Below are 112,714 nucleotides of genomic sequence, written 5' to 3'. Positions count from 1 at the left end.
GAGGCCGTCGAGGCCGACGATTTCGCCTGGCAGGTGGAAACCGGTAATCTGTGAACGGCCGTCTTCGGTCGTGACATGGGTCTTCAGCGTGCCGAAGCGAACGGCGTAAACCGCGGTGAGGGGATCGCCCATGCGATACAAGGTCTCACCCTTATGGACCCGGATGCGTTCCTGCACCAGCGTGTCCATCTTGGTGAGGTCTTGCTGGGACATGCCAACCGGAAGGCACAGTTGCCCCATCGCGCAAGTGGAGCAACGAGGCGACATCTCAGTGATTGGAATGGAGGTGAGCAATTGGAACCTGCAAGAGTGGATGCGAGGGCGCGACCCCGCCATTTTACCGTGCGATGTGATGAGGCAGGGAGTCAGATTTGCCATTTGGTGTGCTAATTAGCGTTTTTATGCTGGCATTGCTGGGCGGCGTGCACTGCGCGGCAATGTGTGGCGGCATCGCACTGGCGGTTGAACAGCCGCGTGGCGGCGTCGCGGCCCTGACCTTCGTGCGTAGCCGCGCTGCCTGGGCCGGCGAGTTGCTGGCAATGCACCTGGGCAGGATTTCGACCTATGTGCTGCTTGGCGCGCTGTTGGGCGCGATTGGCGCCGGCGCGTGGAAGCAGGACTACCTGCCGTTGCAGCGCTGGTTGTTTGGTGCCGGCAGTGCCATGCTGCTGTGGTCGGGCTGGCGCGTGCTGCGCGGCAATGCCTTTACCGTCGCGTGGCTCGAGCGGCTGGCGGTGCGGGCAGGCAGCGTGCTGGCGCGGCAGCTTGGGCGGCTGGGCGGCGGCGCCATGCCCACCTTCGTGCGTGCGCATGGGGGGCTTGCCAGGCGCTATGGTGTTGGCCTGGCGTGGGGGCTGGTGCCGTGCGGCATGGTCTATGGAGCGCTGACGCTGGCGCTGCTCGCCGGCAATGCCGGTTCCGGTGCGCTGGTGATGGGTGTGTTTGGCATCGGTACGCTGCCCAACCTGCTGGTGCTGTCGGGGCTGTCCGGCTACCTGCGCAGCCTGTCGCGGCGGCGCGCGGTGCGCGTGGGCGCGGGCGTGGCGGTCATGGTGTTCGGGGCCCTTGGTCTGGCGCGCGCGGTGTTGTTGCCACATTCGCTGGCAGAGCAGGGTTTCTGCCTGGTCTTTTGAGACGTATGCGGCGCTCGGCGCGTCGGATGGTGGTTGCGGGCGAGGGCGGGAATGCCATACAATCGCCAGCATTGCGGTATCGCGCGGTGTTTTGTAAGCAGCGGCGAGCAGCGCCAGCGGCCTTCCTGCCAGAAGGTGCGCCCAGGGCGGCGGGGAGTGTTGGTAGTTCGATTCCTGGCCCGTCCCGCGGTCCATCCGGTTCAAATGATCTGGTTCAAAAGCCCGGCTGGCACTGCGGTGTTGGAGATGCCGGCCTTGCTCCCGATACCCGTTTTTCTTGCGTCCGAGGCGTTCAGTTCGCCGACAGCGGCGTCCGTTGTGCGGACGCGCCACGCAAGAGGTTCGCTGACCGGCCCATGGCGGCATGCGAACGATCTCCTGCCGGAGTGACCCGGCAACTCGATGCAAAGAAAGGGAAGTGCACGGCTTGGATGCAGCAGGCATCCGGGTGAGCTGCGCAATGAGATGGCGATGGCATTGGCATCGCTGTATCCAAAATCTCCGGTGCCCCGGATCCGTCCGGGAGCAGGTGCAAAGACAGGCTGCACACCATCAACATGAATACCCAAGAGGCGAAGATCGTCCTCGAGACGGCGCTGATCTGCGCGCAGGAGCCTTTGCGCGTCAATGATCTGCGACGGTTGTTCGCCGACGACGTCGGCGCGGACACCGTCCGCGTGCTGCTGGAGGAACTGCGCCAGGACTGGCGCCCGCGCGGCGTGGAGCTTGTGTCGCTGGCCAGCGGCTGGCGCTTCCAGAGCCGCCCCGAGATGCGTGAATACCTTGATCGCCTGAATCCGGAAAAGCCGCCGAAATACTCGCGCGCCGTGATGGAGACGCTGGCGATCATCGCTTATCGCCAGCCGGTGACGCGTGGCGATATCGAGGAAATCCGCGGCGTGACGGTCAGCACGGAAGTCATCAAGAAGCTGGAAGACCGCAGCTGGATCGAGGTGATCGGGCACCGTGACGTGCCGGGGCGTCCGGCCCTGTATGCCACCACCAAGGCGTTCCTGGACGACCTCGGGCTGCGCACGCTGGACGAGCTGCCCCCGCTCGAGGATGCCCAGGCGCAGGCGCAGGCAACGCTGCTGGACCAGCAGGCCATCGATTTCGAGGCGCTGGCGGCAGGCAAGCCTGGCAGTGCCGATGAAGAGGCGTTTGCCGAGCCGGCCCGGCCCGAGGCATCCGCCGCAGGCGAGCCCGAAGCCACGGACGCCGGCCAGGGGTCCGCCGACGGCGCAGTCGCCAACGGATTCGACCTGCAGCCGCACCAGCATGGGGCGGAGGAACTGGGTGCCGAAGGCGAACCAACCGAGCTGGGCAATCCTGCCGATTCCGATCCGGACGGGGCACGGGCTGAACTGCCGGAAGACGGCGCCTCGCCGCACCCGAGCGAGCACGACGAACGCGTGCCGAACTGAACAACATGCAACATCCGATAGTGAATATCTTGTCTGATTCCGTTGAGCAAGACACCCGCCATGCGGGCGCACCCGCCGATTCCGGCGCCGCCGAACCCGGATCGGGCAGCGAAGCCGCGCCCCGCCGCAAGGGGCTGCGCCGCGGGCTGAGGAACCTGGTGGCGTCGCGCCGCCAGGCCACGCAAGATCGCGATGCCGGCCGCGCCGAAGGCGCCGAGGCCGGTATGCCCGGCGACGCCGCGGAAGCGGCCCCGGCGCCAGCGGCGGCCGGCGGGCGCGGTGCCCAGCGCGGCCGCGGCAAGCGCAAGCCGGCTGAGGGCGATGGCGGCCAGTCGGCGCAGGCCCCGGCCGACAAGGCGCACAAGGCGCACAAGGCTGAAAGCGGCGAGAAAGCCGAAAGAGCCGAGAGGGCGGACAAGGGTGAGCAGGCGCCCCGCAAGCGCAAGCCGAACCCGCGCAGCGGCAAGTCAGCCGCTCCGGCCGAGGGCCAGGGCGCTGCCGGCCGGCAGCCGCAGGGCCGCCGCAAGGAGGGTGCCAAGCCGCAGGGCCAGCGCAAGGGCCAGGGCCAGGGTGGTGGCGACAAGGCCGCGGCCAGCAGCGAGGACCTGTTCCGCTTCGTGATTTCCGAGCAGTACGACAAGGAAGACACGGTCATCCCGCGCACCAAGGCGAAGCCGGTGCGTGAGCTGTCGGCCGAGGACGACGCCCCGAAGCTGCACAAGGTGCTGGCCGAAGGCGGCCTGGGCTCGCGCCGCGAAATGGAAGAGCTGATCCTGCAGGGACGGGTCTCGGTCAACGGGCTGCCGGCGCATATCGGCCAGCGCATCCTGCCGGCCGACCAGGTGCGCGTCAACGGCAAGCTGATTCACCGCAAGGTCTCGACCAAGCCGCCGCGCGTGCTGCTGTACCACAAGCCGGCCGGCGAAATCGTCAGCCAGTCGGACCCGGAAGGCCGTCCGACCGTGTTCGACAGCCTGCCGCGCATCAAGTCCGGCAAGTGGGTCGCCATTGGCCGGCTGGACTTCAATACCGAGGGCCTGCTGATCTTCACCACCTCGGGCGATATCGCCAACCGCTTCATGCACCCGCGCTACGGCGTCGAACGTGAATACGCGGTGCGCACGCTGGGCGAGCTGGCCGAAGCCGACCGCCAGCGCCTGCTGCACGGCATCAAGCTGGACGACGGCGAGGCCAACTTCCTGCGCATCGCGGACGGCGGCGGCGAGGGCGTCAACCAGTGGTACCACGTGGCGCTGACCGAAGGCCGCAACCGCGAAGTGCGGCGCATGTTCGAGGCGGTCGGCCTGACCGTGTCGCGCCTGATCCGTACGCGCTACGGGCAGTTCCTGCTTCCGCGCGGCCTCAAGCGCGGCCGCTGGCAGGAGGTCGAGCCCAATGACGTCAAGGCGCTGATGACCGCCGTCGGCCTGAAGGTGCCAGGCAAGGGCGAGCAGTCCGGCAAGGGCGCGACCAAGGTCGGCGGGCGCAAGCAGCGTACCGAAGCGGCGATTGCCGGCATGCCGATGCATACCGGCATGGACGGCCTGCCGCGCTACGAGCAGGGCGGTGCGCGGGGCGGCAGCCGCGGCGGCCAGCCGGATCCGATGAAGACGTCGATGGGCTACATCAGCCACGGCCCCACGCTGCTGACCTCGCACGCGGCCAACCTTGGCGGCGGCCGCGGCACCGGCGCGCGCCAGGCGCGTGGTGGCGGTGGCGCCGGGCTTGGCGGGCAAGGCAAGCCGCAGCGTCGTGGCGGCGGCGAGGCGAACGGAAACGTCATGCCGAAGGCGGCGAAGGCAGGCGGAAATCGCGGCCAGCGTGGCGGCGGCGGCGGTGGTGGCAATCGCGGAGGCAGCCGCGGGGGCAATCGCGGGGGCAATCGCTGAGTGCCTGATGCCGCGCACGGCGGGGTGACGACCCGCCGGCGCGGCGCGTAATCCGCGAGTATGTCTGGCTTTTGCCTTTTCGACATAATCCGCGTATAATTCAAGTCTATTCAAAAAGCCATCCTCGCCGAGGGTGGGCGAATGATGGGCATTGCGCCCATTTTTTTTTGGTTCGCCCGAATTCGGTCCCGCGCCCCGGCGCGTGCGGGATGGCGGACAGGCAGCACTGCAGCAGGGTCGTCCCGGACGGCAGCGGCGGGTTTGCCTGCCAACGGTGTTGATGGCCATTACTCGGGATAACAGTGCATCTGGCAGATTTGATCGAAACCACCCTTAACGGCATGGGATATGAGCTGGTTGAGCTCGAGCGTGCCCCGGCCGGATTGCTGCGTGTCTATATCGATCAGCCTGAAACCGGCATCGCCATCGAGGATTGTGAAAAGGTGAGCCGCCAGCTCACCCACGTGTTCACGGTCGAGAACGTCGACTACGAACGCCTCGAGGTCTCGTCGCCCGGACTGGACCGGCCGCTGAAGAAGCTGGCCGACTACGTCCGCTTTGCCGGCGCCGAGGCGCGCGTGACGCTGCGCCTGCCGGTGAACGGGCAGAAGAACTTCACGGGCATCCTGCGCGAACCGGCCGGCGAGGCTGGCGCGGAGAAGGTCGGCCTGGAGTTCGAGGGCAAGGATGGCCCGGCACTGCTGGAATTTGCCGTATCCGATGTCGACAAGGCACGCCTGGTGCCGGTATTCGACTTCAAAGGAAATCAAAGAAAAGGGAACAAGCAATGAGCCGCGAAGTTCTGTTGCTCGTCGATGCGCTTGCGCGTGAGAAGAACGTCGACAAGGATGTGGTATTCGGTGCCCTGGAGGCGGCGCTCGCCTCGGCCACCAAGAAGCGTTTCGAAGAAGACGTGGATATCCGGGTCGCGATCGATCGCGAGTCGGGCGAGCATGAAACCTTCCGCCGCTGGCTGGTCGTTCCCGACGAGCAGGGCCTGCAGGAGCCGGACAAGCAAATCCTTCTGTTCGAAGCCCGCGATGAGAACCCCAGCCTTGAGCTTGGCGACTACATCGAGCAGCAGATCGAGTCGGTCGAGTTCGGCCGTATCGGCGCGCAGGCCGCCAAGCAGGTGATCCTGCAGCGCATCCGCGACGCCGAGCGCGAGCAGATCCTGAACGACTACCTGGATCGCGGCGAGAAGATCATGACCGGCACGGTCAAGCGCGCCGACAAGAAGGGCCTGATCGTGGAATCCGGCCGCGTCGAAGCGCTGCTGGCCCGCGACCAGATCATCCCGAAGGAAAACCTGCGCACCGGCGATCGCGTGCGTGCCTATATCCTGAACGTGGACCGCGCCGCGCGCGGCCCGCAGATCGAGTTGTCGCGCACGGCCCCCGAGTTCCTGATCAAGCTCTTCGAAAACGAAGTGCCGGAAATGGAGCAGGGCCTGCTGGAAATCAAGGCCGCCGCGCGTGATCCGGGCGTGCGTGCCAAGATCGCGGTGGTGGCGCATGACAAGCGCATCGACCCGATCGGCACCTGCGTGGGCGTGCGCGGTACGCGCGTGACCGCGGTGCGCAACGAGATCGGCGGCGAGGCCGTGGATATCGTGCTGTGGTCGGAAGACCCGGCGCAGTTTGTGATCGGCGCACTGGCACCTGCGCAAGTGCAGTCGATCGTGGTCGATGAAGAGAAGCACAGCATGGACGTGGTGGTCGACGAGGAAAACCTCGCCGTCGCCATCGGCCGCAGTGGTCAGAACGTACGCCTGGCGTCCGAGCTGACCGGCTGGCAGATCAACATCATGACGCAGGAAGAATCGGCGCAGAAGCAGGCCGAAGAGAGCGATGTCGTGCGCAAGCTGTTCATGTCCAAGCTGGACGTGGATGAGGAAGTGGCAGACATCCTGATCGAGGAAGGCTTCTCCACGCTGGAAGAAGTGGCCTATGTCCCCATCAGTGAAATGATGGAGATCGAGGCCTTTGACGAAGACACCGTCAACGAGCTGCGCAACCGCGCGCGTGATGCGCTCCTGACGATGGAACTGGCCCGGGAAGAAAAGGTGGAAGAGGTGTCGCAGGATCTGCGCTCGCTCGACGGCCTGAACCCGGAACTGATCGGCAAGCTGGCCGAAGGTGATATCCACACGCGTGACGACCTGGCCGAACTGGCCGTCGACGAACTGGTCGAGATGACCGGCGTCACCGAGGAAGAAGCCAAGGCGCTGATCATGAAAGCACGGGAACATTGGTTCAACTGAGGGACACGGGGCCGGGCTGGCCAATACCAGCCCGGGCGCGCTTTCCGCATACGATTTGTCCCGACGAAGACACCAAGCATTGAAAGGGTTTGAATGGCAAGCACAACAGTTGCCCAACTGGCCGCAGAACTGAGTCGCAGCGCAGCTGCCCTGCTGGAACAATTGCAGGCGGCTGGGGTGGGCAAAGCTGCGCCAGAAGACATCATCACGGAATCGGATAAGACCAGGCTGCTGGACTATCTGAAGCGTTCGCACGGCCAGGCCGACGACAGCTCCCGGAAGAAGATCACGCTGACGAAGCGCGAGACGTCCGAGATCCGCCAGTCGGATGGCGCCGGCAAGACCCGCACGGTCCAGGTCGAAGTGCGCAAGAAGCGCGTCCTGATCAAGCGCGACGAAGCCCACCCCGAGGCGCACGCTGATACGGCCGAGGCTCAGCCCCCGGTTGTCGACACGGCCGAGCAGGCACGCCGCGAAGAGGAAGAACGACGCCAGGCCGAACTGCTGGCGCGCCAGGAAGCCGAAGCCAAGGCCGCCCGCGAGGCTGCCGAGCGCGAGGAAGCCGAGCGCCGTGCCCGCCAGGAAGCCCTGGAAGCGGAACAGCGCCGCCAGGCCGAACTCGCCGCCAAGAAGGCGGAGGAAGAGGCTGCTGCGTCGCGTGCCGTGACCGAGGCTGCGGAAGACTCCTCGCGCAAGAAGGCCGAGGACGAGAAGGCCCGTGTGGCCGCCGAGCGCGCCGAGGCCCAGAAGGCCGCCGACGAGGCCAAGGCTGCCGCCGACAAGGCTCGTGCCGAACAAGAGATTGCCGCGCGCAAGCGCCGCGAGGCTGCCGAAGCCGAAGCCCGCGCCATCCAGCAGATGCTGAATGCACCGGCTCGCGTGTTGAAGGCGCCGTCCGAGCGCAAGGCCGAAGAAAAGAAGGCCGAGCAGACCGGCACGCTGCACAAGCCGGTCAAGCCGGCTTCCGCGACCGCGACCGAAGCCAAGGCTGGCGACAAGAAGCCCGCCACCACGGCCACGACCACCACCACCGCCGACAAGAAGGGCAAGGTGGGTAAGCCTGGCACGTGGCAGGACGAAGGCAGCCGCAAGAAGGGCGGTGGCCTGAAGACGCGCGGCGATTCGTCGGGCGGCGTGGGCGGCTGGCGCGGTGGCCCGCGTGGCCGCGGCGGCCGTCAGCAGCAGCATGACGACAGCCGCAGCAGCTTCCAGGCGCCGACCGAACCGGTGGTGCGTGAAGTGCACGTGCCGGAAACCATCTCGGTGGCGGATCTCGCCCACAAGATGGCCGTGAAGGCGTCCGAGGTCATCAAGCAGATGATGAAGCTCGGCCAGATGGTGACGATCAACCAGGTGCTGGACCAGGAAACCGCCATGATCGTGGTGGAAGAAATGGGCCACAAGGCGTTCGCCGCCAAGCTGGACGATCCGGAAGCGCTGCTGGTGGTGGACGGTGAAGAGCACACCGACGCCGAACTGCTGCCGCGTCCGCCGGTGGTGACCGTGATGGGTCACGTCGACCACGGCAAGACCTCGCTGCTGGACTACATCCGCCGCACCAAGGTTGCCGCGGGCGAAGCCGGCGGCATTACGCAGCACATCGGTGCCTACCACGTGGAAACCGACCGCGGCGTGATCACGTTCCTGGACACCCCGGGTCACGAGGCCTTTACGGCCATGCGTGCCCGCGGTGCCAAGGCGACCGACATCGTGATCCTGGTGGTCGCGGCCGACGACGGCGTGATGCCGCAGACCAAGGAAGCGATTGCGCACGCCAAGGCTGCCGGCGTGCCCATCGTGGTGGCGATCAACAAGATCGACAAGCCCGAAGCCAACCCGGACCGCGTCAAGCAGGAACTGGTGGCCGAGCAGGTGGTGCCGGAAGAGTACGGCGGCGATTCGCCGTTCGTGCCGGTGTCCGCCAAGGCCGGTACCGGTATCGAAGACCTGCTGGAGCAGGTGTCGCTGCAAGCTGAAGTGCTGGAACTGAAGGCGCCGGTCGACGCGCCGGCCAAGGGCCTGGTGGTGGAAGCCCAGCTCGACAAGGGCAAGGGCCCGATCGCTACCATCCTGGTCAGCAGCGGCACGCTCAAGCGTGGCGACGTGGTCCTGGCTGGCAGCGCCTATGGCCGCGTGCGTGCCATGCTCGACGAGAACGGCAAGCCGACCAAGGAAGCCGGCCCGTCGATCCCGGTGGAAATCCAGGGCCTGTCGGAAGTGCCTGCCGCCGGCGAGGAAGTGCTGGTGCTGCCGGACGAGCGCAAGGCGCGCGAAATCGCGCTGTTCCGCCAGGGCAAGTTCCGCGACGTGAAGCTGGCCAAGCAACAGGCCGCCAAGCTGGAGAACATGCTCGAGCAGATGACGGAAGGCGAAGTGCAAACGCTGCCGCTGATCGTCAAGGCCGACGTGCAGGGTTCGCAGGAAGCGCTGGTGCAGTCGCTGCAGAAGCTGTCGACCGCCGAAGTGCGCGTGCAGATCGTGCACGGCGGCGTGGGTGGCATCTCCGAGTCCGACGTCAACCTGGCGACGGCCTCGAAGGCGGTCATCATCGGCTTCAACGTGCGTGCCGACGCTGGCGCGCGCAAGCTGGCCGAGCACAACGGCATCGATATCCGCTACTACAACATCATTTACGATGCGGTAGACGAGATCAAGGCGGCGATGTCGGGCATGCTGGCGCCGGAGAAGCGCGAGACCACGACCGGCACGGTCGAGGTGCGCCAGGTCTTCCGCGTGCCGAAGGTCGGCGCGGTGGCGGGCTGTATGGTCACCGACGGCGTGGTCAAGCGGAGTTCGCTGGTGCGCGTGCTGCGCAACAACGTGGTCATCTTCAGCGGCGAGCTCGATTCGCTGAAGCGCTTCAAGGACGACGTCAAGGAAGTGAAGCAAGGCTTCGAGTGCGGTCTGTCGATCAAGAACTTCAACGATGTTCAGGAAGGCGACCAGCTCGAAGTGTACGAAATCACCGAGGTGGCGCGTACGCTGTAAGCGTCGCAAGCAACGGCAGGCCTCGGCCTGCCGTTGTCATCTCAGCAGAACAGTATTGAATGGCCAAGAAAGGCAATATCTCCTCCCGCAACCTCCGCATCTCCGACCAGATCCAGAAGGACCTGGCCGAGATGATCCAGCGCGAGCTGCGCGACCCGCGCCTGGGCCTGGTCACGCTGCAGTCGGTCACGCTGACGCCGGACTATGCCCACGCCAAGGTGCACTTCACCGTGCTGGGTGCCGAGCCGGCGACGGCCGAAGCCATCCTCAACGAGAAGGCCGGCTTCCTGCACTCGCTGCTGTACAAGCGCCTGCACATCCATACCGTGCCGACGCTGCGCTTCCTGCACGACACCTCGGTCGAACACGCGATCGAGATGTCCAAGCTGATCAACGAAGCGAACGCCACGCGTTCGAAAGACGACTGAGCCGGTGCCCGTGCCGCCAGGCATGGGCAACGCGACCGCCAGGGTCGCACGCCGCGCCGCATCAGCGTCGCTCCTGTTTCCTCCGATGACCGATTCCAACGCCGCCCGTCCGCCGCGCCTGCCGCGCCGCGATGTCCATGGTGTGCTGCTGCTCGACAAGCCGCTGGGCCTGTCGTCCAACGATGCGCTGGTGCGCGCCAAGCGCCTGTTGCGCGCCAACAAGGCCGGGCATACCGGCACGCTTGATCCGCTGGCCACCGGCCTGCTGCCACTGTGCTTTGGCGAGGCCACCAAGTTTTCGCAGGACCTGCTGGAAGCGGACAAGACCTATGACGCCGTGGTGCGGCTGGGTGCGCGCTCCAGTACCGGCGACGCCGAGGGCGAGTTGCTCGATGTCCGTGAGGTGACCTGCGACCGCGCCGCGGTGGAGCAGGCGCTGGCGCGCTTTACCGGCGAGATCGAACAGGTGCCGCCGATGCATTCGGCGCTGAAGAAGGATGGCCGCCCGCTGTACGAGTACGCGCGCGCTGGGCAGACGGTCGAGCGCGCCGCGCGCCGCGTCACCATCCATGCGATCGAACTGCTGGGTTGCGCGCTGCCCCCGGCGTTCACCACGGCCGCGTTCACCATGCGCGTGACCTGCAGCAAGGGCACCTACATCCGCACGCTGGCCGAGGATATCGGCGAGGCGCTGGGCTGCGGCGCCCACCTGACCGGCCTGCGCCGCATTGCCGTGGGCGACCTGACGCTGGACGGCGCGGTGACGCTCGAGCAGATCGAGCAACAGGACGATGCCGCGCGGCCGGACATGCTGGCCCCCGTCGACGCCTTGCTGCAGAAAAGTCCGCCCGTGACGCTGGACGAAGCTGCCGCTGCGCGCTTCCTGCAGGGACAGCGCATTGCGCACCGGGACCTGCCCGATGGCACCGATATCGCGGAAGGCGTGCTGGCGCGCGTCTATGCCGGCGCGCCGGCGCGCCTGCTCGGCGTTGCTCGCATGCGCGAGGGAGCCTTGCGGCCGGAGCGGCTGGTCAAGCTGTAGGCGCCGCTCCTCGCCGGGAGCGGATCAGTCGAGCGTGATTTTTGCTGCCTTGATCACGTCGGCCCACATCTTGCGATCCTGCGCCAGGAACCCGGCGAAGTGCTCGGGCGTGCCGCCGACCGGCTCGGAGCCGAACTCCGCCATCTTCTTCTTCACTTCCGGATTCGCCAGCGCCTTCACCAGTGCCTGGTTGTAGCGGGCCACGATCGGCTTGGGCAGGTCCTTCGGGCCGAAGATCCCTTGCCAGGTCGGCATATTGAAATCCTTCAGGCCGCTCTCGGCCAGCGTCGGCACGTCGGGCAACAGCGGCGAGCGCTTGCTGCCGGTGACGGCGATGGCGCGGACCTTGCCGGACTTGGCCAGCGATGCCGCCGTGGTGATGTTGTCCACGGTCATGGCGATATGGCCGCCCATCAGGTCGGTGATCACCGGCGTGGCGCCCTTGTACGGCGCGTGGACCATGTCGACGCCGAGGCGGTGCAGCATGGTCTCGGCGATCAGGTGGTTGGACGTGCCGACGCCCGCCGTGCCATAGGTGACCTGCGGCGTCTTCTTCACGTACGCGGTGAAGTCGGCCATCGACCCGACCGGCAATGCCGGGTTGATGATCACTACGTTGGGCTGCGTCGCCAGCATGGCGATCGGCGTGAAATCGTCCGGCTTGTACGGCGTGCCCTTCGCGTTGAGCACATGCGTGACCGCCATCGCACCGGCCGCGCCCATGCCGATGGTGTAGCCATCAGCCGGCGCCTTGGCCAGCTTGTCGGCAGCGATGTTGCCGCCCGCGCCCGGGACGTTTTCCACCACCACCGGCACACCGAGGCTTTCGGACAACGGTCCCTGCACCAGCCGCGCCAGCAGGTCGGCAGAACCGCCCGGCGCGAAGCCCACCAGCAACCGCACCGGCTTCGACGGCTTCCACTCCTGTGCATGCGCGCCCGTGGCCGCTACCGCGCCCAGGCTCATGCACACCATGCCGCGCAGCAGCGGCCCCATCCACTTCGCCACCTTTTCCATCGTTACTTCCACTCCAGCAGTGTCACGGGCAATCTGTCAGCGGGCTTGCCCTTACCCGTAAGCCACATCACAGGCGGCTTCCGGCGCGGCCTTCCAGCACCTGGCCGAGCAGCCTGGCCACCATCCGGTTCGAGAGCAGCACCGGCGCGCCGGCATGGCGCGCGACTTCGGCCCGCATCGCCTCGGTGTAGCCCATGCAGTGCATCATCACCAGGTCGCAGCCGCGCAGCGTCTCGCCTGCCTGTGCGAAGCGCCCCGTGCCCATATCGGTATAAGGCGAGGCATGCGTGACGCGCAGTTCGCAGGACACCGCCTCGATCAGGTGAAAACTGTCGACCTGGCCTTCGAGCGGCAGCACGATGCCGAGCCGCTTGCATCCCTGGGCGAGCGCGACGGTCAGGTGGTCCACCACCTGCTGCGGCTCAATTACCAGCGTGCGCATCGGTGGCAGCGCGGTGCCCGTGCATAGCGGCACGAGTGCGTCGAAGCGGCCATCGTCCAGCGATGCCATCAGCCGCGCCAGCATCGCCTCGGCCACGGGCTTGCCCATCACGGCCTGCGAGCCGTCGCGCAGGCGGCTGGCAAAGCGGTATTCGCCAGCGGCCGGAGCGAGTGCGGCGATCTGGTCCGCGTCGAGGTCGTCGAGGATGCCGAATTCTTCCGCCGCCACCGGCAGTCCCAGGTCGGCCAGCATCTGCGGGACCACGTCGGTCCGCGGCGCCTGGCCGATGGTGACGAAGGCCACGCGCGGCAGCCGTTCGGCCGTGGCGGTCATGCAGCCACCCCGACGGTTTGCAGGTGCGCCAGCGAGCCGTAGCGCCGTTGCAGTTCGGCCCACTCGTCCACGTCGTAGAAGGCGCACTGGCCCTGGCCGAACAGCTTCGCGACCTCGATACAGAAGCGCGTGGCCACATCCAGGTCATGGGCATTGGTCACGCCGGTCGCGCAGCCAGGCACCGTGGTCTGCGCGGTCAGCGCCACGCCGACCACCGGCGCATCGGTGACGATGGCCGGCTGCATGATCGAATTGACGTGCCACAGCCCGTTCTCGTAGGGCGTGATGTCCTGCGTGGTCAGCGGCAGCACCACCGGCAGCTCGCCGCTGACCCAGCCGATCAGGTCCAGCATGCGTTCGGGCAGGCGCAGCAGCCAGCCCTCCTTGGCCACCGGCGTCAGCGCGACGCCGCGCCGGTTGACGAAGCGGTTGCCGCGCGTGGTGTCGACCGACAGGATCGCCGCCATTTGCGGATGGACCTCGTGCGACATCATCGTGCGCATGGCGAAGGGCGACTTCATCATTGGCACCGGCTGGTGCGGCCGCGTGGCGGCATGCGGGCAGATGTGGGTGTGGATGCGGACCGGGCCGGCCAGCACGTCGCCGCCGGCGGCCATGTCGGCCAGCTTTAGCGCGGTGGCGACCGCGACGATCGCACCGTCGGCATCGGACACCAGGCCGGTCACTGCCGGGCGCGCGCCCACGCCGCCAAGGCGGCCGACCACGCCCAGCGCGGGCGCGTCGGGGTTGCGGCCGGGCAGGGTGCAGGCGAGGAAGTCGGTGCAGAGGCCGTTCTCTTCCACGCGCGTCACCGTTACGTCGCTGATGCCGCGCGCGCGCAGCAAAGCGGCAACGGCTGCGCCGTCGACATTGGCTGCGGACAGCAGCTCGATCGATTCAATCACCTGCTTGATGGACATCTTGCTTGGGTTCCTTGCTTTCCTGTATTGCGATGGCTCAGATGGCAGCGGCGCAGGCCGGCACGGACAATGCGCCGGGGGCGACGTCTACGATCTCCTGGCCAAGGAACCAGCGTGCGCCATGCGCGCCGCCCATCTCCATGCGATCGCCCGATACGCGCACCCAGTTGCCTTCGGGCAAGCCCAGCACCGGCATCTGCGGCTGCAGCACCGTGAACTCGGCCAGCCGCTGGTCACGCGTTTCGCCGCGGAAGCCGGGCACCATCAGGTTGAAGTAGTGCGGGTTGATCTGGAATGGGACCAGCGCGAGCGCATCGAGGCCGCCGGGGTCGGCGACCGGCATGTCGTTGGTGGTGCGGATGGTCGGGCAAGCGACGTTGGTGCCGGCGCTCCAGCCGATATAGCGCGCCGCGCCCGCAGCCACCTGGCGCGCGATGACGGGCAGCAGGCCGCGTTCGCGCAGGCATTGCAGCAGGCGGAAGGTGTTGCCGCCGCCGATGACGATCAGTTCGGCCGCTTCCACGGCCCGCACGCATTCGGCATCGGAGAGCCGGTGGGGCGAGTGCGCTTCGATGCCGGCCGGGGCCAGCGCGTCGCGCACCAGCGCTTCATAGGTGTCCCAGTCGCGCGTGACGCCGGCGAACGGGAGGAAGCAGGCGCGGGTGCGCCCGCCGGCCAGTTCGCGGAGCGCGTCGTGGGCATGGACGAGGTAGCCCGCGTCGCTGGTGGAGTTGCTGAGTAACAGGAGTTCCATGGGATTGAGCTGCCGGGATTGCTATTGCCCGGCGGTGTCGCCGGGATGAAGCCAGAGCGGATCGCCGATGCGCTGCCCGACCGGCGCCACTGCCTGCACCAGCGTTTCACGCAGCGCGTGGGCCTGGGCCTGGCTGACCTGCATCGCGGTGAACGACAGGCACAGGCCGCGCACATCTCCGGAAAGCGGATCGGCCAGCGTGGTGGCCACGGCGCCAATGCCCGGCATGCCTTCATTCACGGCGATCGCGCTGCGCTCGCGGCTGGCGCTTGCCACGCGCTCGGCCAGTTCGGCCACGGTAGCGGGGCAGCCAGCCGGCGCCTCGGGCAATTTGCGCGCGCCGGAAGTGCCATAGCGTGCGCTGAATTCGGCTTCCGGCAGGCGCGAGAGCAGGACGCGGCCCATCGCGGTGGTGAATGCCGGCCGGCGCGCGCCTGGCGGCGACAGCACTTGCACCGGGTTGCTGCCGTTCAGGCGCTGCAGCACCACGGTGTCGGTGCCGTCGAGCATCGACAGGTAGGCGGTGAAGCCGGTGGAGTCAGACAGCGCGGCCAGGATCGCCCGGCATTGCTCGTCGAACGGATGCGCCTGTGTCGCCGCCTGGGCGGCGCGGATCAGCAGTGTCCCGGGGCGGTAGCGCCGCGTCGATGGCTGCAGCTCCAGCAGCCGGTAGCGCACCATCTGCGCCAGCAGCCGCGAAGCCGAACTCTTGGCCAGGCCGAGTTCGTCAATGACGTCGTTGAACGTGACCTCGTGCCGGCCTTGTTCGAACATGGCCAGCACGCTTTCCACGCCCTCGAGAATGCTCACACCGTCGCTCCGTCTCTTTGGTTTTCCGTTTGGTTCCGTTTTTCGGAACCGTGGTTCCGTAAATCGGTTTGGAAATCATAGGACGGCCGAGGCCGGAATACAAGGGGTGCCGGTGGGTTCCGGCGAGAAGACAAAAAAGGGACGCTCGCAAGCGTCCCTTTGTCCCTAAGCAGGTGTATGCGTCAGTGTGCCGCCATCGCGTCCGCCGAACCGCCGCCGCCCTTGGCTGGCCGCGTGAGCCAGACAAAGCCGATCAGCACGAAGAACAGCATCCCCGAGATCCAGAAGATATCGTTGGCGCCCAGCATGGCTGCCTGCTGGCTGATGTTGCGCTCGATCACCCCCACGGCCTGCGCCTGGCTCATGCCCATCTGCGTCAGGTGGCTGAGCTGGCCCTGATAGGCCGGGTTGTACGGGTTCACCTGCTCGACCAGCTGCGCGTGGTGCAGCGCCGTGCGGTTTTCCCATACCGTGGTCGAGATCGAGGCGCCGATGCCGCCGAAGGTAATCCGCACGAAGTTCGACAAGCCCGATGCCGCCGGAATCTTCTCGGCCGGCTGTCCCGACAGGATGATCGACGTCAGCGGGATAAAGAACATCGCCATCGCCGCGCCCTGGATCAGCGTCGGCACCATCAGCGTCCAGGTATCGACCTGCGTGGTGAAGCCCGAACGCATCAGGCTGACGATGCCGAAGGTGATGAACGCGGCCGTTGCGACCCAGCGCACATCCATCTTCGGCAGGTTGCGCCCGATCACCGGCGACAGCAGGATCGCGAAGATCCCCACCGGCGCCATCACGATGCCGGCATCCGTCGCCGTATAGCCGATGATGGTCTGCAGCCACAGCGGCAGGATTACCAGGTTGCCGAAGAACAGCCCGTATGCCACCGAGATGGCGATCACCCCCGAGCTGAAGTTGCGGCCCTTGAACAGGCTGATGTCGACGATCGGATGCTTCTCATAGCTCTCCCATGCCAGGAAGAACAGGAAGCCGACAATGGCGACCAGCGTCAGCACCACGATCTCGGTGGAGTGGAACCAGTCCAGCTCCTTGCCCTTGTCGAGCATCAGCTGCATCGACCCCACCCAGATCACCAGCAGCGCCAGGCCGATGCGGTCGATCGGCAGCACCTTGGTCGGCGTCTCGCGGTCCTTGTAGATGGCCCAGGTGGCGTAGGCGGTGATGATCCCCACCGGCACGTTGATGTAGAAGATCCACGGCCACGTCATGTTGTCGGAGATCCAGCCGCCCAGCAGCGGGCCCATGATGGGCGCCACCAGCGTGGTCATGCCCCACAGCGCCAGCGCCATGGTGCTTTTCGCGGGTGGATAGCTCGACAGCAGCAGCGACTGCGACAGCGGGATCATCGGCCCCGCCACCGCCCCTTGCAGGACCCGCGCGGCCAGCAGCGTTTCCAGGTTGGGCGCGACGCCGCACAGCCACGACGCCAGCACGAACAGCAGGATCGACGTGATGAACAGCCGCACCGCACCGAAGCGCGTGGTCAGCCAGCCGGTCAGCGGCACCGAGATCGCATTGGCCACCGCGAACGAGGTGATGACCCAGGTGCCCTGGTTGGGCGCCACGCCGAGGTCGCCCGAGATTGCCGGGATCGACACGTTGGCGATCGACGAGTCCAGCACGTTCATGAACGTGGCCAGCGACAGCGCGATGGTGCCGATCACCAGCTTGCCGCCGGTCAGCGGCTGCGGCTGCTGCGGCGCCAGCGGCGCGGCAGGCCGCGCCGGCGAGCCGGCGCCGTGCTGCGCGGCGGTGATGGAGTTGGCCATGATCAGGTGCGGGCAGGCTTGGCGTTGGCGTTGTTGGCCGCGCTGGCGCCGTCGGTCCCATTGGTGGCGGGCAGGCTGGCGGCGCGGCCGCCGTTGTTGGCGGTGATGATCTGGGCGATCAGCTGGTCGGCGTCCTGCGCCACCTTGTCATAGACGTCGGTCTGCATCGGCCTGGCCGGCGCGGCGTTGGCCATGGCGGCGCCTTCCTCGCGGCGCACGTCGACCTTCACCGTCATCGACAGGCCCACGCGCAGCGGGTGGTCCTTGAGCTGCTGCGGATCCAGCGCGATACGCACCGGCAGGCGCTGCACCACCTTGATCCAGTTGCCGGTGGCGTTCTGTGCCGGCAGCAGCGAGAAGGCGGAACCGGTACCGGCCGAGAAGCCCGCGACCTTGCCCTTGTACTCGACCTTGGAGCCGTACACGTCAGCCTCCAGCGTCACCGGCTGGCCGATGCGCATATGGGTGATCTGCACTTCCTTGAAGTTGGCGTCGACCCAGACCTGGTCCAGCGGCACCACCGCCATCAGTGGCGCGCCCGCGGCCACGCGCTGGCCCACCTGCACCGAGCGCTTGGCCACGTAGCCGGTCACCGGCGCCGGCATGGTCGAGCGCGCGAACGACAGGTAGGCCGAGCGCAGGTTGGCGGCGGCGCGCTGCACGTTAGGGTGCTTTTCCACGGTGGTCTGGTCGGTCAGCACCTTGTTCGAGGCCAGCTGCTCGCGCGCTGCCAGCAGCGCCGATTCGGCGGCCTTGACCGCCGCCTGCGCGTGCGAGATTTCTTCATTGGAGACCGCGCCCGAGCCGGCGATGGCCTGGCGGCGGCGCAGGTCTTCGCGCGCCTTGGCGACATCGGCCTCGCGCAGCGCCACATTGGCGGCGAGCGAGCCGTTGTTGACGTACAGCGTGCGCACCTCGCGCACGGCCTGCGCCAGCTGCGCCTCGGCCTGTTCCAGCGACACCTGGGTATCGGCGCGGTCCAGCTGGATCAGCGGCTGGCCGGCGGTGACGAGTTGCGTGTCGTCGGCGGCGATCGACACCACCGTACCGGCGACCAGCGGGGTCACCTGCACCACGTTGCCGGCGACGTAGGCATCGTCGGTGGTTTCGAAATGGCGGGCGTACATGCCCCAGTACACGCCGTAGCCGATGCCGGCGACAACGATCGCCGCGGTCAGCGACAGCAGCATGCGCTTGCGCTGGCCGTTGCCGTTGGGGGCCGGGGCTTGCTGGGGATTGCTGGTGCCGGCCGCTTGCTGGTTGTTGCTCATGATGTTCTCTGGTGAATCCTGTCTGCAATCACCGGGTGCGCGGATCAGCCGCGGGCGCCCGCCTGGGTCTTGTCCTGTTGCTGCGCCGTGCCGGCCTGGCTGTGGCCGGCGTGGCTCTCTTCGCCTTCGGCAGGTTCCTGGTAGCCGCCGCCGAGGGCCTTCATCAGGCCCATCTGCAAGTCGAGGCGGCGTGCCTGCAGGTCGGTCGCGAGCCGGCGCTGCTGCAGCACGTTGCTTTCCGCGTTCAGCACGGTCAGCTGCGTGCCCAGGCCCGCCTTGTAGCGCGTGGTCGCCAGTACGTAGGCGTGCTCGGCCAGGTCCAGTGCTTCGCGCTGGCTCTCGATCTGCTTGTCGACGCTGCGGATGCTGGTCATGGTGTCGGCGGTTTCGCGCAGCGCATCGACCAGCGCCTGGTTGTAGTTGGCCACGGCGATGTCATAGCCGGCATACTTGCCCTTCAGGTTGGCGCGCAGCCTGCCGCCCTCGAAGATCGGCAGACGGATGGTCGGGCCGATGCCGAAGGTGCGGCTGATGCCCATCAGCAGATTGGACGGGTCCAGCGCGGCCAGGCCGGCGAACGCTGTCAGGCTGACGTCGGGCAGGAATTCCTTCTTGGCGACATTGATGTCCTTGGATGCCGCTTCGACGCGCCAGCGCGCAGCCACCAGGTCGGGACGGCGGCCAAGCAGGCCGATGGTCAGGTCGTCGGGCAGGGTGGGTGTGGACTGGGCCAGCAGCACCGGCGGCTGGATCTGCAAGCCGCGGTCCGGGCCCTTGCCCAGCAGCGCGGCGAGCTGGTTGCGGGCCAGCGCGATCTCTTCGTCGACGCGCTGCAGGTCGGTCTGCGACGCGGCCACGGTGCCGCGTGCCTGCGTGGTCTCGACCTGCGTGTCCAGGCCGGCGGCCAGCCGCTGGCGCGACAGCTCGGTCAGGTCGCGGCGCTGCGCGATGGCGCGCTCGGCGACGTCGCGCTGGGCATACAGCGCGGCCAGGCGGGCGTAGTTGCGCGCGATCGAGGTCGCCAGGATCAGGCGCGAGGCCTGGCTTTCCGCCTCAGCGGCACGGTCGTCCGACAGCGCGGCTTCGAGCGCGTCGCGGTTCTTGCCCCAGAAGTCGAAGTCATAGGAGAGGCCGACCTGCAGCCGCGACTGGTTCTGCCACGAGCCGGCCAGCGGCGTGCCTTCGAACAGATCCTTCTCGGAGAAGCGCTGGCGGATCAGGCTGCCTTCGAACTCCACGTGCGGATATAGCGCGCTGCGGGTGGCATCGGCCATGGCGCGCGAAGCTTCCACACGCGCAAACGCAGCCTGCAGGCTGGGGTTGTCCTTGACCGCTTCATCAACCAGCGCGCTCAGCTGCGGGTCCTTGAACTGGTCTACCCAGTCCTGCGTGGGCCACTGGCCGTGTTCGCCGGGCAGGGTTTGCGAGCTGGCCATCGCGGCCGGCTCGGCCATGGTCTGCGTGCTGTGCGAATTGCCGAGCGCGGCGCAGCCGGCCAGCACCGCCGCGGCCACGACGGTGAATGCCAGCGTGCCCGCGCGGCGTGCCAGCTGGCGCGGGCGTGCCGACAGGGGGGCTTGTGAAGAGAGTGCTTGTTTCATGGTGTCGCTCCGTGTGCGGAGCCATGCTTTGTGACGGGTGGTGCGGTGTGGTCCGGCGTGCCGGACGGTCTGCCTTGCCGGGTTCCGGCCGGCATGCCGCTAGCCGCTGTTGTTATCGATGACCCGGCGCAGCATGGTCTTCAGCAACTGGAGTTCGTCGGCGGAAAACCCCCTGAAGTGCTGGGAAAGTACTTTGCAGAAGATGGTCGGCAGCCGGTCTGCCAGGGCCTGGCCCTGTTCGGTCAGCAACAGGTCGACCACGCGGCGGTCGTCGTCGCGGCGCTGGCGTTCGACCAGGCCGCGTTTTTCCATGCGGCTCAGCAGACGCGTAACCGAGCCCATGTCGGTGTTCAGTTCGCGCCCCAGGTCTGTGACGGTAGCGGCACGCCCGGTGGCAATCATGATCAGGCAGCTGGCCTGCGCATGCGTGATGTCCAGGCTGCTGACCTCCTGCTCGACGCTATGTGCCAGCGTGTTCTTCGCGCGTTGCAGCAGATAGCCGACGCTGTCGCACATCTGGTACTTGGCGGGATCGAACAGTGTGGTATCTGCTGCCGACGGTCCGGAGGTAGGGTCCTTTGACATCTTTGCCTTTGCAATCTTTGCTGAGGCAAATATATGTTCATGTTTAAGGATGTGCAAGAACGGAAATTCGTTATTTCGTTTTGTGAAATAATATTTGCTAAGGGAGTGACGGTTGAGTCAACGCATCTTGCGCCGCAACATGCTAGAATGTTGGGTTACCTCAGATTCTCCGACCCTCCTTGCGAGGGCCGCTCTTAGCGAGACGCAGCAATGACCCGCGCCATCCGAAACATCGCCATCATCGCCCACGTCGATCATGGCAAGACCACCCTGGTCGACCAGCTCCTGCGCCAGGCAGGCACCTTCCGCGACAACCAGCAAGTCGCCGAGCGGGTGATGGACTCGAACGACCTGGAAAAGGAACGCGGGATCACGATTCTCGCGAAGAACTGTGCCGTCGAATACAACGGCACCCATATCAACATCGTCGACACCCCGGGCCACGCCGACTTCGGCGGTGAAGTGGAGCGCGTGCTGTCGATGGTCGACGGCGTGCTGCTGCTGGTCGACGCGGTCGAGGGCCCGATGCCCCAGACCCGCTTCGTCACGCGCAAGGCGCTGGCGCTGGGCCTGAAGCCGATCGTGGTGGTCAACAAGATCGACCGTCCGGGCGCGCGCCCGGACTGGGTCATCAACCAGACCTTCGACCTGTTCGACAAGCTGGGTGCGACCGATGAGCAGCTCGACTTCCCGGTGATCTACGCATCGGGCCTGAACGGCTTTGCCGGCCTCACCGAAGACGTGCGTGACGGCGACATGAAGCCGCTGTTCGAGACCGTGCTGGACAAGGTGCCGGTGCGTGACGACGACCGGGACGGCCCCCTGCAGCTGCAGATCATTTCGCTGGACTACTCCAGCTACGTCGGCAAGATCGGCGTGGGCCGCATCTCGCGTGGCCGCGCCCGTCCGCTGCAGGACGTGGTGGTCAAGTTCGGCCCGGAAGGCAACCCGATCAAGGGCCGCATCAACCAGGTGCTGAAGTTCCAGGGCCTGGAGCGCGAGATCGTGCCCGAGGCCGAAGCCGGCGACATCGTGCTGATCAACGGCATCGAAGAACTGGGCATCGGCTGCACCGTGTGTGCGCCGGACGCCCAGGACGCGCTGCCGATGCTGAAGGTGGACGAGCCGACGCTGACCATGAACTTCTGCGTCAACACTTCGCCGCTGGCAGGCCGTGAAGGCAAGTTCGTGACCAGCCGCCAGCTGCGCGAGCGCCTTGACCGCGAACTGAAGTCGAACGTGGCGCTGCGCGTGGCCGATACCGGCGACGACACCGTCTTCGAAGTGTCGGGCCGCGGCGAACTGCACCTGACCATCCTGCTGGAAAACATGCGCCGCGAAGGCTACGAACTGGCCGTGTCGCGTCCGCGCGTGGTGTTCAAGGAAATCGACGGCGTCAAGCACGAGCCGTACGAACTGCTGACCGTGGACGTCGAAGACAGCCACCAGGGCGGCGTGATGGAAGAGCTGGGCCGCCGCAAGGGCGAACTGCTCGACATGGCGTCGGACGGCAAGGGCCGTACCCGCCTGGAATACCGCATCCCGGCCCGCGGCCTGATCGGCTTCCAGGGCGAGTTCCTGACGCTGACGCGCGGCACCGGCCTGATCAGCCATATCTTCGACGACTACGCGCCGGTGCGCGAAGGCGGCCTGGGCGAGCGCCACAACGGCGTGCTGATCTCGCAGGACGACGGCGATGCGGTGGCCTACGCGTTGTGGAAGCTGCAGGACCGTGGCCGCATGTTCGTCAAGCCGGGCGATGCGCTGTACGAAGGCATGATCATCGGCATCCACAGCCGCGACAACGACCTGGTGGTCAACCCGATCAAGGGCAAGCAGCTGACCAACGTGCGCGCTTCGGGTACCGATGAAGCCGTGCGCCTGGTGCCGCCGATCCAGATGTCGCTCGAGTACGCGGTGGAATTCATCGCCGACGACGAACTGGTCGAGCTCACGCCGAAGAGCATCCGCCTGCGCAAGCGCCACCTGAAGGAGCATGAGCGCAAGCGTGCCGCACGCGAAGGCGCATAAGCGCTTTCGGTGTCAAAAAAACCGCGCTTTCGAGCGCGGTTTTTTTATTCCCGCCGCGTCACCAGATGCATCTGGCTCCTACGTTCCCGGAAGCACCTCCGTGGCGGACGCACGCGGGCTGCGCCATTCCGGCGGCTTCCACAGGTAGCGCAAATCCCGGTCGCGCCACGCATCCACGAACATGTCGCGCCATTCGTGGAAGGTCAGCGTCAGCGGATTGTGCGTGCGCACCTGCCGCGTGATGCCGTACACCGGCGCCTCCCGCTCGGGGACGAAGGTGCCGAAGAGCCTGTCCCATACCGTCAGCACGCCGGCGTAGTTGCGGTCGATGTACCGCGGGTTCCTGGCGTGATGCACGCGATGGACCGAAGGCGTATTGAACACCGATTCGATCCACGGCCGGCGCCGCCCCAGCCGCGTATGGACGAAGAACTGGAATGCCAGATTCAGGCCCACGGCCAGGATCACCCAGCCCGGCGTGAAGCCGATATACGCCAGCGGAATCCAGAACAGCCACATCCCGGACAGCGGATATGTCAGGCTCTGCCGGAACGCCGTCGAGAAATTCATGCCTTCCGACGAGTGATGCGTCACGTGGGACGCCCATAGCCAGCGCACGCGATGGCTGGCGCGGTGGAACCAGTAGTACAGGAAGTCCTGCAACAGCAGCAACAGCGCGAACGACCACGCCGTCTCCGGGACTGCATGCAATCCATGCCGGTAACACCAGCTATACACCGTCCGGATCATCAGCCAGAGGAAGAAGGCGTCCGAGGCCTGGTGCATTAGCGCGAGCGTCGCATTGGAGACGGTATCGCGCAGGCTGTACACCGACCGGTCGCGGCGTGCCCAGTACCAGGCCTCGCCGGCAATGGCCAACAGGAAGACCGGCGCAAACGCCAGCAGCACGAGTTCGGGATCGAGCGATTCGGTGGTCATCCCGCAAGTGTGCACATTTCATGCGGAATTGCTACGAGGAGTTCCTCCAAACATGCGCGATGACGCGGGTGAGCCGCATCGGGCGTATCCCCGCATTGCTGTACTGATGCGCAGTTGTGTCGCGCATTGGAAGGCAAGTAATCCGGGTTAAGGAACCGTTGTGCGCGCCGTAGATGAGCAGGGGGGCGGCATGCCACGTCCCCTGGTTTCGCAAACGCCTTCGCCCCGCATTTTTCGCCCTTCTAACCCCGGAGCTTCAATGTTCAAGAACACCACCATCGGAGCCAGATTGTGGTTCCTGACCATCGTTACCAACTTGTTGCTTCTGATTGTCGGTGCCGTCGGTTGGCTCGGCATGTCGCGCAGCAACGATGCCACGCGCCAGATCTATTCGCAGCAGCTGTCGGCAGCGGTGCATCTTGCCGAGGCGCGCTCGAACCAGCTGCTGGTGCGGGTGCTGCTCGACCAGGCCACCTTTGCCACGGACCCCGCCGACGCCAAGGCCCGCGCCGCGACCGCCGAGGGTTTTGCGCGCGATTCCGAGAAAGCATGGAAGGCCTACCTTGCGCTGCAGCGCCCGGCTGATGAGGAGAGAATGGTCGATGATGTCACCGCCAAGCGCGACGCACTGTTCAAGCAAGGTGTGGCACCCATGATCGCCGCGTTGCACGCGGCCGATCGCGATGCCGTGATGAAGTACGTGCTCGAGGAAATCCCCAGGCTCGACATCGCCTTCACCGCGGCCAATGCCGAACTCAACAAGCTGCAGCTGGCCAGCGCGAAGGAGGTCTACGAGGCGTCGCAGCACCGCTATCGCAACCTGTTCACGCTGTCGGTCATGGCACTGGTGCTCGGGCTGGCGTTCAGTACCGTGGTGGCGTGGCGCCTGCGCGGTTCGATCGTGCAGCCCCTCGATGTCGCCATCGCGCGCTTCGACAGGATCGCCGGCGGCGACCTGAGTGTCCAGGCAGCGGACGGCGGTGGCGTGCAGGCCGATGAGTCGGCGCGCAACGAAACCGCGCGCATGCTCGGCATGCTGGGCCGCATGCAATACAGCCTGGTGGCGATGGTGGGTGAAGTGCGCGGTGGTGCCGACGCCATTGCCTCGGCCAGCAAGCAGATCGCCAGCGGCAACGCCGACCTGTCGCAGCGTACCGAGCAACAGGCCGCATCGCTGGAAGAAACCGCATCGAGCATGGAAGAGCTGACCAGTACCGTGCGCCAGAATGCCGACAGCGCGCGTGAGGCGCGCACGCTGGCCACCGACGCCAGCGCGCTGGCAGAGCGGGGCAGCGAGGCGGTGTCGCGCGTGGTCGATACCATGCGTTCGATCGACGGCAGTTCGAGCAAGATCGTGGACATCATCGACGTGATCGAGAAGATCGCGTTCCAGACCAATATCCTCGCGCTCAATGCCGCCGTCGAAGCGGCGCGCGCCGGCGAGCACGGCCGCGGCTTCGCGGTGGTCGCGGGCGACGTGCGCGACCTGGCGCAGCGCTGCGCCGGCGCATCGAAGGAAATCCGCACGCTGATCGGCGCTTCGGTGGCGAACGTGCGCGAAGGCACGGGACTGGTCGACGATGCCGGCCGCGCCATGGAGGACATCGTCCACGCCGTGCGGCGCGTGAGCGGCATCATCGGCGATATCAGCGCGGCGTCGGACGAACAGTCGCACGGCATCGAGCAGGTCAACGTGGCGGTGTCGCAGATGGACAGCATGACCCAGCAGAACGCGGCGCTGGTCGAGCAGGCCGCCGCCGCGGCCGCTTCGCTGGAAGACCAGGCGCAGCGCCTGACGGCGCTGGTGGCGACGTTCAGGCTGGCCTGAACGCGGCCGCCGGCGGCGCACGCGCATGGCCCTTGCATGCGCCGCAAGCCGCCCACGGGGTACGCCTGCCGGTGCGACTGGCGTAAAATCGCCAGTTGCATTGGAGGAGCAAGACATGACTGAATTCGTCACGACCGAAGTCCACGGTGGCATCGGATACCTGACGCTGAATCGTCCGCAGGCGCTCAACGCACTGTCGCTGGACATGATCCGCGCCATGACCCAGGCGCTGCAGGCGTGGGCTTCGGCGCCCGAAGTGGTGGCGGTGGTGGTTGCCGGTGCCGGCGGCAAGGCATTCTGCGCTGGCGGCGATATCCGCTACTTCCACAAGGCGGCGCATGAAGGCGATCCGCTGCTCGACCAGTTCTTTGTCGAGGAATACGCGCTCAATTTCCTGATCCACCGCTACGCCAAGCCTTATATCGCGCTGATGGACGGCGTGGTGATGGGTGGCGGCATGGGTATTTCGCAAGGGGCCCGGCTGCGCCTGGTCACCGAGCGCACCAGGATGGCCATGCCCGAGACCAATATCGGCCTGTTCCCCGATGTCGGCGGCGGCTGGTTCCTGGCACGCACGCCAGGCCATATCGGCGAATACCTGGGGCTGACCGGCACCGCGATCAGCGCGGCCGATGCGCTGTACGCAGGCCTGGCCGATGCCTACCTGCCCGGCAACCGGCTGGCCGAGCTGGTCGCTTCGCTGCGCGCGCAGCAGTTTGCCAGCGGCGAGGCCGTCCTCGCGCATATCGATGGCTTCACCGCACCGCACCGCGCAGACTGCCTGCCTGCGCAAAGCACGCTGGCTGGCCTGTCCGCACAGATCGACGCATTGTTCGCCGGCAATACCGCGCAGGACATCCTGGCGGCCGTCAGCGATGCGCCGGGCGACTGGGCCGCGCAGACCGCTGCCATGCTGCGCAGCCGCTCGCCGCTGATGCTGTGCGTGTCGCTGGAGCAGATCCGGCGCGCGCGCGGCATGTCGCTCGAAGATGAGTTGCGCATGGAACTGGACATGATGTACTACGTGTTCCGCAATGGCGACGGCGTCGAAGGCATCCGCGCCCTGGCGATCGACAAGGACCACAAGCCGCGCTGGCAGCATGCCCGGCTGGATGAGGTTGGCCGCGAGACGATCCAGTCGTTCTTCGACAGCCCGTGGCGTACGGAAGACCATCCGCTGGCCGCGCTGGGCAAGGGCGCCTGACCGCCCGTTCACATGGCCGGGCGGCCGTGCGCGCCGCTCGCTTCGCGGCGGACCAGTCGCGACTCGGGTAGAGTGGTGGCTGGACCGGCGCGGCTAGCCATGCCAGCCATGGCGCCCGCACCGTCCGCTTCAAGTGTCCACACAGACAAGGGAGCCGTGATGAGCAATCCTCGTGATGTCGTTGTACTGGTGGGAAGCCTGCGCAAGGAGTCGTATAACCGCAAGCTGGCCAAGGCGCTGATCGCGCAGGCGCCGGCACAACTCAAGCTGGAGATCGTCGAGATCGGCGACCTGCAGCTCTACAACCAGGACCTGGACGACAAGCCGCCGCAGACCTGGGTCGCATTCCGCGACCGTGTGCGTCGCGCCGATGCGGTGCTGTTCGTCACGCCCGAGTACAACCGCTCGGTCCCCGCACCGTTGAAGAACGCCATCGACGTGGGCTCGCGCCCCTATGGCAGCAGCGTCTGGGACGGCAAGCCCGGCGCCATCATCAGTGCCTCGCCGGGTGCCGTCGGCGGGTTTGGCGCAAATCATCACCTGCGGCAGTCGATGGTTTTCCTCAATGTTCCGGTCCTGCAGCAGCCCGAGGCCTATATCAGCGGTGTCGACAAACTGCTCGACGAGCAGGGCGGCATTGCCAACGAATCCACGCGGGGGTTCCTCGACAAGTTCCTGACCGCGTTCGCCACGTGGATCGACAAGACTGCTGCCACACGATGAGCCCCTGGGCCCGGCCGCGTCCGGGCATTACTGATCGTTCATGGTCAGGATCGTCGAGTAGATTCAGATTTCGCCGCGCCGGCTGCGACCTTCGTTGCAGCCTGGTCGTGGCGGCCTGCGTCTCAGGCGAAAGATCTGCCAGGGTGGTAAACTCGTGCGCCTCCCGAAAAGCCGCAATACTGCTGCGGCTGCATTGTGCGACGCCTCCGCCGCACGGGAATCGCCTCCACCGGGCGTTGTTGATATCTGCGAGTAGCATGAGGATTGGTCGCGCCGATCCGTTCCAAGATGACCCATTTTCAAGGTAAACCTGCCGCGGCAAGTCCGCGCCGCGTCTCCGTGGCGCCGATGATGGACTGGACTGACCGCCATTGCCGCACCTTCCATCGCCAGCTCAGCCGCCATACCTGGCTGTACACCGAGATGGTGACCACCGGTGCGCTGCTGCATGGCGACGTGCCGCGCCACCTGGATTTCGATGCGGCCGAGCAGCCTGTCGCGCTGCAACTTGGCGGGAGCGAGCCGGCAGACCTGGCCGCGGCGGCGAAGTTGGGCGAGCAATGGGGCTACAAGGAGATCAACCTGAATTGCGGCTGCCCGTCCGAACGCGTGCAGCGCGGCGCTTTCGGCGCCTGCCTGATGGCGGAGCCCGAACTGGTTGCCGATTGCGTGAAGGCGATGCGCGATGCGGTCAGCATCCCGGTGACGGTAAAGCATCGCATCGGCATCGATACCATCGAGCACTACGATTTCGTGCGGGATTTTGTCGGCATGGTCGCGGAGGCGGGCTGCGACACATTTATCGTCCATGCGCGCAATGCCATCCTGAAAGGCCTGAGTCCAAAGGAAAACCGCGAGATCCCGCCGCTGCGCTATGAAGTGGCATACCAGCTGAAACAGGAATTTCCGCAGCTGGAGATCCTGATCAATGGCGGCATCGCCACCTATGACGAGATGGCTCGGCACCTGCAGCACGTCGATGGCGTGATGATTGGCCGCGAGGCCTACCACCAGCCCTATCTGCTGGCGGAAGTGGACGTACGCTTCTATGGCGACGCCGAGGCGGCAGTGCGATCGCGGCTGGATGTAGAACTATCGATGCAGGGTTACATCGGCGACATGGTCGAGCGCGGCGGGTACATGGGCGCCGCTACTCGGCATATGCTGGGGCTGTACCGCGGCGTTGCGGGAGGACGAGGCTGGCGCCGCGTGCTGTCCGATGCAAAGCGCATGCATGCCGCGCGCACTCGCGCCGATGTGGATGCACTGTTTGCAGAGGCGCGTACACACCTGCGTCCCCTGGCGTCACAGCCGCTGGCGGCATAGGGCGAGTCGCGCTGAGCGATCGAGCACCGGCCTGCTTTTGGGCGCTTGAATCGCTGCTCTAACACCGAATCGCCAAACTGTGCATGCCTCCCGGGAGCGTAGCGCACTCGACACTTGCAATGTCCGATCGCCCCGGAACTGGCGCCCGCAAAGGGATTCCCCTAATTCGCCGAGGCAGGGCACTTTTTTACACTGTGCCTGCCCTCGAATACAGGGCTTTCTTCAACTGATTATTCGGCCCGCTTCGGCGGGCTTTTTTTCGTCGGCGCGTCCGGCGCTCTTCGTTTACCCGAATGGTGCAATCCCCGGATGACAGTTACATTGCAACGGCCTTCAGGGCATTTGAGATCGCTAAAGTTAAGAGTCCGCGCTGCGGACTCTTTTTTTGGCCTTCTGCGGCCTTCTGCGATCGCGCCAGTCGAGCCGGTTTGACCGGACTGCATGAAAAAGAGTTCCATCGGTCATGCCGGCAGCGTTGGATCTATCGCGAAGTACGGCTGATGCCCACGTCCAGCGTTCCGTAGGCCGTAATTCCCGACTCCTGTCCATCGGCTCCGCCGGCCGCACAGCCCCCCAGGGCCGCGACCATCCCCAGCAGCAGCAAGACTCCCGCCAGACGTCCAAGCATCGTTGGCATGCTCCTTCCCCGCAATTCATCCTGAAGATGGTTGGGCCACTGCCAGTGCGCCAGGTTCCAGCGAATCATTGCAATAGCGAACCCCCGATGGGGCGGGCCGCCTGAGGGGAAGATCGAGGGGGGGCAATATCCCTCGGAGCAGAGTATCGCTGTGCGCACGACCGGCAAGAACCCTGCAGAGGTGGGGCTGTGCACGCCAAATCGCCTGTGGATTGGTGACTTACCGCAAAGGCCTCTCGCTGCCGCGCTCCGCGCCCATGTCTGGCGCCCTGGCCTGCGTGCTACGATTCTTCGCATCGCCACGGGCGAACGGACGGCAGCAAGCGTGGACAAAGGGAACGCAAACAACGAAGAGTCATTCGGCGAAGTGTTTGAGGACTTCAGGCTGGTCTGGGTCGCCGAACAACTGCAGGATGGCAAATGGACGGCGCGCTACTGCTGGCACCACGGCACCTCGGCAGCCGCGGCCAGGGCATTGCAGGAGGCCGTCCTCAACGGAAAGTCGCGCCGGTTGCTGGGCCACTTCGACACCGAGGCGGAGACCATTGCTGCAATCAAGGAGGCAGTGCTGCTGGAGGCCAAGTGGCAGCCGCGCAAGGTGTGATGCAAGCCCCCGAAAAAAATTTGTGCGGGATACTAGCCATCTCGGAAAAGTGTTTGTATAATCTTGGTTTTCGTCGATCAGCGCTTCGCTGATGACCTCTACGGTGGCTGTAGCTCAGTTGGTAGAGTCCAGGATTGTGATTCCTGTCGTCGTGGGTTCGAGTCCCATCAGCCACCCCAAAAATTCTTTGCAAAACAGCCGCTTACAAAAGCGGCTGTTTTGCTTTCTGGACATCCATACAGTGGTCTGTTCCCGCCATATTCCCACGGTGGGAATAGCCTTCCAATCTCGCCCCGGTCTCATGTTACTTTTCCGTAACAATGAGGAGAGAACATGGCGGGCGCGAAGGACTGGCAGAAGCTCGAGCACTTGGTCGCGGAAATTCAAGCGCGGTTGGCGCCTGGTGCGAAGGTCACGCACAACGCTAAGTTCCCGGGCTATGAATCGGAGACGCTCCGCCTTGACGCTGCACGGCTCTAGAGTGCCTTGCGTCTGACCATTTTGCTCCGGTCGTAGACCCGCGCTGTAATTGCTGGGTAGGCGTGTAGATCGGGCAGGGTACCGCGCTCGGATTTATGCATCCCTGTGTTGCGGGGTTGTCTCGATGATATTTCGCGGGTCCGGTCAGGCGGTGTACGGCCGCGGTTGGACTGTGGCCGCGACGTAGAGCGGATGCCTTGGACTGCCGTCATGGTTGAGTCCGAGGTGGTAAAGCAGGTTGCCGCGGCCGCACATGCGGACGATTCGCAGCACTTCCGCCGCACGCGCCGGTGCCGCTCTGTGCGATCCCCACGCGCAGATGACCGTCGAGCAGCCATCGATTGCATCCATGACAGCGCCGTCGTTGCGACCCGGCGGATCTCCGAGCGGATCCGGATGACTCAGCAGGCCATCCGGATCCGTCGATCGCAGTGGGAACAGGTTGACGACTTCGAGCCGGCCATACTTGCCGGCCAGCGCGCGCTGCAGGCACCTGGTGATGGTCGGGTCGCTGACGTGGTGGTCGGCCGTCGACGGGTTCAGCATGATGAAGCCGAGCGCTGGGCGGTTGTCGTCCCAGGCGCGCCAGAGGCGGTACCGGTACTGCTCGCAATCCGACAGGATGCATCCGCCCTCACCGTCCAGCGTGGTCTCGGTCAGTCGTTTCATAGCGGTTCCTGGGGGATTTGATCATGCTACGATCCTGAGACATTAGAAGTGGAGGCTGCCATGGAAGATGAGCTTTTTGCCACGGACACGCATGTGGCCCGGATAGCGGTTATGGAGACCGCTCCTGGACGGTTCAGAGGGTATGTGTATATCCGCCGTTTGGAAGAAGAGCCGGATGCAGAAGTGCCACACCAAACCGTGGAGGATTTCCCAACTAGAGATGAGGCGAAGGAAGCTGCGACATACCTGGCCACCAGGACGCTGAAAGAACTCGAGTTTTAAGTCTGTCGCTCGACCCTCCTGAACCCCACCACCCACACCGACGGATCGGGCGTCCCGCGCGCCGGCGCCGGTGATCGGGTCCGGCGAAGAGGGGATCCAGGACCAGTTCCTCCTCGACGTCGCCATCAACCCCGATGGCTGTGGCGATGCACGCCATGAACGATCATCAACGGGACACGATTTCTTACAACTGGGGGAGTCGCCCGTCGGTATTCTTGCGGCAAATTCGCCAACCGCAAACGCAGGTCACCATGAAACCCCCTCTCGTGCTCACCGTAGCTACGGCAGCACTTCTCACCGGCTGTGCTGTCGCTCCCTACGATGACGGCTACTACCACGGCGGATACTCGCGCCCATACTACGGCGGAGGTTACTCTGATTGGAGCGGCGCCAGGTACTACGGCGGTAATCGCAAATGGGATGGTGACTGGAATCGCGGCTGGGACCGGGACGAGAAACGCAGCAGGGGCCGCGATTGGAACGACGGTGACAACCGCAGTTGGAATCGTGGTGGAAATCAAGGCGAAAACCGCGGTGAGAAGCGTGGGTGGAATCGCGGCGATGAGCGAGCGGAGAATCGCGGCTCGGACCGCCGCGCCGAGCGTGGCGAAGACAGAAGCAGTGGCCGCGGCGGCAACCGCGCTGATGACCGTGGAGGAAATCGCGGGGGCGACGGCGGTAGAGGTCGAGGCGGAGATCGTGGCAACGATTGACAGGCCTGGAGCGCACAGAAGGTCGCGGATGTGGAAGCAAATTGCGCCGACTGCTCGCCAAAGGAACGCAAGATGAGGCAATCCAGCTTTCCGTACTTGGTCATGTTTGTTCCTGCTACGTTTGTAAGCGTGCCGGTCTCTGCCGGCTGTCACGCCTGGTTCTCACACGCGCGGCGCTCCGCTCTCGGGGTTTAGTCGTCGCCTTTCTTCAGGCGCTCGAATTCCGCTCGAAGCTCATCCTGTTGCACCATGTCGGGCACGTACCTGACAGGTCTGCGGCGAGGTTCAAGGCTTCCACGGTCGTCGCCTGCTACAGTCCATGACCTGCGCGAAAGTCAGGGCGTCTTCCTGTGACAGTTGCAGGGCAATCTGATACGAGTAAAGGAGTTGAGCAGGTCATTTACGTCCGGATTGCGCATGCGCAGGCCGATGTCGCGCGACTCCTCGTCCGTGAGGGCCGGCACATCCAGAGGTAGCGCTTTGCTTGGCATGGGCCGTCAGCGCAGGGAAAAACGAATGGTGGTGTCGTCCAGCGCAGCCCAAGCACCGACGGCGAGCCACACCTCAAGGGGGTGATCGATGGCCCACGCCGGGAATTGTCCATCCCTCGTTGTGCGGCACGGCACAGCACTGGTTGACTCTGTTGTGTCGCAAACAGATCAGGGCACGTTTCTTAAATGAAACTTAGGCCTAGGCTACCGTGACGATGAGGGTCTGCCAGGCGCACCATTGCATCCGGATTGGACCACCAATCTCCTGCTGTGCCTGATGTTGACCCCAAGCAGGTTGCAAGACGCAGGCCGGCCGTAAGGCCGATTTGACAATCGCCGGGGACACACTGTGAGTTCAACCAAAACCGTGCCTTGCTTACTATGCGCTGCACTCGCGCGACGCTGGCTTGACCGACAAGATCGCCTGCGCGGTAGTCAAATATACCGCTGCGCTGCCTGTGGCGGGAGATTCGCAGTTACTGGCGACGCTCTGGGTGCTATCGAGCAGGGGCGTTGGGATGTTCCTGAATTGAAGGCTGCGGTTCGGCAGAACATTGCTTCGGGCGCCCTGCCGCGCATCGAGGATGTTGAAGGTAGGCCCCGCTTGATCGCGGTCGGCCGCCAGGCATCCTGAACTCCGGCGCATGAATTGCGGTGCTATGAGCCAACGTATGTAGCGAAGCTACGGGCAGGCAAGCAGTGGGCGCCGATCGCTCTGAAGGCGCGTGCCGATTTGCGCGTTCTCTGTGGGTAGGCGAGGGGGCTCCGTTGCCTCGCAAACATTTCTTGCTCACCTCGGGCCGACACGCGTCGATGTCCTGCAGGGCGAGAACAGCGGCGCTGCTACCCATTGGCGGATCCCTCCTTCTGCCGTCGGGTGTATTCGCTGACCTCGCCGCTTGCACAGAATGGAGTGGGCCTTGGCTGCATAGGCCAAGGCCCGTTTGGGCTACCGAAATTCCCCCGTCAAAACAGATATGAGGCCTTGGCTGCATGGGCCCAAGGCTCTTACTACAGGTCCCCCGTCACATCATATGCCGCATCGCACAAGAGCTTCGTTATGAATTGTGATGCAGCGCACAATACTGTCGCGAGTCACTTTATGGCGCTCGTCGATCGCTTGCTCGGCGCGGTAAGCCGACCAGTAGAAGTGGGAATATCGGCCGTGCCATAAAAAGCCATTCTCCGCTGGACTACTGCGAAGAGACGGCCGAGAAGGGAGGAAATTCCGTTCGTGCGTTTTGCGCTGGCGGGTATGCGACCGAGTGCGGTGACCGAGCAGATGGACGAGGGCGATGAGGCTTGCCGTTGAAGCGGATGGGGCGTTCTTTCATCATGCTAGGATTCCTCTGAAACGATGGGAGCGCGCCATGTCGAGCCATGCCTTGGTCGAAGAAGGGGAGTATTTCTGCCACTGCACGGTCTGGAAGTCGAAATCTGGATCCTGGGAGGCATCGGTATTGTTCGAGCGCAGAATCGATCACGCAAACGAGTTTGTCCCAGGCTTGCGACACAAGATCAAAGCCACGTTCAATAGCGAGGAAGAGGCGATGGCTGAAGCAATTGCTTACGCAAAGGCTTGCGTCGAGAACACTAAGACCGGGCTGTAGCCTCATGCGGCCACTCCGAAGCATTTTGATTCCTTCGCCGACCAACTCGCCATCTCAGGCGCGTTGGCGCTTACCAGTGCTGCCGCCTTACACGCGCGGCGTTTCGGCCAGCTTCCTATGCAGGCGAACTGCACTTAGAGAATCGGAATAGACGGCGGCGCTGCGGCATGCTGCGGACGCTGCGCGAGCGGGACGACTTGGCCTTAAAGGGCTACGATGGGATAAGAGCTTTCGGCAATTCGCTCCATGAGACCTCACATCCCTCATTCCCATCATGCATACCGTACCGGTGATCCGAGGCACGGCTGGCGCCACTATTTGATCCTCGCGGCGGTGGTGCTCGGGCTGGGCCTACTCTTCCTGGCGTGGCCTGGCTAAACGCGCTTGCGCGGAGGGGATGGAGATCCCTGCGTCATCGTCTTGGACGCTCCTTTCAGTGCCAGCGACGCCCACAATCGATGTGGCTCCTGTACCATACGCGCCTTGCATTCCAAAGGGGTCGTATGTTCTTTCGAGCAGCGGTAATAGGGGCTGGCGTGGCAGTGGCCGCGATGATGGCCGGATGCGCCACCGGCACATCGGAGAAAGATATTCGTGCGCGTCCGCCGATGCGCTTGTTCACGCCGGCAAAAATGGCTGACGTTGCCAAATGCCTGCGCAACAATCTCGGCGACGAAGCCACGATGGTCAACCTGCCGGCACAGAACCAGATGGAAATCCGGATCGGACAGCCAAAGATCAGTGGCGAATTTGCGTATGCCTACCTGATCTCGCTGACCGCCAGGCCGGATGGCACGGCGGTCGAGTTGCGCAAGACTAATACATGGTTCCCGCAGATGACTCCGGAAGAACTGGAGACGGAAACCAAGGCGTGCGCGCGTAGCTGATCAGGCCAGCTTGCTAGTGGTTTCCAGTTCAAGCATCCTGCAGATCGCGGCCATGCTGCCTACCATGGTCCGGCGCTGCGCGCCCTGATAGACGCGCACGCCCTTGCACTGGCGGAAGGGCACCGGCTTGACCGGGCGGCGGGCGGCGACGTGGTGGGTTTGCGGCATGGTTGCACCTCTTTTTCAGGCAAAAGCGGGGTCAACACCCGGCAAGCCGGGCGGCGTCTGCAAAGCAATGGAAGCGGGTGGGTCCGCGCAGGCGAAGCGCCTGCCGTGACCGGCTAGAAGCCGGAGGATCGGATCAGGCCGACCGCGATGCCTTCCAGCGAAAACTCTTCGCGCCCCGGTTCAACGATGATGTTGGCGAAGTCCGGGTTTTCCGCGATCAGCTCGATATGGCCGCCGCGCCGTTGCAGGCGCTTGACCGTGACATCGTCGCCGAGTCGCGCCACCACGATCTTGCCGTTGGGCGCTTCGCTGGCCCGGCGCACGGCGAGCAGGTCGCCGTCGAGAATGCCGGCGTCGCGCATGCTCAGGCCGCGCACGCGCAGCAGGTAGTCGGGGCGTTCATCGAAGACCGAGGCGTCCACCTGGTATTGGCGGTCGATATGTTCGGCGGCAAGGATGGGACTGCCGGCTGCGACGCGGCCAACCAACGGCAGCGTCAGCTGCAAAACGCCGGGGATGGGTAGCGAGAACTGGTCCGGCATTTCCGAGTCGCTGCGCGAAACCTTCAGGCGGATGCCGCGCGAGGCGCCAGGCGTCAGCTCGATCACGCCTTTGCGGGCCAACGCGCGCAGGTGCTCTTCCGCGGCATTTGGCGAGGAAAAGCCAAATTCGGCAGCAATCTCGGCACGCGTCGGCGGGAAGCCGGTACGGCGGATCGTATTGCGGATCAGATCGAAAATCTGCTGCTGCCGGGGTGTCAGGGTCGCCATGGGATCGCCGTTCCGTGCGGGCGCGCTGGGCAGGGTTGGATGGGCTGCCCAACGGACTGGGCGGTCCCCGAAATCCTGCATCCGGCGGGCCGGGCACTGTATGTTTAAACAGTATGCTGTGATTTTATACAGTATCGGCGTCAGCGCAAGCAGAATTTTTGCTGGCGCGCGTGAACCGATCGGCCTCGGCGCGGGCCATTCCGGTGGAAGTCCGCCGTTACAATCGCGATTCCATCGCCCGGCGCATGTATTCCCTTCTGTTTCCTGAGCCCCAGCATCCATGACCCAATTGCCTCGCATCGTTGTATTGGCTACCGGCGGCACCATTGCCGGCGCTTCCGGCAACCCCGCCAGCAGCGCGCACTACCAGGCGGCCACCGTGCCTGTGTCGTCGTTGCTTGCGGCGGTGCCGGCGCTGCAGTCGGTGGCACGGATCGAAGCCGAGCAGGTGGCGCAGGTCGACAGCAAGGACATGACCTTTGCGCTGTGGGTCGCGCTGGCCGCTCGCGTCGAGCACTGGTCGGCGCAGGCGGATGTGGCGGGCATCGTGATCACGCACGGCACCGATACGCTGGAAGAAACGGCGATGGCGCTGCACCTGACCCAGGCGTGCCCGGTCCCGGTGGTGATAACGGCGGCGATGCGGCCGTCCACCTCGCTGTCGGCCGACGGGCCGCTCAACCTGCTCGACGCGGTACGGGTGGCGGCGTATCCGGATGCGCGCGGAAAGGGCGTGCTGGTGGTGCTGAACCAGCAGATCCATGCGGCGCGCGATGTTGCCAAGGCGCATACCTCGGCGGTGGATGCCTTCGTGTCCCAGTGCGGGCCGCTCGGGCTGGTGCAGGACGACTACGTGGGCTTTGCCCGCACGCCCCGGCAGGCATGGGCGATCGGTCCGATGCCGGGCGCATGGCCGGTGGTCGAGATCGTGGCGAGCTACGCGCAGCCGGGCCGGATCGCCGTCGATGCGCTGGTGCAGGCTGGCGTGGCGGGCCTGGTGGTGGCCGCCGCCGGCAATGGCTCGATACACGAAGTGCTGGCGGAGGCCCTGGTGGATGCCGCCGCCGCCGGAGTGGCGGTGGTGCGCAGTTCGCGCACCGGGGCAGGTCATGTGGCGATTCCGGCGCATCCCAGCCCGTCCGATGGCGTTTTTGTCTCCGCCTCGGACCTGAATCCGTATAAGGCGAGGGTACTGCTGGCATTGGCGCTTGCGGCGGATCCTGCGCTGGCACGGGATCCCGTGCGCCTGCAGGCCGCCTTTGCCAAAGCCTGAGCCAGCCTTGCCGCTTGCGCGCCCCGTTGGCGCCGGGCTATAATTTAAGGCTATTCAACCTTGCCACACCGGACTCGTGACGCCCGGGTGGCTAATCCCAAAAGGAGCGTCAATGCGTCATTACGAAATCGTCTTCATCGTCCACCCGGACCAGAGCGAGCAAGTGCCGGCCATGATCGAGCGCTACAAGCAGCTCGTGACCTCGCAGAACGGCAACGTTCACCGCGTGGAAGACTGGGGCCGTCGCCAGATGGCCTACATGATCCAGAAGCTGGCCAAGGCTCACTACGTTTGCCTGAACATCGAATGCGGCAAGGACACGCTGGCTGAACTGGAACACGCCTTCAAGTTCAACGACGCCGTTCTGCGCCACCTGATCGTGCAGACCAAGAAGGCTGAAACCGCTCCTTCGCCGATGATGAAGGAAGTGCAGCGCGAAGAAGCCCGCAAGGCCGCGCAAACGACCACCGAAGGCCAGGCCGCCTGAGTGCGGACTGCGGTGCGCGCCCAGGCTGACCATGTCGGCCCTGGCGGCACGGATGGCAAACGGCAAGAGGCCCCGCGTTGAACCAACTTCGGCTTGCCGCCACTTTGGCGGAACGCGATGCCCTGCGCTATACCCCGGCCGGAGTGCCCGTCGTGAACTGCATCCTGCAGTACAGCGGCGAGACGGTCGAGGCGGAAACGCCACGGCAGGTTGAGTTTGCCATCGCGGCAATGGGGATCGGGCCGGTGGGTCAGCGGCTTGAGCGGTTACCGCTCGGCACGCTGCTCGACTGCGAAGGATTCCTCGCCCGCAAGCACCGCAACAGCAAGGCTCTCGTCTTTCACATCACCGGATGTAAAGCATTCGTAAAGGATTGAATCATGGCATTCGTCAAACGTGACAACAAGAACAAGAAGCGCTTCCAGCAACAGAACCCGCTGTTCAAGCGCAAGCGCTTCTGCCGCTTCACCGTGGCTGGCGTGGAACAGATCGACTACAAGGATCTGGACACCCTGAAGGACTTCATCGGCGACAACGGCAAGATCACGCCGGCCCGCCTGACCGGTACCAAGGCCCACTATCAGCGTCAGCTGGATACGGCGATCAAGCGTGCGCGTTTCCTCGCGCTGCTGCCGTACACCGACCTGCACAAGAACTGATAGGCCCTAGGTCCGTAACGGAGAAAACACGATGCAAGTCATTCTGCTGGAAAAAGTCATCAACCTGGGCAACCTGGGTGACATCGTCAAGGTGAAGGACGGTTACGCTCGTAACTTCCTGATCCCGTCGAAGAAGGCGCGCCGCGCCACGCAAACCGCGATCGCCGAATTCGAAGTCAAGCGCGCCGAGCTGGAAAAGGCCGCCGCCGAGAAGCTGGTCGCGGCGCAAGCCGAAGGCGAGAAGCTGAACGGCCTGACCGTCCAGGTCAGCCAGAAGTCGGGTGTGGACGGCCGTCTGTTCGGCTCGGTCACCAACGCCGACATCGCCGTGGCCCTGGAAGGCCAAGGCTTCAAGGTCGAGAAGGCTCAGGTTCGCCTGCCGAACGGCCCGCTGAAGATGGTGGGCGACCACCCGATCAGCGTCGCGCTGCACACCGACGTCGTGGTCGACGTGACCGTGTCGGTGCTGGGCGAGCAGGTCTAAGACCCGCTGCAGCGGTGCCGCTGCGCGGCGCCGCCCGAAGCACTGCAAGCAGAAAAGGCAGGAGCCCTGGCTCCTGCCTTTTTTGTTGCCCGCTGGCGCTGGCCGGCAGATGTTGGACGCACGTCCGGCAAATGTCCGGTGTAGTGCGTCCTCCTGCCAGCGTCCCGCCGTTATAATCCCTCCCCATGAACGCGCCCGTCGCCGACCCCCAACTCGACAACCTCAAGGTCCCGCCGCATTCCATCGAAGCCGAGCAGTCGGTGCTCGGTGGCCTGCTGCTGGACAATGCCGCCTGGGACCGCATTGCGGACTTCCTTTCGGAGGCGGATTTCTACCGCTTCGACCACCGGATGATCTTCCAGAGCATCGCCCGGTTGATCTCGGCCACAAAGCCGGCCGACGTGATCACGGTCTATGAAATGCTGCAGGTTGCGGGCAAGGCCGAGGAAGTTGGCGGGCTGGCGTACCTGAATTCGCTGGCACAGAACACGCCCAGCGCGGCCAATATCCGCCGCTATGCGGAAATCGTGCGCGAGCGTGCGGTGCTGCGCAAGCTGGTTACGGTGGCCGACGATATCGCCTCGGCCGCCTTCGCGCCCAAGGGGCGGGAAGTCCGCGAGCTGCTGGACGAAGCTGAATCCAAGGTCTTTGCGATCGCCGAGGAAGGCGCGCGCGGCCAGGCCGGCTTCCAGGAAATCCAGCCGCTGCTGACGCAGGTGGTGGAGCGCATCGACGAGCTTTACCATCGCGACAGCACCAGCGACGTGACCGGCGTGCCCACGGGCTTCGTGGACCTGGACCGGATGACCAGCGGCATGCAGGGCGGCGACCTGATCATCGTCGCCGGCCGCCCGTCGATGGGTAAGACCGCGTTCTCGCTGAACATCGGCGAGCATGTGGCGGTGGAGCAGGGCCTGCCGGTGGCAGTGTTCTCGATGGAAATGGCCGGCACGCAGCTGGCCATGCGTATGCTCGGCTCGGTCGGGCGGCTGGACCAGCACCGGTTGCGTACCGGCCGCCTGCTGGATGAAGACTGGCCACGCCTGACGCATGCCATCCAGCGCATGAACGATGCGCAGCTGTTCATCGACGAAACTCCCGCGCTGAACCCGATGGAACTGCGCGCGCGCTCGCGCCGGCTGGCGCGCCAGTGCGGGCAGCTCGGCCTGATCATCATCGACTACCTGCAGCTGATGTCGGGCTCCGGCGGCGGTGAGAACCGCGCGACGGAAATTTCAGAGATTTCCCGTTCTCTGAAGGGCTTGGCCAAGGAACTCAACTGCCCGGTGATCGCGCTGTCGCAGCTGAACCGAAGCCTGGAACAGCGTCCCAACAAGCGTCCGGTGATGTCCGACCTGCGTGAATCCGGCGCTATCGAACAGGATGCCGACGTGATCCTGTTCATCTACCGCGACGAGGTCTACAACCCCGATTCGCAGGACAAGGGCACCGCCGAAATCATTATCGGCAAGCAGCGTAACGGCCCGATCGGCACGGTGCGGCTGACCTTCCTGGGCCAGTTCACCAAGTTCGACAACTTCACCGGCGGCCCGGCGTTCTTCGACAACGACACCTGACGAAGTCAAGCCGCCTGCAGAGATCGCGCCGCTGGCCGTCTCGTTTGTGCCAAATCGGCGGGCAATGTCCGCGTAACCCTGTAAAATATTGCGCTTTGATGACAGCCGCCGACCCGGCGGCTGTCGTGCTTCGCGTTCAATCCATCTGCAACACATCAGCAGCGCTACACGCGCCGCCTTAAGGAACATTCCATGTTCGGCCGATTCATGCCCACCGAGGGCAAGTTCTTCGAATATTTCAACCAGCACGCCGACTGCGCGGTGACCGCCGCCCACGAGCTCCAGGCCCTGGTCAACGACCTGCCCAACGCCGAGGCCCATGCCCGCCGCGTCCAGGCCACCGAGAAGAAGGCCGACCGGATCACGCACGACACCATCGACCTGCTGCACAAGACCTTCATCACGCCGCTGGACCGCGACGAGATCCACAAGCTCATCACGACCATGGACGATATCCTGGACCTGATGGAAGACGTGGCCGAGACCATCTCGCTGTACGACGTGACCAACCTGACCGAAGAGGCGCTGCGCCTGGCCGCAATCTGCGTGCAGTGCTGCGACCAGGTCAAGATCGCGGTGGGCCTGCTCGAGGACATGGGGAATGCCAGCACCATCCTGAAGACCGCCCAGCAGATCGACCAGCTCGAGTCCGAGGCCGACCGCGTGATGCGCTCGGCGATGTCGAAGCTGTTCCGCGACGAGACCGACGTGAAGCGCCTGATCAAGCTGAAGGCCATCTACGAACAGCTCGAGACGATCACCGACAAGTGCGAGGACGTCGCCAACATCATCGAAGGCATCGTCCTGGAAAACGCCTGAGGCGGCAATCGGCATGCAGACCATTCAAATGAGCCTGTGGGTGATTGCCCTGCTGGTGGCGCTCGCGCTGCTGTTCGACTTCATGAACGGCTTCCATGACGCGGCCAACTCGATCGCCACGGTGGTGTCCACCGGCGTGCTCAAGCCGCACCATGCGGTCGCTATGGCGGCGATGTGCAACGTCGTCGCCATCTTCGTCTTTCACCTGAAGGTGGCGGCCACCGTCGGCACCGGCACCATCGATGTCGGGATCGTCGACCACTACGTCATCTTCGGCGCCCTGGTCGGGGCGATCGCCTGGAACGTCATTACCTGGTACTACGGCATCCCGTCGTCGTCGTCGCACGCACTGATCGGCGGGCTGGTCGGAGCGGCGGTGGCCAAGGCCGGCACCGGTGCGCTGGTTGGCAGCGGTCTGCTGAAGACGGTGGCCTTTATCCTGATCTCGCCGTTCCTGGGTTTCGTGCTTGGCTCGATCATGATGGTGATGGTGGGCTGGACCTTCTTCCGCACCCCGCCGTCGCGTGTAGACCGCTGGTTCCGCCGGCTGCAGCTGGTGTCGGCCTCGCTGTACAGCCTGGGCCATGGCGGCAATGATGCGCAGAAGACCATCGGCATCATCTGGATGCTGCTGATCGCCAGTGGCCACGTGATGGCTGGCGGCCAACCCCCGACATGGGTGATCGTGAGCTGCTATGTGGCCATCGGCATGGGCACGCTGTTCGGCGGCTGGCGCATCGTGCGAACCATGGGGCAGAAGATCACCAAGCTCAAGCCGGTGGGCGGCTTCTGTGCCGAGACCGGGGGAGCGCTGACGCTGTTCTTTGCCTCGGCGCTGGGCGTGCCGGTATCGACCACGCATACGATCACAGGGGCCATCGTCGGCGTCGGTTCGGCGCAGAAGATGTCCGCGGTGCGCTGGGGCGTGGCCGGCAATATCGTGTGGGCCTGGGTGCTGACGATCCCGGCATCGGCCTTCATGGCGGCGATCGCATGGTGGATCGGGCGCCATATCCTGTAACGCAGGGTTGGACGGTCATGCAAAAAGCCAGGCAGCTGCCTGGCTTTTTGTTTGCCCGCGTGCCAGGCGCTCAGCGGTTGGCGAAGGCGGCGATGGGATCGTCGTCGTCGGGCAGCGGGGCCGGTTCCGGTACCGGCGGCGCTGGTGCAGGGGCCGGTATAGCAGGCGGCGGCAGGTTGATCGCGCCGGAAACCACGCGCCGCGCGCCGTTGTAGCGCGAGGCCCAGTATGGCTTGCCCATGTCTTCCAGCCGCACGGTGCCGCCGGACGATGGCGCATGGACAAAGCGGTTCTGGCCGACGTAGATGCCGACATGCGAGTTGGCGCGTCCGGTGGTGTTGAAGAACACCAGGTCGCCGGAGGCGACTTCGCTGCGGTCGAGCGTGGTGCCGCGGGTGCCCATGGCTTCGGTGGTGCGCGGCAGGTCCACGCTGGCGGCACGGGATACCACATAGCGTACCAAGCCGCTGCAGTCAAAGCCGGCATCCGGCGTGTTGCCGCCGTAGCGGTAGGGCGTGCCGACCAGCGACATCGCCTGGATCGAGATCTCCTCGAGTCCGGCGCTGGGATCGACCATGGGCTTGCCGGGCGTACGCGGCAAGCTGCCATGGCGAGAGGGTGGGGAACTGGCGCACGCTGCCAGCAGCAGTGCGGCGGCGCAGAGCAGCGGCATGCCGGCCCGGGCAAGCGGGCCTGGCAGTGCGGGAGGACTGGAAGAGCTAGGGGTACGGGGCAATGGCATCGCTGGATTCCGGTCGCCGGCCTGCCGGCGCACCGGAAGCCTTGACGCTACCAGCGTAGCTGGGCGTTGCGCGTACCGGTGCTGACCTTGATCGACTTGGCCTGGCCCTTGTAACTGGCTTCGATATTGTAGCTGCCTTCCGGCGCACGTATCAGGCAGCGGGGGCCGGCGGCGCGGAAGGTTGCGACCTCCTGTTCGTCGCGTACCAGCTTGACCGCGACGTCGGACAGGAACTCGCCCGCGGCGCCTTGCGTGAACAGGATGCCGATATTGAAATCCTTCTCGCGCGCGGCCAGCGCATCGCGCTCGTCTTCGGCGACACCGCCGCAGACATAGCTGACCGGACCCATGGTGCGGATCACCAGGTCGTCAGCCGCTGCGCGCGCCTGAAGCGGGCCGGCCAGGACCATGGCAGCGCCAATCAGCGCGGCCAGGCGGAGATGCTGTTGGTTCATCGACGCCTCCGGTTGGGGGTGCGGGACAACAAGCGGATGTGCGGACATCATAGCCGCATTGTGCTTGCCGTTCACGACAGCGGGCCGGGGCGCCCGCCCGCAAGGCAGGCGCCCCGGCTGCCGCCCGCGTCAGAGCACGTCGCCGGCGTGGTCGGCCAGGCGCGAGCGCTCGCCGCGCGCCAGCGTGATATGCCCGCTGTGGCTCCAGCCCTTGAAGCGGTCCACCACGTAGGTCAGGCCGGACGAGCCTTCGGTCAGGTACGGCGTGTCGATCTGCGCGATATTGCCCAGGCAGATGATCTTGGTGCCGGGGCCCGCGCGCGTCACCAGCGTCTTCATCTGCTTGGGCGTCAGGTTCTGTGCCTCGTCGATGATGACGAACTTGTTGACGAAGGTGCGGCCGCGCATGAAGTTCATGCTCTTGACCTTGATGCGCGAGCGGATCAGCTCCTGCGTGGCGGCGCGGCCCCAGTCGCCGGCGCTGTCGTCGCTCTTCTGCAGCACTTCAAGGTTGTCGTCGAACGCGCCCATCCACGGCTGCATCTTCTCTTCCTCGGTGCCGGGCAGGAAGCCGATGTCCTCGCCGACCGGCACGGTGGCGCGGGTGACGATGATCTCGTTGTAGAGCTTCTGGTCGAGCACCTGCTCCAGGCCTGCCGCCAGCGCCAGCAGCGTCTTGCCGGTACCGGCCTGGCCCAGCAGCGTGACGAAGTCGATGTCGGGATTCATCAGCAGGTTGAGCGCGAAGTTCTGCTCGCGATTGCGCGCGGTCACGCTCCACACATTGTTCTTGTGGTGCGTGTAATCCTTGAGCGTCTGCAGCAGTGCGGTCTTGCCGTTGATTTCCTTGACCTGCGCGTACAGCGGCAGGCTGCCGTCGACCGGTTCCAGGTAGACGAACTGGTTGACCAGGAAGGAAGGCACCAGCGGTCCGGTCAGGCGATAGAACATCGCGCCGGACTTGGGATCCTGCCAGCTTTCCACGCCCTTGCCGTGCTTGGCCCAGAAGTCGCCGGGCAACTGCATGACGCCGGCGTAGAGCAGGTCCTTGTCTTCCAGGACCTGGTCGTTGTAGTAGTCCTCCGCCGGCAGCCCCAGTGCGCGCGCCTTGATGCGCATGTTGATGTCTTTGGACACCAGCACGACCTGGCGCTCGGGGTATTGCTGCTGCAGCGCGCTGACCACGCCCAGGATCTGGTTGTCGGCCTTGCCCTGCGGCAGGCCCTCGGGCAGCTTGATGTCGTTCAGCCGCGTCTGGAAGAACAGCTTGCCCTGCGCGTCGCGGTTGCCGAGCTTCTCCAGCGGCAGGCCCTCGTCGAGTACGCCGTCGGTGCCGCCCACCAGCGAATCGAGCGTGCGGCTGACCATGCGCGCGTTGCGCGCGACTTCGCTCATGCCCTTCTTGTGGTTGTCCAGTTCTTCGAGCGTCATCATCGGCAGATAGATGTCGTGTTCCTCGAAGCGGAAGAGCGAGCTCGGGTCGTGCATCAGCACGTTGGTGTCGAGCACGAACAGCTTGCTCGGGCCTTCGGCCTTGCGCGCGCGGCGCGAGGTGCCGGCCACGGGCTTGACCAGGCTGACCGGCGGCGCGCTGGCCGTGGGCGCGGGCCCGGCCGGGGTCTCGGTGCTGCGGGCGCGGGTACCACCGGCGGCGCGCGCCTTCACGGCAGGCGCCCTGGCCTCGCCGGTTTCCAGCAATGCCACGCGCTCGAGTGCCGGCACAGGTTTCTTCAACTGTGTGGCGGACTTGGCCTTGGGCACCGCGGAGACCGGAGCGAATTCGCTCGGGTCCAGCAATTGGGCAGGCTTGGCGGGCATGGTAGGCAGCGGCATGCTTGGCTTTCCTTTCAGGGGGACGAGAGAGGGGCTAAGGCGTCCGTGCCGCGACGCGCGACTGCGTCGTGGTCATGGGCCGGGGCATGCATGCGCGAGGCACCCGGCGCGGACAGGCGTGAGCGCAAACAAAAAAGCCGCCATGCCTGCATAACAGGGTTGGCGGCTTCTTTGCGGACCGGCGACACGGCAGGTCCGCGACCGGCCTGTGGCGCGAACCGCCTGGGCCGGGAAGTCGAATCAGCGTGGCATCCGGAATCTGAACTCATTACGGGCCAATGTATCCGAAGGTCCCGGGTTTGGCAATTGGGTTTGGCAACCCTTTGCGGCGCCGGCTGTACGCGGTGTCGCAGCCACGCAAAACACGCAGGACCTCAGATGGCGCGCACCAGTTCCAAAATTTCGTCGACATGGTTCGGCACCTTGATGCCGCGCAGCTCGTGCCGCAGGATGCCCTTGCCGTCGATGACAAAGGTGCTGCGCTCGATGCCGCGATACTCCTTGCCATAAAGCTTTTTCATCTTGATGACATCGAACAGTGCGCACACCGCTTCGTCGGCATCGGAGATCAGTTCGAACGGCAGCTCGAGCTTGGCCTTGAAGTTCTCGTGCGAACGGATGCTGTCGCGCGAGATGCCGAACACCTGCACGCCGGCCTTGGTGAAATCCTCGTACTGGTCGCGGAAGTTCATGGCCTCCGTGGTGCAACCCGGCGTGTTGTCCTTCGGGTAGAAGTACAGCACCACCGTCTTGCCGCGGAAGTCGGCAAGGCGGAAGGTGGCGTCGCCGGTCATCGGCGCGCTGAAGTCGGGTACGGCCTTGTTGAGACTGATCGTCATTCTTGTGGCTCCTGGGCAAGGGGCAGGGAGATTCGGGAAGGGGGGTGCTGCCACCTTAGCGGGAGCAGATTGGGGCGCGCACCCGGACTTCAAGCGTGGCGTGGGCTCAACTTCGGCGTGGGCGCACCACGCGATCCCGCTTCGACCTCAGGCAGCGCCGGCGGCCGGCTCGATCAGCAGCACCGCAGCCACCTTGCGGCCCTCGGCCATCAGGATGTTGTAGGTGCGGCAGGCGGCCTGCATGTCCATCGCGTCGACGCCCACATGGCGGCGCGAGAGCGATGCGGTCAGGCGCGGGTGCGGGAAGCGCAGGCGCGAGCCGGTGCCAAGCAGCACCACTTCGGGATTGAGTTCGGCCAGCTGTTCGAAATGAGCCGGCTCGAGTTCTTCGAAGCGGTTCACCGGCCAGGGCCGGATTTCGCCCTCGGGCATGACCAGGATCGAGGTGGTGTGGCGGACGAGGTTGATCTCGATATAGTCCGGCCCATAGGCCGTGACGGTATTCAGCGACTGGGGCTGGTCGGCGTGGAGTTTCACTTGGAGGCCTCTGCGGCGGCCGCCGCGGATTGCATGGCCGGCCCGTGGGGCGGAAGGCCGGCAGCGCGGGCGGTCGTGGTGTGACGGGCAGGACAGGCGCAGGGCCGGGCCATGGCCCGCGTTCGCTTGCCGTACGCGCCGGTGGCGTACGCTGCAATGCAAGAATCCCTGCCGAAGTCTGTCATAATCCGATAAATTATAGCTTTTGCCTCCCTGTTTGCCACGCCTGTGCCACGCGCGCGTTGCATTGCAGCGGACGGCGCCTCCGCGTTCTTCCAGATTTAGCCAGGTTTTCTGCCCGGTGCCGCCGACGCGGCACACTATGCCTGCCCGACAGCCTGACCGACAGCTTGCCCCGACATCGCCGTGAAACCCATCCAGAAATCCAACAAACTCAATAACGTTTGCTACGACATCCGCGGTCCGGTGCTGGAAAAGGCCAAGCAGATGGAGGAAGAAGGGCACAAGATCATCAAGCTGAATATTGGCAACCTCGCCGTATTCGGTTTTGACGCGCCGGAAGAGATTCAGCAGGACATGATGCGAAATCTGCCGAATTCGGCAGGTTATTCTGATTCCAAGGGCATTTTCGCTGCACGCAAGGCGATCATGCACTATACCCAGCAAAAAAATATCGAAGGCGTTGGCCTGGACGATATTTATGTCGGCAACGGCGCCTCCGAGCTGATCGTGATGGCGGTCAATGCGCTGCTCAACACCGGCGACGAAGTGCTGGTGCCGGCGCCGGACTACCCGCTGTGGACCGCCGCGGTCAGCCTGTCCGGCGGCACGCCGGTGCACTATATCTGCGACGAGGCCAACGAGTGGATGCCCGATCCGGCCGATATCCGCGCCCGCATCACGCCGCATACCAAGGCCATCGTCATCATCAACCCGAACAACCCCACCGGGGCGCTGTATTCGGATGAGCTGCTGCTCGAGATCGTCGCCATCGCGCGCGAGCATGGCCTGATCATCTTCGCCGACGAGATCTACGACAAGGTCCTGTACGACGGCGTCACCCACACCTCGATTGCCTCGCTGTCGACCGACGTGCTGACGGTGACCTTCAACGGCCTGTCCAAGAACTACCGCTCGTGCGGCTACCGCGCGGGCTGGATGGTGGTGTCGGGCGACAAGCGCCCGGCCATCGACTACATCGAAGGCCTGAACATGCTGTCGTCGATGCGCCTGTGCGCCAACGTGCCGGGCCAGTGGGCGATCCAGACCGCGCTGGGCGGCTACCAGAGCATCAACGACCTGGTCGCGGAAGGCGGGCGCCTGCGCCGCCAGCGCGACCTGGCCTATGAACTGATCACCGCGATCCCGGGCGTGACCTGCGTCAAGCCCAAGGCGGCGCTGTACCTGTTCCCGAAGCTGGACCTGTCGATGTACCCGGTGCAGGACGACCAGGAGTTCATCTACGAACTGCTGCAGGAGTCCAAGGTGCTGCTGGTGCAGGGCTCCGGCTTCAACTGGGCCAAGCCCGACCATTTCCGCATCGTGTTCCTGCCGCATGAGGAAGACCTGCGCGAGGCCATCGGCCGTATCGCGCGCTTCCTCGAGGCGTACCGGAAACGCCACGGCAAGGCAGCGGCCTGATTTCGCGGGCTGCGCCGCAACCCATCCTTAGCAACTCAGAAGATTGTCCATGAACCCCATCAAAGTTGGCCTGCTCGGCATCGGTACCGTCGGTAGCGGCACGTTCAACGTGCTCAAGCGCAACCAGGAAGAAATTCGTCGCCGCGCCGGCCGCGGCATCGAGATTGCCGTGGTGGCCGATCTCAACACTGAACGCGCGCGCGAACTGACCAACGGGGAAGTGGAGATCGTCAGCGACGCTCACCAGGTGGTGACGCGCCCCGACATCGACATCGTCATCGAACTGATCGGCGGCTACGGCGTGGCGCGCGAGCTGGTGCTCAAGGCCATCGAGAACGGCAAGCACGTGGTCACCGCCAACAAGGCGCTGCTGGCCGTGCATGGCAACGAGATCTTCGAAGCCGCGCGCAAGAAGGGCGTGATCGTGGCCTTCGAAGCCGCGGTCGCCGGTGGCATCCCCATCATCAAGGCGCTGCGCGAAGGCCTGACCGCCAACCGCATCCAGTGGATCGCCGGCATCATCAACGGCACCACCAACTTCATCCTGTCCGAGATGCGCGACAAGGGCCTGGATTTCGACGTGGTCCTGAAGGAAGCGCAGCAGCTGGGCTACGCGGAAGCCGATCCCACCTTCGACATCGAGGGCGTCGATGCCGCGCACAAGGTCACGCTGATGAGCGCGATCGCCTTCGGCATGCCGGTGCAGTTCGACCGCGCGCACGTGGAGGGCATCACGAAGCTGTCCGCCACCGACATCAAGTACGCCGAGGAACTGGGCTACCGCATCAAGCTGCTGGGCATCACGCGCCGCCGCGACGACGGCGTGGAACTGCGCGTGCATCCGACCCTGGTGCCGGCCGCGCGCCTGATCGCGAACGTGGAAGGTGCGATGAACGCCGTGCTGGTGCAGGGCGACGCCGTGGGCGCCACGCTGTACTACGGCAAGGGTGCCGGCGCCGAGCCGACCGCCTCGGCCGTGATCGCCGACCTGGTCGACGTGACCCGCCTGCACACCGCCGACCCGAACCACCGCGTGCCGCACCTGGCGTTCCAGCCCGACGAGCTGTCGAGCGTGCCGGTGCTGCCGATCGAAGAGATCAACAGCTCGTACTACCTGCGCATGCGCGTGGCCGACGAGACCGGCGTGCTGGCCGAGATCACCCGCATCCTGGCCGAGGGCGGCATCTCGATCGACGCCATGCTGCAGAAGGAATCGCGCGAAGGCGAGCCGCAGACCGACATCATCATCCTCACGCACATCACGCGCGAGAAGCACGTCAACGCCGCCATCGCCAAGATCGAGGCGCTGTCGACCGTGCTGTCCGACGTGACGCGCCTGCGCATGGAAGAACTGAACTAAGCGCAGCCACCGCATAGCCACAGCAGAGCCACATGAAATACCAGTCGACCCGCGGCCATGACATGCCGCAATCGTTCTCCGAGATCCTGCTCGGCGGCCTGGCCCCCGATGGCGGCCTGTACCTGCCCAAGCAGTATCCGCAAGTCACGGCCGACGAGCTGGAGGCCTGGCGCAAGCTGCCGTATGCCGACCTGGCCTACGAGGTCCTGCGCAAGTTCTGCGACGACATTCCTGCCGAGGACCTGCGCGCGCTGACGCGCAAGACCTATACCGCCGAGGTGTACTGCAACGCGCGCGAGGGCGATAACACCGCCGACATCACGCCGCTGCGCACGCTGGGCGAAGAAGGCGGTACGAAGCTGCAACTGCTGGGCCTGTCCAACGGCCCGACGCTGGCCTTCAAGGACATGGCGATGCAGTTGCTCGGCAACCTGTTCGAGTACGCGCTCGCCCGTGCCGGGCAGGAGCTGAACATCCTGGGCGCGACCTCCGGCGACACCGGCAGCGCCGCCGAATACGCGATGCGCGGCAAGCGCGGCATCCGTGTGTTCATGCTGAGCCCGCACCGCAAGATGAGCGCGTTCCAGACCGCGCAGATGTTCAGCCTGCAGGACCCGAATATCTTCAACATCGCCATTGAAGGCGTGTTCGACGACGCGCAGGACATCGTCAAGGCCGTCTCCAACGACCACGAATTCAAGGCCCGCCAGAAGATCGGCACGGTCAATTCGATCAACTGGGCGCGCGTGGTGGCCCAGGTGGTTTACTACTTCAAGGGCTGGCTGCTGGCGACCGACGGCCCGGGCCAGAAGGTCTCGTTCTGCGTGCCGTCGGGCAACTTCGGCAATGTCTGCGCCGGCCATATCGCGCGCATGATGGGGCTGCCGATCGACAGGCTGGTGGTCGCCACCAACGAGAACGACGTGCTCGACGAGTTCTTCCGCACCGGCGCCTACCGCGTGCGCAAGTCGGCCGAGACGTATCACACCTCCAGCCCGAGCATGGATATCTCCAAGGCCTCGAACTTCGAGCGCTTCGTGTTCGACCTGCTGGGCCAGGACGCCGGCAAGCTGGCTGCGCTGTTCCGCGACGTGGATGAGAAGGGCGGCTTCGACCTGGCGGGCACGCCGGAATTCGACCGCATCCGCGCCTTCGGCTTTGTCTCGGGCCGCAGCACGCACGAGGACCGGCTGGCGACCATCCGCGACCTGTCGTCGCGCTATGGCATCACCATCGATACCCACACCGCCGATGGCGTCAAGGTGGCGCGCGAGCATCTCAGCGCCGGCGTGCCGATGGTGGTGCTGGAAACCGCGCTGCCGGCCAAGTTCGCCGACACCATCCGCGAGGCGCTCGGCCACGAGCCGGAGCGTCCGGCCAGGTTCGAGGGCATCGAGAGCCTGCCGCAGCGCTTTGAAGTGATGCCGGCCGACGCCGCCAGGGTCAAGGCCTATATCGCCGGCCACACCGGCCTGTAAGCACGCTGGCCGCCAAGGGCACGCTGCGGCACCGCGGCGTGCCGTGTCCGCGCCAACTCGCTACAATCAGGCTGCGGGCCCGATCCCCGGCCCCCGGATTGCTTCCTGCTGTCATGGCGGAGGCGATGCGCGGGCCGTTTCTTTTTGGCCAACCCGCATGGGCCAACCCTTCCTGCACATCGCACCATGACCCAAGCCGCAGCACCTTCCCGTCCCCCGATGCTGACCATGGCCCAGGCGCTCGATGCGCTGCTGTCCGCCGCGCGCCCGCTGGCGCAGGTAGAGCAGGTCGACACGCTTGACGCCAATGGCCGCGTGCTGGCCGCGCCCGTGACCAGCACGCTGCGCGTGCCGCCGGCGGACAACACCTCGATGGATGGCTACGCCATGCGCGCCGCCGATGTCCCGGCAGCGGGCACGCGGCTGCGCGTGTCGCAGCGGATTCCGGCGGGGCATGTCGGCACCGAACTGCAGCCGGGCACCGCCGCGCGCATCTTTACCGGCGGCCTGATTCCGCCAGGCGCCGACGCCGTCGTGATGCAGGAGCAATGCACGGCGGAGGGCGAGGACGTGATCGTCAACCACGTGCCGCAATCCGGTGAATGGATCCGGCGCGCAGGCGAGGACATCGAGGCCGGCAGCGTGATCCTGCCCGCGGGCACGCGGCTGACGCCGCAGGCGCTGGGCCTGGCCGCGTCGGTCGGGCAGGCGAAGCTGGACGTGGTGCGCCGCGTGCGCGTCGCGGTGTTTTTCACCGGCGACGAACTGGCGATGCCGGGCGAGCCGCTCAAGCCGGGCGCGATCTACAACTCGAATCGCTTCACGCTGCGCGGCCTGCTGGAAAACCTGGGCTGCGAGGTCAGCGACTTCGGCATCGTGCCCGATACGCTGGCGGCCACGCGCGAGACGCTGCGCCGCGCGGCGCAGGGGCACGACCTGATCATCACGTCGGGTGGCGTGTCGGTCGGCGAGGAAGACCATATCAAGCCCGCGGTCGAGGCGGAAGGTCGCCTCGACATGTGGCAGATCGCAATCAAGCCGGGCAAGCCGCTGGCGTTCGGCCAGGTCAACAGCGCAGGGCCCGACCGGGCGTTTTTCCTGGGCCTGCCGGGCAACCCGGTGTCGAGCTTCGTTACCTTCCTGCTGTTCGTGCGGCCGTTCATCCTGCGCCTGCAGGGCGTTGCCGACGTGGCGCCGCGCCGCCTGCCGCTGCGCGCCGATTTCGAACTGAACATGGGCGACCGCCGCAACGAGTTCCTGCGCGCGCGCATCAATACCGAAGGCGGGCTGGACCTGTTTCCCAACCAGAGTTCCGGCGTGCTCACGTCCACGGTATGGGGCGACGGGCTGATCGACAACCCTCCCAACCAGGCCATCGCGCGCGGCGATACCGTGCAATTCATTCCGTTTGACGGCCTGCTCGCATAGCCGGCCCGCATTACCAGCATGTACACAGAGGCAGTCATGACCATCGAACTACGATTCTTCGCCAGCGTGCGCGAACAACTCGGCGTGGCCGAGGAGCGCGCCGAGGTGCCGGCCGAGGTCCGCACCGTGGGCGAGCTGCGCCAGTGGCTGCGCCAGCGCGGCGGCGCCTGGGCCGAGACCCTGGCCGAAGGCCGCGCGCTGCGCATGGCCGTCGACCACGCGGTGGCGCGCCCCGACACGGCGATCACCGATGGCTGCGAGGTTGCCTTCTTCCCGCCCGTTACCGGAGGCTGAGATGAGCGTCAGGGTTCAGCGCGAGGATTTCGACCTGGGCGCCGAGGTGGCGGCACTGCGCGCCGGCAACCCGCAGGTCGGCGCCGTGGCCAGCTTTATCGGCACAGTGCGCGATGTCAGCGAGGGCAGCGCCATCAGCGCGATGGAGCTGGAGCACTACCCGGGCATGACCGAGAAGGCGCTGGCGCAGATCGAGGCGGCGGCGTGCGCGCGCTGGGAACTGCTGGGCGTCACCGTCATCCATCGCGTCGGCCCGCTGCTGCCGCTGGACCAGATTGTGCTGGTCGCGGTCGCATCGAAGCATCGCGGCAATGCGTTCGCGGCTTGCGAATTCATCATGGACTACCTCAAGTCCGAAGCGCCGTTCTGGAAGAAGGAAGAAACGCCGGAAGGCGCGCGCTGGGTCGATGCACGCGTGACCGATGAGGACGCGCTGAAGCGCTGGGGTATCCAGTCGCTCAACGCCAGCGGAGAGGGTGGAGAGGGCAGCGAGGGCAAGCCCTGATGGGCCCGTTGGGGTTTGTCGCCGTCGGCGTCGGCGCCGCGGCGGGGGCATGGCTGCGCTGGGGTTTCTCGGTGCTGTGGAATGCGCTCAACCCCGCGCTGCCGTACGGCACGCTGGCCGCCAACCTGCTGGGCGGCTACCTGATCGGGCTTGCCGTCGGTTTTTTCGATACCCATGCCGGCCTGCCGCCCGAATGGCGCCTGCTGGCCATCACCGGTTTCCTTGGCGGCCTGACCACGTTCTCGACCTTTTCCAGCGAGGTGCTTGCCAACCTGCTCGCCGGCGACTACGGCTGGGCAGCGATGCACCTGCTGCTGCACCTGGGCGGCTCGCTGCTGCTGACCGCGCTGGGACTCTGGACTTACCGCGTGCTGGCCTGAGCCACCAGCGCGCGCAGCGCGGCATTGAATACCTGCGGCTGCTCCATGTGCGGACTGTGGCCGGCGCCGGCGATCACGGTGAGGCCCGCGTCGGGCCGCAAGTCGCGGGTGGCGATGCCTACTGCCGGGGCGTACAGCCGGCTGGCCTCGCCATACAGGTGGAACAGCGGCAGGCGCGCCGTGCGCAGCGTGTCGAGGAAGTCCTGCCTTGCCATGTCTTCCCATAGCGCGGCCAGCGTGGCGGCCTCGCAGCTCTGCGCCATCCGCGCAATGCGCTGCATCGCCGCGCCGTCGGGGCGCCGTCCTGCCGCCCACAGTCCCAATGCCACCGAAGGCGCCAGCCGCGGCCAGTCGGCGCGGATGCGCGCCGCCATCTGCCTGGCCTGGGTCATGTCGTAATGGCCGTGGAGTCCGTGCGGCCATTGCGGGTCGGTGACCAGCCGGGGCGTCATGTCGATGCTGCCAACTGCCGCCAGTGGACAACCCGGATGGTCACGCAGCAGCGTCCATGCCACCATCGCGCCCATCGACCAGCCCGCCACGACCACATCGTCCAGCCCGAGATGGCCGACCAGCGCCGCGGCATCGCGCGCCAGCGCCGCGATGGTGGTGCCGGTGCCGTGCCGCGACAGCCCGTGGCCGGCATGGTCGGGCGCAATCACCCTGAATCCCGCCCGCGCCAGCGCGCGCTGGCCGTCGAAGGTTTCGCCGGTGACGGACCAGCCATGCAGCAGCAGCAGCGGCCGGCCGGCGCCGGCTTCGCGCCAGCCCGGCAAGGCGCCATGCGCCGGATGTGTGGAAAAGGGCGGGGCGGCGGCGCTGTCACAAGCCGAATCGGGAGCGTCCAACGACGTGTCTCTCCAGGCGGTAGGTGGGGGGGCGATGCAAGCGAGGGCAGGGTGCGCCTCTATTGACATCCACGCCGGTCAATTTATACGATGAAACATGAATCAGATATCAGGTTTTGCCTGCATATCGGTTTCCGGGGTGGCGGCAGGGGCGAGGAGGAGTAGGAGGAGGTGCCTGCGGCATGACCCGAAGCGGCTGGCATTCCCATGACAAGGCGCGCAGCGCCACCGGAGACAAGATGTCCCAGACCGAGACTGGCGAAGTCGGCGAAGCCACCGACATGGCCCACGCCGGCGGCATGTGCCCGCCCAAGACCGCGCGCGGGCAGAAGACCCGTGCAGCGTTGCTGCGCGCCGCCGAAAAGGTGTTCGGCGAGAAGGGCTACTACGCCGCGTCGATCTCCGAGATCACGCAGGAAGCCAAGGTCGCCATGGGCACCTTCTACCTGTACTTCAAGGACAAGGAAGATATTTTCCGAGCGCTGGTCGGCCACATGCTGGAGCTGGTGCGCACCCACCTGCGCAAGCACGTGGCCAACGCCGCCAGCCAGATGGAAGCCGAGCGGCTGGGCCTGAAGGCCTTTCTCTCCTTCGTTTCGCGCCACAAGAACCTGTACCGCATTGTGCTGGACTCGTACTCGGTGGACGAAACCATCTACAGCAGCTATTTCCAGGTCTTTGCCGAGCTCTACAGCCGGCGGCTGGAGCGCGCCGAAGAGCAGGGCGAAATCGTCCCCGGCGATGCCGAGGTGCGCGCGTGGTGCCTGATCGGCATCAGCAACTTCCTCGGCATGCGCTATGCGCGCTGGAAGCGTCCGGCCTCCATGGAGAAGGTGGTCGATACCGCCTTCGACCTGATCGCCCACGGCCTGCAGCCGCGATGACCACGGCCGCAGATCCGCTGGTCTTGCTCGAACGCCGGGACGGCGTGGCCCTGCTGCGCCTCAACCGGCCGCAGCGGCACAACAGCCTCGTGCCGGCGTTGCTGGAAGCCTTGCTGGCCGCACTGGACGAGGTCGAAGCCGACACGTCGGTCCGTGCCATGGTGCTGACGCATGCAGGGCGCAATTTCTCGACCGGCGGCGACGTGGCGGCCTTTGCGGCGCAAGGCGATGGCATTGCCGCCTACGCCAGCGAGTTGCTCGCGCTGCTGAACCGTTCGATCCTGCGCCTCACGGCACTGCGTTGCCCGGTGGTGGCGGCCGTCGAAGGCTGGCTGACCGGCGGCTCGCTCGGGCTGGCGCTGGCCTGCGACATGGCCGTACTGGCGCAGGATGCGCGCATCGCGCCGTTCTACACGGTGGTGGGCTTCAGCCCGGACGGCGGCTGGACGGCGATGCTGCCGCAGCTGGCCGGTCCGGCACGGGCGCGCGCCTGGCAACTGAGCAACACGGTCGTGGCGGCGCCGGATGCCGTCATGCATGGCCTGGCCTCTGCGCTGTCCGCACCCGGTGCGGCAGAGGCCGATGCAATCGCGCTGGCGCGCGGCGTGGCGGACAAGTTGCCCGGCAGCGTGGCGCATACCCGCGCGCTGCTGCGCTGGGACGCCGACGCGCTGGCAGCGGGCCTGGAACGCGAGCGCGCCGCCTTCGTCGCGCAAATCTCCAGCGCGGAGACCGCCGACGGCATGCGCCGCTTCCTTGCCGGGCGCACGCGGGAGTAGCCGGGCAGTAGAAATTCCCGCAGTTGCAGCAGGTTCCAGCCCTTCTAACGCAAAAGAACCCGAACACAGGAGACAGCCATGCAAAGCAACCCCCTCGCCGTACGCGCCCTGGTCATGGCCGCCGGCCTTCTTGCCACCGGCGCCGCGCTGGCCAAGGATATCCGCATCGCCCACGTCTACGACAAGACCGGCGCGCTGGAAGCGTATGCCAAGCAGACCCAGACCGGCCTGCTGATGGGCCTGGAATACGCCACCAACGGCACCATGACCGTCAACGGCAACAAGCTGGTGGTGATCGAAAAGGATACGCAGGGCAAGCCTGACGTGGCCAAGGCGCAGCTTGCCGCCGCCTACAGCGACGACCGCGCCGATATCGCCGTCGGCCCGACGTCGTCCGGCACCGCGCTGGCGATGCTGTCGGTGGCGGAGGAATACAAGAAGGTGCTGCTGGTCGAGCCCGCCGTCGCCGATTCGATCACCGGCGACAAATGGAACCGCTATATCTTTCGCACCGGCCGCAATTCGTCGCAGGACGCGATCTCCAATGCCGTGGCGCTGGACAAGCCGGGCGTGACCATCGCCACGCTGGCGCAGGACTATGCCTTCGGCCGCGACGGCGTGAAAGCGTTCAAGGGCGCGCTCAAGAACGCGAAGATCGTCCATGAGGAATACCTGCCCACCAACACCACGGACTTCACTGCCGGTGCGCAGCGCTTGTTCGATTCGCTCAAGGACAAGCCTGGCCGCAAGGTGATCTTCATCATCTGGGCCGGCGCCGGCAATCCGTTCAAGATCGCGGACCTCGATCCCAAGCGCTACGGCATCGAGATCGCCACCGGCGGCAATATCCTCCCGGCGATGACCAGCTACAAGAACTTCCCCGGCATGGAAGGGGCCACGTACTACTACTTCGGCATCCCGAAGAACAAGGCCAACGAGTGGCTGGTGTCGAACCACTACAGCAAGTTCAAGGCACCGCCCGATTTCTTCACCGCCGGCGGCATGACCGCTGGCATCGCGCTGGTCGAGGCGCTGAAGAAGACCAACGGAGACACCGGCACCGACAAGCTGATCATGGCGATGGAAGGCATGTCTTTCGAGACCCCCAAGGGCAAGATGACCTTCCGCAAGGAAGACCACCAGGCGATGCAGTCGATGTACCACTTCAAGATCAAGGTGGACCCGGCCTTTGCCTGGGGCGTGCCCGAGCTCGTGCGCGAGATCAAGCCCGAAGAGATGAACGTGCCCGTGCGCAACCAACGCTGATGAACGCGCCAGCCCCCTCCGCCCCCTCGGCCTCCTCCGCCCGCTCTGCCGGCCTGCCGGCGTCGCAGTCGCCCGCTGCGCAGCGCGGCACGGCCGCGGCGGCCGGCGCCCGGCCGCTGCTCGAGACGCGCGACCTGACCATCCGCTTCGGCGGCCATGTCGCGGTCAATGCGGTGTCGTGCGCATTCCGGCCGGGCGAGCTGACCTGCATCGTCGGCCCGAACGGCGCCGGCAAGACCACGTACTTCAACCTGGTCTCGGGGCAGTTGCCGCCCTCCGCCGGGCAGATCCTGCTCGACGGCGAGGACGTGACGCGCCTGCCGGTGTCGCAGAAGACCCGGCGCGGCATCGGCCGGGCCTTCCAGCTGACCAGCCTGTTCCCGCAGCTGTCCGTGCTGGAGAACGTGCGGCTGGCGGTGCAGGCGCGGCAGCAGCGCGGCATCGACCTGATCTCGATGTGGACCAGTCACCGCGACATACGCGCGCAGGCGCTGGCGATCCTGGAGCGGGTCGCGCTGGCGGGCAAGCAGCACCTGGCGGTGGCGTCGCTGCCGCATGGCGACCAGCGCAAGCTGGAAGTCGGCATCCTGCTGGCGCTGCAGCCGCGCGTGTTCATGTTCGACGAACCCACCGCGGGGATGAGCGTGGACGAAGTGCCGGTGATCCTGGACCTGATCCGCGAGATCCGCCAGGACCGCAGCAAGACGGTGCTGCTGGTCGAGCACAAGATGGATGTGGTGCGCTCGCTGGCGGATCGCATCATCGTGCTGCACAACGGCACGCTGGTGGCCGACGGCGACCCCGCCGAGGTGATCGCATCGCCGGTAGTGCAGCAGGCTTACCTGGGCATGGCGGAGGAAGAGAAGGAGGGCGGCAACCATGGCTGACGCGCAACACGCCACGCCGATCCTGCGGCTGCAGGGCGTGCAGACCCATATCGGCCCGTACCACATCCTGCACGGCGTCAGCTTCGACGTGCCGCGCGGCGGCGTGACCATGCTGCTGGGGCGCAACGGCGCCGGCAAGACCACCACGCTGCGCACCATCATGGGTTTGTGGCAGGCAAGCGCCGGCACGGTGAGCTTCGACGGCACGGACATCACGCGCCACAGCACGCCGTCGATCGCGCAGGCAGGCATTGCCTACGTGCCGGAGAACATGAGCGTGTTTTCCGACCTCACCGTGGCCGAGAACATGCGCCTGGCCGCGCGCAGCGGGGCCATCGACGAGCGGCGGCTGGACTGGGTCTTTCGCATGTTCCCGGCACTGAAGACCTTCTGGCACCAGCGTGCCGGCGTGCTGTCGGGCGGGCAGAAGCAGATGCTGTCGGTGGCGCGCGCGATCATCGAGCCGCGCAAGCTGCTGATCGTCGACGAGCCCACCAAGGGGCTGGCACCCGCGATCATCCAGAACATGATCCATGTCTTCCGCGAGCTCAAGCAGACCGAAGTGTCGATCCTGCTGGTGGAGCAGAACTTCAACATGGCAAAGTCGGTGGGGGATACGGTGGCAGTGATGGATGACGGACGCACCGTGCATGCGGGAACGATGGCGGCGCTGGCGGGGGATGACGGGCTGCAGCAGCAATTGCTGGGGCTGTCGCTGGCGGCACACCAGTAGCGCCGTGCAGGACTGATGGTTTGCTCCCCTCTCCCGCGTGCGGGAGAGGGGAGCAAACAACGTGCGGCCGATACGCCCGCCGCAGGATGGAGACCCATGACAACTTCAACGACCTTACCTACCGCACCGCCGGCAGCCCTGCCCAAGGTCCGGCTCGACTGGACCCCGCTGGCCCTGGCGCCGCTGCTGATGCTGCTAGCCTTCCCGCTGGTCGGCAGCCCTTCGACCTGGCTCACGCTGACCATCGCCGGCCTGGCGATGGGGATGATCATCTTCGTGGTGTCCTCCGGCCTGACGCTGGTCTTCGGCCTGATGGACGTGCTCAATTTCGGCCACGGCGCCTTCATCGCGCTGGGCGCCTACGTGGCGGCATCGGTGCTGCTGCCGATGGCAGGCTGGGTGGAGGCGGACAGCCTCGTGCAGAACCTGGCGGTCTTCGCGCTGGCGATTGCCGCGGCCATGGTCGCGGCCGGCGCGGTCGGGCTGTTCTTCGAGCGCGTGGTGGTGCGCCCCGTCTATGGCCAGCACCTGAAGCAGATCCTGATCACCATGGGCGGCATGATTGTCGCCGAGCAGCTGATCAAGGCGATCTGGGGCCCGGAAACCATTGCGCTGCAGGTGCCCACCACCTTCCGCGGCGCGGTGCTGCTGGGCGATGCCGCGATCGAGAAATACCGGCTGATCGCGATGGCCCTCGGGCTGGTGATCTTTATCGCGATGGTGCTGCTGCTCAACCGCACCCGCATCGGCCTGCTGATCCGCGCGGGCGTGGAGAACCGCGAGATGGTCGAGGCGCTCGGCTATCGCATCCGCCGGCTGTTTATCGGCGTGTTCGTGGTCGGCGCTGGGCTCGCCGGGCTGGGCGGCGTGCTGTGGGGGCTGTACCAGCAGAACATCACCGCGGCGATCGGCGCGCAGGTGAACGTGCTGATCTTCATCGTCATCATCATCGGCGGGCTGGGTTCGACCACGGGCTGCTTTGTCGGCGCGCTGCTGGTCGGCCTGATGGCCAACTACACCGGTTTCCTGTACCCGAAGGTTGCGCTGTTCTCCAACATCCTGCTGATGATGCTGATCCTGCTGTGGCGCCCGCAAGGACTGTTCCCGGTGGCACGGCGCTGAACGGAGCGACACGACCATGATCCGACTTCTCTCCGGCGATCTGCCGCGCAGCCGCGTGCTCACCGTGATCCTGCTGCTGATCCTGCTGGCGCTGGCCTGCGCGCCGTTCGCCTTTCCCGGCGCGCGCGCACTGAACATGGCGGCCAAGATCTGCATCTTCGTGGTGCTGGTGGCCAGCTATGACCTGCTGCTGGGCTACACCGGCATCGTCTCGTTTGCGCACACCATGTTCTTCGGCATCGGCGGCTATGGCGTGGCCATCGCGATGTCGCGCATGGAGCCGGGCTGGGGCGCGCTCGCCGTGGGCGCCGCGGGCGCGCTGGCGGTCTCGGCGCTGCTGGCTTTCCTGATCGGCCTGTTCTCGCTGCGCGTGCGTGCGATCTTCTTCGCGATGATCACGCTGGCGGTGGCGACCGCCTTCGCCACGCTGGTGTCGCAGCTGTCGGAATGGACCGGCGGCGAGGACGGGCTGACCTTCAAGGTGCCCGAGGTGCTGCGCCCGGGCTTCTCGCTCGGCGACGCCGAGCTGCTGGGCGTGCCGCTGACCGGCAAGCTGCTGAGCTACTACCTGGTGTTTGCCGGCGCGCTGGTGCTGTTCCTGGCGCTGCTGCGCGTCGTCAATTCGCCGTTCGGCCGCGTGCTGCAGGCGATCCGCGAGAATGACTTCCGTGCCGAGGCCATCGGCTACCGCACTGTGGTCTACCGCACGGTATCGACGGTCTTGTCTGCGATGTTCGCCACGCTGGCCGGGGTGCTGATGGCGGTTTGGCTGCGCTATAACGGTCCTGACACCTCGCTGTCATTCGAGATCATGGTCGACATCCTGCTGATCGTGGTGATCGGCGGCATGGGCACGATCTACGGCGCGGTGATCGGCACGGTGCTGTTCCTGGTGGCGCAGACCTACCTGCAGGACGTGATGAAGCTGGCGAGCGACGCCACCACGGCGCTGCCGCTGCTGTCGTCGCTGCTGCATCCGGACCGCTGGCTGCTGTGGCTCGGCCTGCTGTTTATCCTGAGCGTCTACTACTTCCCGCAGGGCGTGGTGGGGCGGCTGCGCGGCAATCGGGCCGTGCAGGACGTGGCAACCTGAGCGGAGGGCCGCGCAATGTACGTAATCGACTGGCTGCACAAGAACGCGCAGCACACCCCCGACAAGATCGCGCTGGTGGACGTGGAAAGCGGCCGCCGGGTGACCTATCGCCAGTTCGACGAGCGCGCCAGCCGCTTCGCCGAATACCTGGCCGAAGGCCTGCAGCTGGCGCCAGGCACGCGCGTCGCCGTGCTGGCGCACAACAGCTCCGACTATTTCGAGATGCTGTACGGCTGCGCCAAGGCCGGCATGGTGATGGTGTGCCTGAACTGGCGCCTGCCCGCGGCGGAATTGCTGCCGATCCTGCAGGACTGCACGCCCGAGGTGTTGGTCGCCGGCGATGGCTTCCTGGCCGTGGCCGCCGAACTGGCGCGCACCTTGCCGCTGCGCGCGGTGCTGCATCTTGCCGACGACGAGGCGGCCGATGTACCCGGTGGCTGGACCGAGTACGAAGCCGTGCTCGACGCGGCCTCGGGGCGCATCATCGAGATGCCGTGCCGCGACGAGTCCGAGGTATGGCACCTGCTGTACACCTCCGGCACCACCGGCAAGCCCAAGGGCGTGATCCAGACCTATGGCATGGTGTTCTTCAACGCCGTCAACGCCATGCTGGCCAACAAGATCACGCGCGACGACGTGTTCCTGAACGTGCTGCCGTTCTTTCATACCGGCGGCCTGAACCTGTATGCCAACCCGGTGCTGCATGCCGGCGGCACGGTGCACATCATGCGGCAGTTCGAGCCGCAGGTCGTGCTGGACCGGCTCGACCGCAAATCGGGCGAGGGCATCACCATGTTCTTCGCGGTGCCGGCGGTGTACCTGTTCCTGAGCCAGCATGCCGGCTTTGCGCAAGCGGACTTCTCCGGCGTGCGCAACATGTCGGCGGGCGGCTCGCCGGTGCCGCGGCCGCTGCTGGAAGCCTACCTGGCCAAGGGCGTGACCATCTGCTTCGGCTTCGGCATGACCGAAACCGGGCCCACGGTCTTTGTCTGCGACGAAGACACCGCGCGCAGCAAGATTGGCACCATCGGCAAGCCGGTGGGGTCGATGCTGACGCGCATCATCGACCCCGTGGGCAATGATGTCGCGCCCGGCGAGCGGGGCGAGCTGCTGATCAAGGGGCCGGGGGTCACGCCCGGCTACTGGAACCTGCCGGGAGCGACTGCCAATGCGATCCGCGACGGCTGGCTGCATTCCGGCGACATCGCCTGGCGCGACGAGGACGGCGACTACTACATCGTCGATCGCGCCAAGGACATGTACATCTCCGGCGGCGAGAACGTCTATCCCGCCGAAGTCGAAAATGTACTGTTCCAGCTGCCGGGCGTGGCCGAGGCCGCCGTGATCGGCGCGCCGGACGCACGCTGGGGCGAGACGGGCATGGCGCTGGTGGTGCTGCGCGCTGGCGCCTCGCTCGATGCGGAGCAGGTCATCGCCCATTGCAAGGCGCAGCTTGCCGGCTACAAGGTGCCGCGCCATGTGCGCTTTGTCGACGCGTTACCGCGCACGCCGTCGGGCAAGGTGGAGAAGCACAAGCTGCGCGCCAGGTTTGCCGGCTGACGCGCCGCGTCCCGCCATACGAATTTCCTGCATTTCCTGCATTTCCTGCAGTCCCCGCAGTCCCGCTGTCCGCAGTCTCCGCTGTTCCTCATTGACGTACGTCTCTACCGCCCCGACGCGGGCGACAGAAGGAGGGTGACATGCATTCCAAGCAGTTTCCGCCGCCGCAACAAGGCAGCTTGCGCGGTACGGTGTTCGCCGTCGCGGCAGCGATGCTGGCCGCTGCCTGTGGCTCGGGCGATGACAACAATGGCAACGGCAACAACCCCAACACCAAGCCCGCATATATCGGCGCGGTCAACATCATCAGCTACAACGGCAGCAGCGACGACCTGCTGACCGCGGGGCTGGGCAAGGACGGACTTGCCAGTGCCACCGCGCCGCTGCCGGCCAATGCCACCGCCCCGACCGCGGCGGAACTGCGGCGCTACGCGATCTACTCCAACTACCGAGCCATCGTCGACACCACCGCGGCTGGCGGCTATGGCTCGCTGTACGGCCCCAACGTGGACGCGCAGGGCAATGTCACCGGCTCGGAGGGCAAGATCGCCGGCGTGGAATACCTGGCGTATTCGGACGACGGCACGGGCCAGCAGAACGTGACCATGCTGGTGCAGATCCCGGCCGGCTTCGATTCGTCCAGGCCGTGCGTGATCACCGCCACGTCGTCGGGCTCGCGCGGCGTGTACGGTGCCATCGCCACCGGCGAATGGGGGCTGAAGCGCGGCTGCGCGGTCGCCTACACCGACAAGGGCACCGGCGCCGCGCCGCACGACCTGGATACCGATACCGTGCCGCTGATCGACGGCACCCGCGCCACGCGCGCGGCCGCCGGCAAGAATGCGCAGTTCGCCGCGCCCGCAGGCGCCACGTCGCTGGCGGATTTCACCGCCGCCAGCCCGCACCGGCTCGCGTTCAAGCACGCGCATTCGCAGCGCAATCCGGAGAAGGACTGGGGCAAGTTCACATTGCAGGCGGTGGAGTTCGCGATCTGGGCGATCAATGACCGCTTCGGCGCGGTGTCCGCCAACGGCACGCGCCAGCGCAGCATGGACAAGGGCAAGATCCTGGTGATCGCGTCGAGCGTGTCGAACGGTGGCGGCGCCGCGGTGGCCGCTGCCGAGCAGGACACCGATGGCCTGATCGATGGCGTGGCCGTGGGCGAGCCCAACCTCAACATGCCACCGGATACAGGCGTGGTGGTGCGGCGCGGCGGCGTGCAGGTGCCGTCTTCGGGCCGCACGCTGTATGACTACACCAGCACGGCCAACCTGCTGCAGCACTGCGCCGCGCGCACCACTGCGCTGACGCAGTCACCGTTCTACGACAACCCGACCATGGCGCCGTTCTTCGCGGCGCGCTGCACCACGCTGGCGGAAAAGGGACTGGTCACCGGCACCAATACCAGCGAGCAAAGCGCCAGCGCGCTGCAGGCGCTGCATGAAGCGGGCTGGGAGTCCGAATCCGATGACCTGCACCCGTCGCTGGCCGCCTTCGACACCGCTGCCGCGATCACCGTGACCTACGCCAACGCCTACGCGCAGGCCAGCGTGACCGACAAGCTGTGCGGATACAGCTTCGCCAATACGCTGACCGACCTGAAGCCGGCGGCGATCGCCCCGGCAGCGCTGGCGTCGATGTTCGCCACCGGCAATGGCATCCCGCCGCAGCCGCCCTCGGTGCAGCTGATCAACGACCTCGACCCGACGCACGGCCCGTACCTGAACCTGTTCTCCGTGTCGGCATCGAACGGCCGCACCGATCTCAACTACGATGGCGCCGATTGCCTGCGCAAGCTGCTGGCCGGGACCGACGCCGCGGCGCGCGCCTTGCAGGCTGGCCAGGCGCTGACGCTGCGCAACGGCAACCTGCGCGGCAAGCCGGCGGTGATCGTGCACGGCCGCAGCGACGGCCTGCTGCCGGTGAACCATACCTCGCGCCCGTACCTGGGGCTGAACCGGCAGAAGGAGGGGCTGGCCAGCAAGCTGGCTTACATCGAGGTGGAGAATGCCCAGCATTTCGATGCCTTCATCGGGCTGGTGGCGGGCTACAGCAACCGCTACGTGCCGCTCCATGTGTACCTGAACCGCGCGCTCGACGCCGTGTACGACAACCTGACGACCGGCAAGCCGCTGCCGCCGTCGCAGGTGGTGCGTACCACGCCGCGCGGCGGCACTGTCAACACGCCGGCGCCGACGCTGCTGCGGTCCAATGTCCCGCCGATCGCCGCCACGCCCGCACCCGGCAATGCGATCACCGTCAACGCCTTGAGCGTGGAGGTGCCCAACTGATGACCGACGCCATGCCGCGCGTGCTGACGCAACGCGATTTCGACCGCTTCGCCGCGCTGTCGCGCGACGACAACCCGATCCACTGCGATCCGGCCTTTGCCCGCGGCACGCACTTCGGTGCCACGGTGGCGCACGGCATGTTCCTGTTTTCGCTGCTGTGCGCGCATACGTGGCGGGAGCTGGCCGCACCTGCGCTGCCGGTGGCGCAGACGCTGATGTTCCCGACGCCGGCCTTCGCCGGCGATGCGGTGGCGTTTGCGCTGGTGCCGCAGCCGCAGGCGCGGCCGGCGGGTTTTGGCACCACGGTCAGCGCGGGCATCCCCGGCGCGGCGCCGCGCGTCGCGGCCGCCGGTGAATCGTCGTGGCTGGCGGAGGCTGCACCGGGCCGGCTGCCGGCATGGCCAGGCGCGCAGCCGGAGGCCGCGGGCGATCCCGCGCTGTACGGCCTGCGTCCCGGGCAGTCGGCCAGCGCCACGCGCGCCTTCACCGCGGCCGATATCGCCGAGTACGTTGCCCTGACCGGCGATGCCAATCCGTACCATGCTGACGCCGCCTTCGCCCGCGCGCGCGGCTTCGGCGAGGCGGTGGTGCCGCTGCCGCTGCTGGCCGGCATGTTTTCCGACCTGCTCGGCACACGGCTGCCGGGGCGCGGCACCGGGTGGATGAAGCAATCGCTGCGGCTGGCCTCGGCAGCGCGGCTGGACGAGCCGCTGACCGCGCAGGTGCGCATCGTCCGGCTGCGCGCCGGCAAGGACCTGGTCAACCTGGCGAGCGTCGTCACCGGCGCGGATGGCCGGGTGGTCGTGCAGGGCGAATCGCTGGTGCTGGTGCGCAACCTGGCGGACAAGGGCAGCGAGAGCCGGGCGGCATAGCCTGTTTGTGGCGGCTTCACGTACCGTTTGCTGCACTCAAAGCCTTATCTCCGCGGGTCCTTGAAATGTCGCGACAAAGCCTTATCTTTCGGATATCCAGTGTCCGGCAGGGCATCCAGGCACCCCGGCGGCGAAGCCGGGGCCAGCGCCCCCCGCATCAGGACACGACCTATCCGAGAGAGGGAATCCTATGCGTCTTGACAAGCTGACCACCCGGTTCCAGGAAGCGCTCGCTGAAGCGCAAAGCCTGGCCCTGGCCAACGACAACCAATACATCGACCCGCAGCACGTGCTGCGCGCGCTGCTGTCGCAGGACGACGGCGCCGCCCGCGCACTGCTCGCACGCGCCGGCGTCAACGTGCAGGGCCTGCAGACGGCGCTGGACGCCGCCATCAAGCGCCTGCCGCAAGTGCAGGGCACCAACGAGGTCCAGATCGGCCGCGACCTGGTCAACCTGCTCAATGCCACCGAGAAAGAAGCGCTCAAGCGCGGCGACCAGTTCATCGCCAGCGAGCTGTTCCTGCTGGCCGTGTCCGACGACAAGGGTGACGCCGGGCGCATTGCGCGCGAGAACGGCCTGAACCGCAAGTCGCTCGAATCGGCCATCCAGGCCGTGCGCGGCGGCGAATCGGTCAACAGCGCAGAGGCCGAGGGCCAGCGCGAGGCGCTGAAGAAGTACACCATCGACCTGACCGAACGTGCCCGCATCGGCAAGCTCGACCCCGTGATCGGCCGCGACGACGAGATCCGCCGCGCAATCCAGATCCTGCAGCGCCGCACCAAGAACAACCCGGTGCTGATCGGCGAGCCGGGCGTGGGCAAGACCGCGATCGTGGAAGGGCTGGCGCAGCGCATCGTCAACGGCGAAGTGCCCGAGAGCCTGAAGAACAAGCGCGTGCTGGTGCTGGACATGGCCGGGCTGCTGGCCGGCGCCAAGTACCGCGGCGAGTTCGAGGAACGCCTGAAGGCCGTGCTGAACGACGTCGCCAAGGACGAGGGCCAGACCATCGTCTTCATCGACGAGATCCATACCATGGTGGGCGCGGGCAAGGCCGAGGGCGCGATCGACGCGGGCAACATGCTCAAGCCCGCGCTGGCGCGCGGCGAGCTGCACTGCATCGGCGCGACCACGCTTGACGAATACCGCAAGTACATCGAGAAGGATGCCGCGCTGGAGCGCCGCTTCCAGAAAGTGCTGGTCGACGAGCCGACCGTGGAAGCGACCATCGCCATCCTGCGCGGCCTGCAGGAGAAGTATGAGCTGCACCACGGCGTCGAGATCACCGATCCGGCCATCGTCGCCGCGGCGGAGCTGTCGCATCGCTATATCACCGACCGCTTCCTGCCCGACAAGGCCATCGACCTGATCGACGAGGCCGCCGCGCGTATCAAGATGGAAATCGACTCCAAGCCGGAGGCGATGGACAAGCTCGAGCGCCGCACCATCCAGCTCAAGATCGAGCGCGAAGCGGTCAAGAAAGAGACCGACGAGGCTTCGCTCAAGCGCCTGGACCTGATCGAGCAGGAGATCGCGCGCCTGGAGAAGGAGTACGCGGACCTCGACGAGATCTGGAAGGCCGAGAAGGGTGCCGCGCAGGGCACGGCCGCGCTGAAGGAAGAGATCGAGAAGGTCAAGCTCGAGATCGCGAAGCTGCAGCGCGAAGGCAAGCTCGACAAGGTGGCCGAGCTGCAGTACGGCAAGCTGCCGGGACTGGAAGGCAAGCTCAAGGCCGCCACCGATGCCGAAGCCAGCGAGCAGAAGCAGCCCAACAAGCTGCTGCGCACGCAGGTGGGCGCCGAGGAAATCGCCGAAGTGGTGAGCCGCGCGACCGGCATCCCGGTGTCGAAGATGATGCAGGGCGAGCGCGAGAAGCTGCTGAAGATGGAGGACCGCCTGCACAACCGCGTGGTCGGCCAGGACGAGGCCGTGCGGCTGGTGTCCGATGCCATCCGCCGTTCGCGCGCAGGGCTGGCGGACGAGAACAAGCCCTATGGCTCGTTCCTGTTCCTGGGACCGACCGGTGTCGGCAAGACCGAGCTGTGCAAGGCGCTGGCCGAGTTCATGTTCGATTCGGAAGAGCATCTGATCCGCATCGACATGAGCGAATTCATGGAGAAGCACAGCGTCAGCCGCCTGATCGGCGCGCCGCCGGGATACGTGGGCTACGAGGAAGGTGGCTACCTGACCGAGGCCGTGCGCCGCAAGCCGTACAGCGTGGTGCTGCTCGATGAAGTGGAGAAGGCCCACCCCGACGTCTTCAACGTGCTGCTGCAGGTGCTGGACGACGGCCGCCTGACCGATGGGCAGGGCCGCACGGTGGACTTCAAGAACACGGTGATCGTGATGACGTCCAACCTGGGTTCGCAGATGATCCAGTCGATGGCCGGCGAGCCGCAGGAAGCGATCAAGGGCGCGGTCTGGCAGGAAGTGCGCACGCATTTCCGGCCGGAGTTCCTGAACCGGATCGATGAAGTGGTGGTGTTCCACGCGCTCGACCAGAAGAATATCGAGTCGATCGCGCGCATCCAGCTGCAACGCCTGCAGGCCCGCCTGGCACGCATGGACATGACGCTGGAGGTCAGCGACTATGCGCTGGAGAAGATCGCCAGCGCGGGCTACGACCCGGTGTTCGGGGCGCGTCCGCTCAAGCGGGCGATCCAGCAGCAGATCGAGAACCCCGTGGCGCGCGCCATCCTGGAAGGCAAGTTCGCGGCAAAGGATGTGGTGCCGGTGGACTATGTGGATGGCGAGTTCACCTTCGGGCAGGCCGTGCAGTAAGCCCGGTTTCGAGACTCTTCGATGTCACAGGCAGGCCCTTGCGGATTCCCGCAAGGGCCTTTTTGCATGGCCGCGCCCTGCCATGTAAGGGAGTGCCGCGCCGTGCAATTTTTTCACGGCGATCCCGCGCTTCGCTCCGTCAGTTGCCGTGCTGCATGCGATTCTCCAAGTGGCATGCTTTTCGCGTTGCAAAAGGGTTGAGTTTCCTTACAAAGCGCTGCGCCTCCACGCAGCCTGTCCCCACAGGAGCCAATCCATGACCGACAAGCCTTTCCTCACCGACGTCAAGACCCTGCGCGCGCGGGCCCGCCAGCATATCGAAGAGGGTGCGGTGACCTCCGGTTACACCGCCGACCGCGAGGCCGTGCTGAAGCTGCTCAACGACGCGCTGGCGACCGAGATCGTCTGCGTGCTGCGCTATCGCCGCCACTATTTCATGGCCCAGGGCCCGAACTCGAAGAGCGTCGCCGAAGAATTCCTGGCCCACTCGAATGAAGAGCAGGGCCATGCCGACCAGATCGCCGAGCGCATCGTCCAGCTGGGCGGCGAGCCCGACTTCGCGCCGGACGGCCTGACCAGCCGCTCGCACGCCGAGTATGTCCCGGGCAACAGCCTGACCGAGATGATCAAGGAAGATTTGGTGGCCGAGCGCATCGCCATCGACAGCTATCGCGAGATCATCACGTTCCTGGGCGAGCGTGACCCGACGTCGCGCCGCATGATGGAAGAGATCCTGGCGGTGGAAGAGGAGCACGCCGACGAAATGGCGGACCTGCTGGCGCGCCAGGGCGGCTGAAGCCTGCATGGCGAATTTCTGCGGGTTGTCCCGGACTTGACCGCGATCAAATCGGACTCGGCGGCGAGCCGATACCATTTACTTGTCATGGAGATGCGGGGGCGCTCTTCATGACTTGTCTACCCGTTTCCGGAATGGAAACTTCGCCCGCACCGGTTTGCCGGTGCGGGCGTTTTCTTTTGGGTGTGCCGATTGCGCAACCTCGCGCCACCTCACGCCACCTCACGCGCACCTTGCGTCCCGTCGTCCCCATATGACGGCATGCCGATATTTCCGTCCGATCTTATGCAAAAAACAGTAAAGGATCGGCGAAACCATTCGTTCCGTTCAGATAGCCCCGTCGGTAGTCTTGCTCCTGACACAAGCCCGCCCCCGGCGGCGGGCACAGCAACCAGAGGCGCCTGGCGCCCATTCACGACAGACGGGAGCAACACGAATGATCCGCAAACTGGCCATCGGCCTGGCAGTCCTGGGCGCCCTGGGCGCGGCGCAGACCGCTTCGGCGACCAACCTGCTCAATGTTTCCTACGACCCGACCCGCGAACTGTATGTCGACGTCAACGCGGCCTTCGCCAAGGCCTGGAAGGCCCAGGGCGGCGATGCCGTGACCGTGCGCCAGTCGCATGGCGGATCCGGCAAGCAGGCCCGTTCGGTGATCGACGGGCTGGATGCTGACGTGGTGACGCTGGCGCTGGGCTACGACGTTGACGCCATCGCAGAGACGGGACTGATCAAGCCGGACTGGCAAAAGCGCCTGCCGCACAACGCCGCGCCGTACACCTCGACCATTGTGTTCCTGGTGCGCAAGGGCAACCCGAAGGGCATCAAGGACTGGGGCGACCTGGTCAAGCCCGGCGTGCAGGTTATCACGCCGAACCCGAAGACCTCGGGCGGCGCACGCTGGAACTACCTGGCCGCGTGGGGCTATGCGCTGCGCCAGCCTGGCGGCAATGAGACCAAGGCGCGCGAGTTCGTCGGCGAACTGCTCAAGCATGTGCCGGTGCTGGACTCTGGCGCGCGCGGCGCCACCACCACCTTCGTCGAGCGCGGCCTGGGCGACGTGCTGCTGGCCTGGGAGAACGAAGCCATCCTGGCCATCAAGGAGCTGGGTCCGGACAAGTTCGAGATCGTCGCGCCGTCGATCTCGATCCTGGCCGAGCCGCCGGTGGCCGTGGTCGACAAGGTGGTCGACAAGAAGGGCACGCGCAAGGCCGCCGAGGCCTACCTGCAGTTCCTGTACACCGACGAAGGCCAGGAGATCGCCGCGAAGAACTACTACCGCCCGATCTCGCAGAAGGTGGCGGCCAAGTACGCGGCCAACTTCCCCAAGGTCAAGCTGTTCACCATCGATGAGGTGTTCGGCGGCTGGCAGAAGGCCCAGAAGACCCACTTCGCCGACGGCGGCTCGTTCGACCAGGTTTATCAACCCGGCAAGAAATAATCCATGAGGCTGGCGGGCCGGGCCGCGTGGGGCGGCCCGGCACCGAGCCGGCCCAACAGAAGAAGGAAGCCCCGATGTCCATCCTGACGCTCTCCGGCAGCCCGTCAGTCCAGTCCCGCTCCGGCCTTGTGCTGGCGCACCTGCGCACCGCGCTGGAAGCTGCCGGTGAACGCACCCGCCACCTGGACCTGCGCGACCTGCCGGCGGGCCCGCTGCTGGCGGCGCGCGTGGACGACGACGCCATTGCCGCCGCCACCCGCGCGGTGGCCGAGGCCCAGGTGGTGGTGCTGGCCACGCCGGTCTACAAGGCCGCCTACAGCGGCCTGCTCAAGGCCTTCCTGGACCTGCTGCCGCAAACCGGCCTGCGCGACAAGATCGTGCTGCCGATCGCCACCGGCGGCAGCCTCGCCCATGCGCTGGCGATCGACTACGCGCTGCGCCCGGTGCTGTCCGCGCTGGGCTCGCGCCAGATCCTGCCCGGCATCTTTGCCGTGGACCAGCAGATCGACACCTCCGCCTCCTCCGCCTCCTCCGATGGCGGCGGCGTGCGCCAGGCGCGCTTCGACGCCGCGCTGTCCGCCCGCCTCGACGAAGGCCTGCTGCGCGTGCGCGACGCACTGGCGCACGCCCGCATCGAGGTCCCGCTCGACGCGCTCGACGTTGTGCCCGGTGCCTTCGTGCAGCGCGCCGCCGCTGCCGCCGTGGTGGCGGAGCGATGTACCGCCTGATCTGAATTCCTGATGCATTGGCGCCGGCCAGTCCGGCGCCGCGGCAGCAACGCCGCCAGCCATGCCACCGGCAACCCGGGCGGGCAGGGCGGGATGCTGCCCGCGTTTCCACGCAGTCCGACTTCAGAACATTCGCCGGCGCCCTGGCCGGCCACGGAGAAATCGCATGACCACCACCATCAAGCCGGCCGGCTCGCTGCGCCGCCGCCTGTTCATTGCCGCGCTGGTCGCCGCCACCGGCCTGGCCTACGGGCTGCTGCCCGGCCGCGCCGAAGCGCAGTCGAAGATCGATGCCAAGGTGCTGCGCATCGGCTACCAGAAATACGGCACGCTGACGCTGCTGAAAGCGCGCGGCACGCTGGAAAAGCGGCTGGCGCCGCAAGGCATCACCGTCAAATGGACCGAATTCCCGGCTGGCCCGCAACTGCTGGAAGGCCTCAATGTCGGCGCGGTCGACTTCGGCACCGTGGGCGAAGCCCCGCCGATCTTCGCGCAGGCCGCCGGCGCGCAGCTGGTCTATGTCGGCAACGAGCCGCCGGCGCCGACCGCCGAGGCCGTCGTCGTGCCGAAGTTGTCGACGCTGCGCTCGGTGGCCGATTTGCGCGGCAAGCGTGTGGCCTTCAACAAGGGCTCGAACGTGCATTACCTGCTGGTGCGCCAGCTGGAAAAGGCTGGCCTGCAGTACAGCGATATCCAGCCGGTCTACCTGCCGCCCGCCGATGCGCGCGCTGCCTTCGAGCGCGGCTCGGTCGATGCCTGGGTGATCTGGGACCCGTTCCTCGCCGCCGCCGAAAAGCAGCTCGGCGCGCGCGTACTGGCCGATGGCCGTGGCGCCGACGGCAAGAACGTGGTCAGCAACCACCAGTTCTACCTGGCGTCGCGTCCCTACGCACAGGCCAAGCCCGAAATCGTGCGCCTGATCCTCGATGAACTCGCCACGCTGGGCACCTGGGCCGAAAAGAACCCGAAGGACGCGACCGCCGTGCTGACCGGCGAAGTCGGCCTGCCTGCCGACGTGCTGGAACTGGCGGTGTCGCGCTTCTCTTACGGCGCGCGCCCGGTCAGCGCCGACGTGCTGGCCGAGCAGCAGCGCATCGCCGATGCGTTTCACGCGCTCAGGCTGATTCCCAAGCCGGTCAAGGTGGCCGACGCGCGCTGGGAGGAGGCGCAACAGAGGCCGCAACAGCAAGCACAGCGCTGATGCGTCGCGACGGCATCGCATAACAACAAGGAGCACGACATGCACGTATTCTGGTTTATCCCCACCCACGGCGACAGCCGCTACCTCGGCACCTCCGAAGGCGCGCGCGAAGTCAGCTTCGACTACATGAAGCAGGTCGCCGTGGCCGCCGATACGCTCGGCTACGAAGGGGTGCTGATTCCCACCGGGCGTTCCTGCGAAGACCCGTGGGTGGCAGCATCGGCGCTGTCGGCCGTGACGCAGCGCCTGAAATTCCTGGTCGCGGTGCGGCCGGGCCTGATGGCGCCGACGCTTGCCGCGCGCATGGCAGCGACGTTCGACCGGCTTTCCAACGGCCGGCTGCTGATCAATCTCGTCACCGGCGGTGACACCGCCGAGCTAGAAGGCGACGGCCTGTTCCTCGACCACAGCGAGCGCTACGAGGCCTCGGCCGAATTCCTGCGGATCTGGCGCGACGTACTGGCGGCCAGCCATGACAGTGGCCAGATCGACTACCAGGGCAAGCACCTGAGCGTGAAGGGCGCGCGCGTCCTCTATCCGCCGCTGCAGCGGCCGCATCCGCCGGTGTACTTCGGCGGTTCGTCGGCGCCGGCGCATGCGCTGGCGGGCGAGCAGGTCGATACCTACCTGACCTGGGGCGAACCGCCGGCCGACGTGGCGCAGAAGCTGGAAGACGTGCGCCGGCATGCGGCGAAGCATGGACGCACCGTCAGGTTCGGCATCCGCCTGCACGTGATCGTGCGCGAGACCGATGCCGCCGCGTGGGCCGCCGCCGATGACCTGATCAGCCGCCTCGACGACGAGACCGTGGCGCGCGCGCAGGCGGTGTTCGCCAGGATGGATTCGGAAGGGCAGCGCCGCATGGCCGCGCTGCATGCGGGAGGTGCGAGCCGCACGCGCGAGGCGCTGGAAATCAGCCCCAACCTGTGGGCCGGCGTCGGCCTGGTGCGCGGCGGCGCCGGCACCGCGCTGGTGGGCGATCCGCACACCGTCGCCGAGCGCATGCGCGAGTACGCGGAGCTGGGCATCGACACTTTCGTGCTGTCCGGCTACCCGCACCTGGAAGAGGCCTACCGCTTTGCCGAACTCGTGTTCCCGCTGCTGCCGCGTTCGGTGCGCGAGAAGTTGCCAGGCAAGGTGCTGTCGGGCCCGTTCGGCGAAGTCATGGCGACCGGCATCGTGCCGCGCGCCGCGCAGAGCTGAAGGAGGGCGGCATGAGCGCTCCGCATCTTCCGCCGCCGCGCCGGCATCCCGCCGCGCTGGCGCGCGCCGTGGCACCGTGGATCGTGCCGATGCTGCTGATCGTGGTGTGGCAGGCGGCCTCGCAGAACGGCGGGCTGTCGAACCGCGTGCTGCCGGCCCCGCTGGCCGTGCTGCACGCTGCCTGGGACCTGGCCCGTTCGGGCGAGTTGTGGAAACACGTAGGTGTCAGCACCTGGCGCGCGCTGGCCGGGTTTGCCATCGGCGGCGGGCTTGGCCTGCTGCTCGGTCTGCTGACGGGCACGTTCCGCAGCGCGGCCACGCTGCTCGACAGCACGCTGCAGATGGTGCGCAACATCCCGCCGCTGGCGCTGATCCCGCTGGTGATCCTGTGGTTCGGCATCGACGAATCCGCCAAGCTGTTCCTGGTGTCGCTGGGCGTGTTCTTCCCGGTGTATCTGAACACCTACCACGGCATCCGCTCGGTCGACACCGGGCTGGTGGAGATGGCGCGCAGCTACGGGCTGTCGGGCTGGCAGCTGTACCGTGAAGTGATCCTCCCAGGCGCGTTGCCCGGGATCCTGGTGGGCGTGCGTTTTTCGCTCGGGCTGATGTGGGTGATCCTGATCGTCGCGGAAACCATCTCCGCGCAGTCCGGCATCGGCTACATGACCATGAACGCGCGCGAGTTCCTGCAGACCGACGTGGTGCTGGTGGGCATCCTGCTATACGCGCTGCTGGGCAAGCTGGCCGACCTGCTGTCGCGCGGGCTGGAGCGCTACTGGCTGCGCTGGCACCCGGGCTACGCAGCCGCCTGAACCACGCAACGCCGCACGTTCGGCAAGGAGATCGACATGCAGATGTATCCGGTGGAACAGGCCGCGCTGGCCGAACTTGAAGCGGGCCTCGCGCGCCGCGAGGCGGTCAGGCACGAGGCAGCGGCGCCGCGCCGCCGCCATGGTGGCGTCGCGCTACGCTTGCGCCAGGTAGTCAAGCGCTATGACGGTCGCGAGGTGCTGCACGATGTGGCGCTCGACGTGGCGCCGGGCGAGTTCGTCGCCATCGTCGGGCGCAGCGGCTGCGGCAAGAGCACGCTGCTGCGGCTGCTGGCGGGGCTGGAAGGCGCCGACGGCGGCAGCATCGCCATCGACGGTGACACGCAGGAGCAGGGCAAGGGCAGCCGCAAGCGCGGCGCCGACGTGCGCGTGATGTTCCAGGATGCGCGCCTGCTGCCGTGGAAGCGCGTGCTGGACAACGTGGCGCTGGGCCTGCCGCGCGCGCGGCGCGGCGAGGCGGCCGAGGTGCTGGCGCAGGTGGGCCTGGCCGAGCGCGCGCAGGCGTGGCCTGCACGGCTGTCCGGCGGGCAACGGCAGCGCGTGGCACTGGCGCGCGCGCTGGTGCATCACCCGCAGTTGCTGCTGCTCGATGAGCCGCTGGGCGCGCTGGATGCGCTGACGCGCATCGAAATGCAGGGATTGATCGAAGGTCTGTGGCGGCGGCTTGGCTTCACGGCGCTGCTGGTGACGCATGACGTCTCCGAGGCCGTGGCGCTGGCCGACCGCATCGTGCTGATCGAGGACGGCCACATCGCGATGGACGAGCGCGTGGCGCTGGCGCGGCCGCGCGAGCGCGGCGCCGCCGGCTTCGCGCAACTGGAAGCCGCGGTGCTGCAGCGGGTGCTGCGGCAAGCGCCAGCGGCCTCTTCGCCCCTCGATGCGGGCACGAAGCGCCGTGCGCAGCGCATCGACATCGGTGCGCACATCGACAGCCCGGAATCTTCATTCGCTGCCGCCCGCTGAACTCCTATCATGAGCAGGCAGGGCGTGCGCTGCGGCAGCACGCCGTTGCCATCAACAACCCGACCATGGGACCCGACGCGGTCCGGTCAACCGAAGGAAATCGCCATGCCAGGCGTGCATGAACCCGCCAGCGCAGCCAATCCGCTGCAACGCTATCTGGAATCGCTGCCGCGCCAGCCGCTGGCCGACCGGCAACTGTGGCGCGACGCGCGCGGGCAGGTGCAGGGACAGTTCTTCAATTGCTCGCTGACCAGCGCCTTCGAGCCGCTGGTGACCCTGGCCGAGCGCGAGGTGGTCGCGCACGAAGGCTCGATCCATACCTACGCCGACGATGGCGTGGGCCTGGCCGCGTGGAAGTTGTTCGCAATGGCTGCCGACGACACCACGCTGGTGTCGCTGGACCGCCTGTCGCGGCTGCTGCACGCGATCAACTACTTTGCCGCCGACGGCGCGCACAAGCTGGTGCTGAACGTGCACAACCGGCTGCTCGCGGCGGTTGCCGACGACCATGGCGCCGCGTTCCGGCGCGCGTTGCAGTCGCTGGGGTTGCCGCTGGAGCGCTTCGTGATCCAGGTGCCGGCCAGCGCCAACGACGACCTGCCGCTGCTGCTGCACGTGGTCGGCAACTATCGCCGCAACGGCTTCGCGGTCAGCCTGCAGGCGTCGGACCCGGCCGAGGCGGGCGCGCTGATGGCGCATGCGTTGCCGGACTGGCTCAAGCTCGATATGCGCCGCACCTGGACCGATCGCCAGCTGTCGGGGCTGCGCGCCAGCGCCGCCAATGCCGGCGTCACGCTGATCGGGCGGCGGCTACAGGACGCCGAAAGCGTGGAGCGGCTGCAGGCCGCGGGCATCGACCTGGGGCAGGGCGCTTTCGCCGGCGCGCTGGTCAGCACGGCCGGACTGCGGGCGCAGGGCGCAGGAGCGGCATCGGCAGCGGCACACCAACTTAGCAAGGAGCCGGTATGACGCAAGCGATCGGGCCATCGGCAGGGCCATCATCGGCGGCGCACGGTACGCGCCTGGAAATCCCGCGGCACCTGCAGGTGCTGACCGTGCCGGGCCTGCATGGCAGCGGCCCGGGGCACTGGCAAAGCCGCTGGGAGCAGCGCTTCCCGGACTGGCAGCGCGTCGAGCAGCATGACTGGTCGCGTCCGAGCCTGCCGCTGTGGGCCGAGCGCGTCTCGGAAGGCGTGATGCGGGCGCAGCGCGTGGCCTCGCGTGGGGCGCTGCTGGTGGCGCACAGCTTTGGCTGCCTGGCGGCCCTGCGGCAGGCGGCGCTGGACCCGGCCGGTATCGCCGGCGCGCTGCTGGTGGCGCCGGCCGATCCCGACAAGTTTGGCGTCGCCAGCCTGCTGCCGACCTACCGCCTGCCGTTCCCCACCATCATGGTCGCCAGCCGCAACGATCCCTGGATGCCGCAGCGCACCGCCTTCAGCTGGGGCACGCTGTGGGGCAGCGAACTGGTCGATGCCGGCAACCTGGGGCATATCAATTCCGATTCCGGCCTGGGCGACTGGGACGAGGGCCTGGCGTTGCTGGGTACGCTGGTGCAACGTATCGCTGACGCATGTGATGCCGGAGCCATTGAAGTGACGCCTGCGCCATGGGAAGCCGGCGTGGAAGTGGCGCCGGGCGCTCCATATATCTAAACCGTCTAAGAAAATTCAGAAAGATTCGTTCTGTTTATAAGAACGGATCTGCAGAATCTGTCTCGTAAGCCGGCGCAATATGCGCCGGCGTCATAAGGAACCGGCGCCACAAGCCGGCCACCACAGACGAGACCGACATGCCACCATCCCTATCCCTGGCGGATGCCCCCACGCCGGGCGCCCCCGATGCGCCGGCATCGCGTGCGCCCCGCCGCCCCGCCAAGCAGCGCTTCACGGTGCTTCCCGGCTTTGGCCTGTCGCTGGGCTTCACGCTGTTCTACCTGACGCTGATCGTCCTGATTCCGCTGTCGGCCACGTTCCTGAAGACGTTCACGATGACGTGGGACGCGTTCTGGACGTCGATCACGGCGCCGCGCGTGGTGGCATCGCTGCAGCTGAGCTTCGGCGCATCGCTGGTGGCGGCCATTGTCAATACGGTGTTCGGGCTGATTGTCGCCTGGGTGCTGGTGCGCTACCGCTTTTTCGGCAAGCGCCTGATCGATGCGCTGGTCGACCTGCCGTTTGCGCTGCCGACCGCGGTGGCCGGCATCGCGCTGACCGCGCTGTTTGCCGGCAACGGCTGGATCGGCCGCTACCTCGAGCCGCTCGGGATCAAGGTCGCGTTCACGCCGCTGGGCGTGGTGGTGGCGCTGACGTTTATCGGCCTGCCGTTCGTGGTGCGCACGGTGCAGCCGGTGCTGGAAGACGTGGAGCAGGAACTGGAAGAGGCCGCCGCCAGCCTGGGCGCCAACCGGCTGCAGACCTTCCGGCGCGTGATCCTGCCGGCGATCCTGCCGGCGCTGCTGACCGGCTTCGCGCTGTCCTTCGCGCGCGCCACCGGCGAGTACGGCTCGGTGGTCTTTATCTCCGGCAACATGCCGATGGTGTCCGAGATCGCGCCGCTGATGATTTATTCCAAGCTGGAGCAATACGACTACGCCGGCGCCACCGCGGTGGCCGTGGTGATGCTGGTGATCTCGTTCGGACTGCTGCTGCTGATCAACCTGCTGCAGGCCTGGACGCGCCGCCACCAGTCGGGTGCGCGCGCTGCGCTGGCACCGGAAGCGCCCGCGACGGGCAAGGAGTTCTGATATGGCGGGCGCAGTTTCGGGACGCCTGGGCGCGCAGCGCCAGGCCAAGGCCCACCACGCATTCGATGCCACCGGCGAGGCGCCATGGGTGCGCTACACGCTGATCACGGTGGCGGTGCTGTTCCTCACGCTGTTCCTGTTCGTGCCGCTGGCTTCGGTGTTCTACGAAGCGCTGCGCAAGGGCGTGCAGACCTACTTTGAAGCGCTGGTCGAACCCGATGCCGTGGCCGCGATCCAGCTCACGCTGACGGTGGCGGCGATCGCGGTGCCGCTGAACGTGGTGTTCGGCGTGGCGGCGGCATGGGCCATCGCCAAGTTCGAGTTCCGCGGCAAGAACCTGCTGATCACGCTGATCGACCTGCCGTTCTCGGTGTCGCCGGTGATCTCCGGCCTGGTCTATGTGCTGCTGTTTGGCGCGCAGGGCTGGTTCGGCCCGTGGCTGGAAGCGCACGACATCAAGATCATGTTCGCGGTGCCCGGCATCGTGCTGGCGACGATCTTCGTGACCTTCCCCTTCGTGGCGCGCGAACTGATCCCGCTGATGCAGGCGCAGGGCAGCGAAGAGGAAGAGGCCGCGATCGTGCTGGGCGCCTCGGGCTGGCAGACCTTCCGCCATATCACGCTGCCCAATATCCGCTGGGGCCTGCTGTACGGCGTGATCCTTTGCAATGCGCGCGCGATGGGCGAGTTCGGCGCGGTATCGGTGGTGTCGGGCCATATCCGCGGGCTGACCAACACCATGCCGCTGCACGTAGAGATCCTCTACAACGAATACAACTTCGCGGCGGCCTTCGCGGTGGCCTCGCTGCTTACGCTGCTGGCGCTGGTCACCCTCGGCATCAAGACGCTGGTGGAATGGCGCGCGCGCAAAGAGACGGAAGAGGCCGTGATCGAGCGGCCGATTGGTACAGCTGGTACAGCAGGAACCCCCCTGCAGGCATCCGTGTAAGGAACGGCATCATGAGCATCCAGGTCAAGAACGTAGAGAAGCGCTTTGGCGATTTCGTCGCGCTGGACAATGTCTCGCTCGATTTCGACGAAGGCGAGCTGACCGCGCTGCTGGGGCCGTCCGGTTGCGGCAAGACCACCCTGCTTCGCATCATCGCCGGCCTGGAGCGCGCCGACGCGGGCCAGATCGTGCTTTCCGGGCGGGACGCCTCGGGCCAGCATGTGCGCCAGCGCCAGGTGGGCTTCGTATTCCAGCACTACGCGCTGTTCAAGCACATGAGCGTGTTCGAGAACGTGGCCTTCGGCCTGCGCGTGAAGCCGCGCGCCGAACGCCCCAGCGAAGCGCAGATCCGCGAGAAGGTGCATTCGCTGCTCGACCTGGTGCAGCTCGACTGGCTGGCCGACCGCTACCCGTCGCAGCTGTCGGGTGGCCAGCGCCAGCGCATCGCGCTGGCGCGCGCGCTGGCGGTGGAGCCGCGCGTGCTGCTGCTCGACGAACCGTTCGGTGCGCTCGACGCCAAGGTGCGCAAGGAGCTGCGCCGCTGGCTGCGCCGCCTGCACGATGAACTGCATGTGACCAGCGTGTTCGTCACGCACGACCAGGAAGAAGCGCTGGAAGTGGCCGACCAGGTGGTGCTGATGAACCGCGGCCACGTCGAGCAGTATGGCTCGCCCGAGGCGGTCTACAACCATCCGGCCACGCCGTTCGTGTTCGGCTTCCTCGGCAATGTGAACCTGTTCCACGGCCGGCTGGAAGTGGGCGAGAGCGGCGGCCTGCTGCATACCGGCGAAGCGGTGCTGCCGGTGGTCGGCAGCGGGCACGAGACCGCAGGCGATGCGGTGGCGTATGTGCGTCCGCACGACCTGGACCTGGAGCGCTATTCGCCCGGCGCCGACGGCATTGCCGTGACGCTGCGCCGCGCGCTGACGCTCGGCCCGGTGGCCCAGCTCGAACTCGAGCGTGAAGACAACCAGGACGTGATCGAGGTGGCGCTGCCGCTCGAGCGCTTCCGCCGCGCGGGCTTCCGCGAGGGCGAGCTGCTCGCCGTGCGGCCGCGCCAGCTGCGCGTCTTTACGCAGGCCAACGGCACTGCCCCCATCAAAAAACAAGAGGCCGCACGATGAACTTCCAGCAACTCCGATCGATCCGCGAGGCGGTGCGCCGCCAGTTCAACCTGACCGAGGTCGCCAACGCGCTCTACACCTCGCAGCCCGGCGTGTCGCGCCAGATCCGCGAACTGGAAGAAGAGCTGGGCGTGGAGATCTTCGAGCGCTACGGCAAGCGCCTGACCGGGCTGACCGAGCCCGGCCGCGAGATCGTGCGCATCGTCGAGCGCCTGCTGCTTGAGGCCGAGAACCTGCGCCAGGCCGGCGACGAGTTCGCCGGCCGCCATACCGGGCGCCTGACCGTGGCCACCACCCACACGCAGGCCCGCTACGCGCTGCCGCGCGTGGTGCAGGCCTTCCGCCGCGAGTATCCGCACGTGACCCTCGCGCTGCAGGAAGCGTCGCCCACGCATATCGTTGAGCTGCTGCTGACGGGGCAGGCCGATATCGGCATCGCCACCGAAGCGCTGGCGACCGAAGCCGGGCTGACCTCGTTCGAGGCTTACAGCTGGCAGCACGTGCTGGTGGTTTCGCCCGACCATCCGCTGACGCGCCTGCCCGAGCCGACGCTCGAGGACGTGGCCGGTTTCCAGCTCATCACTTACGACGCCGGCTTTACCGGCCGCCGCAAGATCGACAGCGCCTTCGCCGAAGCCGGGCTGCAGCCGGAGATCGTGCTGACCGCGCTCGACGCCGACGTGATCAAGACCTATGCCGAGCTGGAGCTGGGCGTGGGCATCATCGCGTCGATGGCGTACGACGAGCGCAAGGATTCTGGCCTGGTGCGCATCAAGGCCGACCACCTGTTCGCGCCCAACACCACCAGCGTGGCCGTGCGCCGTGGTTCCTACCTGCGCGGCTATGCGCACGCCTTCATCAATATGTTCGCGCCGCACCTGTCGCGCGACACCGTCAGCAGCGCGCTGTCGGAGCAGGAGCGGCAGGCGCTGGCGGCCTGAGCGCCGCCCGTATCTCGGCCCGGCGCCGGGCTTTGCCCGGCGCCGGATGGCGTTGGCTGCACCTCGCCGCCTTCCGCGCGCGCCGTCCGCCCCCGCACGGTGCCGTTCGCGCCCCGTTTCCACCGTTCGTCGCAACAGGCTTTCTTCGCAGCCGGGTGAAGGGTAAAGTCCGTGCACGTGCCACGCATGGCCTTCCGCATCCGGATTGAACTTGCGCGGCGCTTTCCCGCAGTGCAACAGATATTGCGCGCGGCTGCCCCTTCGGCCCCTGGCCGGGCGATGTAGGCGGGCAGAAAAAGGGCAAGGGAGAGAGACGATCATGCGCGAAGAACCGCTGCTGCGCTGGCAGTGGCGCGGCTATGGCCGCAACCACCAGCATCCCCGCAACCTGCTGCTGCATATCGTGGCCGTGCCGATGTTCATGGCGGGCACGGTGCTGGGCGCCTATGGCATCCTGCGGCTGAGCCTGCCCGCGGTGGCGCTGGGGCTGGTGTGCATGGGCATGTCGCTGGCGCTGCAAGGGCGCGGGCACCGGCTCGAGGCCAACGCGCCGGAGCCGTTTGCCGGACCGGCGGACATCGCCGGACGCATCTTCGCCGAGCAATGGATCACCTTCCCGCGCTATGTGCTGTCAGGGCAGTGGTGGCGTGCGCTGACCGGTGAGTGTGGCACGCGCGTCACCTCGGGGGATTGCGCCGAGACGAGCCAACGCTAACATACCGCCATGAACCGCTGCATCTCCACCGTCGCCACCGCGCCCCCGTCGCGGCTTACCATCCTCGGGCGCGACCTGCTGTTCGTGCTGTGCATGAACACGGTCATCGCCGTCAGCCTCAACTACGGCTTCCAGACCGGCGGCACGCTCTGGCACAACTTTGTCTACAGCCAGCTGATCGGCCTGTCGATCTGGCTGCTGATCGATATCCCCCGCGTCGGCATCTGGTGGAACGACCGGCCGCGGCGCTGGCCTTTCCTGCTGCTGGCCGCCGCCGCGGTGCCGACCGGCGTGGTGATCGGCGGCTGGGCCACGCGCGTGGCGCTGGACCTGCCGCCCAAGTCGGTGGCCGAAACCGGCGACATGCTGCGCATGTGTCTGGTGGTGGGCATGCTGGCATCGGCGTCGATGATCTATTTTTACTGGTCGCGCGAGAAGCTCGCCTACCTGGAGCGCCAGGCCGCGCTCGACGCGCTGCAGCGCGAGGAAGCCGAAAAGCAACTGGTGCGCGCGCAGCTGATGGCGCTGCAGGCGCAGATCGAGCCGCACTTCCTGTTCAACTCGCTGGCCAACCTCGACGGCCTGATCGCCACCGACCCGCCCGCCGCGCGCCAGCTGCTGCAGCGCCTGATCGGATTCCTGCGCATGTCGCTGGCCCACACCCGCGCCGAGCAATGCACGCTGCGGCAGGAGTTCGAGCTGCTGCGCAGCTACCTGGATATCCAGGGCATGCGCTTCGGCCAGCGGCTGTCGTATGACATCGACCTGCCGCGCGAGCTGGCCAAGGTCGAAATTCCGCCGATGCTGATCCAGCCGCTGGTGGAAAACGCGGTGACGCACGGTATCGAGCCTTGCATGATCGGCGGGCATATCCGCCTGTCGGCGCGCGCCGCCGGCGACGATGCGGTGCAGGTCATCATTGCCGATACCGGCGTGGGCTTTGGCCAGGCCTCGGGCAAGGGCTCGGGGCTGGGCATCACCCATGTGCGCGAGCGGCTGGCACGGATCTTCGGGGCCGCCGCCAGCATGCAGATGGAAGAAAACACGCCGCGCGGCGTGGTGGTGCGGCTGACGCTGCCGCTGGTGCGCCCGGTCGAGGCGCCGACCCTGACGCAGACGGTCACGCTGCCGGAGAGCATGCCGGTGTCGCCGGCGATCCAGCGGACCTGAACGCGCTGCTGGCGATCGCCGGTGCGAAGACAACGAGGGGCGCTGCGTAGGGCGGCGCCCCCAGCATCGCCCAGATTTTTTCACTGCCCCCAACCTCGCCCCCATGACTCCGACCCTTCTGATCGCCGACGACGAAGCGCTGCTCGCGCGCGTGCTGGAATCCGAACTGAAGTCGCTGTGGCCCGAGGCCCGTATCGTCTCGGTCGTGCACGACGGCATGGCCGCGCTGGCCGCCGCGCGCGAGCACCAGCCGCGCGTGGTGTTCCTGGACATCCGCATGCCGGGCATGAGCGGCATGGACGTGGCGCGCGAGCTGATCGAGTTTGATATCCCGCCGCTGGTGGTCTTTGTCACCGCCTATGACCAGTTTGCACTGGAGGCCTTCGAGCGCGCCGCGGTCGACTATGTGCTCAAGCCGGTGCAGCGCGAGCGGTTGGAGGCGACCGTGTGCCGCCTCAAGGAACGCCTGCAGGCGATGTCGGACACGGAGGACGACGCAGACGAGGAGACGGATGAGGGCGCCGCCATGCTCGACACCGACCGCCTGGGGCAACTGCTGGCGCGGCTCGAATCCCTGGAGCACGCCACGCCCGGCGGCGCGTCGCAGCGCCAGTACCTGCGCTTTATCAAGGCGCTGGTCGGTCAGGAGGTCCGCATCATCCCGGTCGACGAGGTGATCTACCTGGAGGCAACCGACAAGTACGTCAACGTGGTCTCCAGCGCCGGCGAGGCGCTGATCCGCACCAGCCTGCGCGAACTGACCCAGCAACTGGATCCGGAGCGTTTCTGGCAGGTCCACCGCGGCACGGTGGTCAACATCGACTGCGTGGCCAGCGCGGTCAACCAGTCCCTGGGGCGGCTGTCGCTGCGGCTGCGCGACCGGCCCGAGCTGCTGCCGGTGGCGCGCCAGTACGCGCACCTGTTCAAGCAGATGTAAGGATCGCAGCAAGCGGCGGTACCGCCACCCGGCTGCAGCGTGGCGCGGTTTTCCTCTATGATGCGGGCTTCGGCCCGCATTTTTTGCTGGCTCGCCGCATCTCCTCCGCAGCCCGCAACCGCACCTTCCGCCCGCGCCATGTCCACCGCCGCCATCGATCCCGCCCGCAATCCGCTTCGCCATGACGCCCAGGTGATCGGGCTGGTCGGGCTGGCGCATGGGGTCTCGCATTTCTATCATTTGCTGCTGGCGCCGCTGTTCCCGTGGATCAAGGCCGAGTTCGGCCTGAGCTATGCGGAGCTCGGCCTGCTGATGACGGTGTTCTTCGCCGTGTCGGCGGTAGTGCAGACCGCCTCGGGTTTCGTGGTGGACCGCTTCGGCGCGCGTCCGGTGCTGTTTGCCGGGCTGGCCTTCCTGGGCAGTGCGGCGCTGCTGCTATCGGCCAGCAACGGCTATGCCGCACTGCTGGCCGGCGCGGCGGTGGCGGGGCTGGGCAACGGCGTGTTCCACCCGGCTGATTTCACGCTGCTGAACAAGCATGTATCTCAGCTGCGGCTGGGCCATGCGTTCTCGGTCCACGGCATTTCCGGCAACCTGGGCTGGGCGGCGGCGCCGCTGTTCCTGGTCACCATCGCCAACCTGGCCAGCTGGCGCGTGGCGCTGGCGGCGGCTTCGGTCGTGGCCTTCGCGGTGCTGGCCGTGCTGGTGGTGCTGCGCCATGTGCTGGATCCGCGCGAGGTGCGCGACTCCGTGGGCCGGCCCGCCGCCAGGGCCGCCGGCGGCAGCCTGCTGGGCTTCCTGCGGCTGCCGCAGGTATGGGTGTGCTGGGCGTTCTTTCTGCTGACCACGTTCTCCGCCGCGGGCATCCAGAGCTTTGCGCCGACCGCGCTGACCTACCTGTACGGCATGCCGTTCACGCTGGCCACGGCTTCATACACCATTTACATGCTGTGCAGCGCCGGCGGCATGGTGGTCGGCGGCTTTGCCGCCAGCCGCACCAGCAACCATGACCGGCTCATCGCCCTCAGCTTTACCGTCTCCGGCCTGTTCGCCATCCTGGTCGGGTTGAACCTGTTCCCCGCGCTGCTGGTGCCGGTGCTGATGGGGGTGATCGGGTTTGGCGCCGGCATCGCCGGTCCGTCGCGCGACCTGCTGGTGCGTGCCGCCGCGCCCGCCGGCGCCACCGGCCGTGTCTATGGCGTGGTCTATTCCGGCCTCGACATCGGGCTGGCCTGCGGGCCGCTGTTCTTTGGCGCGCTGATGGATGCGCGGCTGCCGGCCTGGGTGTTCTTCATGATCGGCGGCTTCCAGCTGATCTCGATCTTTACCGCGGTGACGGTGGGCAACGGCAACCGCTCGCGCCGCGGTGCCGCGGCGCCGGCAGCCTGAACCGGGCCGGCGCCGCCGGCCGCCATTGCCTGCCCTCTGCGCGTCTCGCCTTGTTCCAGCCTGCCTCGAGGATGTTTCCATGACTTTCACGCCGGGCCATTCGAACCCTGACACTCCCCATTCGCACGAAGCCGGCGAGGTGCCGATGCTGGGCGGCCATATCCTGGTCGACGCGCTGCTGGCGCATGGCGCCGAGCTGGCCTTCGGCGTGCCGGGTGAAAGCTACCTGGCGGTGCTCGACGGCTTCCATCGCCGCCGCGACCAGCTGCGCTTTATCGTCTGCCGGCAGGAAGGCGGCGCCGCGGTCATGGCCGAGGCCTACGGCAAGCTGACTGGCCGTCCCGGGCTGGCTTTCTGCACGCGCGGTCCTGGCGCCACCAATGCCAGCATCGGCGTGCATACCGCGTTCCAGGATTCGACGCCGATGATCCTGTTCATCGGACAGGTCGGTACCGATTTCATGGATCGCGAAGCCTTCCAGGAAATCGACTACCGCCGCATGTACGGCGAGATGGCCAAGTGGGTGGCGCAGATCGACCGGGTCGAGCGCATCCCCGAATACATCGCGCGCGCCTACCAGACCGCCACCTCGGGCCGGCCCGGCCCGGTGGTGCTGGCGCTGCCGGAGGACATGCTGGCGCAGACGGCCGTGGTGCCGCAGCTACGCGGCTACGAGCGCGTGCTGAGCTGGCCGGGCGATCCCGGGATGGCGCGCCTCCAGCAAATGCTTGAAGCCGCCGAGCGGCCCTTCGTGCTGGCCGGCGGCAGCGGCTGGACGCCGCAGGCCTGCGCCGACCTGCAGGCCTTTGCCGAACGCTTCGCGCTGCCGGTAGGCTGTGCCTTCCGCGGGCAGGACCTGTTCGACAACCGCCATCCCAACTATGCCGGCGATGTCGGCATCGGCATCAACCCGGCGCTGGCCGAGCGCATCCGGCAATCGGACCTGGTGCTGGCCATCGGCCCGCGCCTGGGCGAGATGACCACCGGCGGCTACGCGCTGATCGCCGCGCCGCGGCCCGCGCAAACGCTGGTGCACGTGCACGCCGGTGCCGAGGAACTGGGCAGCGTCTACCAGGCCGACCTGATGATCCACGCCTCGATGCCGGCCATCGCCGCGCGCCTGGCCGCGCTGGAGCCCGCCGCGGCGCCGCGCTGGCAGCCCTGGACCGAAGCGGCCCATGCCGATTACGAGCGCTACCTGCAGCCGCCTGCGTATGCGGGGCAGGGCGTCGACATGGCCGAGGTCATCCGCACGCTCGACCAGATGCTGCCGGACGATGCGGTGGTCACCAACGGAGCCGGCAACTACGCTGGCTGGCTGCACCGCTACTTCCGTTATCGCCCGTTCCGCAACGGCGGCCGCGGCCAGCTGGCGCCGACCAGCGGCGCGATGGGCTATGGCGTGCCCGCCGCGGTCGGCGCCAAGATTGCCTTCCCGCGGCGCACCGTAGTGGCGCTGGCCGGCGACGGCTGCTTCCTGATGAATGGCCAGGAACTTGCTACCGCCATGCAGTACCAGGCGCCGGTGGTGTTTATCGTCGTCAATAACGGCATGTACGGCACCATCCGGATGCACCAGGAACGCGAATACCCGACCCATGTATCGGGCACCGAATTGCACAACCCGGACTTTGCCGCGCTGGCGCGCGCCTATGGTGCGCGCGGCGAGACCGTGACCTCCACCGAGGCCTTCGCCCCGGCGCTGCGCGCCGCGCTGGACGCGCCGGTGTCGACGCTGATCGAGATCCGCGTCGATCCGGACGTGATCACGCCGCGCACCACGCTCAGCGCGATCCGCGCGCAGGCGCTGGCCGGCGGGCAGCACTGAACCCGGCGCGGCCGCAACGGATCCTTACCATCCATCAGGAGACCATTGATGAAGCCTGTCACCACCGACCTGTGTGACGCCCATGAAGACCGCCTCGCGGCCGGCACCCTGCGCGTGATGGCGCCGGTGTTCCGCGCCTGGGGCAAGCAGGGTGCCTTTGCCGGCCCGGCCGCGACGCTGAAGGTGTTCGAAGACAATGCACTCGTGCGCACCGTGCTGGAAGCGCCCGGCCAGGGCCGGGTCCTGGTGGTCGACGGCGGCGGCTCGCTGCGCTGCGCGCTGGTCGGCGGCAATCTCGGCCTGCTGGCCGAGAAGAATGGCTGGGCCGGCATCGTCGTCAATGGCTGCGTGCGCGACAGCGCCGAGCTGGATGTGTGCGACATCGGCATCCGCGCGCTCGCGGCGCATCCGCAGAAGAGCCAGAAGCGCAACGCCGGCGAAAGCGAAGTCACGGTGCAGATGCCCGGTGCGGTCGTGCGTCCGGGCAACTGGATCTATGTCGACGCCGACGGCGTGCTGGTCTCGGACGACAAGCTGGAGGGCTGAGCATGCCGCGCGTCTTCGTCTACGGCACGCTGCGCGCCGGCGAGGTCAACGACCTGAATGCGGCCGCGCGGCGGCACGGCATTGCCGCGCCCACGCTGCTGGGCACGGCGACGGTGTCAGGCCGGCTCTATGACTTCGGCACCTATCCCGGGCTGGTGCTGGATGCGGCGGCCGGGCCGGTTGTCGGGGATATCTACGACATTGCCGATGCACTGCTGCCGGTCCTGGACGAGATCGAAGAGGTGTACCCGGGTCAGGCTACGCTGTTCGTGCGCGAGGAATGCGCGGTGCAGCAGGATGGCAAGCCCGTTGCCTGCCTGCTGTATCCGGTGGCGGAAGCCGCCGTGGCCGCGTTGCCGCATATTGGCAGCGGCGACTGGGTGGCCTACCGCCGCGCGCGCGATCCTGCCAGCCCCTGAAAGCGGTCAGGCAAAGTCATCCGGTCAACGGCGCCCTTGAGGCGCCGTTTCCTTTTGGCTCGCTTGCGACCAATCACGCGCATGCATGCCATTCCTGCGATTTTTCACGATGTGGAAAGCTGTTGCGGTCCGCAAAAATACATGGTTTGCGGAGCACAACTCCATTTCTCATGATGGAAGATTATGTCCCGCATCGTGAAATAAATTTCATAAGCATATGAATTTATTGAAGAAAAAAACTAAGCGGCAACTTCAGTTCAGGGTTGTTGCAACGCGGGAGCATTCCCTACACTCTTATATAAGACACATGACCTGAGACGCAAAAAACGCCCCCACAGGCGGCGCCCCAAGGCAGGTGATCAAGAGATTCTCAGCCATCCAGGCATCTTCAGGAGAGTGACCATGAACCGCCAAGAACAGATCCAGGCACTGCAAAAAGACTGGGATACCAATCCCCGCTGGAAAGGTATCAAGCGCAACTTCACCGCTGAAGACGTTGTGCGCCTGCGTGGTTCGGTCCAGGTCGAGCATACCCTGGCCCGCCGTGGTTCCGAGAAGCTGTGGAACCTGCTGCACACCGAGCCGTTCGTCAACTCGCTGGGCGCGCTGACCGGCAACCAGGCCATGCAGCAAGTGAAGGCCGGCCTGAAGGCCATCTACCTGTCGGGCTGGCAGGTTGCCGGCGACGCAAACCTGGCCGGCGAAATGTACCCCGACCAGTCGCTGTACCCGGCCAACTCGGTGCCGCAGGTGGTCAAGCGCATCAACAACACCTTCCAGCGCGCCGACCAGATCCAGTGGAGCGAAGGCAAGGGCGACACCGACTTCTTCGCCCCGATCGTGGCTGACGCCGAAGCCGGCTTTGGCGGCGTGCTTAACGCGTTCGAACTGATGAAGGCCATGATCGAAGCGGGCGCCGCCGGCGTTCACTTCGAAGACCAGCTGGCTTCGGTCAAGAAGTGCGGCCACATGGGCGGCAAGGTGCTGGTGCCGACCCGCGAAGCCGTCGCCAAGCTGACCGCCGCGCGCCTGGCTGCCGACGTCTCGGGCGTGCCGACCCTGGTGATCGCTCGTACCGACGCAGAAGCCGCCGACCTGCTGACCTCCGACGTCGACGACAACGACAAGCCGTTCTGCACCGGCGAGCGCACCGTGGAAGGCTTCTACCGCGTCCGCAACGGCCTGGAGCAGTCGATCTCGCGCGCGCTGGCGTACGCTGAAGTGGCCGACCTGGTGTGGTGCGAAACCGGCAAGCCGGACCTCGAGTTCGCCAAGAAGTTTGCCGAAGCCGTGCACGCCAGGTTCCCGGGCAAGATGCTGGCGTACAACTGCTCGCCGTCGTTCAACTGGAAGAAGAACCTGGACGACGCCACCATCGCCAAGTTCCAGAAGGAACTGGGTGCGATGGGCTACAAGTTCCAGTTCATCACGCTGGCCGGCTTCCACTCGCTGAACTACTCGATGTTCAACCTGGCCTACGGCTACGCCCGCAACCAGATGAGCGCATTCGTGGAACTGCAGGAAGCCGAGTTCAAGGCGGCCGAGAAGGGCTTCACCGCGGTCAAGCACCAGCGCGAAGTCGGCACCGGCTACTTCGATGCCGTGACCCAGACCATCGAAGGCGGCCAGTCGTCGACTACCGCGCTGAAGGGTTCGACCGAAGACGAGCAGTTCTTCGAAGACAAGAAAGTGGCCTGACTCTCCTGGTCACTCCGCCGGCTAGTGGGTCCGGCGGATCGGGGGGCGTGCGATCATCACGTCCTCCTTTTTAGGCGACGCGCCGTTCTCTCTCAGGGACGGCGCGCTTTTTTTTAACGCCCCATGCGGTGATCGTAGCTGCTAGAAATGCGCGCCATCAGCGCTGGATCGTTTTCGCCCATGCTGTCGAATGTCACCCGCACGTGGCCGTCTGGCAGCTGGTCCACACCCGCCATCACCGTCCGGCTTTCCAGGCTGCCGACCACCACGCCCCTGACCGGATCCGCGAGACTGATCGCCAGCCCCTGGTCATGCATTGCCCCCGCTGCCGCGGTGAAGGTGCGATCGAAGCTGGCCGGCGTCATCACCGTAAAAGAGCCTCTGTCATCGGAGGTCGAGGCACATGCCGAAAGCGCCAGGATGCCGACGCAGGCTATGAGTGAAAGTCGCATGATCACACCTTCCGTCTGCCCCCGACCGAAAATGTACGCGTTGCGACTTGGTGCGAATTTCCACTCGCTGATCGCCCTCCCACAAGCTTAGGTGACCTTGGCGAAGATTCCATCCGAGGTCGGTCGATGCGCCGCGGAGTGCCGGGGCGGAAATCAGTGCCAAATGCAATAAATTGTTATATCTGACGATTTATTGCATTTGGGTGATGCCGTCAGCAAGTGGATGCCATAAAGTGCCCGGGCCTTTGTCGGCACATTCTGAGCCTCCACCAAGAACAACATCATGAAAGCATCATTCTCTCTCGCTACCTGCGCCGTCGCGGCCGCACTGCTGGCCGGCTGTTCCGGCGGCATGCCCACCAACATCGACGGCATGGTGTCCGCCGGCTCCTCGCTGGCCAAGGCCGCGACGCTGAGCGACGCGGACGTCAAGAGCCTGTCCGACCAGGCCTGCGCCGAATCGGACAAGACCAACAGGATCGCCGGCGCCAATACCACCTACGGCAAGCGCCTGGCCAAGATCATGAGCGGCCTGAACGGCAGCAACGTGCCCAACGTCAACGCCAAGGTGTACATGACCAAGGACGTCAACGCCTGGGCCATGGCCAACGGCTGCGTGCGCGTCTACAGCGGCCTGATGGACATGATGACCGACGATGAAGTGCGGGGCGTGCTGGGCCACGAGCTGGGCCATGTCGCGCTGGGCCACACCAAAAAGGCCATGCAGGTCGCCTACACGGCAACCGCCGCGCGTGGCGCGGCCGCGTCGGCCGGCAACGGCGCGGTGGCCGCGCTGTCGTCGTCGCAACTGGGCGAACTGGGCGAGAAGCTGGTCAACGCGCAGTTCTCGCAGTCGCAGGAAAGCGCGGCGGATGACTACTCGCTCGACCTGCTGACCAAAAACAAGGCCAACACGCGCGGACTGGTGACGGCGTTCCAGAAGCTGGCCAGGCTCGATGGCGGCAAGTCGAGCATGTTCTCGTCGCACCCGGGTTCGGATGACCGCGCCAGGCATATGGAGGAGCGGATCCGCAAGGCTTCGTAAGCTACCGGCCGCACCCATGACAACGCCCGCACCGGGGAGCCCGGTGCGGGCGTTGTGCCTTCTGCCGAAGCAGGCCGGGGGTCACCGATACACGATCACCGGGATGTCGGTATGCGTCAGCACCTTCTGCGTTTCGCTGCCGAGCAGCAGGCCGGACAGCCCGCGCCGGCCATGCGACGCCATGAAGATCACGTCGCAGCCATGGCGCTCGGCCGCGTCAATGATGCCGAGGTAGGGCACCGCGAAAGTCGACATGTCGGCGTCGAAGACGACGCCGGCCGCGCTCGCCAGGTTCTCGACTTCCTTCAGGTAGAGCTTGGCCTGGTTCTCGATGCGGTCCTTGAAGGCCTGCGGCGCCTCGACCACGATTTCGCTGAACGGGGTGTAGGGATACTCCTCCAGGCAGACATAGGCCGTGACGCGCGCGCCGATGGCCTTGGCGAGTTCCAGCCCGCCGTTGATGGCTTTCTTGGAGAGTTCCGAGCCGTCGGTGGGTAGCAGGATGTGTTGGAACATGCGGGGCTCCTTTTCTGACTAGGGAATAGGGAAGGGGGCAGGGCGGCCGCCCGGCGCCGGGGGGCGATGCCGGGGCAGTGAAAGCGCCTGTCTGAATCCATTGTAGTCAGGGTGCCGAGTACGGCATTGTGCAAAATCAATTGCAACAAAAGCGCCTCAGCCTGAGCCTTGCGCTGCCGGTCAGCCTGCCAGCGCCGCTGCCGCCGGCATGGATGCCGCCTGCTCCGCCCGTCGCCAGTAAGCCGGGTTGCCGTAGGTGTTCTTCAGGTGATCGATAAACAGCCGCACCCGCAGCGGCAGGTGCTTGCGCTGCGGGAACACCGCATGGATGCCGATCGGCGGCGCCTGGAACTCGTCCAGCACCGTGACCAGCCGGCCGCTGGCGATTTCGTTGCCGACTTCCCACCACGACCGCCACGCCAGGCCGTTGCCCTGCAGGCACCACTCGTGCAGCACCGCGCCGTCGGTGCATTCCATGGTGCCGCCCACCTTGACCGTCACCGAGCGCCCGTCTTCGGTGAAGACCCAGCCGCGCTGCACGTTGGCGCTGGCGCCGAAGGCCAGGCAGTTGTGCCGCTGCAGTTCGTCCGGCGTGCCGGGCCGGCCGGCGCGGGCCAGGTAGTCGGGCGAGGCCACCACCACGCGCCGGGTCTCGGCCAGCCGGATTGAAACGAGGCTGGAGTCGGGCAGGTCGCCCAGCCGGATCGCGCAGTCGAAGCCTTCATTGACCAGGTCGACCACGCGGTCGGACAGGTCCAGCGTGATCGATACGTCAGGGTGCGATTCAATGAACAGCGGCACCAGCGGCGCCACGTGCTTGCGGCCATAGCCGGCCGGCGCTGTCACGCGCAGGTGGCCGCTGGCCTTGACGCCGCCGGCCGAAACGCTGGCCTCGGCGTTGTGCAGGTCGTTCAGGATGCGCTGGCAGTCCTCCAGGAAGGCCGAGCCTTCGAAGGTCAGGCTGATCTTGCGCGTGGTACGTACCAGCAACTTGACGCCCAGCCGCTCTTCCAGCGCATCGATGCGGCGCCCGATGATGGCCGGCGCCACGCCTTCCGCCGCTGCTGCCGCCGACAGGCTGCCGCGCGAGGCGACGGATACAAAAGTCTCCAGCTGTTTGAAATGGTCCACAAATGTTCGCCGAGTAGTGCCCGAGTAATACGCACTCGCGCGCTTTGTGCCGGCCCGGTCACGCCCAATGCGTTGCAGGGTGCTGCCGGCGGCCAATGCGCAAGGATTTAGTGCGGAGTATCGTTTTAGTCAGCCAAGATTAGTGGCCGAAAAGTAAAAGATCAAGTGACCCGGGGCACCTTTGCCGCAGTGCAGCGTCTCCCTACAATGCGATGCATTCATCGGTGTACAGGGCCACGCAGTTGTGGTCCGGCACCGACACACTTTGCAGAGTCAGGTTGCCAGCGCCCACATGAACAAGATCCGCGCAGTCGTCTTCGATGCCTACGGCACGCTGTTCGACGTGTATTCCGTCACCGCGCGCGCGGAACAGCTGTTCCCGGGCCGCGGCGAGGCGCTGGCGCTGCTGTGGCGCGACCGCCAGATCGACTACACCCGCATCCGCACCATGGCCGGGCACGACGGCGCGCACTACAAGCCGTTCTGGGCCATCACCGTGGACGCGCTGCGCTATGCCGCCGAGCGCCTGGGTCTGGCGCTGGATGAAGCGACGGAAGCCCAGCTGCTCAAGGAATACGCCTGCCTGTCGGCCTTCCCGGAAAACCTGGGTGCGCTCAAGCGCCTGCGCAAGGCGGGGCTGCCGCTGGGCATCCTGTCCAACGGCAATGCCGAGATGCTCGACATCTCGGTCAAGAGTGCCGGCATGCATGGCCTGTTCGACCACGTGCTGTCGGTCGATGCGGTGCGCCAGTACAAGACCGCGCCCGCCGCCTATGCACTGGGGCCGCTGGCCTTCGGGCTGGACGCGCAGGAGATGCTGTTCGTCTCGTCCAACGGCTGGGACGCCTGCGGCGCCACCTGGTTTGGCTACACCACCTTCTGGATCAACCGTGCCGGCCACCCGGCGGAGCGGCTCGACGTAGCCCCCTCCGGCACCGGGCACGACATGAACGACCTGCTCGAATTCGTCCGCGCCCATGGCGTGGCGGCATAGCAGGGCGCCCAACAACCAAAGCTATCGCTATCGTTTAACAGGAGAACACTGATGGCTATCACGCTGCCCGCGGGCATGAAGATTACCGGCGAAATCCTGCCGGCCTACGAAGATATCCTCACGCCGGAAGCCCTGGCCCTGGTAGACAAGCTGCACCGCGCCTTCGAGCCGCGCCGTCAGGAACTGCTGGCCGCGCGCGTGGAGCGCGCCAAGCGCCTGGACGCCGGCGAAGTCCCTGATTTCCTGCCGGAAACCAAGAGCATCCGCGAAGGCGACTGGAAGGTTGCGCCGGTGCCCAAGGCGCTGGAATGCCGCCGCGTGGAAATCACCGGCCCGGTCGAAGCCAAGATGGTGATCAACGCCTTCAACTCGGGCGCTGACAGCTACATGACCGACTTCGAGGATTCCAACACCCCCAACTGGCACAACCAGCTGCAGGGCCAGGTCAACCTGAAGGCCGCCGTGCGCCGCACGCTGACCCTGGAATCGAAGGGCAAGCAATACAAGCTGAACGACAAGATCGCCACGCTGCAGGTGCGTCCGCGCGGCTGGCACCTGGACGAAAAGCACGTCACCATCGACGGCAAGCGCGTCTCGGGCGGCATCTTCGACTTCGCGCTGTTCCTGTTCCACAACGCCAAGGAACAGATCGCGCGCGGCGCCGGCCCGTTCTTCTACCTGCCGAAGATGGAAAGCCATCGGGAAGCGCGCCTGTGGAACGACATCTTCGTGATGGCGCAGAACGAAATCGGCCTGCCGCAAGGCACCATCAAGGCCACCGTGCTGATCGAGACCATCCTCGCCGCGTTCGAGATGGAAGAAATCCTGTATGAGCTGCGCGAGCACAGCGCCGGCCTGAACGCCGGCCGCTGGGACTACATCTTCTCGTGCATCAAGAAGTTCAAGAACGACAAGGACTTCTGCCTGGCCGACCGCGCCAAGGTCACCATGACCGCGCCGTTCATGCGTGCCTACGCGCTGCTGCTGCTGAAGACCTGCCACTCGCGCGGCGCCCCCGCCATCGGCGGCATGAGCGCGCTGATCCCGATCAAGAACGATCCGGAGAAGAACGCCATCGCCATGGAAGGCATCATCAGCGACAAGCGCCGCGATGCCACCGACGGCTACGACGGCGGCTGGGTGGCACACCCGGGCCTGGTCGAGCCGGCCATGAAGGAATTCGTGGCAGTGCTGGGCGACAAGCCGAACCAGTTCGAGAAGCAGCGTCCGGACGTGCAGGTGAAGGGCGCCGACCTGCTCGACTTCAAGCCGGAAACGCCGATCACCGAGCACGGCCTGCGCATGAACATCAACGTCGGCATCCACTACCTGGGCGCCTGGCTGGCCGGCAACGGCTGCGTGCCGATCCACAACCTGATGGAAGACGCCGCCACCGCCGAGATCTCGCGCTCGCAGGTGTGGCAGTGGATCCGCTCGCCGAAGGGCAAGCTGGAAGACGGCACCAAGGTCACGGCCGAGCTGGTGCGCAAGCTGATCCCGGAAGAACTGGCCAAGGTGAAGGAACTGGTCGGTGGCGACACCAAGACCTATGACCGCGCTGCCGAGATCTTCGAGCAGATGTCGACATCGGAGGATTTCGCCGAGTTCCTGACGCTGCCGCTGTACGAAGAAGTCTGAGCGGGGCGCACTGCTCCGGCATGACCAGGAACCGCAGCCTGATGGCTGCGGTTTTTTTGTCTTCGTTTTACAGCGGCCCGGGCAGCCTCTTCAGCCCGATCCAGACCACCATGATGACCACATTGACCGGCACGCTGAGCGCGCCCGGCACGTAGAACAGCGCCGACAGCACGGGCGCGCACAGCACGCCTTCCACTACGCTGCCCGCGGCATAGAAGAAGACCCCGCACCACAGCCAGCGCCGCATATACGTCGGCAGCCAGTGCGCACGCGCCTTGTTGAAATGCCAGGCGTGGGCCCGTTCGGCCCGGCTTCCCTGGCTGGCGTCGCGGAACAGCCAGTTGAAGAAAAAGTAGCGGTACAGCAGGGTGCGGAAGGCCAGCTCTTGCATGATCACTCCTTTGGCCGTGCCGGGCAGATAGCGCGCAATGTTCATACCAGCGTGGGCATGCAGGGGCGGCGGCTTACCTAGCAGCGTAGCAAGAAGTCGCCGGGACAGACCAGCCGCCGGCCGCAATCCGGATCCGCGTCATGCTGGAAAACCCCGCATGTCCCGCGCGGCAACACTCTCTAATATGAAGTACCCGCCGCCAGCGCGGACCACAACATCAAAGCGGAGACTTCAGATATGGACCGTCGACAGTTCCTGGGCACCGCCGCCGTTGCCGCAGCCGTTGCCGCAACCGCCGGCGTGGCGCCGTACGCCATGGCGCAGCAGTGGCCCGCGCGGCCGATCCGGCTGGTGGTGGCGTATCCGCCCGGCGGCGGTACGGACGTGGTGGCGCGGCTGTTTGCCGACTATCTTGGCCGCGTGACGGGCCAGTCGGTGGTGGTGGAGAACAAGCCGGGCGGCGCCACCGTTCCCGCCACGCAGGACGTGATCCGCGCCAGGAACGACGGCCAGACACTGCTGGTGACGCTGGGATCGTCCGCCACCTCGGGCGCGCATATCAACCGCGTGCCCTACGATCCGCTGACCGACCTGACTGCGCTGGCCGAACTCGGCCGCGCCCCGGTGCTGCTTGCCGCCAACAAGGACGCCCCGTATTCCACGCTGAAGGAACTGATCGCCTATTCCAAGGCCAACCCGGGCAAGCCGATCCATTCCGCCTCTTATGGCCCGGGCACGTCGTCGCACTTTGGCCCGCTGCTGTTCAACCGGCTGGCAGGCACCAACCTGGAGCCGGTGCTGTACAAGGGCTCGGCGCCCGCCACGCAGGACCTGGTGGGCGGCGTGGTGCCGCTGATGATCGACGGCCTGACCACCGGCGTGCCGCTGTACCAGGCCGGCAAGACCAAGGTGCTGGCGACCACCATGCCGGAGCGGTCGGACATGGCGCCCGGCGCTCCAACATTCCGTGAGCTCGGTTTCCAGGAAATGGAGCAACTTAGCGGATATTTTGCGCTGTTCGGGCCCAAGGCCATGCCCAAGGCAACGGTCGATGCCGTCTCGGAGGCCGTGCGCAAGGTGCTGGCCGATCCCGCGTACCAGAAGCGGCTGGCCGGCGTTGGCGTGCTGCCGGCGCAGGCGGTCACGCCGGAAGCATTTGCCGCGCAGATCCGGACCGATCATGCGCGCTGGGGCCAATTTATCAAGGACATCGGCTTCAAGATCGAGAATTGAGCCTGCCAGGCCGGTCCCGGAGACGGTCAACGCTGCCGGAGCTGAACGCCGGGATCTGCCGCCAGGCGATTTCTTGTCCATACTGGACTTGTTGCGGCGCCATGCCGCGGCAATCAAGAATCAGCAGCCTATGGAGGGAATCGTGTTCAAGCACATCTTGCTGGCCACCGATGGCTCGGAGCTTTCCAAGGTCGCCATGGCGGCCGCGATCAATTTCGTCAAGGCGGGCGGCGCGAAGCTGACGGCGTATACGTGCATGGAGGAATATCCCTACCTGTCCTCGGGGGATGCCGGCCATCCGCGGCGAAAGGCGTATGAGGAACATGAGGCCGAGCGGGCCAGCGCGGTGCTGGCCGAGGTTGTCGCGGCGGCCACCGAGGCGGGCGTGACCTGCCAGACCGACATGAGCACGTCGGTGCCGTACAAGGGCATCATCGATGCCGCCGCCAAGCACGGCTGCGACGTGATCTTCATGGCGTCGCACGGACGGCGCGGGCTGGAGGGGCTGCTGGTCGGGAGCGAAACGCAGAAGGTGCTGACCCACTGCAGGATCCCCGTGCTGGTCTATCGCTGAGCTTGCGCAATCCGCCAGCGGATCAGAAGCGGTAGCCCCGGCTTGGATTCACTTTCCAGCCGCCGGCGCCATCGAGTTCCAGCACCTGGTGGTGGTACTTGAGCAGCGAGGGGCGGTGGCTGACGCTGACCAGCGTCGCGTCCATGCCGGCCAGCAACCGGTACATGCCTTCCTCGTTGGCGATATCGAGCGCGCTGGTGGCCTCGTCAAGCATCACATAGCGGGGCCGCGACAGCAGCACGCGCCCGATCGTCAGCCGCTGCTGCTCGCCCAGCGACAGCACCTTGCCCCAGTCCACTTCGGTATCGAGGCCGCCGAAGCGGTCGACAATGCCGCCAAGATTCACCAGCTCGAGCAGCCGGATCAGCTCGTCGTCGGCGATGTGCTGCCCGATGTGGTTGGGGTAGAGCAGCTGGCCGCGCAGGCTGCCGACCACCATGTACGGGTGCTGTGGCAGGAACAGCATGTCCTGCGGCCTGGGGCGCATGATGCAGCCGGTGCCGCTGGTCCACAAACCGGCGATGGCGCGCATCAGCGAGCTCTTGCCGCCGCCGCTGGCGCCGACGATCAGCAGCCCTTCGCCGGGATCGGCCGACACCGTCAGGTCGCGCACCAGCGTGCGTTCCAGGTTCGGCGTGTGCAGCGTCACATGCAGCAGCGACAGGCGCGAGTCCTGCACGGACTCGATCTTGTGCGCCGGCTCGGCGAGTTTGTCCGGTTTGGCCGGCGTGTCGGCCAGCGTGCTGGCGAAGGTATCCAGCCGGTCCAGCCCGGCGACAAAGCGGGCCAGCTCTTCGAAGTTGTCGACAATCACCGTCAGCGCATTCAACACTGCGGCGAACGCCCCCGCAGCCTGGATCGCGCGCCCGACCTCCATTTCACCGGACAGCACATGCGAGGCGACGATGGCGCTGGGCAGCAGGATGGTCAGGAAGCCGTAGCCGTACTGGAACGTGTTCAGGCTGAGCTGCCACTTGATGAGCTTGTCGAAGTTGCGGAAGGCCTGCTCGAAGCGGCCGCTGACATGCGACGATTCCAGCGCCTCGCCGCGGTAGAAGGCGATCGATTCGGCGTTCTCGCGCACACGGATCAGGCTGAAGCGGAAATCCGCCTCGCGCTTGAGCTGGAAGAAATTCAACCCGATCAGCACGCGCCCGAAGAAGTACATCGAGACGAAACTCCCGGCGATGGCGTAGACCACCAGGAAGTAGACCAGCATCTGGGAAATCGACCACAGCACGGCGCTGAAGGCGATCAGCTGCAGCAGCGCGCCGATGCCGATCGACAGGAAATACAGCGATTGCTTGGTAAAGGTGTTGATGTCTTCGGTGATGCGCTGGTCCGGATTGTCGATCGCCGCGTTGGCGTTGAGCTTGTAATAGGTCCGGTCCCTGAAGTACCCGTCGAGGTAGTGACGGGTGAGCCATCGTCGCCACAGCAGGCCCAGCTTGTTGCGCAGGAAGTAGTAGGAGGAATAGATGGGAACGGCGCCGAGCAGGATGTAGAGGCACTTCTGGATCGAGCCCCAGAAGCGGTCGGCATCTTGCGCCGCCAGGGCCGAAGTGAATTCGCCGGTCTGTTCGTTGATCCAGACTTCGGCCTGCGTCTGGCCGAGCAGCAGCAGGATCAGCAGGAGCAGCAGGCCGGACGCCTTCCATCGCTCACGCGAAAACCAGTAGGGGCGGGCAATGGCCCAGTAACGGGTCCACACGTGGCGCGTGGGGACGCCCGGACGTTTCTTGCGGGCCGAAGTGGTGCCGGCAATCCTTGGCTCGGGCACGACGCTCATCTGACTCTCCAGCGCAGACGGATTCCCCGCCGCCACGCACATTCGTCGTGCTGCAACGAAGCGGACCAGCAGGAGAATCTCTGGATGAAATATAGGCCAGCAATATCCACGCCTGACCAGAAATCATCCGCCCGGCCCTCGTTTTTTTCGTGCCCGCGCGCGGTGTGCGGTGTTGGCGGCAACGTCGAACCAGGTTGCGGCTGGAGGGTGACCGAGCCGCTACAGGCGAACCCTGCAAGCTTTTTCAAAGGTACCTGCAGTTTCAGGCGCGGCTGCGGCGGCGGGGCGTGCCCGCCGGTCGCGGCCGCAGCGCCGGCCTCAGTCGAGGGTAATCTTTCCCGCCTTGACGATCTGGCCATAGCGAGCGATGTCGCGCTCGATCACCTTGCGGAATTCCTCGGAGGAACCGCCTACCGGCACGAAGCCCAGGTCGGTCAGCCTCTTGGCCACTTCGGGGCTGCGCGTTGCCGCGGCGATTTCCTTTGCCATGCGGTCAACCACAGGCGCGGGCGTGCCGGCAGGCGCCAGCAGGCCGGTCCAGGAACTCATCACGAAGCCCGGGAAGCCCGACTCTTCCATGGTCGGGATATTCGGCTCGCCCGGCCAGCGCTTGGCCGAGGCGACGGCCAGCACATTGATCTTGCCCGACTTCACGTGCGGCATCGGCACCAGCAGCGGATCGAATGCGACCGACACCTCGCCGGAAACGAGCGCCGGCAGGATCGGTGCGCTGCCGTTGTACGGCACGTGGGTCATCTTGACCTTGGACTCCATCGCCAGCCGCTCGCCCGTCAGGTGCGCCGAGCTACCCACGCCGCTCGAGCCGAATGTCAGCGTGTTGGGATGCTTCTTGCCATAGTCGATCAGTTCGGCAACAGTCTTCGCGGGCACCTTCTTGCTCGCGAACAGGAACAGCGGCAGCTCCGCCATCTCCGCCACCGGCACGAGGTCCGAAGGCTTGTAGCTCAGCTTGGAATACAGCGACATGTTGGCGCTGTAGGCCGCGAGAACCGAGACAAAGGTATAGCCGTCCGCCGCCGAGCGCGCGGCCACGCCAACGCCAAGCGTGCTGTTCGCGCCCGGCTTGTTCTCGATGATGATGGGCTGCCCGAGGCTTTGCGAGACCTTTTCGAACACGACCCGGGATACCGTGTCGGTGGACCCGCCGGGGGTATAGGGAACGATGACCTTGATCGGCCTGGTCGGCCAGGCATCGGCCGCCAATGCTGCATGGCCGAAAACGACACTCGTGATGGCGAGCGTCACCAGTCGTGCGCTGCGCGCCGCGCGATTCGAAATGCTCAACTACGTCTCCTGCTTTGGCAAATTTTCCTCCCGCCTTTGCGGCGGGTTCCAGCGGTGATTCCGCCGGGTGATTATGCCGGAGCGGTCGAAGCGGGTACGTGCCAAGAGGCTGCGGTAGGGCGCTTTCCGTGAAGTCAGTGTGCGATAAGCGGTCGGGCACTGAGTGGCGCGCGGTCTTCTTTCAGGCCCGGTATTTCTCCCACAGTTCGCGCAGAACCGATTCCGGCGGCGGCGCCGGTGCGAAGCCCGCGACATTGCCGAACATGCCAAGAATGCGGCGCCTGAAGGCATTGAGGTCCATCGTCGGTTCAGGCGATGCACTGGCGGTATCGATGATCGTATGCAGCTGCTCGGCGGAGAGGCCGGCGATGGCAGACCACAGGTCGTCGGGGCTGGCGCAGGTGCACGGCAAAGATCGGGCAAACATCGGTCATCCTCAACGTGGATCCATGATCGCTAACGCACCGCCGCGCCGCGCTTGCTGCCGTCCGGGTACACGGCCGCCTGGAACGGCTCGAGGCCGATCCGCGCGACCACGTCGACGAAGCGCTCGGCTTCGCTGTCGCGGTGCGCGAGGTAGGTGCCGATCAGCCGCTCGACCACGTCCGGCACCTGCTCCTGCGCGAACGACGGGCCGATGATGCGGCCGATCGCCGCGCCGCCGCCGGCGCCGTGGCTGTCCTGGCTGTCTGCGCCGTTCTGCCGCCCGCCGATGGTGACCTGGTACCAGGCTTCACCCGCCTTGTCGACACCGAGGATGCCGATATGGCCGACATGGTGGTGCCCGCAGGAGTTGATGCAGCCCGAGATGTTCAGGTCTAGCTCGCCGATGTCGTGCACGTGGTCGAGGTCTTCGAACCGTTCCTGGATCGCCTGGGCCAGCGGTATCGACACGGCGTTGGCGAGCGAGCAGAAATCGCCGCCGGGGCAGGCGATGATATTAGTGATCCTGCCGACGTTGGGCGTGGCGAGGCCGGCCGCATCCAGCGCGCGCCACAGCGCGGGCAGGCCGCTGCGCCGCACGTCGGCGAGGATCAGGTTCTGTTCGTGCGAGACCCGCAACTCGCCAAAGCCGTGGCGCTCGGCGAGGTCGGCCATCAGCTCCATCTGGTCGGCGGTAATGTCGCCGGGCGCGCGGCCGGTTGCCTTGAGCGATGCGGTCACCGCGGCGTAGCCCGGTACGCGGTGCGGATGGACGTTGCTGCGCAGCCAGAGCCGGAATGCGCGGTCGGTCCGCGCGAGTTCGGCGCTTTCATCGACGCTTTCATCGGCATCCTGCGCCGCGGCGGGGTCATAAGGCGGCACCGTGAAGCGCGCGGCCACCGACGCGACGAAGTCTTCGGTGACGGTATCCGGGCCACCCCGGATGCGCTGCCACTGCTCCGCGACCTGTTCGCGGAATACCTCCGGGGTGAGGTCCTTCACCAGGATCTTGATGCGCGCCTTGTACTTGTTGTCGCGCCGGCCATGCAGGTTGTAGACGCGCAGCGTGGCCTGCAGGTAGGTCAGCAGGTCCTGCCAGGCCACGAAGGGATTGATCAGCTTGCCGACCATGGGCGTGCGCCCCATGCCGCCGCCGACCCACACGCGAAAGCCGACCTGGCCGTCTTCCTCGACCGCCTGCAGCCCGATGTCGTGCACGCCGACCGCGGCCCGGTCGGTGGTGGCGCCGCTGATCGCGATCTTGAACTTGCGCGGCAGGTAGGCGAACTCGGGGTGCAGCATCGACCATTGCCGCACGATCTCGCACCACACCAGCGGGTTCACCAGCTCGTCGGGCGCGATGCCGGCAAAGTGGTCGGTGGTGGTGTTGCGGATGCAGTTGCCGCTGGTCTGGATGGCATGCATCTGCACCGTGGCGAGTTCCGCCAGGATGGCAGGCGCGTCTTCCAGGCGCGGCCAGTTGAACTGCAGGTTCTGCCGCGTGCTGAAGTGCCCGTAGCCGCGGTCCCAGCGGCGCGCGATCCCGGCCAGCTTGCGCAGCTGCCTTGACGCCAGCATGCCGTAGGGGATGGCCACGCGCAGCATCGGGGCATGGCGCTGGATATACAGGCCATTCTGCAGCCGCAGCACGCGGAACTCTTCCTCGTCGAGCTCGCCGTCCAGGAAGCGGCGGGTCTGGTCGGTGAACTGCACGACCCGCTCGTCGACCAGCCTCTGGTCGATCTCGTCATAGACATACATGATGAAGGTCTCCTTGCGCGTAGCGCTAGTCTTTTGCCCGTGCCCGTTCGATGGACATGTCGGTCGGCATCATGTTGAGGTCGGCGTTGTGCATCACCCACAGCGAGCCGGCGACGACGATGACGATCAGGAAGCCGGTACAGGCGAAGATGGCGGTATTGCCGCGCTGGCCGGGACCGGTGCCCAGGTGCAGGAAGTACACCAGCTGCACCAGCAGTTGCGCGACGCAGAGGCCGACAACCAGCGCGATCGCGGCGTGGCTTTGCAACGTGCCGGTCATCACCGAGGCAAACGATGCCACGGTAAGCGCGACCGACAGCAGCAGGCCGATGGTGTAGCTGCGCACGCTGCCGTGGGTGGGGTGCTCACCCGGATGGACGGAGTGAAGATGGGACGGCTTCATGCGAACTCCCGCAGGTAGACGAAGGTAAAGACGCAGATCCAGACCAGGTCCAGGAAGTGCCAGAACAGGCTCAGGCACGCCAGCCGGCGGCGCACGATGTCATCGAGGCCGAAACGCCGGACCTGGTGGATCATCACCGCCAGCCAGCACAGGCCCGCGGTGACGTGCAGGCCGTGGGTGCCGACCAGCGTGAAAAACGCCGACAGGTAGGCGCTTACGCCGGGCCCGGCGCCCTGGTGCAGCAGGTGGGCGAACTCGTAGACCTCCATGGCGACGAACACGGCGCCCAGCACGAAGGTGGCCGCCAGCCAGCGGATCATGCGCGGCGCGGCATTCGCGTCCTGCCGCAGCATGGCCAGGCCGAAGGTGTAGCTGCTGAGCAGCAGCACCATGGTCTCGGTGAACACGAACGGCAGCTCGAACAGTTGCTGCCCGCCCGGCCCGCCCGCCGTGTTGCCCGACAGCACGCCGAAGGTTGCGAACAGCACCGCGAAGATCAGGCAGTCGCTCATCAGGTAGAGCCAGAAGCCCAGCGTGGTATGGGCGGCGGCATCGTGATGGCCGTGGTCGGCGGCGTGCGGCACCGGATGTGCGGCGTGCGGGCCTGGATGGTGCAGGGTAGGGGATAGCGTCGGGTTCATGGTTCAGGCAGCTTGTTGCAGTTGGGCGTAGCGGGCGCGCTCGATGCGCTCGACTTCGGCGGCCGGGACGTAGTAGTCGACATCGCGGTCGTAGCTGCGCCGCACGAAGGTTGCGATCGCGCCAACCAGCCCGGCCACGGCGACCAGCCACATGTGCCAGACCAGCGCGAAGCAGGACACCAGCCCGAACACTGACACGAGGAAGCCGGCCGCGGTGGGGCGTGGCATGTGGATGTCCTCGTAGCGGGCCGGCTGGCGCCAGGCGCGGCCGGCTTCCTTGTCGTCCCAGTGCTGCTCCAGGGAGGTGATGTGCGGCACCAGGGCGAAGTTGTAGAACGGCGCCGGCGATGCGGTCGACCATTCCAGGCTGCGGCCGTCCCACGGGTCGCCGGTCAGGTCCTGGTTCTGCTTGCGGTCGCGGATGCTGACGGCCAGTTGCACGATCATCGCCAGGATGCCGGCGCCGATGACGAAGGCGCCGATCATCGCCACCACCAGGTAGGGATGCCAGTCGACGTTGGCGTAGTGGTTCATCCGGCGGGTCATGCCCTTGAAGCCCAGCACGTAGAGCGGCATGAAGGCCAGGAAGAAGCCGGTCAGCCAGCACCAGAACGACACCTTGCCCCAGAACTCGTTCAGCTTGAAGCCGAACACCTTCGGGAACCAGAAGCTGATCGCCGCCAGGCAGCCGAACAGCACGCCGCCGATGATCACGTTATGGAAGTGGGCCACCAGGAACAGGCTGTTGTGCAGCACGAAGTCGGCGCCCGGCACCGCCAGCAGCACGCCGGTCATGCCGCCGACCGCGAACGTCACCATGAAGCCGATGGTCCACATGGTCGAGGTATGGAAGCGGATCCGGCCGCGGTACATGGTGAACAGCCAGTTGAACAGCTTCACGCCGGTGGGGATCGAGATGATCGACGTCATGATGCCGAAGAAGGCGTTGACGTTGGCGCCCGAGCCCATGGTGAAGAAGTGGTGCAGCCAGACGAAGAACGACAGCACGCCGATCGACGAGGTGGCATAGACCATCGACTTGTAGCCGAACAGGGGCTTGCGCGAGAACGTGGCGATGATTTCCGAGAACGCGCCGAACGCGGGCAGGATCAGCACATAGACCTCGGGGTGCCCCCAGATCCAGATCAGGTTCACGTACATCATGGCGTTGCCGCCCAGCTCGTTGGTGAAGAAGTGCATGCCGAGGTAGCGGTCGGCGGTGAGCAGGGCCAGCGTGGCGGTCAGCACCGGAAAGATGGCGACGATCAGGATGTTGGTGATCAGCGCGGTCCAGGTGAACACCGGCATCTTCATCAGGGTCAGGCCCGGAGCGCGCATGCGCAGGATGGTGACGATGAAGTTGATGCCGGTCAGCGTGGTGCCGAGCCCGGATATCTGCAATGACCAGATGTAGTAGTCCACGCCGACGGTCGGGCTGTAGCCCAGCTCGGACAACGGCGGATAGGCCACCCAGCCGGTCGCGGCGAAGTCGCCGACGAACATCGACAGCATCACCAGCACCGCGCCCATGGCCGACAGCCAGAAGCTCAGCGAGTTGACGAACGGGAAGGCCACGTCGCGCGCGCCGATCTGCAGCGGCACGATCACGTTCATCAGCCCCACCACCAGCGGCGTGGCCACGTAGAAGATCATGATCACGCCGTGGGCGGTAAAGATCTGGTCGTAGTGGTGCGGCGGCAGGTAGCCGGCGGCATCGCCGTAGGCGACTGCCTGCTGCGTGCGCATCAGGATCGCGTCGGCGAAGCCGCGCAGCAGCATGACAAGGGCCAGGATGATGTACATCACGCCGACCTTCTTGTGGTCGACCGAGCAGATCCATTCGGTCCACAGGTATTTCCACTTGCCGTACCTGGTGATCGCGCCGAGCAGCGCGGCGCCCAGCACCAGCACCACGGCCAGCGTCCCCATGATGATCGGCTCGTGGTAGGGGATGGCCTCGAGATTGAGTTTTCCTAGCATGTCATTGCTCCATGCGGCCGGGGAGCGCCGACGGGACGCGTTGGAAGGCCTGCAGTGATTCGGGGGTGTTCGCGCGGCAGATCGCGCCGTTGGCCAGCATGTACTTGTCAACCACCTGGTCGAACAGCTTCGGCGTCACCGATGCGTAGAGCGCGACGGGGTCCCTGGTGCTGGGCTGCTCCAGTGTGCTGTAGGTGTTCGCGTCAAGCGTCCGGGCCGAGGCCCGCGCCTTGCTGATCCACGCGTCGAAGTCCTCGCGCGAGGTCGCCAGGGTCTTGAAATGCATGTCCGAGAAGCCCGCGCCACTGTACGCCGCGGACTGGCCGAGATAGACGCCCGGTGTGTCCGCGATCAGGTGCAGGCGGGTCTGCATGCCGGCCATGGTGTAGACCATGCTGCCAAGCTGCGGAATGAAGAACGCATTCATCATCGATTCCGCGGTCAGCCGGAAGTTGACCGGCGTGCCGACCGGGATGGCAAGCTGGTTCACCGAGGCGACGCCGTATTCGGGATAGATGAACAGCCATTTCCAGTTCAGCGCGATGACGTCGACCTGCAGCGGCCTGACCTCGGACTCCAGCGGCCGATAGGGGTCGAGCTTGTGCGTCGAATCCCAGATCAGCACGGCCAGGCAGGCCACGATCACGCACGGGATGCCCCACACCACGATCTCGATTTTGGTCGAGTGCGACCACTTGGGCGCGTAGGTCGCGCGCGTGTTGCTCTCGCGGTAGCGCCAGGCAAACCACAGCGTCAGGAAGATCACCGGGATGACGACCATCAGCATGACGAACAACGCGATCAGGATCAGCGATTTTTCCTGTGCGCCGATGCTGCCCTTGGGATTGAGCAGTTCGAGGTTGCAGCCGCTGAGCAGGGCGCTCAGCCCGGCGGCCAGCAGCAACGCGCCGATGCGGGGCGGCAGGGCGGGCGATGGGCTGAGGCTGGGGGAAGGGTGGGGCAACGGGCCTTGTCGATCTTTGTTTGCCAGCCCGGCGGTAGGTTTGAGCATGTCGGACACCTTGGTTACGGATTACCGAAGGCATCCGGTCCGCGCTCCGATTCAAGTGCTGCGTCAGCCCGCGGCTGCGGGCTTGTATGGATTCCCTCGACAATGTCTGGCATGCTAGTCGAAGACAAGACCCATACATCGAGGAAAGTTTTGGGGACAGAATCCATACAAGATAGCGAAAGCGCTGCCCGGATCACCGGCCAGTGGGATCTGCGGATCACTGCGTCCGGTGGGGTCCGGTACCTGCAGATCGTCGACTTCATCGAGCGGGCAATCGGCGAGGGCCGCCTCGTGGCCGGCGACCGCGTGCCGCCGCAGCGCAGCCTGGCGCAATCTCTCGGCGTGGACCTGACGACAGTGACGCGCGCCTATAACGAGGCGCGGCGAAGACAGCTGATCGAAGCGAGGGGCGCGCTCGGCACCTTCATTGCCGCGCCGCGTGCGGAACTCGCGCGCGTGGTCGACATGAGCATGAACGTGCCGCCGCCGCCGGCGGGCGTGGATTTCCCGGACCTGTTGCGGCGCGGCCTGAACCAGGTCCTGCTGCGCAGCGACCCGCACCTGCTGATGACCTACCAGCTTGGCGGCGGCAGTGCGTCGGACCGGGCGGCCGGGGCGCTCTGGCTTGCGCCGATCTTCGGGCAGGTCGACACGGCGCGGCTGGTGGTGTGCCCCGGCGCCCAGGCTGCGCTGGCCGCCGTGATCCTGAGCTGGACCCGGCCCGGCGAGGCAATCGTGACCGAGCCGCTGGCCTATCCGGGCATCCGCGCCGCGGCAGCGCAACTGGGCCGGCGCGTGGTGGTCGCACCGTGCGATGCGGACGGGATGCTGCCCGACGCGCTCGCCGCGGCCCGCGCCGCAGGCGCCACGCTGGCCTACCTCAACCCGACCGCGCAGAATCCGACCACGCACACCATGCCGGCCTCGCGCCGGGCAGAGATCGCCAGCGCCGCGCACCGATGCGATATCGCCTTGCTGGAGGACGACCCGTACTGGCTGCTGACGCCGTCGGCACCGCCGCCGCTCGCCACCTTTGCGCCCGAGCGCACCTGCTACGTCGCGACGCTGTCCAAGGCGCTCACGCCGGGCCTGCGCACCGCGTACGTCCTGTTGCCGGAGGGCAGGAGTGGCGACGACCTGCTGGCTTCGCTGCGCGCCTTCGCGCTGATGGCCGCGCCGATGACCGCGGCGCTGGCCACGCAATGGATCCATGACGGCTCGGCCATGCAGCTGCTCGACGGCATCCGCACCGAAGCGCTGGCGCGGTGCGCGCTGGCAAGCCGATGGCTGAGCGGGATCGGCCAGCTGCCGCCCAGCGCCATCCACGTCTGGCACCGCCTTCCCGCGCAGTGGTCGGCGCAGCAGCTCACCCGGGCCGCGCTGGCGGAAGACCTGCGGGTCACGCCTTCCGACGCGTTCTGGGACGGGCCCAATGCGCCCAATGCCATCCGCATCTCGCTGGGCGGCGTCGACAATCACGCGCAGCTGTCGCTGGCTCTGAGGAAGCTGGCGGCATTGCTCGAGCGCCGGCCAGCGTCTGGGGTCGAGATGGTGGTGTGAACCAGCCTCGCGCAAGCAGCGCCGGTATCAGGCCTCTGAAACGAAGTTGATCACCGCGTCGGAAAACTCCGCCGGCAATTCCCAGTTCGACAGATGCGCCGCATTGAGCGCGAGGTAATCGGCGTTGGCAATGCCTTCAGCCAGCTCGCGCCCCTGTTCCGGCGTGGTGGCGGCATCCTGGACGCCGGCGATCACCAGCACGCGCGCATCGATGCCGGGCAGCAGGCCGCGCAGGTCGGCATCGCGCACCGCGGCGCAATTGGCGACATAGCCGTCGGCATCGGTCGAGGCGAGCATCGACAGCACCGGTGCCATGCGCGCCGGATCGCCGGCGAGCGCCGCCGGGGTGAACCAGCGGGCCAGCACGCCCTCGGCGATGGCCGCCATGCCTTCGGCCCGCACGCGCTCGATGCGCGTGTTCCAGCCGGAAGCCGGGCCGATCAGCGCCGCGGTGTTGGCCAGCACAAAGCGGCCGAAGCGTCCGGGGTGATGACGTGCCAGCCAGATGCCGGTCATGCCGCCCATCGACAGGCCGCAGAAATGTGCGCGTTCGACGCCGGCATGGTCCATCACGGCCAGCACGTCGGCGCCCAGTTCGGCCATGCCGAACGGCGCGTCAGGCACGGCAGAGGCGCCGTGGCCGCGCGTGTCGTAGCGCAGCACGCGGAAGCGCTCCAGCAGCGCCGGCATCTGCGGGTCCCACATCGACAGGCTGGTGCCGAGCGAGTTGGACATGACCAGCGCCGGCGCGCCGGCCGGGCCCTGGAGTTCGTAGTGCAGGCGCAGCCCGTCACGGGTGGCAATGCTCATTAGGGCGGCCTCTCTCAGCGAATCGAAGACGGATGCGGCGCCAGCGGCGTGACGGCGATTTTCATGTACGGGAACAGCGGCAGGGCCGACAGCAGGTTGTGCAGCGCCTCGTTCGACTCGACGTCGAACACGCTGTAGTTGGCATACTCGCCGACCACGCGGTAAAGGTGCAGCCATTTGCCCTGGCGCTGCAGGTCCTGCGCGTAGGCCTTCTCGCGCGCCTTGATTTCGTCGGCCTGCGCGGCGGGCATGTCGTGCGGCAGGTTCACGTCCATTCGTACCAGATACAGCATCGGGTTCTCCTTGTTCCAGTCTGATGGTGATTTCAGGCGCGACGATAGTGCGCCAGCTTGTCTTCGTCGAGCGCGATCCCCAGCCCGGGCCCTTGCGGCAGGTGCAGCGCAAAGTCGCGGTACACCGGCCGCTCCAGCACGATATCGTCCTTCAGCAGCAGCGGGCCGAACAGCTCGGTGCCCCACGCCAGTTGCGGCAACGTGGCGAAGCCGTGGGCCGCGGCGATGGTGCCGACGCTGCCTTCCAGCATAGTGCCGCCATACAGCGCGATGCCGGCCGCGTCGCCGACCGCGGCGGTGCGCAACATGCCGAAGATGCCGCCGGACTTGGCGATCTTCAGCGCGAACACGTCGGCGGCGCCGAGGCGGGCCAGTTCCATCGCGTCCTCGGGACCGCACACGGCTTCGTCGGCCATGATGGGCACGATAAAGCGCGCCGCCAGCCGGGCCAGCGCGGCGCGCTGCTCGCGCGGCGTGGGCTGCTCGATCAGGTCGATGCCGGCGGCTTCCAGCATGGCGATGCCGGTGGCGGCATCCGCTTCGTTCCAGGCCTGGTTGACGTCGACGGTGACCCGGGCACGGTCGCCCAGCGCGCGCTTGATCGCCGACACATGGGCCACGTCCTCGCGCACGCTGCGCCGGCCGATCTTGAGCTTGAAGGTGTCGTGGCGGCGCTCGGCCAGCAGGCGCTCGGCCTCGTCGATGTCGCGCGCGGTATCGCCGCTGGCCAGCGTCCACAGCACCGGCAGCGTTTCACGCACGGCGCCGCCCAGCAGCGTCGCCAGCGGCACGCCCAGGCGCTTGCCCTGCGCGTCGAGCAGCGCGGTCTCCAGTGCCGACTTGGCGAAGCGGTTGCCGCGCGCCACCTTGTTCAGCCGCGCCATGGCGGCGTGCACGTTGGTGGCATCCTGCCCCAGCAACGCCGGCGCCAGGTAAGTGTCGATAGTCAGGTTGATGCCCTCGGGGCTTTCATCGCCGTAGGACAGGCCGCCGATGGTGGTGGCCTCGCCGATGCCTTCCACGCCGTCGGTGCAGCGCAGGCGCACGATCACGAGGGTCTGCCGCTGCATGGTCGCCATGGCGAGCTGGTGCGGGCGGATGGTCGGCAGGTCGACCAGGATGGCCTCGATCGACTCGATGGCCGTGGAACTGGATTGTGTCGCCACTTTCATACCTTCCTGATGCAGTTGAACGTTGCATCGGAGTATGGATGGCTATTTTTCAGCTGTCCAAGACCGTTGTCGTCTGATTTGATACCTCAAAAGTATGGATTGTAGACGGCGCCTTATTCCTTGGACGATTGGGTCGAGTGCTACCACCCGGACGTGAAGTTCTGGATGCCGTGCTGGGACGACGACGGCAAGCTGGTCACCGACCCGCAACGCGGCGTGACGAAGGAGGGCAACAACATGAGAAGCTCCGCACGATTCGCCGGGAAGGCAATGATCGTCACCGGCGCCGCGCCGGGCATCGGCCGCGGCGTGGCGCTGGCCGCCGCCGCAGAGGGCGCGTCGGTGGCGCTGGCCGACCGCTCGGCGCTGGTCGATGAAGTCGCCGCCGGGATCGTTGCCGCCGGCGGCAAGGCCATCGCCGTGCATGCCGACCTGGAAACGTTTGCCGGCGCCACGCAGATGGCGCAGGCCGCCGAAGCCGCCTACGGCCGCATCGACGTCCTCGTCAACAACGTCGGCGGCACGATCTGGGCCAAGCCCTACCAGTTCTACGAAGAGGACCAGGTCGAAGCCGAGATCCGGCGCTCGCTGTTTCCGACGCTGTGGTGCTGCCGCGCGGTGCTGCCGGGCATGGTCGAGCGCCGGCAGGGCGTGATCGTCAACGTGTCGTCGATCGCCACCCGCAGCATTCACCGCGTTCCTTATGCGGCGGCCAAGGGCGGCGTCAATGCGCTGACCGCCAGCCTGGCCTTCGAACACGCGCACGAAGGCATCCGCGTCAACGCCATCGCCACCGGCGGGACCGAGGCGCCGCCGCGCAGGATTCCGCGCAACACCGAAGCGCAGAGCGAGCAGGAGGCGGGCTGGTACCAGGCCATCGTCGACCAGACCCGCGAGAGCAGCCTGATGCACCGCTATGGCACGATCGACGAACAGGTGCATGCGATCCTGTTCCTGGCATCGGACGAAGCGTCCTACATCACCGGTACGGTCTTGCCGGTCGGTGGCGGCGACCAGGGCTGAGC

The 112,714-nt window shown here is 66.3% G+C and carries 109 protein-coding genes and 1 tRNA gene (1 of these 110 cut by a window edge); 74 read left to right on the top strand and 36 right to left on the bottom strand.

Annotation, left to right across the window (positions count from 1 at the left end):
* Positions 1-294, bottom strand: the 5' portion of a protein-coding gene (gene fnr / locus E0W60_RS21050) for a fumarate/nitrate reduction transcriptional regulator Fnr (protein ID WP_063238060.1). Its footprint begins 432 nt before the window's first position; the window shows 294 of its 726 coding nt (coding positions 1-294); it begins with the start codon at positions 292-294; the stop codon falls past the left edge of the window.
* A 77-nt stretch (positions 295-371) separates the two neighbouring features.
* Here fnr and E0W60_RS21045 point away from each other — a divergent pair, with 77 nt between their 5' ends.
* Positions 372-1,133, top strand: coding sequence for a sulfite exporter TauE/SafE family protein (locus E0W60_RS21045; protein WP_133096493.1), 762 nt, complete (start codon positions 372-374; stop codon positions 1,131-1,133).
* A gap of 200 nt (positions 1,134-1,333) precedes the next feature.
* On the opposite strand, the gene E0W60_RS37065 is transcribed toward E0W60_RS21045, so the two are convergent.
* Positions 1,334-1,702 carry a hypothetical protein gene (locus E0W60_RS37065; RefSeq protein ID WP_167884592.1) on the bottom strand — a complete coding sequence of 123 codons (369 nt, stop codon included), beginning with the start codon at positions 1,700-1,702 and terminating at the stop codon, positions 1,334-1,336.
* On the opposite strand from E0W60_RS37065, the gene scpB reads away from it, so the two are divergent.
* From scpB to truB, 7 genes are all read left to right on the top strand, one after another.
* The gene (gene scpB, locus E0W60_RS21040; protein WP_135705488.1) at positions 1,691-2,557 is read left to right on the top strand and encodes an SMC-Scp complex subunit ScpB; all 867 of its coding nucleotides are present in this window, start codon (positions 1,691-1,693) and stop codon (positions 2,555-2,557) included. The genes E0W60_RS37065 and scpB overlap by 12 nt on opposite strands.
* A gap of 5 nt (positions 2,558-2,562) precedes the next feature.
* Positions 2,563-4,446, top strand: a complete 1,884-nt coding sequence (rluB, locus tag E0W60_RS21035) for a 23S rRNA pseudouridine(2605) synthase RluB (RefSeq protein ID WP_135705487.1) — start codon at positions 2,563-2,565, stop codon at positions 4,444-4,446.
* A gap of 302 nt (positions 4,447-4,748) precedes the next feature.
* A complete protein-coding gene (rimP, locus tag E0W60_RS21030) occupies positions 4,749-5,237 on the top strand; it encodes a ribosome maturation factor RimP (RefSeq protein ID WP_029046198.1) in 489 nt (162 codons plus the stop codon).
* Positions 5,234-6,709, top strand: a complete 1,476-nt coding sequence (nusA, locus tag E0W60_RS21025; protein WP_029046199.1) for a transcription termination factor NusA — start codon at positions 5,234-5,236, stop codon at positions 6,707-6,709. Before rimP ends, nusA begins: the two co-directional genes overlap by 4 nt.
* A 93-nt stretch (positions 6,710-6,802) precedes the next feature.
* The gene (gene infB / locus E0W60_RS21020; protein WP_133096490.1) at positions 6,803-9,697 is read left to right on the top strand and encodes a translation initiation factor IF-2; all 2,895 of its coding nucleotides are present in this window, start codon (positions 6,803-6,805) and stop codon (positions 9,695-9,697) included.
* 59 nt (positions 9,698-9,756) lie between these two features.
* The gene (gene rbfA, locus E0W60_RS21015; RefSeq protein ID WP_029046201.1) at positions 9,757-10,125 is read left to right on the top strand and encodes a 30S ribosome-binding factor RbfA; all 369 of its coding nucleotides are present in this window, start codon (positions 9,757-9,759) and stop codon (positions 10,123-10,125) included.
* Between the two features lie 85 nt (positions 10,126-10,210).
* Positions 10,211-11,167 (top strand): tRNA pseudouridine(55) synthase TruB, encoded by a 957-nt coding sequence (gene truB, locus E0W60_RS21010; RefSeq protein ID WP_135705486.1) that lies wholly within the window; start codon positions 10,211-10,213, stop codon positions 11,165-11,167.
* A 24-nt stretch (positions 11,168-11,191) separates the two neighbouring features.
* Here truB and E0W60_RS21005 read toward each other — a convergent pair whose 3' ends face one another.
* The 9 genes from E0W60_RS21005 to E0W60_RS20965 all read right to left on the bottom strand — a co-directional run bounded on the left by E0W60_RS21005 (position 11,192) and on the right by E0W60_RS20965 (position 20,693).
* A complete protein-coding gene (locus tag E0W60_RS21005; protein ID WP_135705485.1) occupies positions 11,192-12,184 on the bottom strand; it encodes a Bug family tripartite tricarboxylate transporter substrate binding protein in 993 nt (330 codons plus the stop codon).
* A gap of 67 nt (positions 12,185-12,251) precedes the next feature.
* Positions 12,252-12,959 carry an AroM family protein gene (locus E0W60_RS21000; RefSeq protein WP_135705484.1) on the bottom strand — a complete coding sequence of 236 codons (708 nt, stop codon included), beginning with the start codon at positions 12,957-12,959 and terminating at the stop codon, positions 12,252-12,254.
* The gene (locus E0W60_RS20995; protein ID WP_135705483.1) at positions 12,956-13,879 is read right to left on the bottom strand and encodes a DUF1177 domain-containing protein; all 924 of its coding nucleotides are present in this window, start codon (positions 13,877-13,879) and stop codon (positions 12,956-12,958) included. The genes E0W60_RS21000 and E0W60_RS20995 overlap by 4 nt, the downstream gene beginning before the upstream one ends.
* Positions 13,880-13,916: 37 nt before the next feature.
* The gene (gene pepE, locus E0W60_RS20990) at positions 13,917-14,633 is read right to left on the bottom strand and encodes a dipeptidase PepE (protein ID WP_133096484.1); all 717 of its coding nucleotides are present in this window, start codon (positions 14,631-14,633) and stop codon (positions 13,917-13,919) included.
* A 21-nt stretch (positions 14,634-14,654) separates the two neighbouring features.
* Positions 14,655-15,443 carry an IclR family transcriptional regulator gene (locus tag E0W60_RS20985; RefSeq protein ID WP_133096483.1) on the bottom strand — a complete coding sequence of 263 codons (789 nt, stop codon included), beginning with the start codon at positions 15,441-15,443 and terminating at the stop codon, positions 14,655-14,657.
* 182 nt (positions 15,444-15,625) lie between these two features.
* On the bottom strand, positions 15,626-17,236 hold the full coding sequence (locus E0W60_RS20980; RefSeq protein ID WP_135705482.1) for a DHA2 family efflux MFS transporter permease subunit: 1,611 nt from the start codon (positions 17,234-17,236) through the stop codon (positions 15,626-15,628).
* A 2-nt stretch (positions 17,237-17,238) separates the two neighbouring features.
* Entirely contained in the window at positions 17,239-18,507 is a 1,269-nt protein-coding gene (locus tag E0W60_RS20975) for an HlyD family efflux transporter periplasmic adaptor subunit (RefSeq protein ID WP_133096481.1), read from the bottom strand.
* 44 nt (positions 18,508-18,551) lie between these two features.
* Entirely contained in the window at positions 18,552-20,108 is a 1,557-nt protein-coding gene (locus tag E0W60_RS20970; RefSeq protein ID WP_135705481.1) for an AdeC/AdeK/OprM family multidrug efflux complex outer membrane factor, read from the bottom strand.
* A gap of 99 nt (positions 20,109-20,207) precedes the next feature.
* Positions 20,208-20,693 (bottom strand): MarR family winged helix-turn-helix transcriptional regulator, encoded by a 486-nt coding sequence (locus tag E0W60_RS20965; RefSeq protein ID WP_133096479.1) that lies wholly within the window; start codon positions 20,691-20,693, stop codon positions 20,208-20,210.
* A 210-nt stretch (positions 20,694-20,903) separates the two neighbouring features.
* Here E0W60_RS20965 and typA point away from each other — a divergent pair, with 210 nt between their 5' ends.
* The gene (gene typA / locus E0W60_RS20960) at positions 20,904-22,724 is read left to right on the top strand and encodes a translational GTPase TypA (protein WP_133096478.1); all 1,821 of its coding nucleotides are present in this window, start codon (positions 20,904-20,906) and stop codon (positions 22,722-22,724) included.
* Between the two features lie 78 nt (positions 22,725-22,802).
* Here the strand turns inward: typA and E0W60_RS20955 are convergent, their stop codons facing one another.
* Positions 22,803-23,663: a sterol desaturase family protein gene (locus tag E0W60_RS20955; protein WP_135705480.1), complete on the bottom strand. Its 861-nt coding sequence runs from the start codon at positions 23,661-23,663 to the stop codon at positions 22,803-22,805.
* A gap of 259 nt (positions 23,664-23,922) precedes the next feature.
* Here E0W60_RS20955 and E0W60_RS20950 point away from each other — a divergent pair, with 259 nt between their 5' ends.
* The 7 genes from E0W60_RS20950 to E0W60_RS37060 all read left to right on the top strand — a co-directional run bounded on the left by E0W60_RS20950 (position 23,923) and on the right by E0W60_RS37060 (position 30,465).
* The gene (locus tag E0W60_RS20950; protein WP_135705479.1) at positions 23,923-25,491 is read left to right on the top strand and encodes a methyl-accepting chemotaxis protein; all 1,569 of its coding nucleotides are present in this window, start codon (positions 23,923-23,925) and stop codon (positions 25,489-25,491) included.
* 115 nt (positions 25,492-25,606) lie between these two features.
* Positions 25,607-26,695, top strand: a complete 1,089-nt coding sequence (locus E0W60_RS20945; RefSeq protein ID WP_133096475.1) for an enoyl-CoA hydratase/isomerase family protein — start codon at positions 25,607-25,609, stop codon at positions 26,693-26,695.
* 159 nt (positions 26,696-26,854) lie between these two features.
* The gene (locus tag E0W60_RS20940; protein ID WP_133096474.1) at positions 26,855-27,418 is read left to right on the top strand and encodes an NADPH-dependent FMN reductase; all 564 of its coding nucleotides are present in this window, start codon (positions 26,855-26,857) and stop codon (positions 27,416-27,418) included.
* 288 nt (positions 27,419-27,706) lie between these two features.
* On the top strand, positions 27,707-28,744 hold the full coding sequence (dusA, locus tag E0W60_RS20935; RefSeq protein WP_135705478.1) for a tRNA dihydrouridine(20/20a) synthase DusA: 1,038 nt from the start codon (positions 27,707-27,709) through the stop codon (positions 28,742-28,744).
* 962 nt (positions 28,745-29,706) lie between these two features.
* The gene (locus E0W60_RS20925; protein ID WP_135706287.1) at positions 29,707-29,985 is read left to right on the top strand and encodes a hypothetical protein; all 279 of its coding nucleotides are present in this window, start codon (positions 29,707-29,709) and stop codon (positions 29,983-29,985) included.
* Between the two features lie 103 nt (positions 29,986-30,088).
* Positions 30,089-30,164, top strand: a tRNA-His gene (locus E0W60_RS20920).
* A 154-nt stretch (positions 30,165-30,318) separates the two neighbouring features.
* Positions 30,319-30,465 carry a hypothetical protein gene (locus tag E0W60_RS37060; RefSeq protein WP_167884591.1) on the top strand — a complete coding sequence of 49 codons (147 nt, stop codon included), beginning with the start codon at positions 30,319-30,321 and terminating at the stop codon, positions 30,463-30,465.
* Positions 30,466-30,609: 144 nt separating this feature from the next.
* Here E0W60_RS37060 and E0W60_RS20910 read toward each other — a convergent pair whose 3' ends face one another.
* Positions 30,610-31,134 carry a DUF1643 domain-containing protein gene (locus tag E0W60_RS20910; RefSeq protein ID WP_135705476.1) on the bottom strand — a complete coding sequence of 175 codons (525 nt, stop codon included), beginning with the start codon at positions 31,132-31,134 and terminating at the stop codon, positions 30,610-30,612.
* Positions 31,135-31,194: 60 nt separating this feature from the next.
* On the opposite strand from E0W60_RS20910, the gene E0W60_RS20905 reads away from it, so the two are divergent.
* The 4 genes from E0W60_RS20905 to E0W60_RS20885 all read left to right on the top strand — a co-directional run bounded on the left by E0W60_RS20905 (position 31,195) and on the right by E0W60_RS20885 (position 35,117).
* Entirely contained in the window at positions 31,195-31,416 is a 222-nt protein-coding gene (locus E0W60_RS20905) for a hypothetical protein (protein WP_133096470.1), read from the top strand.
* Between the two features lie 420 nt (positions 31,417-31,836).
* A complete protein-coding gene (locus E0W60_RS37055) occupies positions 31,837-32,205 on the top strand; it encodes a hypothetical protein (RefSeq protein WP_167884590.1) in 369 nt (122 codons plus the stop codon).
* 1,785 nt (positions 32,206-33,990) lie between these two features.
* Positions 33,991-34,230, top strand: a complete 240-nt coding sequence (locus E0W60_RS20890) for a hypothetical protein (RefSeq protein WP_133096468.1) — start codon at positions 33,991-33,993, stop codon at positions 34,228-34,230.
* A 536-nt stretch (positions 34,231-34,766) separates the two neighbouring features.
* Entirely contained in the window at positions 34,767-35,117 is a 351-nt protein-coding gene (locus tag E0W60_RS20885) for a hypothetical protein (RefSeq protein WP_240745881.1), read from the top strand.
* Here E0W60_RS20885 and E0W60_RS37050 read toward each other — a convergent pair whose 3' ends face one another.
* Together E0W60_RS37050 and lexA are read right to left on the bottom strand one after the other, a co-directional pair.
* A complete protein-coding gene (locus tag E0W60_RS37050; protein WP_165971523.1) occupies positions 35,118-35,285 on the bottom strand; it encodes a hypothetical protein in 168 nt (55 codons plus the stop codon).
* Positions 35,286-35,398: 113 nt separating this feature from the next.
* On the bottom strand, positions 35,399-36,055 hold the full coding sequence (gene lexA / locus E0W60_RS20880) for a transcriptional repressor LexA (protein WP_029048697.1): 657 nt from the start codon (positions 36,053-36,055) through the stop codon (positions 35,399-35,401).
* Between the two features lie 280 nt (positions 36,056-36,335).
* Between lexA and E0W60_RS20875 the strand changes: the two genes are divergently transcribed.
* The 8 genes from E0W60_RS20875 (at position 36,336) to E0W60_RS20840 (ending at position 42,375) form a co-directional block, all read left to right on the top strand.
* The gene (locus E0W60_RS20875; protein WP_135705475.1) at positions 36,336-37,328 is read left to right on the top strand and encodes an asparaginase; all 993 of its coding nucleotides are present in this window, start codon (positions 36,336-36,338) and stop codon (positions 37,326-37,328) included.
* A 112-nt stretch (positions 37,329-37,440) separates the two neighbouring features.
* On the top strand, positions 37,441-37,815 hold the full coding sequence (rpsF, locus tag E0W60_RS20870) for a 30S ribosomal protein S6 (protein WP_029048699.1): 375 nt from the start codon (positions 37,441-37,443) through the stop codon (positions 37,813-37,815).
* A gap of 77 nt (positions 37,816-37,892) precedes the next feature.
* The gene (gene priB / locus E0W60_RS20865) at positions 37,893-38,192 is read left to right on the top strand and encodes a primosomal replication protein N (RefSeq protein ID WP_133096466.1); all 300 of its coding nucleotides are present in this window, start codon (positions 37,893-37,895) and stop codon (positions 38,190-38,192) included.
* Between the two features lie 3 nt (positions 38,193-38,195).
* Positions 38,196-38,474, top strand: coding sequence for a 30S ribosomal protein S18 (gene rpsR, locus E0W60_RS20860; protein WP_006575387.1), 279 nt, complete (start codon positions 38,196-38,198; stop codon positions 38,472-38,474).
* Positions 38,475-38,505: 31 nt separating this feature from the next.
* The gene (rplI, locus tag E0W60_RS20855; RefSeq protein WP_135705474.1) at positions 38,506-38,958 is read left to right on the top strand and encodes a 50S ribosomal protein L9; all 453 of its coding nucleotides are present in this window, start codon (positions 38,506-38,508) and stop codon (positions 38,956-38,958) included.
* A 185-nt stretch (positions 38,959-39,143) separates the two neighbouring features.
* A complete protein-coding gene (locus E0W60_RS20850; RefSeq protein WP_063238032.1) occupies positions 39,144-40,535 on the top strand; it encodes a replicative DNA helicase in 1,392 nt (463 codons plus the stop codon).
* 192 nt (positions 40,536-40,727) lie between these two features.
* Positions 40,728-41,354 (top strand): DUF47 domain-containing protein, encoded by a 627-nt coding sequence (locus tag E0W60_RS20845; RefSeq protein ID WP_029048703.1) that lies wholly within the window; start codon positions 40,728-40,730, stop codon positions 41,352-41,354.
* 13 nt (positions 41,355-41,367) lie between these two features.
* Positions 41,368-42,375 carry an inorganic phosphate transporter gene (locus E0W60_RS20840; RefSeq protein ID WP_133096464.1) on the top strand — a complete coding sequence of 336 codons (1,008 nt, stop codon included), beginning with the start codon at positions 41,368-41,370 and terminating at the stop codon, positions 42,373-42,375.
* Positions 42,376-42,445: 70 nt separating this feature from the next.
* Here the strand turns inward: E0W60_RS20840 and E0W60_RS20835 are convergent, their stop codons facing one another.
* The 5 genes from E0W60_RS20835 to E0W60_RS20815 all read right to left on the bottom strand — a co-directional run bounded on the left by E0W60_RS20835 (position 42,446) and on the right by E0W60_RS20815 (position 46,781).
* Positions 42,446-43,117 carry a C40 family peptidase gene (locus E0W60_RS20835; protein WP_135705473.1) on the bottom strand — a complete coding sequence of 224 codons (672 nt, stop codon included), beginning with the start codon at positions 43,115-43,117 and terminating at the stop codon, positions 42,446-42,448.
* A 47-nt stretch (positions 43,118-43,164) separates the two neighbouring features.
* Entirely contained in the window at positions 43,165-43,572 is a 408-nt protein-coding gene (locus tag E0W60_RS20830; RefSeq protein WP_133096462.1) for a hypothetical protein, read from the bottom strand.
* A 129-nt stretch (positions 43,573-43,701) separates the two neighbouring features.
* Positions 43,702-45,405 (bottom strand): PhoH family protein, encoded by a 1,704-nt coding sequence (locus tag E0W60_RS20825; RefSeq protein ID WP_133096461.1) that lies wholly within the window; start codon positions 45,403-45,405, stop codon positions 43,702-43,704.
* A 374-nt stretch (positions 45,406-45,779) separates the two neighbouring features.
* The gene (locus E0W60_RS20820; protein ID WP_133096460.1) at positions 45,780-46,244 is read right to left on the bottom strand and encodes a peroxiredoxin; all 465 of its coding nucleotides are present in this window, start codon (positions 46,242-46,244) and stop codon (positions 45,780-45,782) included.
* A 147-nt stretch (positions 46,245-46,391) separates the two neighbouring features.
* Positions 46,392-46,781, bottom strand: a complete 390-nt coding sequence (locus E0W60_RS20815) for an Mth938-like domain-containing protein (protein ID WP_133096459.1) — start codon at positions 46,779-46,781, stop codon at positions 46,392-46,394.
* Positions 46,782-47,147: 366 nt separating this feature from the next.
* On the opposite strand from E0W60_RS20815, the gene E0W60_RS20810 reads away from it, so the two are divergent.
* The 7 genes from E0W60_RS20810 to crcB all read left to right on the top strand — a co-directional run bounded on the left by E0W60_RS20810 (position 47,148) and on the right by crcB (position 53,828).
* A complete protein-coding gene (locus E0W60_RS20810; protein WP_133096458.1) occupies positions 47,148-48,383 on the top strand; it encodes a pyridoxal phosphate-dependent aminotransferase in 1,236 nt (411 codons plus the stop codon).
* Between the two features lie 49 nt (positions 48,384-48,432).
* Entirely contained in the window at positions 48,433-49,743 is a 1,311-nt protein-coding gene (locus E0W60_RS20805; protein WP_135705472.1) for a homoserine dehydrogenase, read from the top strand.
* 32 nt (positions 49,744-49,775) lie between these two features.
* Positions 49,776-51,221, top strand: coding sequence for a threonine synthase (gene thrC, locus E0W60_RS20800; RefSeq protein WP_133096456.1), 1,446 nt, complete (start codon positions 49,776-49,778; stop codon positions 51,219-51,221).
* Between the two features lie 186 nt (positions 51,222-51,407).
* Positions 51,408-52,649 (top strand): molybdopterin molybdotransferase MoeA, encoded by a 1,242-nt coding sequence (locus E0W60_RS20795; RefSeq protein ID WP_135705471.1) that lies wholly within the window; start codon positions 51,408-51,410, stop codon positions 52,647-52,649.
* Positions 52,650-52,685: 36 nt separating this feature from the next.
* Complete coding sequence (gene moaD / locus E0W60_RS20790) at positions 52,686-52,943, top strand: molybdopterin converting factor subunit 1 (protein WP_029048714.1); 258 nt, start codon at positions 52,686-52,688, stop codon at positions 52,941-52,943.
* A gap of 1 nt (position 52,944) precedes the next feature.
* Positions 52,945-53,448: a molybdopterin synthase catalytic subunit MoaE gene (moaE, locus tag E0W60_RS20785; protein ID WP_133096454.1), complete on the top strand. Its 504-nt coding sequence runs from the start codon at positions 52,945-52,947 to the stop codon at positions 53,446-53,448.
* Positions 53,448-53,828 (top strand): fluoride efflux transporter CrcB, encoded by a 381-nt coding sequence (gene crcB / locus E0W60_RS20780; protein WP_133096453.1) that lies wholly within the window; start codon positions 53,448-53,450, stop codon positions 53,826-53,828. Before moaE ends, crcB begins: the two co-directional genes overlap by 1 nt.
* Here crcB and E0W60_RS20775 read toward each other — a convergent pair.
* On the bottom strand, positions 53,810-54,676 hold the full coding sequence (locus tag E0W60_RS20775) for an alpha/beta fold hydrolase (protein ID WP_240745880.1): 867 nt from the start codon (positions 54,674-54,676) through the stop codon (positions 53,810-53,812). The genes crcB and E0W60_RS20775 overlap by 19 nt on opposite strands.
* A gap of 239 nt (positions 54,677-54,915) precedes the next feature.
* On the opposite strand from E0W60_RS20775, the gene E0W60_RS20770 reads away from it, so the two are divergent.
* From E0W60_RS20770 to aceA, 32 genes are all read left to right on the top strand, one after another.
* Positions 54,916-55,560: a TetR/AcrR family transcriptional regulator gene (locus E0W60_RS20770; protein ID WP_135705470.1), complete on the top strand. Its 645-nt coding sequence runs from the start codon at positions 54,916-54,918 to the stop codon at positions 55,558-55,560.
* Positions 55,557-56,339 carry an enoyl-CoA hydratase/isomerase family protein gene (locus E0W60_RS20765; RefSeq protein ID WP_135705469.1) on the top strand — a complete coding sequence of 261 codons (783 nt, stop codon included), beginning with the start codon at positions 55,557-55,559 and terminating at the stop codon, positions 56,337-56,339. Before E0W60_RS20770 ends, E0W60_RS20765 begins: the two co-directional genes overlap by 4 nt.
* A gap of 78 nt (positions 56,340-56,417) precedes the next feature.
* Complete coding sequence (locus E0W60_RS20760) at positions 56,418-57,605, top strand: substrate-binding domain-containing protein (RefSeq protein WP_133096449.1); 1,188 nt, start codon at positions 56,418-56,420, stop codon at positions 57,603-57,605.
* A 116-nt stretch (positions 57,606-57,721) separates the two neighbouring features.
* Entirely contained in the window at positions 57,722-58,492 is a 771-nt protein-coding gene (locus E0W60_RS20755) for an ABC transporter ATP-binding protein (protein ID WP_133096562.1), read from the top strand.
* Entirely contained in the window at positions 58,485-59,225 is a 741-nt protein-coding gene (locus E0W60_RS20750) for a branched-chain amino acid ABC transporter ATP-binding protein (protein WP_133096448.1), read from the top strand. The genes E0W60_RS20755 and E0W60_RS20750 overlap by 8 nt, the downstream gene beginning before the upstream one ends.
* A 96-nt stretch (positions 59,226-59,321) precedes the next feature.
* Positions 59,322-60,347 carry a branched-chain amino acid ABC transporter permease gene (locus E0W60_RS20745; RefSeq protein ID WP_135705468.1) on the top strand — a complete coding sequence of 342 codons (1,026 nt, stop codon included), beginning with the start codon at positions 59,322-59,324 and terminating at the stop codon, positions 60,345-60,347.
* Positions 60,348-60,363: 16 nt separating this feature from the next.
* Positions 60,364-61,440, top strand: coding sequence for a branched-chain amino acid ABC transporter permease (locus E0W60_RS20740; protein WP_133096446.1), 1,077 nt, complete (start codon positions 60,364-60,366; stop codon positions 61,438-61,440).
* Positions 61,441-61,455: 15 nt separating this feature from the next.
* Positions 61,456-63,000, top strand: coding sequence for an acyl-CoA synthetase (locus tag E0W60_RS20735; protein ID WP_135705467.1), 1,545 nt, complete (start codon positions 61,456-61,458; stop codon positions 62,998-63,000).
* A gap of 140 nt (positions 63,001-63,140) precedes the next feature.
* Positions 63,141-65,291: a D-(-)-3-hydroxybutyrate oligomer hydrolase gene (locus tag E0W60_RS20730; RefSeq protein WP_135705466.1), complete on the top strand. Its 2,151-nt coding sequence runs from the start codon at positions 63,141-63,143 to the stop codon at positions 65,289-65,291.
* Positions 65,291-66,163 carry a MaoC/PaaZ C-terminal domain-containing protein gene (locus tag E0W60_RS20725; RefSeq protein WP_135705465.1) on the top strand — a complete coding sequence of 291 codons (873 nt, stop codon included), beginning with the start codon at positions 65,291-65,293 and terminating at the stop codon, positions 66,161-66,163. Before E0W60_RS20730 ends, E0W60_RS20725 begins: the two co-directional genes overlap by 1 nt.
* Before the next feature lie 190 nt (positions 66,164-66,353).
* Positions 66,354-68,942, top strand: a complete 2,589-nt coding sequence (gene clpB / locus E0W60_RS20720; RefSeq protein WP_133096442.1) for an ATP-dependent chaperone ClpB — start codon at positions 66,354-66,356, stop codon at positions 68,940-68,942.
* Between the two features lie 256 nt (positions 68,943-69,198).
* Positions 69,199-69,738: a ferritin-like domain-containing protein gene (locus E0W60_RS20715; RefSeq protein ID WP_135705464.1), complete on the top strand. Its 540-nt coding sequence runs from the start codon at positions 69,199-69,201 to the stop codon at positions 69,736-69,738.
* Between the two features lie 436 nt (positions 69,739-70,174).
* Positions 70,175-71,179, top strand: coding sequence for a sulfate ABC transporter substrate-binding protein (locus tag E0W60_RS20710; protein WP_135705463.1), 1,005 nt, complete (start codon positions 70,175-70,177; stop codon positions 71,177-71,179).
* Between the two features lie 74 nt (positions 71,180-71,253).
* Positions 71,254-71,907, top strand: coding sequence for an NADPH-dependent FMN reductase (gene ssuE / locus E0W60_RS20705; protein ID WP_135705462.1), 654 nt, complete (start codon positions 71,254-71,256; stop codon positions 71,905-71,907).
* A 166-nt stretch (positions 71,908-72,073) separates the two neighbouring features.
* Positions 72,074-73,108: a sulfonate ABC transporter substrate-binding protein gene (locus E0W60_RS20700; protein WP_135705461.1), complete on the top strand. Its 1,035-nt coding sequence runs from the start codon at positions 72,074-72,076 to the stop codon at positions 73,106-73,108.
* A gap of 39 nt (positions 73,109-73,147) precedes the next feature.
* Entirely contained in the window at positions 73,148-74,311 is a 1,164-nt protein-coding gene (ssuD, locus tag E0W60_RS20695; RefSeq protein WP_135705460.1) for an FMNH2-dependent alkanesulfonate monooxygenase, read from the top strand.
* Between the two features lie 11 nt (positions 74,312-74,322).
* Positions 74,323-75,126, top strand: coding sequence for an aliphatic sulfonate ABC transporter permease SsuC (gene ssuC, locus E0W60_RS20690; protein ID WP_135705459.1), 804 nt, complete (start codon positions 74,323-74,325; stop codon positions 75,124-75,126).
* 36 nt (positions 75,127-75,162) lie between these two features.
* Positions 75,163-76,107, top strand: coding sequence for an ATP-binding cassette domain-containing protein (locus E0W60_RS20685; RefSeq protein ID WP_135705458.1), 945 nt, complete (start codon positions 75,163-75,165; stop codon positions 76,105-76,107).
* A 105-nt stretch (positions 76,108-76,212) separates the two neighbouring features.
* Positions 76,213-77,076 carry an EAL domain-containing protein gene (locus tag E0W60_RS20680; protein ID WP_135705457.1) on the top strand — a complete coding sequence of 288 codons (864 nt, stop codon included), beginning with the start codon at positions 76,213-76,215 and terminating at the stop codon, positions 77,074-77,076.
* A complete protein-coding gene (locus tag E0W60_RS20675; RefSeq protein ID WP_135705456.1) occupies positions 77,073-77,759 on the top strand; it encodes an RBBP9/YdeN family alpha/beta hydrolase in 687 nt (228 codons plus the stop codon). Before E0W60_RS20680 ends, E0W60_RS20675 begins: the two co-directional genes overlap by 4 nt.
* Positions 77,760-77,896: 137 nt before the next feature.
* The gene (cysT, locus tag E0W60_RS20670) at positions 77,897-78,850 is read left to right on the top strand and encodes a sulfate ABC transporter permease subunit CysT (protein ID WP_135705455.1); all 954 of its coding nucleotides are present in this window, start codon (positions 77,897-77,899) and stop codon (positions 78,848-78,850) included.
* Position 78,851: 1 nt separating this feature from the next.
* Positions 78,852-79,799: a sulfate ABC transporter permease subunit CysW gene (cysW, locus tag E0W60_RS20665; RefSeq protein ID WP_135705454.1), complete on the top strand. Its 948-nt coding sequence runs from the start codon at positions 78,852-78,854 to the stop codon at positions 79,797-79,799.
* Positions 79,800-79,810: 11 nt separating this feature from the next.
* Entirely contained in the window at positions 79,811-80,923 is a 1,113-nt protein-coding gene (locus E0W60_RS20660; protein WP_135705453.1) for a sulfate/molybdate ABC transporter ATP-binding protein, read from the top strand.
* Positions 80,920-81,864 (top strand): CysB family HTH-type transcriptional regulator, encoded by a 945-nt coding sequence (locus tag E0W60_RS20655; protein WP_133096430.1) that lies wholly within the window; start codon positions 80,920-80,922, stop codon positions 81,862-81,864. Before E0W60_RS20660 ends, E0W60_RS20655 begins: the two co-directional genes overlap by 4 nt.
* A gap of 319 nt (positions 81,865-82,183) precedes the next feature.
* Positions 82,184-82,579 (top strand): Mpo1-like protein, encoded by a 396-nt coding sequence (locus E0W60_RS20650; protein ID WP_135705452.1) that lies wholly within the window; start codon positions 82,184-82,186, stop codon positions 82,577-82,579.
* Between the two features lie 9 nt (positions 82,580-82,588).
* Positions 82,589-83,749, top strand: a complete 1,161-nt coding sequence (locus E0W60_RS20645) for a sensor histidine kinase (protein WP_135705451.1) — start codon at positions 82,589-82,591, stop codon at positions 83,747-83,749.
* A 103-nt stretch (positions 83,750-83,852) separates the two neighbouring features.
* A complete protein-coding gene (locus E0W60_RS20640) occupies positions 83,853-84,686 on the top strand; it encodes a LytR/AlgR family response regulator transcription factor (RefSeq protein ID WP_135705450.1) in 834 nt (277 codons plus the stop codon).
* Positions 84,687-84,824: 138 nt separating this feature from the next.
* On the top strand, positions 84,825-86,075 hold the full coding sequence (locus E0W60_RS20635) for an MFS transporter (RefSeq protein WP_135705449.1): 1,251 nt from the start codon (positions 84,825-84,827) through the stop codon (positions 86,073-86,075).
* Between the two features lie 79 nt (positions 86,076-86,154).
* Positions 86,155-87,903, top strand: coding sequence for a thiamine pyrophosphate-binding protein (locus E0W60_RS20630; protein ID WP_431189881.1), 1,749 nt, complete (start codon positions 86,155-86,157; stop codon positions 87,901-87,903).
* A 48-nt stretch (positions 87,904-87,951) separates the two neighbouring features.
* Positions 87,952-88,449, top strand: coding sequence for a ribonuclease E activity regulator RraA (rraA, locus tag E0W60_RS20625; RefSeq protein WP_135705448.1), 498 nt, complete (start codon positions 87,952-87,954; stop codon positions 88,447-88,449).
* A gap of 2 nt (positions 88,450-88,451) precedes the next feature.
* On the top strand, positions 88,452-88,868 hold the full coding sequence (locus E0W60_RS20620) for a gamma-glutamylcyclotransferase family protein (protein ID WP_133096424.1): 417 nt from the start codon (positions 88,452-88,454) through the stop codon (positions 88,866-88,868).
* A gap of 402 nt (positions 88,869-89,270) precedes the next feature.
* Positions 89,271-90,566 carry an isocitrate lyase gene (gene aceA / locus E0W60_RS20615; RefSeq protein WP_135705447.1) on the top strand — a complete coding sequence of 432 codons (1,296 nt, stop codon included), beginning with the start codon at positions 89,271-89,273 and terminating at the stop codon, positions 90,564-90,566.
* Positions 90,567-90,679: 113 nt separating this feature from the next.
* Here the strand turns inward: aceA and E0W60_RS20610 are convergent, their stop codons facing one another.
* Positions 90,680-91,018 carry a penicillin-binding protein gene (locus tag E0W60_RS20610; RefSeq protein WP_133096422.1) on the bottom strand — a complete coding sequence of 113 codons (339 nt, stop codon included), beginning with the start codon at positions 91,016-91,018 and terminating at the stop codon, positions 90,680-90,682.
* Between the two features lie 283 nt (positions 91,019-91,301).
* Between E0W60_RS20610 and E0W60_RS20605 the strand changes: the two genes are divergently transcribed.
* Positions 91,302-92,063, top strand: a complete 762-nt coding sequence (locus tag E0W60_RS20605; protein ID WP_135705446.1) for a M48 family metalloprotease — start codon at positions 91,302-91,304, stop codon at positions 92,061-92,063.
* An 81-nt stretch (positions 92,064-92,144) separates the two neighbouring features.
* Here E0W60_RS20605 and E0W60_RS20600 read toward each other — a convergent pair whose 3' ends face one another.
* Positions 92,145-92,579: a universal stress protein gene (locus E0W60_RS20600; RefSeq protein WP_133096420.1), complete on the bottom strand. Its 435-nt coding sequence runs from the start codon at positions 92,577-92,579 to the stop codon at positions 92,145-92,147.
* Positions 92,580-92,759: 180 nt separating this feature from the next.
* Positions 92,760-93,710, bottom strand: coding sequence for a LysR family transcriptional regulator (locus E0W60_RS20595; RefSeq protein WP_133096419.1), 951 nt, complete (start codon positions 93,708-93,710; stop codon positions 92,760-92,762).
* A gap of 292 nt (positions 93,711-94,002) precedes the next feature.
* Here E0W60_RS20595 and E0W60_RS20590 point away from each other — a divergent pair, with 292 nt between their 5' ends.
* Positions 94,003-94,704, top strand: coding sequence for a haloacid dehalogenase type II (locus tag E0W60_RS20590; protein ID WP_133096418.1), 702 nt, complete (start codon positions 94,003-94,005; stop codon positions 94,702-94,704).
* Positions 94,705-94,755: 51 nt separating this feature from the next.
* Positions 94,756-96,342, top strand: coding sequence for a malate synthase A (aceB, locus tag E0W60_RS20585; protein ID WP_135705445.1), 1,587 nt, complete (start codon positions 94,756-94,758; stop codon positions 96,340-96,342).
* A gap of 67 nt (positions 96,343-96,409) precedes the next feature.
* Here aceB and E0W60_RS20580 read toward each other — a convergent pair whose 3' ends face one another.
* Positions 96,410-96,733 (bottom strand): hypothetical protein, encoded by a 324-nt coding sequence (locus tag E0W60_RS20580; RefSeq protein ID WP_133096417.1) that lies wholly within the window; start codon positions 96,731-96,733, stop codon positions 96,410-96,412.
* A 237-nt stretch (positions 96,734-96,970) separates the two neighbouring features.
* Between E0W60_RS20580 and E0W60_RS20575 the strand changes: the two genes are divergently transcribed.
* Positions 96,971-97,966 carry a Bug family tripartite tricarboxylate transporter substrate binding protein gene (locus E0W60_RS20575; protein WP_135705444.1) on the top strand — a complete coding sequence of 332 codons (996 nt, stop codon included), beginning with the start codon at positions 96,971-96,973 and terminating at the stop codon, positions 97,964-97,966.
* Positions 97,967-98,108: 142 nt separating this feature from the next.
* On the top strand, positions 98,109-98,540 hold the full coding sequence (locus E0W60_RS20570) for a universal stress protein (protein ID WP_133096415.1): 432 nt from the start codon (positions 98,109-98,111) through the stop codon (positions 98,538-98,540).
* Between the two features lie 22 nt (positions 98,541-98,562).
* Here E0W60_RS20570 and E0W60_RS20565 read toward each other — a convergent pair whose 3' ends face one another.
* From E0W60_RS20565 to cyoA, 8 genes are all read right to left on the bottom strand, one after another.
* Positions 98,563-100,329, bottom strand: coding sequence for an ABC transporter ATP-binding protein/permease (locus E0W60_RS20565; protein WP_133096414.1), 1,767 nt, complete (start codon positions 100,327-100,329; stop codon positions 98,563-98,565).
* A gap of 318 nt (positions 100,330-100,647) precedes the next feature.
* Entirely contained in the window at positions 100,648-101,634 is a 987-nt protein-coding gene (locus E0W60_RS20560) for a Bug family tripartite tricarboxylate transporter substrate binding protein (protein ID WP_135705443.1), read from the bottom strand.
* Positions 101,635-101,815: 181 nt separating this feature from the next.
* Positions 101,816-102,061 carry a hypothetical protein gene (locus E0W60_RS20555; RefSeq protein ID WP_135705442.1) on the bottom strand — a complete coding sequence of 82 codons (246 nt, stop codon included), beginning with the start codon at positions 102,059-102,061 and terminating at the stop codon, positions 101,816-101,818.
* 29 nt (positions 102,062-102,090) lie between these two features.
* Positions 102,091-103,818, bottom strand: coding sequence for a nitrite/sulfite reductase (locus tag E0W60_RS20550; RefSeq protein WP_135705441.1), 1,728 nt, complete (start codon positions 103,816-103,818; stop codon positions 102,091-102,093).
* Between the two features lie 25 nt (positions 103,819-103,843).
* The gene (gene cyoD, locus E0W60_RS20545; RefSeq protein WP_133096410.1) at positions 103,844-104,221 is read right to left on the bottom strand and encodes a cytochrome o ubiquinol oxidase subunit IV; all 378 of its coding nucleotides are present in this window, start codon (positions 104,219-104,221) and stop codon (positions 103,844-103,846) included.
* Positions 104,218-104,862, bottom strand: a complete 645-nt coding sequence (gene cyoC, locus E0W60_RS20540) for a cytochrome o ubiquinol oxidase subunit III (protein WP_133096409.1) — start codon at positions 104,860-104,862, stop codon at positions 104,218-104,220. The genes cyoD and cyoC overlap by 4 nt, the downstream gene beginning before the upstream one ends.
* A 3-nt stretch (positions 104,863-104,865) precedes the next feature.
* Positions 104,866-106,842, bottom strand: a complete 1,977-nt coding sequence (gene cyoB / locus E0W60_RS20535; RefSeq protein ID WP_135705440.1) for a cytochrome o ubiquinol oxidase subunit I — start codon at positions 106,840-106,842, stop codon at positions 104,866-104,868.
* A gap of 1 nt (position 106,843) precedes the next feature.
* On the bottom strand, positions 106,844-107,854 hold the full coding sequence (gene cyoA / locus E0W60_RS20530; RefSeq protein ID WP_135705439.1) for a ubiquinol oxidase subunit II: 1,011 nt from the start codon (positions 107,852-107,854) through the stop codon (positions 106,844-106,846).
* A 150-nt stretch (positions 107,855-108,004) separates the two neighbouring features.
* Here cyoA and E0W60_RS20525 point away from each other — a divergent pair, with 150 nt between their 5' ends.
* Entirely contained in the window at positions 108,005-109,414 is a 1,410-nt protein-coding gene (locus E0W60_RS20525) for a PLP-dependent aminotransferase family protein (RefSeq protein WP_240745879.1), read from the top strand.
* A gap of 27 nt (positions 109,415-109,441) precedes the next feature.
* Here E0W60_RS20525 and pcaD read toward each other — a convergent pair whose 3' ends face one another.
* From pcaD to E0W60_RS20510, 3 genes are read right to left on the bottom strand one after another with little or no spacing between them, the layout of a single operon-like run.
* Positions 109,442-110,224, bottom strand: a complete 783-nt coding sequence (gene pcaD, locus E0W60_RS20520) for a 3-oxoadipate enol-lactonase (protein ID WP_135705437.1) — start codon at positions 110,222-110,224, stop codon at positions 109,442-109,444.
* Positions 110,225-110,238: 14 nt separating this feature from the next.
* Positions 110,239-110,517: a muconolactone Delta-isomerase gene (gene catC / locus E0W60_RS20515; protein WP_029048466.1), complete on the bottom strand. Its 279-nt coding sequence runs from the start codon at positions 110,515-110,517 to the stop codon at positions 110,239-110,241.
* Between the two features lie 32 nt (positions 110,518-110,549).
* Complete coding sequence (locus tag E0W60_RS20510) at positions 110,550-111,689, bottom strand: muconate/chloromuconate family cycloisomerase (RefSeq protein ID WP_135705436.1); 1,140 nt, start codon at positions 111,687-111,689, stop codon at positions 110,550-110,552.
* A 237-nt stretch (positions 111,690-111,926) separates the two neighbouring features.
* Here E0W60_RS20510 and E0W60_RS20505 point away from each other — a divergent pair, with 237 nt between their 5' ends.
* On the top strand, positions 111,927-112,712 hold the full coding sequence (locus E0W60_RS20505; protein WP_135706284.1) for a 1,6-dihydroxycyclohexa-2,4-diene-1-carboxylate dehydrogenase: 786 nt from the start codon (positions 111,927-111,929) through the stop codon (positions 112,710-112,712).
* Positions 112,713-112,714: the final 2 nt, after the last annotated feature.

Origin of the sequence: Cupriavidus oxalaticus (assembly GCF_004768545.1) — a bacterium.
GTDB classification, from domain to species: domain Bacteria; phylum Pseudomonadota; class Gammaproteobacteria; order Burkholderiales; family Burkholderiaceae; genus Cupriavidus; species Cupriavidus oxalaticus_A.
This window is presented reverse-complemented; position numbering and strand designations above follow the sequence as displayed.

What these genes read in the sequence shown, in the direction of transcription:
- scpB (WP_135705488.1), top strand. Translation starts at nt 1,691, where the DNA reads ATGAATACCCAAGAGGCGAAGATCGTCCTCGAGACGGCGCTGATCTGC.
- rluB (WP_135705487.1), top strand. Translation starts at nt 2,563, where the DNA reads ATGCAACATCCGATAGTGAATATCTTGTCTGATTCCGTTGAGCAAGAC.
- nusA (WP_029046199.1), top strand. Translation starts at nt 5,234, where the DNA reads ATGAGCCGCGAAGTTCTGTTGCTCGTCGATGCGCTTGCGCGTGAGAAG.
- infB (WP_133096490.1), top strand. Translation starts at nt 6,803, where the DNA reads ATGGCAAGCACAACAGTTGCCCAACTGGCCGCAGAACTGAGTCGCAGC.
- rbfA (WP_029046201.1), top strand. Translation starts at nt 9,757, where the DNA reads ATGGCCAAGAAAGGCAATATCTCCTCCCGCAACCTCCGCATCTCCGAC.
- truB (WP_135705486.1), top strand. Translation starts at nt 10,211, where the DNA reads ATGACCGATTCCAACGCCGCCCGTCCGCCGCGCCTGCCGCGCCGCGAT.
- E0W60_RS21005 (WP_135705485.1), bottom strand. Translation starts at nt 12,184, where the DNA reads ATGGAAAAGGTGGCGAAGTGGATGGGGCCGCTGCTGCGCGGCATGGTG.
- E0W60_RS21000 (WP_135705484.1), bottom strand. Translation starts at nt 12,959, where the DNA reads ATGACCGCCACGGCCGAACGGCTGCCGCGCGTGGCCTTCGTCACCATC.
- E0W60_RS20995 (WP_135705483.1), bottom strand. Translation starts at nt 13,879, where the DNA reads ATGTCCATCAAGCAGGTGATTGAATCGATCGAGCTGCTGTCCGCAGCC.
- pepE (WP_133096484.1), bottom strand. Translation starts at nt 14,633, where the DNA reads ATGGAACTCCTGTTACTCAGCAACTCCACCAGCGACGCGGGCTACCTC.
- E0W60_RS20980 (WP_135705482.1), bottom strand. Translation starts at nt 17,236, where the DNA reads ATGGCCAACTCCATCACCGCCGCGCAGCACGGCGCCGGCTCGCCGGCG.
- E0W60_RS20975 (WP_133096481.1), bottom strand. Translation starts at nt 18,507, where the DNA reads ATGAGCAACAACCAGCAAGCGGCCGGCACCAGCAATCCCCAGCAAGCC.
- E0W60_RS20970 (WP_135705481.1), bottom strand. Translation starts at nt 20,108, where the DNA reads ATGAAACAAGCACTCTCTTCACAAGCCCCCCTGTCGGCACGCCCGCGC.
- E0W60_RS20965 (WP_133096479.1), bottom strand. Translation starts at nt 20,693, where the DNA reads ATGTCAAAGGACCCTACCTCCGGACCGTCGGCAGCAGATACCACACTG.
- typA (WP_133096478.1), top strand. Translation starts at nt 20,904, where the DNA reads ATGACCCGCGCCATCCGAAACATCGCCATCATCGCCCACGTCGATCAT.
- E0W60_RS20955 (WP_135705480.1), bottom strand. Translation starts at nt 23,663, where the DNA reads ATGACCACCGAATCGCTCGATCCCGAACTCGTGCTGCTGGCGTTTGCG.
- E0W60_RS20950 (WP_135705479.1), top strand. Translation starts at nt 23,923, where the DNA reads ATGTTCAAGAACACCACCATCGGAGCCAGATTGTGGTTCCTGACCATC.
- E0W60_RS20945 (WP_133096475.1), top strand. Translation starts at nt 25,607, where the DNA reads ATGACTGAATTCGTCACGACCGAAGTCCACGGTGGCATCGGATACCTG.
- E0W60_RS20940 (WP_133096474.1), top strand. Translation starts at nt 26,855, where the DNA reads ATGAGCAATCCTCGTGATGTCGTTGTACTGGTGGGAAGCCTGCGCAAG.
- dusA (WP_135705478.1), top strand. Translation starts at nt 27,707, where the DNA reads ATGACCCATTTTCAAGGTAAACCTGCCGCGGCAAGTCCGCGCCGCGTC.
- E0W60_RS37060 (WP_167884591.1), top strand. Translation starts at nt 30,319, where the DNA reads ATGGCGGGCGCGAAGGACTGGCAGAAGCTCGAGCACTTGGTCGCGGAA.
- E0W60_RS20910 (WP_135705476.1), bottom strand. Translation starts at nt 31,134, where the DNA reads ATGAAACGACTGACCGAGACCACGCTGGACGGTGAGGGCGGATGCATC.
- E0W60_RS20905 (WP_133096470.1), top strand. Translation starts at nt 31,195, where the DNA reads ATGGAAGATGAGCTTTTTGCCACGGACACGCATGTGGCCCGGATAGCG.
- E0W60_RS37055 (WP_167884590.1), top strand. Translation starts at nt 31,837, where the DNA reads ATGGTGACTGGAATCGCGGCTGGGACCGGGACGAGAAACGCAGCAGGG.
- E0W60_RS20890 (WP_133096468.1), top strand. Translation starts at nt 33,991, where the DNA reads ATGTCGAGCCATGCCTTGGTCGAAGAAGGGGAGTATTTCTGCCACTGC.
- E0W60_RS37050 (WP_165971523.1), bottom strand. Translation starts at nt 35,285, where the DNA reads ATGCCGCAAACCCACCACGTCGCCGCCCGCCGCCCGGTCAAGCCGGTG.
- lexA (WP_029048697.1), bottom strand. Translation starts at nt 36,055, where the DNA reads ATGGCGACCCTGACACCCCGGCAGCAGCAGATTTTCGATCTGATCCGC.
- E0W60_RS20875 (WP_135705475.1), top strand. Translation starts at nt 36,336, where the DNA reads ATGACCCAATTGCCTCGCATCGTTGTATTGGCTACCGGCGGCACCATT.
- rpsF (WP_029048699.1), top strand. Translation starts at nt 37,441, where the DNA reads ATGCGTCATTACGAAATCGTCTTCATCGTCCACCCGGACCAGAGCGAG.
- rpsR (WP_006575387.1), top strand. Translation starts at nt 38,196, where the DNA reads ATGGCATTCGTCAAACGTGACAACAAGAACAAGAAGCGCTTCCAGCAA.
- rplI (WP_135705474.1), top strand. Translation starts at nt 38,506, where the DNA reads ATGCAAGTCATTCTGCTGGAAAAAGTCATCAACCTGGGCAACCTGGGT.
- E0W60_RS20850 (WP_063238032.1), top strand. Translation starts at nt 39,144, where the DNA reads ATGAACGCGCCCGTCGCCGACCCCCAACTCGACAACCTCAAGGTCCCG.
- E0W60_RS20845 (WP_029048703.1), top strand. Translation starts at nt 40,728, where the DNA reads ATGTTCGGCCGATTCATGCCCACCGAGGGCAAGTTCTTCGAATATTTC.
- E0W60_RS20840 (WP_133096464.1), top strand. Translation starts at nt 41,368, where the DNA reads ATGCAGACCATTCAAATGAGCCTGTGGGTGATTGCCCTGCTGGTGGCG.
- E0W60_RS20835 (WP_135705473.1), bottom strand. Translation starts at nt 43,117, where the DNA reads ATGCCATTGCCCCGTACCCCTAGCTCTTCCAGTCCTCCCGCACTGCCA.
- E0W60_RS20830 (WP_133096462.1), bottom strand. Translation starts at nt 43,572, where the DNA reads ATGAACCAACAGCATCTCCGCCTGGCCGCGCTGATTGGCGCTGCCATG.
- E0W60_RS20825 (WP_133096461.1), bottom strand. Translation starts at nt 45,405, where the DNA reads ATGCCGCTGCCTACCATGCCCGCCAAGCCTGCCCAATTGCTGGACCCG.
- E0W60_RS20820 (WP_133096460.1), bottom strand. Translation starts at nt 46,244, where the DNA reads ATGACGATCAGTCTCAACAAGGCCGTACCCGACTTCAGCGCGCCGATG.
- E0W60_RS20805 (WP_135705472.1), top strand. Translation starts at nt 48,433, where the DNA reads ATGAACCCCATCAAAGTTGGCCTGCTCGGCATCGGTACCGTCGGTAGC.
- thrC (WP_133096456.1), top strand. Translation starts at nt 49,776, where the DNA reads ATGAAATACCAGTCGACCCGCGGCCATGACATGCCGCAATCGTTCTCC.
- E0W60_RS20795 (WP_135705471.1), top strand. Translation starts at nt 51,408, where the DNA reads ATGACCCAAGCCGCAGCACCTTCCCGTCCCCCGATGCTGACCATGGCC.
- moaD (WP_029048714.1), top strand. Translation starts at nt 52,686, where the DNA reads ATGACCATCGAACTACGATTCTTCGCCAGCGTGCGCGAACAACTCGGC.
- moaE (WP_133096454.1), top strand. Translation starts at nt 52,945, where the DNA reads ATGAGCGTCAGGGTTCAGCGCGAGGATTTCGACCTGGGCGCCGAGGTG.
- crcB (WP_133096453.1), top strand. Translation starts at nt 53,448, where the DNA reads ATGGGCCCGTTGGGGTTTGTCGCCGTCGGCGTCGGCGCCGCGGCGGGG.
- E0W60_RS20770 (WP_135705470.1), top strand. Translation starts at nt 54,916, where the DNA reads ATGTCCCAGACCGAGACTGGCGAAGTCGGCGAAGCCACCGACATGGCC.
- E0W60_RS20765 (WP_135705469.1), top strand. Translation starts at nt 55,557, where the DNA reads ATGACCACGGCCGCAGATCCGCTGGTCTTGCTCGAACGCCGGGACGGC.
- E0W60_RS20760 (WP_133096449.1), top strand. Translation starts at nt 56,418, where the DNA reads ATGCAAAGCAACCCCCTCGCCGTACGCGCCCTGGTCATGGCCGCCGGC.
- E0W60_RS20750 (WP_133096448.1), top strand. Translation starts at nt 58,485, where the DNA reads ATGGCTGACGCGCAACACGCCACGCCGATCCTGCGGCTGCAGGGCGTG.
- E0W60_RS20745 (WP_135705468.1), top strand. Translation starts at nt 59,322, where the DNA reads ATGACAACTTCAACGACCTTACCTACCGCACCGCCGGCAGCCCTGCCC.
- E0W60_RS20740 (WP_133096446.1), top strand. Translation starts at nt 60,364, where the DNA reads ATGATCCGACTTCTCTCCGGCGATCTGCCGCGCAGCCGCGTGCTCACC.
- E0W60_RS20735 (WP_135705467.1), top strand. Translation starts at nt 61,456, where the DNA reads ATGTACGTAATCGACTGGCTGCACAAGAACGCGCAGCACACCCCCGAC.
- E0W60_RS20730 (WP_135705466.1), top strand. Translation starts at nt 63,141, where the DNA reads ATGCATTCCAAGCAGTTTCCGCCGCCGCAACAAGGCAGCTTGCGCGGT.
- E0W60_RS20725 (WP_135705465.1), top strand. Translation starts at nt 65,291, where the DNA reads ATGACCGACGCCATGCCGCGCGTGCTGACGCAACGCGATTTCGACCGC.
- clpB (WP_133096442.1), top strand. Translation starts at nt 66,354, where the DNA reads ATGCGTCTTGACAAGCTGACCACCCGGTTCCAGGAAGCGCTCGCTGAA.
- E0W60_RS20715 (WP_135705464.1), top strand. Translation starts at nt 69,199, where the DNA reads ATGACCGACAAGCCTTTCCTCACCGACGTCAAGACCCTGCGCGCGCGG.
- E0W60_RS20710 (WP_135705463.1), top strand. Translation starts at nt 70,175, where the DNA reads ATGATCCGCAAACTGGCCATCGGCCTGGCAGTCCTGGGCGCCCTGGGC.
- ssuE (WP_135705462.1), top strand. Translation starts at nt 71,254, where the DNA reads ATGTCCATCCTGACGCTCTCCGGCAGCCCGTCAGTCCAGTCCCGCTCC.
- E0W60_RS20700 (WP_135705461.1), top strand. Translation starts at nt 72,074, where the DNA reads ATGACCACCACCATCAAGCCGGCCGGCTCGCTGCGCCGCCGCCTGTTC.
- ssuD (WP_135705460.1), top strand. Translation starts at nt 73,148, where the DNA reads ATGCACGTATTCTGGTTTATCCCCACCCACGGCGACAGCCGCTACCTC.
- ssuC (WP_135705459.1), top strand. Translation starts at nt 74,323, where the DNA reads ATGAGCGCTCCGCATCTTCCGCCGCCGCGCCGGCATCCCGCCGCGCTG.
- E0W60_RS20685 (WP_135705458.1), top strand. Translation starts at nt 75,163, where the DNA reads ATGCAGATGTATCCGGTGGAACAGGCCGCGCTGGCCGAACTTGAAGCG.
- E0W60_RS20680 (WP_135705457.1), top strand. Translation starts at nt 76,213, where the DNA reads ATGCCAGGCGTGCATGAACCCGCCAGCGCAGCCAATCCGCTGCAACGC.
- E0W60_RS20675 (WP_135705456.1), top strand. Translation starts at nt 77,073, where the DNA reads ATGACGCAAGCGATCGGGCCATCGGCAGGGCCATCATCGGCGGCGCAC.
- cysT (WP_135705455.1), top strand. Translation starts at nt 77,897, where the DNA reads ATGCCACCATCCCTATCCCTGGCGGATGCCCCCACGCCGGGCGCCCCC.
- cysW (WP_135705454.1), top strand. Translation starts at nt 78,852, where the DNA reads ATGGCGGGCGCAGTTTCGGGACGCCTGGGCGCGCAGCGCCAGGCCAAG.
- E0W60_RS20660 (WP_135705453.1), top strand. Translation starts at nt 79,811, where the DNA reads ATGAGCATCCAGGTCAAGAACGTAGAGAAGCGCTTTGGCGATTTCGTC.
- E0W60_RS20655 (WP_133096430.1), top strand. Translation starts at nt 80,920, where the DNA reads ATGAACTTCCAGCAACTCCGATCGATCCGCGAGGCGGTGCGCCGCCAG.
- E0W60_RS20650 (WP_135705452.1), top strand. Translation starts at nt 82,184, where the DNA reads ATGCGCGAAGAACCGCTGCTGCGCTGGCAGTGGCGCGGCTATGGCCGC.
- E0W60_RS20645 (WP_135705451.1), top strand. Translation starts at nt 82,589, where the DNA reads ATGAACCGCTGCATCTCCACCGTCGCCACCGCGCCCCCGTCGCGGCTT.
- E0W60_RS20640 (WP_135705450.1), top strand. Translation starts at nt 83,853, where the DNA reads ATGACTCCGACCCTTCTGATCGCCGACGACGAAGCGCTGCTCGCGCGC.
- E0W60_RS20635 (WP_135705449.1), top strand. Translation starts at nt 84,825, where the DNA reads ATGTCCACCGCCGCCATCGATCCCGCCCGCAATCCGCTTCGCCATGAC.
- E0W60_RS20630 (WP_431189881.1), top strand. Translation starts at nt 86,155, where the DNA reads ATGACTTTCACGCCGGGCCATTCGAACCCTGACACTCCCCATTCGCAC.
- rraA (WP_135705448.1), top strand. Translation starts at nt 87,952, where the DNA reads ATGAAGCCTGTCACCACCGACCTGTGTGACGCCCATGAAGACCGCCTC.
- E0W60_RS20620 (WP_133096424.1), top strand. Translation starts at nt 88,452, where the DNA reads ATGCCGCGCGTCTTCGTCTACGGCACGCTGCGCGCCGGCGAGGTCAAC.
- aceA (WP_135705447.1), top strand. Translation starts at nt 89,271, where the DNA reads ATGAACCGCCAAGAACAGATCCAGGCACTGCAAAAAGACTGGGATACC.
- E0W60_RS20610 (WP_133096422.1), bottom strand. Translation starts at nt 91,018, where the DNA reads ATGCGACTTTCACTCATAGCCTGCGTCGGCATCCTGGCGCTTTCGGCA.
- E0W60_RS20605 (WP_135705446.1), top strand. Translation starts at nt 91,302, where the DNA reads ATGAAAGCATCATTCTCTCTCGCTACCTGCGCCGTCGCGGCCGCACTG.
- E0W60_RS20600 (WP_133096420.1), bottom strand. Translation starts at nt 92,579, where the DNA reads ATGTTCCAACACATCCTGCTACCCACCGACGGCTCGGAACTCTCCAAG.
- E0W60_RS20590 (WP_133096418.1), top strand. Translation starts at nt 94,003, where the DNA reads ATGAACAAGATCCGCGCAGTCGTCTTCGATGCCTACGGCACGCTGTTC.
- aceB (WP_135705445.1), top strand. Translation starts at nt 94,756, where the DNA reads ATGGCTATCACGCTGCCCGCGGGCATGAAGATTACCGGCGAAATCCTG.
- E0W60_RS20580 (WP_133096417.1), bottom strand. Translation starts at nt 96,733, where the DNA reads ATGCAAGAGCTGGCCTTCCGCACCCTGCTGTACCGCTACTTTTTCTTC.
- E0W60_RS20575 (WP_135705444.1), top strand. Translation starts at nt 96,971, where the DNA reads ATGGACCGTCGACAGTTCCTGGGCACCGCCGCCGTTGCCGCAGCCGTT.
- E0W60_RS20565 (WP_133096414.1), bottom strand. Translation starts at nt 100,329, where the DNA reads ATGAGCGTCGTGCCCGAGCCAAGGATTGCCGGCACCACTTCGGCCCGC.
- E0W60_RS20555 (WP_135705442.1), bottom strand. Translation starts at nt 102,061, where the DNA reads ATGTTTGCCCGATCTTTGCCGTGCACCTGCGCCAGCCCCGACGACCTG.
- E0W60_RS20550 (WP_135705441.1), bottom strand. Translation starts at nt 103,818, where the DNA reads ATGTATGTCTATGACGAGATCGACCAGAGGCTGGTCGACGAGCGGGTC.
- cyoD (WP_133096410.1), bottom strand. Translation starts at nt 104,221, where the DNA reads ATGAAGCCGTCCCATCTTCACTCCGTCCATCCGGGTGAGCACCCCACC.
- cyoC (WP_133096409.1), bottom strand. Translation starts at nt 104,862, where the DNA reads ATGAACCCGACGCTATCCCCTACCCTGCACCATCCAGGCCCGCACGCC.
- cyoB (WP_135705440.1), bottom strand. Translation starts at nt 106,842, where the DNA reads ATGCTAGGAAAACTCAATCTCGAGGCCATCCCCTACCACGAGCCGATC.
- cyoA (WP_135705439.1), bottom strand. Translation starts at nt 107,854, where the DNA reads ATGCTCAAACCTACCGCCGGGCTGGCAAACAAAGATCGACAAGGCCCG.
- pcaD (WP_135705437.1), bottom strand. Translation starts at nt 110,224, where the DNA reads ATGAGCATTGCCACCCGTGACGGGCTGCGCCTGCACTACGAACTCCAG.
- catC (WP_029048466.1), bottom strand. Translation starts at nt 110,517, where the DNA reads ATGCTGTATCTGGTACGAATGGACGTGAACCTGCCGCACGACATGCCC.
- E0W60_RS20510 (WP_135705436.1), bottom strand. Translation starts at nt 111,689, where the DNA reads ATGAAAGTGGCGACACAATCCAGTTCCACGGCCATCGAGTCGATCGAG.
- E0W60_RS20505 (WP_135706284.1), top strand. Translation starts at nt 111,927, where the DNA reads ATGAGAAGCTCCGCACGATTCGCCGGGAAGGCAATGATCGTCACCGGC.